The following is a 115,343-nucleotide window of genomic DNA, read 5'->3' as shown; positions in this document are numbered from 1 at the left end:
ACCGCCGATATGTAGCTCACCAATTACGCCAATCGGGACAGGTTGCAGATGCCGATCCAAAATATAAAGTTGCGTATTGGCAATTGGACGACCAATGGGAATCGAGCCAGATTGATGCTTGCCTAAAGGAACTTGATAAATACAGCAACCAACAACCGTTTCTGTCGGGCCATATTCATTTACCAACACAGTATCCGGAGCAAATTTTTGCCAAAATGCAGTGCTTTGAGCTAAAAGATTTTCGCCGCCAATAATAAAGGCTTTAGTTCGACCCGCCACTTCTTCAGGTGCTAACTGATGACGCAGCAAATCCAACTGAGCAGGGGTAATTTTAACCAAACTAAAGTCCTCACCCTGACGCAGCGCAATACTCAACGCTTCGATACCCTGCGCTTCAGACAGCAAGACTACCCGATTCCCCACTAATAAAGGTGAAAATAACCCGGTAATCGTCATATCGAAGCTCAGGGAAGAGTGAACCGGAGCGCCTTTTCCGGCTTCGACGGCGTAAGCTTGCGAACACCAACTTAAGTAATTAACCAGTCCTCGATGGAGAATTAATGTTCCTTTTGGCTTACCCGTGGAACCGGAAGTATAGATGACGTAAGCGAGGTTATCAGCGTTAACTTCACTGGCGGGACTGGCTATACTTTCTTGGGCAATGCAATCCCAATCTGTATCTAAACAAATAACTTTAGCGGTGTGGTGAGGTAACTTTTCGACCAAATGCTGTTGAGTTAACAACACGGGCATCTGAGCGTCTGACAGCATGAAAGATAGGCGCTCTTGGGGATAGGAGGGGTCTAACGGCACGTAAGCACCCCCTGCCTTGAGAATGCCGATAAGTCCGACCATCATCTCCAAAGAGCGTTCTACACTGATGCCAACCAGAGACTCGGTTGATATCCTCTGTTTTTGCAGGTAATGCGCTAGTTGGTTTGCACGTTCATTTAGCTGTTTGTAGGTGAGGTGTTGGTTCTCAAAGACGATAGCAACAGCATCCGGTGTTTTCTCGACCTGCTGTTCAAACAACTGATGAAAGCAGCTATCAGCGGGGTAATCAGTTTGAGTCTGATTCCACTCCACTAACAACTGATATCTTTCAGCCTCTGTCAATAACGGCAAATCCGACAAACGGCAATCGGGATTCGCCACAATGCCTTCTAGCAGCGTTTGAAAATGCCCCAGCATCCGAGTAATTGTGGTCGCATCGAATAAGTCAGTGTTGTACTCCAACGACCCTGTCAGTCCTTGCTCGGTATCCGTTATCTCTAGCGTCAAATCAAACATGGCGGTGCTAGTTTCCACCTCCACCAGACTCAAATTCAGACCTGGTAACTGCAACGCTGTTTTGGGGGCAGTGTGGAGGGCAAACATCACCTGGAACAGGGGTGTATAACTGCGATCGCGACTTGGTTGTAGTTCCTCTACCAGCCTTTCAAAGGGCAGATCCTGGTGAGCATAAGCTTGTAGCGCCGCTTCTCGCACCCTCGCCAGCAATTCTCGAAAACTTATGTTTTCAGACAGCAGCGTGCGTAAAACTAACGTGTTGACAAAAAACCCAATCAGCGGCTCGGTTTCCCTCTGAGTACGATTGGTCATGGGAGTCCCAATCGAGATATCTTGCTGCCCCGTATAGCGGTAAAGCAGCGTGTTAAAAGCCGCTAATAGCGTCATAAACAGCGTGCTTTCTGACTGCTGACTCAACGCCCTCAGCGATGAGGCAAGCGGTTGAGAAATGGTGAAAAATTGCCTCGCGCCCCTAAAACTATTAACAGTTGGTCGCGGTCTATCTGTAGGCAGTTCCAAAATTGGGGAAGCACCCGTTAATTGTTGCTTCCAATAGTTAAGCTGAGTTTCGAGAACTTCTCCCACAAGCCACTGTCGTTGCCATGCAGCAAAGTCGGCATACTGAATCGGAAGCTCAGGCAATGATGAAGGTTTGCCTTGACAATTTGCTTCATACAATGATGCTAATTCTTGAATAATCACACCACGAGACCACCCATCCGAAACAATGTGGTGCATGGTGAACAACATCAAGTGTTCTGTCTCACTCATCTGCAACAGCTTCACTCGCAGCAGTGGTTCTTGTGATAGGTCAAAAGGACGTTGAGTTTCTTCTTTTTTTGCCTCTTGCAACAACTGCTGTCGCTTGCTTTCAGGCAACCTCCGCAAATCGATTACGGGTAGATTTAACGTCAAATCTGAAAATTTTTCCTGTACGGGTTGCCCTTCCACCTCAATAAAACGGGTTTGCAGAACTTCGTGTCGTTGCCGAATTTGATTCAGGCTTTGTTCCAGTGCTTTTACATTTAAAATTCCCGTCAATCGTATGGCGATAGGGATGTTGTAAATAGGACTATCTGGCTCTAGCTGATGAATTATCCACAACCGTTGCTGATGAAAAGACAAAGGCAACGAGCCGGAATTTTTTCGTTGAGAAATGGCTTGAGTTTTAACAGTATTCAATCCTTTTTGCTTGAGTCGCAGTTCCAGTAACGCCCGTTGTTCCGGAGATAAAGCAGCAATTCTTTGAGAAATATTATTCATCATCGATCACCCAAAAAAGCTTAGCGCTGAGTACTGCCCAACTGATTGTTTAACTTGATACTCTTCTTTTAAATCTTTCAATTTATACAAGCTTGTCATTACCGAATCAAAATCTAAACCGAAATCAATCAGACAAGCGATTTCATCTACGCCAATTTCTTTTTGGTGTTCAATCGTTTGGCGGCAGGTTTCTAAAGTTCCAATCATCACCCGTCCTTGGAAATAGCGCTCAAAAGCAAACGCTAAAAGGCTATGGCGATCGTCTTCACTAAAATTTTCTGGATTGAATTGAAAATCGCTTCTCTTTGCTAAGTTTTCAACTAATCCAAAATGCGTTCTTAGGTAGTTACAAAAAGGCTCTTTTACTTTCTGCTTAACTTGCTCTTTATCTTCTCCAATAAAAGTATGCAACATTAGGGCTACTTTTCCAGACTTTGGATCGTGACCATGTTTAACTAAAGAGTCACGATAAAGAGATATTTGTTGAGCTAAATCATCGGTCGTTTCATATAAAAGAGAAGTTAAGACATTAGCGCCTATTTTGCCTGCTCCAATAAATGTATTATCTGATTGGCAGGTAATCCAAGTTGATAATTTAGATTGGATTGGTTTCGGAAATGTATTTACTTTGACATTATTTCCAGTAGCATTTCGGAATTCAACTGCCTCACCTTGCCAGAGTTTCTGTACTGTTTCAATACCTTGCCACATGACTTCTTTGCGATCGCTATAATTTTCTGGAGACAGCAAAAAATCATCGGCGTGCCAACCAGGGGCAAAAGAGAGACTGACCCTGCCGTTAGAAAGATTATCAACGACAGCCCATTCTTCAGCGACTCGCACAGGATGCTGTAAGGGTACAACGACACTGCCAGACCGTAGCTGAATTTTCTCAGTGACCATTGCCAGCGCCGCACTAATTACGGATGGATTAGGATACAGCCCCCCGAACGGGTGAAAATGACGTTCGGGAGTCCATACTGCCGAGAAATCATATCGGTCAGCAAACTTAGCTGTTTCTAGTAATAGATGATATTTATCTGACTGGGTTGTTGACCCATCCCCAGAGAAATATAGCAGGCTGAATTCCATAATGATTCGCTGGAAATTAGAAACGGTAATTGGCAGTAAAATCGGATATGTTGATGCTTTCTTCGTCAGAGAAAGGTGTGAAGGTCTAGTCTCTTGGGTGACTAATGAAAGCTTGATTGCGATTCTTTAGCAACCAGTGCTTGTATTTCATCCAACGAAAGATATTCTATCTCTGATAACATCTGCTCAATCTCGGCAATTTGTTCGGGTTTAGGCTGTTTTTCAGCAATTACAGTCGCGAGTTCAGCGACTGTAGAAGCTTCAAAAAGCAGAGTACGCAGCGGTAATTCCACTTGGAAAGTTTCACGCAGCCGGGAAATCGTTTGTACAGCGAGTAAAGAGTGTCCACCCAACTCAAAGAAGTTGTCGTAAATTCCTACTTTTTCAAGTCCTATCAGTTCTTGCCAGATATTAGCGATACCTTGCTCAATCTCATTGCGAGGAGAAACATAGGCATTTGCTTGGAGAGGTCGGGGATGTCTAGTTGCCGATAATTGACTAGAATCATCTGATGTTTGAGCGTCATAAGTCGATAAAGAAAAGTTAGAAGCTTGCTCAATGGCATTGGATAAATCTTGCGTTGAAATGACCACTTGAGAAAGCGAATTCTCCAAAATTCTGCTTAAGACATCCACGGCTTCTGCGGATAATATGCCATTTTTTAGACTTTCTTCGCGCCACTTTTTGAGCTTTTCAGGAACGGCAGTATTGACCGCCATGCCGACTTCTTGCAACGCATCCCAGTTAATTGAGATTGTGCGAGCATTAAAAGAATTGCGGTGAGCAAAGGCATCTAAAAAGGCATTGGCGGCACTATAGTCTACCTGTCCAAAACCGCCTTGGATTGAGCTAAGGGATGAACAGAGAACTACGAAGTCTAGATTGACATCTTTGAGAACCTCATTTAAGACCAAAGTTCCCATCACTTTAGGAGCAAAAACACTTTCAACAATTTCTGGGGTTTTGAGTTGAATCATGCCACCACCCGCAACTCCGGCGGCGTGAATAACCCCATGAATCTCACCAAAACGTTCTAGGGATTGCGCGATCGCATTCTGCATTTGTTCATCATTCGCAACATCGGCAGCGACTACCAGAACATCAGCGCCTAATGCTTCCAGTTCCTGCAATTTCTGAATCTTACGGCTGGTAGGATCGAGCGCATCATGGGTTGCTATCCATTGCTGCCACTGCTCTTTTTCTGGCAGTGCAGAACGTCCGATTAGAATCAACTTGGCTTGTACTGTCTTGGCGAGGTATTCGGCGAAGACTAAGCCCATCCCTCCCATGCCGCCTGTAATGAGATATACTCCCCCTTGTCGTAACCGGGTTGGGCTGGCTTTTTCTAGCGGGACTGGCTCAAATGTCTGAACCCAGCGATGATTGCCACGGTAGGCAATCATGGAGTCTGTTGACTCTAGCCTTAATTCTGCTAACAGTTGCTCTACTAAGTTGTTGGTTCCTGATTCTGAGAGCGCCACATCAACTTGACGACAATTGATGTGAGGATATTCTTGAGGAATGACTTTGCATGAACCGATGATGGTTGCTTTTTCAGGACACAATAGCTCGTCGCCAATAATGTCATATAGATTGTTACTGGCAACTAGAAGTTGAATGGAATTACTAACAGGTTGTTGTCCTAACGCTGGCGCTAAATAAATCAGGCTGTAGAAACCGAGATTTTGCGTGGTTTCAAAAGACTGAGGCGGTGATTGGGTGATACTCCAGAGATGCGCGATCGCATTCGGGGTTTTCCCTTGTTCCCGCACGGCTCGAATCAAGGCGTGATAGTTATCCTGGCAAGCCGGATTAATCGTGTAAGCGTTGCTATCAAGTTGCTTAAATTGCTCTCCAACCCGGACAGAAATCGCATCTTGTCCAGCTTGTTGCAATCTTTGGACGATTTGAGAACCGACCCCACACTCATCAACAAAAACCAGGTAACAAGCAGACGCAATCTCTCTGGTTTTGGCCAGGGGAATTTGCTTCCAGGAAGGAACATAAAACCAGTCAGTAATATCCGATTTCCCTGGCTTGCTTTCGCCTGTACTGGTAGCTGGAATTTGGGTTTCTGGGATTTGGGTTTGGGGTTCAATCCAGTAACGCTGACGTTCAAACGGGTAAGTCGGTAAAGGTACGCGGTGACGTTGTTCGCCAGCATAAAAACCAGACCAATTCACCGAAACTCCTGCTAGCCAAAGCCGCCCTAAGATATTGAGTAAAAAGGCGATATCTGAATTTTGCTCCTGGGGATGGCGTAACGAAGGCAATACTACTTGCCCTATGGCTTCATGAGAATGCTGTTTGGCAAAGGTACATAAACTACGCCCCGCACCAACTTCTAAGAGGATGCGATTTGGCTGTTGCAGTAATGTCGAGATTCCCTCGGAAAAGCGTACTGTTTGCCGTAGATGCGTTGCCCAATAACCGGGATTTGTGGCTTCTGCTGCTGTAATCCAGGTTCCCGTAACGTTGGAGATAAACGGAATCTGAGGTGGATTCAGTTTTACTTTTTTCACTTCCTCAATGAATGGCTCCAAGATAGAATCCATCATCTGAGAATGAAAGGCATGAGAAGTATGCAAACGCCGACACTCGACCCCTTTAGCCATGAGTTGCGCTTCAATTGCGTCTACAGCGTCAAGGGTTCCCGAAACGACGCATAAGGAAGGTGCGTTACTGGCGGCTAAAGATAATTTCTCATTCAGCAGGCTTTTAACCTCCGCTTCTGGCAAGGAAACGGCAAGCATCGCCCCGGCTGGCATTTGCTGCATCAGTCGCCCACGAATCGCCACCAAAGCTAAAGCGTCTTCAACAGACATGACACCCGCAAGGCAAGCCGCCACATATTCGCCAATGCTGTGACCCAGCATCGCTTGGGGAGAAATGCCCCAGGACATCCACAACTGAGCTAAGGCATACTCGATCGCAAATAACGCAGGTTGGGCAAAGCAAGTTTGTTTGAGTTTTTCTGCGGCTGCTTCCGGATTCGCCTGGTTGGGATAAAGTAGCGATCGCAAATCCATCCCGATATGAGGTTGAAGAAGGGCAGCGCAACGGTCTATTTGTTCGCTAAATATCGGCTCAGTCTGGTACAGTTCCCGCCCCATATCCACATACTGCGCTCCCTGTCCGGGAAACAGGAAGGCGATGGAGCGCTCAGTAGGCTCTTGGAAGTGAGTTAAAACTTTTTGAGGATGAGGGGTTTCCAATTGGGTTGCCAACTCCTCAACCGTCTGGCAAACCAAGATCCGGCGATGTTCAAAAGCCCGACGACCTACTTGCAGGGTGTAAGCAACATCCGCCAACTGAAGATCGGGATGCTGCTTGAGGTGAGATACCAAATTTGCCGTAGCCGTCTCCAGTGCCGATTCCGTTTTGGCGGAAAGCACCAATAATTGCCAGGGACGAGAAGAACCAGATGCTTTTACGGTTGGCGCTTCTTCGAGAACCACATGGGCATTGGTGCCACCAATGCCCAAAGAACTGACTCCGGCACGCCGCGGGGTTGAATTTGCCTTCCATTCCGCCAGCTGGGTATTGACGTAAAAAGGACTATTGGCAAAATCAATCTCAGGATTTGGCTGTTGAAAATTCAAGCTGGGTGGAATCAACTTATGTTTCAGCGCCAAAACCGTCTTAATGAGTCCCGTGACTCCCGCTGCTGCATCCAGATGACCGATATTGGTTTTGACGGAACCGATTGCACAAAAGCCTTTTTTCTCGGTATTGGCACCAAAAACATTAGAAAGCGCGGTAATTTCAATCGGATCGCCTAATCTGGTTCCAGTTCCGTGAGTTTCGATATAGGTGACAGTTTCCGGATCGACTCCAGCTAGCGCCAGTGCTTCTGCGATCGCGTCTGCTTGTCCGTTGACACTGGGTGCTGTATACCCGACTTTCTCAGAACCATCGTTATTAATCGCCGAACCTTTAATGACCGCATGAATGCAGTCGCCATCTGCGATCGCATCCTCTAATCTTTTTAAAACAACCACTCCCACACCATTACCAATAATGGTTCCCTGTGCATCAGCATCAAAGGCGCGGCAATGACCATCCGGAGATAAAATTCCCCCTTCTTGATACAAATAACCTGTCTTTTGCGGCACCCGAATCGAAACTCCACCCGCCAATGCCATATCGCATTGGTAATTTAATAAACTTTGGCAAGCCAGAGTTGTCGCCACTAATGAAGTAGAACAAGCCGTTTGAACGGTCAGGCTTGGCCCTTTGAGATTTAATTTGTAAGAAACGCGAGTTGTGAGGAAATCTTTATCGTTGCCAATCAACTTTTGGAAACTGTCCGCCGAGCCAATTTGGTCGCGATTTAAATTAAAAGATAAATAATTATTTAGACTGGCACCTGCATAAACGCCAATGCGACTTTCACATCTTTGAGTGTCGTAACCAGCATTTTCCAGCGCTTCCCAAGCACACTCTAAAAATATCCGGTGTTGCGGGTCGGTCATTTCCGCTTCTTTGGGGTTAAAGCCAAAGAAAGAAGCGTCAAAAAACTCGACATCTTCTAATACGGCACCAGCTTTTACATGATTGGGATTTTCGAGTAAACCTGGAGCGATTCCAGAAGCTGTTAATTCTTCATTGGTGAAGACCGAAATTGATTCGACTCCATCGCGTAAATTTTGCCAAAATTCTTCGACATTATTCTTAGCACCGGGAAAGCGTCCGCTCATACCGATAATGGCAATGCCTTCCAGAGAATCGTAATTTGTAGCGCTATCCATAAATCTTTCTACCTTGCTTGCTCAATAATTCTTTTTGGCGATTGATAGCCTCTATTTGCTTTCGAGCGCGCTGGACACTATCGCGTCTAACTTCGCGATCGCGCATCTCTTCAAAAGCAGGCTGTTGTTGGCTTAAATATTGCGCCAGCGAATAAATAGTTGGGTTTTGAAATAAAGTAACGACTGATATCTCTCGGTTAAAAACTGCCCGCAGTTTGTGATTCACCTGAAGCATCAGTAATGAATGTCCCCCGATATCAAAGAAATTATCGTGAATCCCGACTTTCTCTAAGTTCAGTACCGTTTGCCAAACAGTCGCAATTGTTTTTTCTATCTCCGATTGGGGAGGTTGATAAACTGCTAACTCTAAACGCTGATTTTCCGGAACAGGTAAGGCGCGACGATTGACTTTTCCATTGGGTGTCAGCGGCAAAGCTTCTAGGAATACGAAAGCCGAAGGCACCATGTATTCAGGAAGAGTTTGTTTTAAGCGATCGCGCAATTCATTAATCGAAACTTCAGCATCCTGATTCGGAACGATATAAGCAACTAATCGGCGATTGTTGGGCATATCTTCCCTAGCAATGACCACCGTTTCTCGCACCTGTGGATGTTGTCCCAACACCGCCTCAATTTCGCCCAATTCGATTCGGAAACCTCGGATTTTTACTTGGTGGTCAATTCTTCCCAGAAATTCAATATTTCCATCTGGCAAATAGCGGGCTAAATCTCCAGTTTTGTAAAGGCGGCTCTCCCCCAACCCCTCCCCTGTTAGGGGAGGGGAGTAATTCTCCCCCTGCCCTAACAGGGAAGGGGGCTGGGGGGTTAGGTCTTTCAAAGGATTCTCAATAAACCTTTCTTGGGTTAACTCTGGTCGATTTAGATAACCTCTAGCCAAACCAAAACCGCCAATATGCAACTCTCCCGGAACGCCAATCGGGACAGGTTGTAAATGTGAATCTAAGAGATATATTTGTGTATTGGCAATCGGGCGACCGATGGGAACAATTCGCCGTTGACTGTTCCGCTGACAAGCCCAAAAAGTAACATCAATTGCGGCTTCTGTCGGTCCGTAGAGATTATGTAATTCTACTGCATCCAGACGCGCAAAAAAGCGTTCTTGTAAATCAAAAGGCAGGGCTTCGCCGCTACCAAATACTCGCTTGAGACTGTTACATTTTTCTAGCCCCGGCTCCTCTAAAAATACTTGCAGCATTGAGGGCACGAAATGCAGTGTCGTGATTCTTTGCTGGGCAATCAGTTGGGCTAAATAACCGCTATCTTGATGACCACCGGGCTTAGCTAAAACGAGACTTGCACCTGTTAACAAAGGCAAGAAAAATTCCCAAACTGATACATCAAAGCCGAAGGGAGTCTTTTGTAAAACTCGGTCGGTTGTTGTTAATTGGTAGGTATCTTGCATCCAGAGCAAGCGATTGTTTAACCCCAGGTGGGTATTCATCGCTCCCTTGGGATTTCCTGTGGAACCAGAGGTATAAATTACATAAGCCAGGTTCTCTGGTGTAGCAGATGAAATAGGATTTTCTGTACCCTCTTGGGTAATTGCTTCCCAGTCAGTATCTAAACAGATAATCGCTTGATGTTGCGGTAATTGATTAACCAAATATTGTTGAGTTAGCAGCAGTGACACTTGGGCATCTGCCAACATGAACGCTAAGCGCTCTTTCGGATACGTGGGGTCTAAAGGTACATAAGCGCCACCCGCTTTTAAAATGCCTAAAAGAGCGACTACCATTTCCAGCGATCGCTCCATACAGATGCCAACGAGAACATCTGGCTGCACGCCCATCTGTTGCAGGTGGTGCGCTAACTGGTTCGCTCGGTTATTTAACTCGCGGTAAGTTAGAGACTCAATGAATCCCGACGCTACATTGTCGAAGATTAATGCGATCGCATCTGGTGTTTTTTCTACCTGCTGCTCAAATAATTGATGGATACACTTGTGGGGGTAATCAACTTGAGTGTCATTCCACTCCACCAGCAAAGTATGACGCTCAGATGCAGTTAATAGCGGTAAATCTGATAAACGCTGTTCTGGATCGGCAATAATTCCTTCTAGTAAGGTTTGGAAATGCCCTAACATCCGGGTGATGGTGTCCGCATTAAATAGATCGGTGTTATATTCCAGCGTCCCAATCAATCCCTGTTCGGTATCCATCATCGATAGGAATAAATCGAACTTTGCGGTTCCACTCTCAATTTCCGCAGTTTTTAAAGTTAACTCTGGTAACGAAACCGTCGATAATGCGGAATTCTGGAGGACGAACATTACCTGAAATATCGGGTTATAACTCAGATCCCGACTTGACTGTAATTCCACCAGCTTCTCGAAAGGCAAATCTTGGTGAACATAGGCATCAATTGCCATCTTTCGCACTCGCACCAATAATTCTTTAAAGGTGGGATTTCCCGCCAAATCGGTACGCAACACTAAGGTATTGACAAAGCACCCAATTAAGGATTCCAGCTCAGCGCGATCGCGGTTGGCAATCGGCGAACCGACTAAAATGTCCTCTTGTCCTGAATAACGGTAAAGCAACGTCTGAAACGCCGCCAACAAGGTCATAAATAAGGTGACACCCTCCTGCTGACCTAGCATTTTGATTGCCTCAGTCAATGCTTTGGGCAGCACTAACGTTTGCTGCGCCCCCCGAAAAGTCTGAATTGGCGATCGCGCCCGGTCAGTCGGCAACTCTAATACAGGAAGTTCTCCCCCTAACTGCTGCTTCCAATAATTCAGATGGCTTTCTAGCCTCTCGTCGGAAAACCACCGTCGTTGCCAATCGACATAATCAACATATTGAATGGGAAGTTCAGCGAGTGGCGAAGGCTTTCCGGTCGAGAAAGCTTCGTAAAGTGCTGTCAATTCTCGGACGAAAACCTTAACCGACCAACCATCAGCAACAATGTGGTGCAGCGTCAGCAGCAGCATCGACTCTTCTGCGGTTAGATGCAGCAGTTTTGCCCGGAATAACGGTGGTTGTGCCAAGTTGAAGGGCGTTTGAGCCTCTGCGATCGCGAATTGTTGCGCTTGCGCTTGTCTCTCAGCATCGGGCAATTGCCGCAGATCCACCTCTGGTAAATTTAAGGTGACGTAGCTTTCCCCAGAAATCGCTTGCACGGGTTCGCCCTCCACTACGGCAAAGCTTGTCCGCAAGATTTCGTGTCGCCGGATAATTTCGTGAATACTGCGAACCAGCACTGGCACATCCAACCGTCCCGTCAGGCGAACCGCAATGGGAATGTTGTAAGCCGGAGTTCCTGGTTGCAGTTGATTGACAAACCACAATCTAGCTTGAGAAAAAGAAAGTGGATACTCGTCAGTAGTTTTCTCAACTCTGCACAAAGGTATTGACGCAGACGGAATCGCCTGAGTAAGTTGGTCGAGTATCTGCGTTGCCAGTTGGGTAATGCTAACCCCCTCGAACAAATCCGCAATCGATACAGCTACCCCCAAATCAACCTCGATCCGATTCTTCAACTCGAAAACCATCAACGAGTCGAGACCAAAACGGCTCAAAGGCTGCTCAATACTAATATTTCCTCTGTGATTCTTCTTCTGCGTCCTCTGCGGTTCGTTCCCGAAATCTAATTCAAACGACGCAACACCCAGCACCCGCGCCACTTGCCTTTGCAGATAAGCCTCTAATCGCTGCTGACGTTCTTCCGACTCAACAGCCAGCAACTCCTCGCGGGTGAGAGCATCTTCATTTTCGACAGGATAGGAATTCTCTAAAATACTGCTACCAATAACATCCAATTCACCTGCAAGATACTCCGCACGAGTAGCGCGGCGTTGAATCTTCCCGCTAGAAGTCTTGGGAATGCTGCCACCTTTAATCAGAACTACCGCATAAACTTGTATCTCATGTTCTTCTGCAACTGCCTGACGAATGGCGGCGGTGACTTCCTCAACATTCGGTTTCGAGCGAAATTCCACCTCTTGCACCACGACCAGCCGTTCTTCATTGCCGACTTCTACCACAAAAGCCGCACCACTGCCAGAACGTAATCCTGGCTGGCTGCATTCTGCCGTTCGTTCGATGTCTTGCGGATAGAGGTTTCGACCCCGGATGATAATTAAATCTTTGGCTCGACCTGTGATGAACAGTTCCCCATTGTGCAAAAAGCCCAAGTCGCCTGTTCTTAAAAAAGGCTTTTCGTCTGTATCTACCAGGTAGGCGTGGAAGGTTTGCGCCGTTTCCTCTGGTCGATTCCAATAACCGTGACCTACACTAGGGCCTGAAACCCAAATTTCACCAATTTCATCTGGCGCACATCGGGTTAAAGTTTCAGGATTAGCGATCGCAATCTGCTGTTCTGGTAAGGTGTTCCCGCAACCGACCAGAGGCTGGGAATTGTCGTCATCATCCGCATCAATGACTTGATTGCGTTCTAATGCCGTTTTTTGAACGGTTTTCGTTACCGCAACTGCTGCCTTAACGCCACCAGAAACGATTAGGGTTGCCTCCGCCATCCCGTAACAGGGATAAAAAGCGGTTTTTAAAAAGCCGCAGGAAGCAAAGGCATCTGCAAACCGCTCTAAAGTCTCTTGGCGAATCGGTTCTGCACCGTTAAAAGCGACACTCCATCTGCTTAAATCAAGGGTTTCTTTTTGCTCAGGTGTAATTTTCTGAACGCACAGTTCATAAGCAAAATTCGGGCCACCGCTGGTAGTCCCTTGGTAGTCAGAAATCGCTTTCAGCCAGCGATACGGACTCAACAGAAAAGACGCGGGGGACATTAAGTGGCAAGGAAACCCGCCATACAAGGGTTGCAGGACGCCACCAATCAGTCCCATGTCATGGTAAATCGGTAGCCAGGAGACAAATTTGCTGCTGGGCGAATGTTCCATGAGTCGGTAAGTCATGGCGGCATTGTGCAGCAGGTTGCCATGACTGAGCATGACTCCTTTCGGTGTCCCTGTAGAACCGGAGGTGTATTGCAGAAACGCTAATGTGTCTTGATGAATGCTTGGCGGTTCCCAATTCTCTTCGATACCGTTGGCAATGTTGTCTGTGGTGAGCCAATTTAAAGCATCTGAGTCAGTTTTTTGAGCCAGAAGCGATCGCACTTTCGCAAAAATCGCCGTTGTGGTGAGTGCGATTTTCGCCTGTGCATCTTGCAAAATTGCTTGAATTCTCGGCGTGTTGCGTTGGTTGCGAGGTGGATAAGCGGGAACTGCGATCGCTCCTGCATACAAACAACCGAAAAATGCCGCTAGATAATCCAAACCCGGTGGATAAAGCAATAAAGCTCGTTCGCCACTTAACCCCAGCGCTTGCAGCCGGGATGCGATCGCTCTACTGCGCCGATCCAACTCTCGATAAGTCAGGTTCTCGCCTAGTGTTTCCCCATCCTGCAAGAAGGTAAACGCCAGTTTTTCCGGTTCGTTTACGGCTCTGTAGCGCAGAATGTCTGCTAAAGTGGCAATTTTCTTGGGCGGGTTTTCTGGAAAATCTTGGCAAAAATTGACCATGTTACTTTTTCTGCTTTTTCAACCCTGACTTTTTCAACCCTGAACGATTGAATCCGACCACAAAGTTCAAACTATCCCGTCAAACTCTCTCGTCAAAGATTCGCATTGCCGAACGGAAACCGCCCATCTCAAGCTCCAAACCGGGTGGTTGGATTAAAAACTGAGCGCTTCATCTGTATTTGCTGTTAAATCGACGTTTTTGGGAGTTTTAGGAACCCTCGGCAGAGCAAAAACCTTCACAAATCCTGGTGTTGGCGTTCCAGCCAACGCTCCTCTGCAAGAGGTTTTTTAGCGGTAATTTTTTTCTGCTATTGACATTCATTTTTAATAAGCTTGGATAACCTTAGTACAAAGGTTGCAAGTTTGGCAAGTAGCAATCGCAATTATTTTTCAAAAAAGATTTTTGACCTTCGGTTCTCTGAAGTTGGGGAAAGCATGACTTAAACTAGCCTGAAGCTCACCCCCAGAGGCTTGTACAGTCAATTCTCACCTCTGACCCACCCTGCCCCTACAAGGCTACGGTGTACACACAAGTCTTCTTGAACTTGCAAGTCCCGCTTCGCTGCCCCCAACCCCTTAAAAAGGGAAAATAAACTCAAAATCTCGCTTTTTTCTGGCGTAGCGGTGCGATAGCGCGGGGATTTAGGGGAGCAATCAACTTCTTTCCACTTAGCCAAAGTTAGCCAAAGAATGTATGTATGCCCAAGTGACTTCTTTTGCTCAAAGCGCTCCCAGACCTAACCCCCAGCCCCTTCCCTCCCAGGAAAGGGGTTGGGGATTTGGGCGAATCGCGTGCAAATTTTTCTGGACGCTGAATCGGGTATTTTAATAAAAAACTGACATGAGTTCTCAATAGACTAAATTTTTTTATCCCCTTGACATTGCCAGATAAGACGTTATATGTTGCTGAGCTAGTGATAATAAATTTCAATAACTAACCCCACCAGGTAAAACTCACAACAAATTATGATGTCGCACGTAATCAAGCTATGAATGGGTTCTTTTGCGCCGAAGAGTCACGCCAAGCGGGAGAAGAGATTATCGGGTGTGCGACGAATCACAAAATTTATGTACTGATTGAATGTCCACCTCCTTGGACACCCAATGCACTGGATTCAAAATTCCTCCCGGCTAATTTAAAAGCTTTAAAAGAAGAAATTGATACAGAGGCACTTTCGGTTAGGTTTGTTTTGATTCATAGCAATCAACTTAAATGCGATCGCAACAAGCGCCTGATAATTTTTCGAGCAAAAACCGGACTTTCGGCAGGTTACACGAAGCAAGAATTTCTGGTTTCAGATATCAATGATATAGCTTCTTTGCTGAAGGACTGTTTAACAGGAAACACTCCAGAACAGGAGGCGATAAATATTCAAACCAGAGATATTTTAGTATGCACTCACGGTAGCCATGATAAATGTTGCGCTAAGTATGGCAATCCTTTTTACAAAGCTGCTTTAGCCACTGTCTCTGACTTATCACTCGATCGAGTCCGCGTTTGGCAAGCCAGTCATATTGGCGGTCATCGCTTTGCCCCTACTGCTATTGATTTTCCCGAGGGAAGATACTATGGCAGACTCAACCAAGAATCATTTGCCGCCATTCTGACAAGGACTGGTGACATTCAGTGCTTAAACCATGTCTATCGTGGTTGGGGGATTTTACCTTGGTCAGCTCAAATTTTAGAAAAAGAACTCATCCTGAAACATGGCTGGGATTGGTTTAATTATAAAGTCGGCTATCAGATAATTGACCAGAACGAAGATGAAAGTTTCAATCAAGTTGAAATAACTTTTGAAACCCCGAATGGAGCTTTGGGCAGTTATAGAGCAGAGATTGTTGAAGATAAAAACAAAACTCTTCATTTAAAAGGGGAGTGTGACGGGACTGAATCATATAAATTCACCCAATTTGATGTAAAAAATATGGTAATTATTCCGCAGTAAACACGAATTGATAAAAAAATGTCTCTAGCAATCCTAATTTATTCATGAAATATTGGATCTTTCTTCTCAGTCTTCCTTTTCGCTCTATAGCGCGAAGGCTCATGGCTTCGCTAGTGCGCCTTCGCGATTTATAAATTAAATCATAATTTAAATCGGACTTCTATAGTAGGAAACCCACATATGTATGGGTTACAAAGAAAGCTAACCCATCCAAAAAGTGATTAATTCCGCTTATTTAGTACGTTTTTGTGGTTAGTTAATGTTTTTATAGTTATATGTGGTTAATTAAAAAGACAGCTAATTTTTTAAATAGAATCTCGATTTACTTTCGGTGTTCTATCCTTCAATGCTATCCCATTTGGAAATTAGCAAAGAATTATAGTCAACGTAATGTCCGACTACTATTCATAACACTTCTGACAATTTGTATCGTCTCCGCCTGCGGGAGCAACGGCAGAAAAAGTGAGACAAATAACAGTATTAACGTTTCTCCTAATTTGCAATCTCAAGCTGTACGAGTAGTCAAGCACGCAATGGGAGAAACCAAGGTTCCTGTAAATCCGCAGCGAGTGATTGTGCTGGGAAACTTGGAGAACGTCTTAGCTTTAGGTATCAAGCCTGTAGGTGCCACAACCTTAGGCGATGGAAATTTTCCCTCTTATCTTCGGAATGAAACCGAAGAAGTTGCAAAACTTGGCATAAATGGACAACCAAGCATGGAGAAAATTTTACTTTTGAAGCCCGACTTGATTTTAGGTTGGTCTTGGGACGAAGGAATCTATGGCAAGCTATCAAAAATTGCCCCGACAGTTTTCGTTGAAGGTAGTATTACGTGGAAAGAGTGGCTGAGAACATTTGCCGAAGCGCTGGGTAAGACACAAGAAGCCGAAAAACTCTTAAGTAACTATAATCACCGCGTTGAAACGTTTAGAGAACAGATGGGCGATCGCCTCTCGCAAATCCAGGTATCGGTAGTTAATTTTTGGGCAGATCAAGTCCGCATTTACATGAAGCGCTCTTTCAGCGGACTCATCCTCAATGATATCGGTATGCCTCGTCCATCAGCACAGAATAAAGATAAAAACTCAGAGAATCTCTCCTTAGAACTCATTCCTAAAATGCAGGGCGATGCGATTTTCTTGGTACTCGGAGAAGGTGAAGAATCTAAGTTAACCCAATTCACAAATCATCCGCTTTGGTTCCAGTTGAATGCAGTGAAACAAAGTAAGGTTTACCAAGTAAATAACGATTCCTGGATTGGCAGTTGGGGGATTATCGGAGCCAATCGGGTTCTTGATGACTTGTTTAAATATCTCTTGACAGACCAATCAAGCGATCGCAAGGAATTGCCTACACTTGCCGTGACACAATCTTTCCATTCCTAATTGGGATTCAGCCAGAATCGCCGCAGGACGTAAACACCACATTCAGCCACAGGAGGGATATTACACTCGGATGGAAACCGCCTTAACCAAACTAATATGCGAACCTTCTTCATCATTTGGATCGGTCAGCTAGTCTCAACAATCGGTAGCTATATGACCAGTTTTGCCATCCAAATCTGGGTGTGGGAACTGACTGGTCAGGCGACAGCACTCGCTTTAGTGGGTTTCTTTACCTTAGTGCCGAGCATCTTAATTACACCCATTGCTGGGCTGATTGTAGACCGCTGGAACCGCAAATTTCTGATGATAATTGGCGACACAGTGACAGCTTTGTGTACCCTGGTAATTCTTTGGCTGTACCTGACCAACCATTTGCAAATCTGGCATCTTTATTTGAGTGGCGCGGTTAGCGGTGCTTTTAGCGAAATTCAAGCGCTGGCGTATTCAGTATCGATTGCGATGCTAGTGCCTAAACAGCATTACACTCGTGCTACCAGTCTGGATTCTGCAATTCATTACAGTTCGATTATTCTTGCTCCGGCGCTGGCGGGTGTACTTTACTACACGATTGGATTTGCCGGGATCTCGCTCATTGACATCGTTACATTTGCGATCGCGATCGGCACCGTTCTCAAGATCCATATCCCCCAACCCACGAGTAGCGAGACATCCCCCCAAGATAAAGGGATCTTCCAGCCGATTATCTTCGGCTTCCAATATATTCTGGCGCGTCCCGGTCTGTTCGCCATTATCGCCGTGGCATCTTTGTTCTGGTTTGCCCACGATTTGGGCGCTGCCTTGTATGCGCCGATGATTTTGGCACGCACGGGGAATGATGCCAGGGTGTTAGGCAGCATCGGTTCAGCAGCCGGATTCGGTGGGGTGACGGGAGCGTTTCTCTTGAGTGCCTGGGGCGGTTCTAAACGCCGTATCCACGGCTTTTTACTGGCAATGGTGGGGGCGGGTCTGAGTAAAACCGTGTTTGGTCTGGGTCAGACACTAATGATTTGGCTTCCTGCTCAGTTCTGCTCATCGCTCAATTTTCCCTTATTGAGCAGTTCCAACACAGCAATCTTGCTGAGCAAGGTAAAACCAGATGTCCAAGGACGGGTTTTCGCTGCCCGCTCGACGATTCAACAAATCGTTAGCGCGATCGCTCTTTTAATCGCTGGGCCACTTGCCGATCGTGTTTTTGAACCAGCGATGATGCCAGGAGGTGTTCTTGCACCCATCCTCGGCTCGCTATTCGGCACGGGATCGGGTGCAGGAATGGCGCTTTTGTATGTCATCACTTCCATCAGCTTATTGCTGATAGGTTTGGGTGGGTATGGCTTCCGTGTGTTGCGCGACGTGGAAATCAGCTTACCCGACCATGATGTTGAGCCAGATCGGTTGAGCCAGCTCGCCAAAGTTGAGGATTCCAGATAGTCCAGTTGAACGCTCTTGGGAAGCTGGTAGAACCACTGTCTTTATCCCTTCCTCTCGGTAGCTAATCAGTTTCGACCAGCACTGTAACCGCAGCAACCGCGATCAGCATTTCGTCATTCTTATCATTTAGCGAGGGAATTGCTCGACCTTGAACCACCATTCCGCCAGACTCAACGGTGAGAGTTTTGCGACCAAAAGGCAACACAGCTAATACTTCTGCTTCCCGCACTTGCTCTGGGTAAGGCACTGCTACCTGGACTTCTACGATCATTTGGTCGGGGTCGCTTAAACCTGCAACTTCCCAGACACCCGGCAAAGCATTGTGAGCGATCGCATTCCTGACCGCCCTGGCTGCGGCGACAGTTGGTTCCTGTCCGTGCTGATCGATTCCCATCCCCATCTCGATAATCAAGCGTTTACGTGCCACACTCACCTCATTTTTAACGTTAAAACTTAACTTAACCCGAATGGCACTGACATCAGAGCCTTGAGATAAATCTCTCACCGTAAAGCTCGCAACCTGTTAAAGGTTGGAAGCGTTTGCCCTACCAGTATTTGGGTCAGTTAAAACTGACTGTAGCTCTTAGCCTGAACTAACGTTCAAGGCTTAACTCTGCGCGGACTAATCTCCCTCTCTCCACCACTTCCTGAGATAGCCTGCTCAATTGTGTTAAGATTTATTAAAAAGCTTAGGATTTTATGACTCATCCCAGCTTAGAAAATATTGGTGCCCAGCTAGAAAGTCCGAATTCGCGCGATCGCATGTTGGCACTTGCCTCTTTGCGTGAAGTCTCGGCAGATGACGCGGTACCCCTGATCAAAAAGGTTTTAGACGACGAAAACCTGCAAATTCGCTCAATGGCGGTGTTTGCGCTGGGTCTTAAACCGACAGAAGAATGCTTTCCGATTCTCGTAAAATTGCTAGAAACTGACCCCGACTATGGCATTCGCGCCGACGCCGCCGGTGCTTTAGGCTACCTGTGCGACATCAGAGGATTTGAACCCTTGGTGCGGGCGTTCTACGAAGATACAGATTGGCTCGTGCGTTTCAGCGCCGCCGTTAGTTTAGGCAATTTGAAAGACCCCCGCGCTTTCGACGTACTGGTTCGGGCGTTAGATAGCGAAGAAGTCGTGTTGCAACAGGCAGCGATCGCGGCACTTGGCGAAATCAAAGCAGTAGGAGCCGTCGATCAAATCCTCCGCTTTGCCCAATCTGACGATTGGCTTGTCCGTCAGCGGCTCGCAGAAGCCCTAGGACACCTCCCCAGCGAGAAAAGTCTCTCAGCGCTCAATTACCTAGAAAAAGACCGTCATCCCCACGTTGCGACTGCTGCCACCATCTCCCTGAAGCGGCTGTCCGAAAACAATTAAAAATTAGAAAATAAAAATTAAAAATGGGGGCTTCTCCATTTTTAATTTTTAATCCAAACATTTTTAATCGCTTACAGCCAGCGAGCAACGGAAAATAAGCCATCTTCTACCTGGATATGCTCCACACCGCGCATTTTGACGATGGGCTGACCCTGATAAGATACGCACAGCCAACCACCGATGACGAAATCAACCGTAATCTCATTCGAGAAGATGTCGTCTAATCGCAGGATATCGATTCCCGACTCATCCTCAATGGTGTCAAAACCATCGCCGGGAGCGTAAACATAGACATCATTGCCGGGGCCACCATCTAAGCGATCGTCATCTTCGCCGCCAAGCAAGACATCATCCCCGTTACCGCCGAATAAGCGATCGCGCCCGGAAGCCCCCAGTAAAAAGTCATCTCCTAATTCGCCATACAGGGAATCCTCGTCCTCTCCCCCTTGAATCAGGTCATTTCCTTGTCCACCGTGGATGATATCGTTGCCTGACTTGCCAACCAGGGTATCGTCGCCAGCATACCCAAAAATAACATCGTCGCCTTGGGTAGCTTCAATGTAGTCATCGCTGGGAGTGCCATGAATTCTAGACATGATGCAGGTTTACTCATCCGAAAACTCTTAAATCTTTTATAAAGTAGAGGTCAGCGGTTATTACTCTCTCTAGCGACTGGTCAATCTAAGATATTTAAAGTGATGTTAAAAATTATTAGTCCAGAAGAGTTTGATTCATGGATATTCAAGAGTTTTTCCAGCTGAGTGCAGGCAAATGGTTTTCCCAGCGTACCAGTCACCATCTGGCTTTCAAGCAAGCAGAAAGTGGCAAGTCAGACATCAAGATTGAGATGCTCTCGGCAGAAGATCCGGAAGTAATCAAGCTCTGCGAACAGTACGAAGTTGACCCAGCTTTAGCTTGGGGAGGCGCTCGCGTTAGCTGGGATGGCACGATGGAATGGGATCAAGAAAAGCACGAGGGTTCTAGCGTTCTCGTCCCGATTCCCAACCCGGAGAAGCCCAACGAAGGTCAGTTGCTCCGTGACATGGGTTACGCCGAGAAAGCATCGGTTGCGGGTCGTTATGTCATCGGTAACGATGATTCATTCACGCTGATTACCGAGTATGAAACGATGTACTCGGAAGAACGCATCTGGTTTGCTAGCGAAAACTTGCGGCTACGAGCCAGCATTTTAAAGCGATTTGGCGGCTTCTCAATGGCTTCGTTTTGCTCGGAAATTCGCATGGGCGTCACAAAGCCAGCAGAAAAAGCCACTGATACTGTCGCAAACAATTAAAAATTAAAGATGAGGATTGTTCATTTTGAATTTTCAATGGCTTAAGTCTCTTCATCACTCTGGGCGACGGCTTTGAGTTTGTGGTAAAAATCTGAGTCATCTGCCGTTGGGATGAACTGGTGTATTGGTCGCTTGCTGACATCCCAGCGCGACCAATCTGCTTGATAATTTTTGTGGCTAGGACGCAGCGAGAGACTGGCGCTGGCGTCTTCTGAATTGGCAACGTCCCTAGGGTTGTTGGTGTTTGTCGGTTCTGACAAGACAGAAGCGGCAGCCTCTGCCGGGGAAACCGGCGTTTGGGCGATCGCAACTGGGCGATCGAGCGCGATCGCCTCGTTACTGGCAGCGGCTGCTTCCGTTGAGGATGACTCAACTGGATTCATCGCCTCTTTAACCTTGATTCGCTCTAGACTCGGCTCCGGGTTAGCAGCGAAGGTTGCCGGTAGCGGCTCGACTGCTTCCGTCAAATTTTGCGGAAAATTACGACAAACCAAGCGCTCAAAATCATGGTTAAAGTGATACAGGGCTTGACCGCGCCGAGACCAGAAATTTAAGATTTGCTCGACAGAAATCGCTTTGTAACGTCCCTGATAGAGCGCCTCAATCACGGCTAAACGCACCCAGTTGGCTTCGTAGTTGCGGAGCCAGTGGGCTACCAATTCCTCAGCCGTGTAACCCCTAATCAGTTCAAAACAATAGTAAAGAAGCAGCGTTGTTGCGTAGGCAGTAGCTGAGTCTTGAGTTGACTCTGTCATCAGACGTTAACTAGGCAGACCAGAAATAATATTAATCACAGATTCGCGATTCGCTGTCATCACCCATTGGTCATTGGTTATCTTCACATCTTGCATTCTAATCACTAGCCCAGTAGAAGTATTTGATAACAGAAGCAAAATATGGGGTCAGTAGGGGTCGCATCCCCTTTGAGAAGGCTTACGCCTACGGGCGCTCATTGACAGGCGTTCATTAATCGCGGCCCAAAATTTTTTCTCCAAATGCAAAAGCCCCGATTAAGCAGGCAATCGTCCAGTGGCAACTAATGCCTGATAAACCATAACAGCTGCCTCGGCTCGTGTGGCTTCTCGATTTGGGTTAAGTTGTGCGGGTGCCGGGTGGTTCACAATGATACCTCTTTGTGTAGCGGCAGCAACAGCAGGGCGGGCATAGGCGGGAATCGCCTCGCGGTCTTCGTACTTGTCTAAGAGTTTTTCATCCCCAGACGGAAAGCCCAATCCACTCACCAGAGAGACAATCAGCTGGACTCTCAGAACCGGCTGCTGGGGGCGGAAAGTTTGGTCGGGAAAGCCGGTAATGAAGCCACCGCTATAAGCTTGTTGAATCACCGCCTGCGCCCAGAAAGTCGGGGGGATATCGGTAAACTGGATGGCTGGGCGTTTGGAAGTGGGGTTAAAGGCTTTCACCAACAAAGCCGCGAATCCCGCCCGATTGAGTCGATCGTCTGGCTTGAAAGTGCCATCGGCAAAGCCACCCAGCAGGTTTTGATTTGCCAATCCTCGAATCGAATTCTCTGCCCAGTGTCCCTGAATGTCGCTGAAGCTAGGAAGGGACGAGTCAGGATTCACCTCCGGATTGACAATATAGGGAGAAGCGATCGCCTTGACTTCCCCGGTGGTAACTAATGCCTGATAGATGAGTGCGGCAACTTCGGCACGGCTAATGTCCCGCATCGGTTCGAGTTGTTGAACTTGGGGATAATTCACCACCATGCGCCTGGTGGTGGCAACAGCGACGGCATCTGTGGCGTAGCTGGGAATTTGAGCGCGATCGCCATAAACTCCCAAAACGCTAGAATTGCCCCCCGTCAGTGCCAAACCACTCACTAAAGATGCGATCGCCTGCACCCGCGTCAGATTTTGCCCTGGTCGAAAGGTGTTATCTGGAAACCCAGAGATAAAACCCATCGATGCCGCCTTGGCGATCGCCCCCGCCGCCCAAAAATCTGCTGGAATATCCTTGAAACTACTTGTATTTCCCGGTCGTGGCGGCAAGTTAAAGGTTTTCGCGATCGCTGCGGCATATTGGGCGCGAGTCATTGCTGCTTCTGGCTGAAACGTCCCATCCGGGAAGCCACTCATCAGATTTTTCGCCACTAGTGCCTGAATAAACGCTTCCGCCCAATAACCGGCAACATCGCTAAACTGGGCAGGCCCCATTGTCAAACTAGAACCGGCAACCGTCGCCGCCACAAATTCCACCGTTCCCTGCACCCGCGCTGGATTCAGCTGATTTCCCGCTGAGACGACCGCAAACCGGGTTAGATTTTGCAGATCGACTTCCCCGTTATCCCGCAAAATATTCCCCGCTGGGTCTTGACGGCTCCCTAGCTGCGGTTTTGCAACATCATTGATAATTATCCCGGCTTGTGTATTTTTCTCAATTAGATTGCGACGCAGCACCGGATTCGCGTCACGAGACAGCAAAATCCCCGTCCGATTTGCAAAAATCTTATTATCGGTAATTAAAGGAGCCGCTTGATCCCCAATTAAAATCCCGTAACCTGTTTTCTGTGCCACATTCCGACGGACTTCCCCCTTGGCATTACGGACGAGGGAAAGACCTGTGGAAGCATTTTGGATAAATACATTATCTAAAATTGCCGGTTTAGCGGTGCCTGTGACAAAGACCCCATCACGACTGCAATTCGTGAAAGTATTATTTGCCAGCCTGGGGGATGTCGATTCTATCCAAACCCCTGTCCCCTTGACCCCCCGATTTGTTACCGTGACTCCCCGCAGTTGGGCATCCGTTTCCAGCCGTAGGGTAATATTTTGGGAGCCAAAGCTTGGGCTAATATAGTCCCCACTGCCTTCGATTTGAATTCCCTTGCCTTTGCTGGATTCATTCCCTACCACCGTCACCCCAGCCGGGATTACCAGGGGAAACACTTCTCCCCCCGCTGCATTGTAAATCCCCGATGCCAACTGAATCGAAGTTCCGGCTTGAGCCTGCTTCAGGGCACGAGTAAGCGTCTTCAGTGGGGCAGATGAGTTCCCGACACTGTTATCTTTGCCAGTTGCTGGGTTGACATAAAGCATTGGTTGACCCATAAAGTAAAGAGTTTTGAATTTAGTCCTTCGTCATTTGTCCTTAGTTGTTTGCTTTTGACCGATGACCAATAACCAATGACCAATGACCGATGACCCATAATGATCGAAGTTGAAAATTTAAGCAAAATCTATGGCGCGACCCCAGCCATCCAGGATGTCACTTTTAAAGTGGAACCTGGGGAAATTTTGGGTTTTTTGGGGCCAAATGGTGCCGGAAAAACGACAACCATGCGGATTTTAGCTGGGTATTTACCTGCCTCCAGTGGGACTGCCCGGATTGCTGGGTACGATGTGCATGAAGATTTAATGGCGGTACGGCGGCGGATTGGTTATTTACCGGAGACGCCACCTTTGTATCCTGACATGAGCGTGGAGGGATTTTTGCATTTTGTGGCGCGGCTGAAGGGGGTTCCCGGACGCGATCGCAAATCCCAAGTAAATTCAGCAATGGAACGCTGCAACCTCACTGAAAAACGCAAGGTACTCATCCGCAAGCTTTCTAAAGGCTTCCGCCAACGGGTTGGCATTGCCCAAGCGATCGTTCACGATCCACCCGCGATTATTCTAGATGAACCTACGGTTGGTCTCGATCCTCGCCAAATTATCGAGGTTCGCAACTTAATTAAAAGCCTTGCCGGTAGCCACACAATCATTCTCTCCACCCATATTTTGCCGGAAGTTAGCATGACTTGCAGCCGAGTGGCAATTATCAATCGCGGTCGGCTTGTGGCAACGAATAGCCCGGAAAATCTCGTAGCACAATTAGCTGGCGGATCGGGCTATGAATTGGAAATCGATGGGGATGTCGAAGCTGTGCAACAGATGCTTTTAGTTTTGCCGGGAGTTCGTTTTGTCGAATCCATCCCCAGCCAGGAATTACCGCCCAATCGCCGTCTAATCCGTGTAGTATCAGAACCGGGCACCGAACCGGCGCGTGATATTGCGGCGGTTTTAGTTGGCGCGGGAGTGGCATTGTATGAGATGCGACGCACTCGCGCTAGTCTTGAGGACGTGTTTATCGAACTGACAACTCAAGAAAAGGTCGTCGTTGATATGGATACGGATGAAACCGATGGCAATGGAACATCTGCCACCTCGCCAGCAGAAGCTGCTGCTATCGTTGCCACAGATGAGCAATCTGGAGGAATTGAATAAATGGGCGTAATTATTAGTAATATTTTGGCGATTTACCGCAAGGAATTGCAGGGCTATTTTGCTTCGCCGTTGGCATATATCGTTGCAGGTGCTTTCTGGTTTTTAGCTGGATTATTCTTCCTCACGGCATTGCAAAGTGAGAGCGATCGCGCTTTGGATATTTATTTTCAAGGGCAGCAAATCGGCGCACCCGTTCCTCCGGTCGATGTCGCCTATAACACCCTCCAAAGCTTCCTTGGGGCAATGTTTTTTTTATCGTTATTTATTCTGCCCATTCTCTCAATGGGGCTGTATTCCGAGGAACGCAAGCGAGGGACTTTAGAACTATTAGCCACTTCGCCGGTCACAAACTGGGCAGTAGCGGTGGGTAAATTGTTGGGGGTACTGACATTTTTTATCACAATGGTAGTGCCGTTATTAGCATACGAAGCGATCGCTTTTAATGCATCAAGCCCACCCCTACCCCCGGCGGTGCCGCTATTGGGTCATGCAGCATTAATCTTGGTTGCTGCCGCGATTCTTAGCTTGGGAATGTTTATTTCTTCCCTCACTGAAAGCACAATCTTGGCAGCAATTCTTACCTTCGTTTTAATTTTATGTTTCTCGCTGATCGAGCTTTTAGCGAAACTGACCGGCGGCGTTTTAGGAGAGGCATGGAATCATTTATCTTTAGTCAAACATTACAACACGCTGGTACAAGGTGTGGTTGATACCAGCAGTCTGATTATGTTTGCAAGCTACATTATCTTAGGGGTGTTTCTGACTGCTCAATCTATCGATGCTTTGCGCTATCAGCGTTCTTAATTGACGAATGACGAATCGCGAATGGAGTTGTTTCGAGGGGAAGACCGAATGCGTGAGATGCAAGTAACCCACACCTTAAAGGGTGGGACTTGAAAGGGTGGGACTTGCGCGTACAAAAACCGCTTACGCAGTCTCATGCATCTCTATCACCTGCATCTCTATCACCTGAATAGACAAGCTTCGTTTAGATAAGAATTCAGCCTGCGAGGATAGATTTATTTACGGATGAACATATCGGCACCCGCAAACCTACCATTAATGAACTGTCCCCCAAGCTAAACACTTACCTAAAATCCATTGGTAGCAATTAGCAATCCCTCTATTAGTCAACATGAAAACCATTAATTGGAAGTATTTAAAATATCTCTTTTTACTTGGCCCAGCTCTGACAAGTATGGGTCTAGTTGCTGGATTAGTATCCAGTAGCTGGGGAGCGGTGCCCGTAGGTTTAATCGTTGCTGGAATTGTAATTATTGGGTTATGGCTGCTATCTTTGGGCGGTTCGCCAAATGGCTTTTGGGGACGCCGGTCAACTCAGGCGGGAACCAACGCTCTAGCAGCAACGCTGGCGGTAGTAGTGATTTTGGGGCTAATTAATTTTCTGGGTGTTCGCCGTGTCGTGCGAGTGGATTTAACAGAAAATCAGCTATTTACCCTTGCTCCCCAGTCGCAGCAATTAGTGCAAAATTTATCGCAGCCAGTCAAGTTGTGGGTATTTGAAGAAAATCCGAATCCTCAAGACCAACAATTGCTGGAAAATTACCGACGATATGGCTCTCAATTTAGTTTTGAATTTGTCGATCCGCAACTGCGACCCGGACTGGCTCAGAGGTTTAACCTTCAATCTCTAGGGGAAGTTTATCTAGAATCGGAGGGGCGACGAAAGCTCATCCAGACAGTGAATCCGCAGCGGGGGGAGAGTCTTTCAGAAACAGTGCTGACGAATGCGATCGCCGAAATTACGAGCGATCGCGTTGGCAAGGTTTACTTCCTCCAAGGTCACGGCGAACGTCCCTTACAAGCGGCGCAAGGAAGCATCTCTCAGGCGGTGAGTAGCCTGGGAGAGAAAAGCTACACCACTCAACCCCTAGATTTGGCGAAAACCCCAGGAATCCCCCAAGATGCTGACCTCATCGTCATTGCTGGCCCCAAACGGGCGCTGTTTGCCGCTGAAGTCACTGCTTTGAGCGATTACCTGAAGCGTGGCGGTAGGCTACTGGTGATGGTAGACAGGAATACCAATCCCGGTCTGGATAACTTGCTCAAAGATTGGGGCGTGAGGCTAGATAATCGTCTTGCCATTGACTTGTCCGGTGGTCAGGCGGGACTGAGTCCGGCGGTGATTATGGTGACGCGCTACGGTCAACATCCGATTACTAAAGATTTTCAGGATGGTCGTTCTTTCTACCCGTTTGCACGACCGATTGAAGTGACTCCCATCGCCGGTATCCAGGCGACGCCTTTGCTGGTGACAAACGACCAGAGTTGGGCTGAGAGCAATCCCGAAAGCGATCGCTTACAGTTTGATCCCGCAAGCGATCGCCAAGGTCCTTTAATTCTCGGCGTCGCCTTAAGCCGCGTCTATCCTCCCCAAAGCGCGTCTGCACCATCCCCAACTCCCACCCCGACTCCCACGGCGACTCCTGGGGCAACCGCTAGCCCCAGCGCGTCCCCAACCCCGACAGCGACCACATCAGCTTCTCCCTCCCCATCCGCAACTGCTAGCCCCAGCCCCAGTCCGTCCCCAACCCCGACGGCGACCACATCAGCTTCTCCCTCCTCAACTCCAGGGACAAGCGCTAGCCCCAGCGCATCCCCGACCCCAACTTCTACCAATTCACCAGCCAAGACGGCAAATGCTGACCAAAAGCCAGCAGAATCCCGTCTAGTTGTCCTCGGTAATTCTGATTTTGCTAGCGATGGTTTGTTCGAGCAGCAACTAAATGGCGATGTATTCCTGAACTCCGTCAGCTGGTTAAGCAAACAGGATGAGCAACTTTTATCGATCCGTCCCAAAGAAGTAAAAGACCGTCGCATCAACTTGTCCCAAGACCAAGCCAATCTATTAGGTTGGATAGCTGTGTTGATTATGCCCTTAATCGGGTTCATTACAGCGGGACTGGTTTGGTGGTTCAGACGTTAGTAATTTCAGATTTTGGATTTAATCTAAAATCAACTCGCGTGTTGATTATGAAGCTAAAACGAACAACTTGGATTCTGATATTGTTGGCGCTTAGTTTGGGGGGATTCGTTTATTTTTATGAAATTAAAGGTGCCCCCCAGCGAGAAGCAGCACAGGCAAAACAAAAGGAAATCTTTTCTTTTGAAAAAGACCAGATACAGGCTTTGACAGTTAAAAGTCAGGAACAAACCTTGAAATTTGAGCGAGTCACACAGGAAGCGGTGGACAAGACGAGTATTTCTCAATGGCAGATGAAAGCGCCCAGCAACGCCCCCGCCAGCGATCCATCTGTTTCATACTTGCTAAATTTACTGGTGGATGGCAAGAGCGATCGCACCCTCTCCATCTTCCCTAACCAGTTGCAAGAATATGGACTCGACAAACCCCAAGCTACGGTAGAAGTAAGGCTAAATAATCAGCAAACTCATCAGATAATTTTGGGGAAGCCTAACTTTAATAGTAGTTTCTTGTATGCTCAAGTTGACCCCCCCGCCCAGACCCCTCAGCAGCTAGAGGTGCTTTTAGTCCCGATAGACTTTGAGTATGGTGTAAAACGCCCTTTGTCAGAATGGAAAGCCAAGGAAACAGTTCAAAAAGATAGTCCGGATAAAACCTCTGACAAAGCAATACCGTCTCAGTCACCTCAGCCCAGTCCCTCTTCTTCTCCAGAAAGTAAGAAAGATACTCCCGGCAAACCATCAGACAAAGCAACACCATCTAAGCCAGATAATCCTAATCCTTCTCCGTCTCCAAAAAATACTAAAAACGGAACTTCTCAAAAAGCAACACCAACACCATCTAAGTCACCTCAGCCCAGTCCTTCTCCTTCCCCAGAAATCAAAAAAGCAACACCAGCTAAGTCACCTCAGTCCAGTCCCTCTCCTTCCCCAGCAACCAAAAATGTAACACCATCTAAGCCACCTCAGCCCAGTCCTTCTCCTTCCCCAGCAATCAAAAATGTAACACCAGCTAAGTCACCTCAGCCCAGCCCATCTCCCTCTCCAAAAAAATAGTGAAAACGCGACTTCAAAAACAGAAAAACCTAAAAAGTTAGATAATTACAACCCCTCTTCCTCACCATGAACAGCCCCACCGCAACGCTGCTAGTTTCCTGTCCCGATCAACGGGGACTGGTGGCAAAAATAGCCAATTTCATCTACGCTAACGGCGGTAATATTATTCATGCCGATCAGCACACTGATTTTGCTGCTGGTTTATTTCTTACTCGAATTGAATGGCAATTAGAAGATTTTAATTTGCCGCGAGAGTATATTGCTCCAGCGTTTAACGCGATCGCGCAACCTCTACAAGCCAACTGGCAGCTACACTTTTCCGACACTGTACCCCGTATTGCCATCTGGGTAAGCAAACAAGATCATTGTCTCTTTGACCTCATTTGGCGTCACAGAGCAAAAGAATTCTCTGCCGAAATTCCATTAATTATCAGCAACCATCCCGATTTAAAAGATGTAGCCGCTCAATTTGGCATCGACTATCATCACATTCCGATTACCAAAGAAACTAAATCACAGCAGGAAGCCAAACAATTAGAACTACTGCGGCAATACAACATTGATTTAGTTGTGCTAGCGAAATATATGCAAATCGTTAGCATTGATTTTATCAGTCAATTTCCGCAAATTATCAATATTCATCATTCATTTTTACCTGCCTTTGTAGGAGCGAATCCCTACCACAAAGCCTACGAACGTGGTGTCAAAATCATCGGTGCGACGGCTCACTATGTTACTGCCGACTTGGATGCAGGGCCAATTATTGAGCAGGATGTGGTGCGAGTCAGCCATCGAGATGAGGTTGACGATTTGATTCGCAAAGGCAAAGATTTAGAGCGAGTGGTATTAGCGAGAGCAGTGCGATCGCACTTGCGAAATCGCGTGTTGGTATACGGAAATCGCACAGTAGTCTTTGAGTAAGCGATCGCACTTAAAGGGTGCAAGGATTTTACTATTGAGTTGGCAAAGGCTTAGGCGAAGCTATAGGCTTTTTAGTTGGCACGACTTTAGGCGAAGATGTAACCTTTTCCGGAATAGTTAATCTCTCTAAATTACGTTCAATACCAGTAATGCGCGTAGCATCAAAGCCAATGGGAATTTTATTTAATTCAGCCATTTTCTTGTCTACATAATGAATAAAGCGACTCGTTTCCGTGGGACTAAACGCATCGGGTTTTTCCGGATCGCCACCAATAGTTCCACCAGTAGCTAAGTAGCTGCGTACCTCGTTTCTTAAAGAAATATGTTCCAGATATAAATCCCGACTTGCTGCGCTACTTTCATCATGCTTAAAAATTCCCGGTAAATCTCCGAAATAAATTACAGCACTAGAAGTAACAATAAAAACATTAATTAAACCATTATTTGCTTTCTCCCACCCTACCTTACTAATAAAAAACAAACAAATTCCAGCCACTAGAGCAGAAGCTGAGGTCAGGGAAATTGAGATGTAGTAGTGCTTGTAGAAAAAGACCATCATCGCCGAATATCGATTAATTCGTGACTGAATTTCATTAAGTTGTTCGGTTAGTCTGGCTCTGTCAGAGGCGCTGGGTTTTAAACCATTATCAACTGGGGTAAGTTCTTTTTGAGGACTTAGCCAATTATTTGCTGTTTTATCTGCTTCCCACTCCAGCGAAAAGTAACCAAGTCCAATTAGGGTTAGCAAACCGCTTGTAATTAAAAAATGTCCTAAAAGAGTTGGTTGTTGATTCTGCTTCCCCTTAAATGTATTCCAGAAAAATTCGCGGAATCCGCTCCTATTCGGAGGAGGATTTACTATGCTAGTTTGGACAGATGAGTTTGTCTCTACCTTAGGATTTTCGGAATTGTCTGCTAACGTCATTTTTTAACCTTATAAGATACAAAATTTTTAAAGAAGGTATGCGATCGCCATGCAAGCTTTTAACGAAATTTGCTAAGGTGGGCAGCGATCGCGCTACTTAACTATCCTGGGAACTGCTTCACTAAGTCATCTCCGGGAATGATTGTTGTCACGAATCTGTATTCTTTGTTGAGCTGGTAACGCTTATCCTGCTTAATCAGTGCCATAAAATCCCTGTGACCTTGCCGGGTGCGTCCTACAAGACAACCAGCACCAGCGTAGCCGATGTCATTGCGCGGATAGTCAAACCCATAGTGCTGATTGATGTCAAACATCCCTGTGTCCAGAAAGTCGCCTTTACGAATAAAGTCTTTGTTTTTGTCCCGGTAAACGGAGACGGGTGACACCTGCTCCAAGGCTTCATGTGGCTCAGCACCACTACCCCAATGAGTACCGACTTTCCAGGCTTTATACTGCCCAAAAGCAATCCGAGCGGCTCCGAATTCTTTGGCTCGTCCTTTCATTGGATTCAGAGTGTAAGCAGTACCGGGTTCTGTGGTTCCTTCCCAGTTTTGCCTAAGAATTGGCACTTCATTCGGAATCTCAATCACCAGGCGGCGGTCGTTGAAATGATTGGGAGCATCATCATTCAGGCTACCGTCCGCATTCATTCCCTCGACATACACAATGTTGTACCTTTGGGGCCCCACAGAAACGCGGTAGTTCATTTTCAGCATATAGGCGATGATGCGGGCTTCCAGGTTATTTTTAGTTAGATCCACTTCAGGCTTAGGCACCTCATCGGGAGAAGTTTCAATCAATAACCTGGCTGTCACCACTCCAAGAAAGCCTCTTTCCTCAGACACTGCTGGCTCAGATGACTTCATTACATCCTGAAACTCAACCAGAGCGTTAGAAGAAATCGGACCAAACTTGCCATCAGCAGGTGGATCGAGAAACTTAAGCCAAATTAAAACCTCTTGAATATGTGTGGCTAATTCTTCGTCAGAAGCGATCGCTTCAATGCCATAGTCCACACTCTGGTTATTTAGTCGGGCATGGTAGAAAGTTTGCAAAAGCATGGCTCTAAACCTCCAAAAGAATAGATGATATGAGTGCTAAAAAAAGACAGTCAGCAAGCGTTAAATCCCTAATCAACGCTCTGGGATTAACGCCTTAGTCGATCGCAAAGTTTGTACTTAAGGCGGAAGGAGTATCCAAAAATCACTTCGCTATTTCTGGCGAGTTTTATGGCCGAAAATGGCTAAGCGATCTTTGGACTAAGTTCTTAGGACGATTCAAAGAATGGGTGCTGCTGCAACAGGAGTTGTCGATGCTGGCTGTGAAGAACCGCTCAATGGAGTCCAACCTGGTAGCTTCTTGTGTGCATCAAGCGCCGCCCAAGTCAGGGGTCCCACATCACCATCGTCATTCAGTCCCACGCTTCTTTGAAACTTCATGATGATGCGCTCTGTTGCTGAGTCAAAATCGTTATTCACACCGATGGGTCCAAAGCCACAGCCATTAACTGTATGTTGAGCAACACCCACCCAAAACCCTTTGTCACCAAAGCGGAGGATCGGTCGTTTCCCATCAGGTTGTGCAGAACCAAAGCTGATATGTCCGAGTTGTTCTATCCGCTTGAGTATGGCGGCGACTCCTACCTGCGAAGAACCTGCACTCGGATCGAAGCGACCATCTGCGGTGAACTTGCCTTTATTCCAGTGATTAGTCTTAGACCAAAGATAGGGCGAACGTCGCGGCGGTGTTGAGTTGCGCCCTGCACCTGTCTGATAGCCCCAGCCGTTGTATCTCTCGCAATACCAGAGGATTTCTTCTGGAGTATCTAAGAAATTGACTTCATCTGTGCGTTTCATTGCCAAAGCATCAGCAGCCGACTCTTCCCAGGTAAAGGGAGGAGACCCTAAAATCGGTCTTCCAGGTGGAAAGTTCTTGGTTCTGGCGCTGAGAGGATCGCCGTTGTGGAGATGCCCCTTAAAGGAAAGCGAGGCTTCAAGGCTATGAATAGCAGCAATGACGGGCCACCACACGCCACTTTCGCGCTGCGCCTGTTCGTACCGACCCCGGTTAGGCATAATCCTGGAAACAACTGCATCTGTGGCGCTTAAATCAGTTATTTTAACGGTGCGCCAAAGTTGCTGATAAGTATCTTTTATTTCTGTAAATTGCATTGCTTTTCCTTTTGCTCGATTAAGGTTTTCGTTTGTGCATAAGCCCAAGTTAAGCTTTCTGTACTAGGCTTGACAGTCGGAAAAGGTCATGAGAAATGTCAGAGCAATGTCAGATAAATGTCATCAAGATGGCAAAATAAATCCTGACAATCTCGTATACAAAAAACTAGAACTGATTTTATAAAGGGAATTCCAAGCTTTTACACGTAATCCTTAAGAAAGTTTTTGAAGTTAGAAGGCAATCTAGATCGGGTAATGCAACTACTACCCGCTATTTGTGGAATTTAAAATCGCTCACATTTACTGCTGAGGCAAGTTTTAATAAATGACTGTTGAAGAAGCGCTAGAAATTGTCGAGAGCGTTCTAGCTCAAGGACGTTTAAACAAAGTTCAAAAAATCGTGTTTGAGGAATCCTGGGAAGGGCAGTCTTACGAGGAGATTGCAAAAAAAAATACTTACGATCCTGGTTATGTTAGGGATGCTGGTTCTAAGTTGTGGAAGTTACTCTCAGAGGCATTTGGAGAGAAGGTAACAAAAAATAATTTGCAGTCAGTCTTGAAGGGGTATTCGCGCCGCGTCTTGTCATTGCAGCAGATGCCAGAAGTGGTGTCTAATCCGATTGCTCCTTCAATAGCGATCGCTCATAAACGTCAAGAGTGGGGAGAAGCGGTTGACGTATCGCTTTTCTATGGACGCACAGAAGAACTCGCCACGCTACAACAGTGGATCGTGAGCGATCGCTGTCGCCTCGTCACATTGTTAGGTATGGGAGGAATTGGCAAAACTGCTTTGTCTGTAAAGCTGGCAGAACAAATTCAGAATGAGTTTGATTATCTGATCTGGCGAAGTCTCCGCAATGCCCCACCCGTTCAAGATACTCTGGCAGACATCATAAAATTCCTATCCAACCAACAAGAAACTGATTTACCAGAAACCGTAGACGGTAAAGTATCGCGGCTGATTGAGTATTTACGCTCATCGCGCTGTCTGCTGGTATTGGATAATGTTGAGTCGATTTTGCGTGAGGGCGATCGCGCTGGACATTACCGAGAAGAATACGAGGGTTATGGACAGCTATTAAGATGTGTGGCAGAAACCAACCATCAAAGCTGCTTGGTGCTAACTAGTCGGGAGAAACCCAAAGGAATAGCATCCAAGGAAGGCAAAACATTGCCAGTTAGAGCGATGCAACTAGCCGGTTTAACAGAGGTAGAAGGACATAAAATTTTTCATGCTAAAGGTTTTTTAGTTTCAGAAGAAGATATAAAACTCCTAATGGCTCGTTATCAAGGCAATCCTTTAGCCTTGAAGATAGTTGCTACGACTATTCAAGAGTTATTCGATGGTAATATTTCTCAATTTTTAGAACAAAGCACAGCAGTTTTTGGTGATATTTGGGATATTTTAGACCAGCAGTTTAATCGCTTGTGTGCTTTAGAAAAGCAGATTATGTACTGGCTGGCAATCAATCGAGAGTGGGTTTCGCTGCTAGAACTGCGAGAAGACATCGTACCACCAGTATCGCAACGTGAACTATTGGAAGCGCTGGAATCTCTACAACGGCGATCGCTGATAGAGAAAAAATCAGCAACTTTTACGCAACAGCCTGCGGTTATGGAATATATGCTTAACCGTTTAATTGAGGAGGTCTGCGAAGAAATTAAAAACAAACAAATAAAATTCTTCAACAGCTATGCTCTCATTAAGGCTCAAACAAAAGACTACATTAGAGAAGCTCAGTTACACTTTATAGTTCAACCACTGCTAGATAGGTTGACGGCTATCTTTCGGTACGAAAACAAGATTATAGATTGTTTATCTAAAACTTTATTCATATTGAGAGATAATTTGTCTATAGAGCCAGGGTATGTAGGGGGAAATCTTCTCAATCTGCTTTGTCAACTACAGACAGATTTAAATGGTTATGATCTTTCCTATCTAACTGTTTGGCAAGCTTATCTGAGGAATGTAAATTTACATCATGTTAATTTCCAGAATGCCGATCTAGCTAAATCAGTTTTTACTGAAACCTTCGGCAGCATTTTGTCAGTTGCTTTTAGTCCAGATGGAAAACTTTTAGCTACAGCAGGTGATGCAGGGGAGATTCGCTTGTGGCAAGTTTCAGACATGACACCAGTAATGACCTTAAAAGGTCACACTCGGTGGGTACTATCAATCGCTTTTAGTCCTCAAGGTAAGACCATAGCTAGTAGCAGTGATGACCGAACAATAAAACTATGGGACATCAACACAGGTCAATGCCTGAAAGTTTTTCAGGGGCGTACCAGTTGGGTATACTCAATTGCTTTCAGCCCTGATGGTCGAACCTTAGCAGGTGTCAGTGATGACCAGACGGTGAAGTTATGGGGTGTCCAGACAGGTCAAACCTTGAGAACTTTGCAGGGACACACTGGTCAAGTAATGTCAGTTGCTTTCAGTCCGGATGGTCACAGCATAGCCAGTGGCAGTAATGACTGCACTATAAAGTTGTGGGATCTCAGTACGGGTCAGCTTCTCAAGACTTTGCAGGGACATACTCATTTGGTAGAGTCAATTGTTTTCAGTCCCGATGGTAATACCCTTGCTAGTGGCAGTTATGACTGCACTATAAAGTTGTGGGATCTCAGTACGGGTCAGCTTCTCAAGACCTTGCAGGGACATACTCATTTGGTAGAATCAATTGCTTTCAGTCCGGATGGTCAAACACTTATCACTGGCAGTCACGATCAAACAGTGAAGTTGTGGGATGTCTCCACGTGTCGCTGCATCAGAACTTTGCAAGGTCACGCGAGTCAGGTTTGGTCAGTTGCTTCCAGTCCTCAAGGTAGCACCTTGGCTAGTGGGGGTGGTGACTGTACTGTAAAACTATGGGATGTCAGTACCGGGCAATGCTTAAGAACCTTGCGAGGATACATGAATCGATTACGGTCACTCGCCTTTGATTCTCAAGGTAAGACCTTGGCTAGTGGGGGTGGTGACTGTATTGTGAGATTGTGGGATATGGCAGGTCGCTGTATTAAAACTTTGCAAGGCAACTCTAGTTTTGTCATGTCAGTTGCCTATAGCCCAGACGATCGAACTTTAGCTGTTGGCAGCGAAACAATCAAGTTATGGGATGTCAGTAGCGGGAAGTGTCTGAAAATATTTCAGGGGCACACCAACTGGGTTTGGTCAGTTGCTTTCGATTCTCAAGGTAATACTTTAGCTAGTGGTAGTGGAGATCGCACTGTCAGGTTGTGGGATGTTAGTAGCGGGAAGTGTCTGAAAATATTTCAGGGGCATACCAACTGGGTTTGGTCAGTTGCCTTGAGTCCGCTTCCCCCTTACCAATGCGGGTTAGGAGGGATCTTGGCGAGTGGGAGTGGTGACTATACCGTAAGGTTGTGGGATATCCATACAGGGCAGTGTCACCAAACTTTGCAGGGTCATACTAATGGAGTTTGGTCAGTTGCCTTTAGCCCGGATGGTCAAATTCTAGCTAGTGGCAGTGATGACTATACCGTGAAATTGTGGGATGTGAGTACAGGTGAGTGCCTGAAAACTTTACAGGGACATACCAATGGGGTCTGGTCAGTTGCTTTCAGCCCGGATGGTAAAATGCTGGCGAGCGCCAGTGATGACTCTACTCTTAAGCTGTGGGATGTTAGTACGGGTCAGTGCCTGAAAACTTTCTACGGACATAGCGATCGCGTTTGGTCAGTTGTCTTCAGTCCAGATGGACAAATACTCGCGAGCGGTGGACAAGATGAAATGATTAAGCTTTGGGATGTAGCGACAGGCGAGTGCCTGAACACCTTGAGAAGTGAAAGACCCTACGAAGGCATGAATATTACTGGCGTTACAGGTTTAACAGACGCGCAGAAAGCGACGCTGAAAGCGTTGGGGGCAGTAGCGTTGGAATGATTTCCTCCTCCTCTGCAATCCTGGTGTAATTATATTCGCCTCTAACTCCGACCAGAAAAGACTTTCTCTTAAATTGCCCCTGCTCCTCTGCCTGTTTACTCTTATTTCCCGGATGGAGTGTTACAAGTTCGTATTTATATGAATAACTCCCGACGTTGTATCCTTCGATTCGCTAGATTGGTGTAGAACGCCATTTAGCATTCCGCCACAAGCGGGAACCTTGTCAAAGTGGCAGCGTCTTGGAGGGTTAGGATGTTTTAAACCCTATATCCATCCATGACTCAATCGATTCCTGTATCCTGGTCAACAGCTGAAGCAACGGTTTCTCAAGCGCCGGTGCAACCTGAAAAACTGTCAAACTACGATCTAATTCTGCATTGTCAGGCGGGGCTGCGTCCTGACCGCGCTGCCTTTGCCGAACTTTTGCGCCGGTATCAGTCTCATGTCGATAAGATTTTGTACCATCTGGCTCCGGATTGGCAGGATCGGGCAGATTTAGCTCAAGAAGTCTGGATTCGGGTTTACCGCAATATTAAGCGGTTGCAGGAGCCAGTCAAGTTCCGGGGGTGGTTGAGCCGGATTGCCACGAACCTGTTTTACGATGAGCTGCGTAAACGCAAACGGGTGTCTCATCCGCTGTCGTTGGATGCGCCTCGCATGATGGATGACGGCGAAATGGATTGGGAAATTGCATCTGACAATCCAAGTCCCGACGAAGACATGACGACGCGGGAATTTTATGAGCAGCTGCATGAAGCGATCGCCGATCTGCCAGAGGTGTTTCGCACTACCATCGTCCTAAGAGAAATCGAAGGCATGGCTTATGAAGAAATTGCCGAAATCACAGGTGTCTCCCTGGGAACGGTAAAATCTAGAATTGCTAGAGCGCGTCAGCGACTGCAATCTCAGCTGCAAAACTACCTAGACGGAAATTAATCTAACTTAGGGAGAGAATCTGGTTTCAGCTATTCGGTAGATTCGTACCTCTGGGATTGCCGATTATGCTCAAAGCAGTAAAGTCGCCTTCCTTGTTCGCTGAAGTGCTGCAAGGTGTGGCTTCCACGAAACGATTTCAGTTAGGTCGTGAAAAAAGGGTAGATTTCTACTTGCTGCGATCGCTTGCTAAAAACTAGACTAAGCGTAAATGTAACTCTACCCCTGGTTATCACGGATTAAGTCAGCTCTCCATCACTTGTGTTTTACTTCTTGACAAAACGGTTAAGATTTTAATGAAATACAAGTTTCTAAGTATATACTGAATGTGGCAAAGATCAGTGACTGCTCTGCTTTCCTATTGTGTGACTTGCTGGTGATGTGAAAATGACCTCTGATTTTAACAATCGTAAGGATTCTGGACAGCGGTGCCCTGCAAACGCACAAGTCTCTAAGGAGATGGATATTTTGCAGCGCGATCGCTTTGAATTGCTCAGTGCCTACTTAGATAGTGAAGTAACCGCTGACGAGCGCAAACAAGTTCAGGAATGGCTTAAAAGTGACCCCAAAATGCAGTGTTTGTATACCAGACTGGTGAAATTACGCCAGGGCTTACAAACGCTTCCCGTTCCAGAGTCCGAGCAATCAGCACAACAGGCTGTCAATCAAGTTTTCGGACGCATCAACCGCCGCCGCTCCCAACGGGTTGCTGCATGGGGCGGTGCTGCGATCGCAGCTTTGTTTGTCGGCGCTTTGTCAGGAATTCTTCCGGGTAATCACTCCCTGAGTCCTCAACTAGCAAAAGCTCCCATCTCAGAGACGGCAGCAGAGCCTTTGATGGTTGCCCTGAATCACCCCGCAGTGGAGATTCCCAAAGCAGCAGTCGCGGCTCCAGAAAAATTTGTGAAGCCATCAGTAGATGGATCTGACGCCAACGAATATCAGAATTAATCTGCTCTGACTTAAAAAATATTGGGTAATGAGTGATGAGTTTTAGAATAAACTCATCACTCATTATTTTTTAAGCGGCTCCACCATCCAGAGGTCAGCAGAACCCCTTTTTGGTGTCGAACTTGAGCGGGGGTCATCAAGTAAGTCCAAGCCATTGCTAGCGGCTGCCCAGATAGGTTATACGTCTCAATTTGGTGCCGGTTATATTCATTTTGTGCCTCTGGGCGATGAGGATCATAACCTTCCAGATTATCAAGTGTCTGTAACACAGTTGAATCGGGAAACGTGAGTAAGAATCCGTGAATTTCTGCACTGCCAGGGATCATCGCGGGATACCCTGCTGGGAGGGAAAAAAGTTCACCGAATGCGATCGCTCTTTCTTCTTCCACCACCTTTCCAGCACAGTATCGCTCGTAATTGCACTCTCCCGGTTTCAAAGTGCCGTAAACAAAGACTTGTAAATTACTCAAAATCTACTTGCTATAGATATGTAAAACATTGCTGCTAAAAAGATATTACTCTTACTTAACATCGTAATTTCAAATGATTTATTAACTCCTATTCTTACTCTTTCTCCACGTTCTATATCGCTAATACATATAGGCTATCGTCCTTGGAGCATGGCAACGCGATCGCTAGTGCGTTCTAAGCGCAAAGCGCAGGCTCCCCAAACACAGTTTTTTCAAAGAATATCCGTTCAATCAAAAAGGATTGTGATAAACACTGATTATCCTTAGTGCAGTTCAGCCCCTATCTACGTAGGATGTGGATGTCTTCTGCGTCAGCAAAAAACAGAAAAATTTAAATCGATAGTGTAGCCTACTGTCCAGACTATGGTGAACAATTGTGTCAGAATATTGAGGCAGACACGATTACTAATCCAGCAGGAGTTTTTTCCGTGGAGTCCCGTTACAACCCAGCAGCAATCGAGGAAAAGTGGCAACAGACTTGGGCAGAACAAAGCTTAGATAAAACCCCCACAGATAGCACTAAGCCCAAGTTCTATGCTCTGTCCATGTTCCCCTATCCATCGGGCAGCCTGCACATGGGACACGTCCGCAACTACACCATCACGGATGTGATTGCCCGACTCAAGCGGATGCAAGGGTATCGCGTACTCCATCCGATGGGTTGGGATGCCTTTGGTTTGCCAGCCGAAAATGCCGCTATTGACCGGGGCATTGCTCCCGGAAAATGGACTTATCAAAATATTGCTCAGATGCGGCATCAATTGCAGCAGTTAGGGCTTTCAATCGACTGGAACCGCGAAGTTGCCACCTGTTCGCCCGACTATTACAAGTGGACGCAGTGGAGCTTCTTGCAGTTTTTAAAAGCCGGACTGGCTTACCAGAAAGAAGCCGCCGTCAATTGGGACCCCATCGACCAGACGGTGCTGGCAAATGAACAAGTCATCGACGGCAAATCTTGGCGTTCCGGTGCCAAAGTCGAACGGAAAATGTTGCGGCAGTGGTTCCTAAAAATTACCGACTACGCCGAGCAATTGCTCAACGATTTGGACAAATTGAGCGGATGGCCCGAACGAGTCAAGTTGATGCAGGCGAACTGGATTGGTAAATCCACTGGCGCTTACCTAGAATTTCCGATTGTCGGGTTGGATGAAAAAATTGGGGTTTTCACCACTCGTCCCGATACCGTCTATGGCGTGACTTACGTGGTGCTAGCGCCAGAACATCCTTTGACTGCCAAAGTGACAACTCCAGACCGAAAAGAGGCGGTAGAAGGATTTATCCAAGAAGTCGCCCAACAAAGCGAATTGGAACGCACCGCAGAGGATAAGCCAAAGCGCGGTATTCCGACTGGCGGGAAGGCGATGAATCCTTTTACGGGAGAAGAAATTCCCATCTGGATTGCCGATTATGTATTGTACGAGTACGGCACTGGCGCGGTGATGGGTGTTCCAGCCCACGACACGCGGGACTTCCGGTTTGCTAAGGAGCAGAATCTCCCCATTCAGGTTGTAATTGTGCCGCCAGGGGATGATGTAGAGACGGGAAATTTTGGGTCTCTACAGCAGGCTTATACCGAACCAGGAATTGTGGTGAATTCAGACCAATTTAATGGGATGGATTCAACGGAAGCGAAAACAGCGATTGTTCAATACGCAGAAAAAGAGGGTTGGGGGAAAGCGCGGGTGCAGTATCGCCTGCGGGATTGGTTAATTTCGCGGCAACGCTATTGGGGGGCACCTATTCCGGCAATTCACTGTCCCAGATGCGGTACGGTGCCGGTGCCGGATGAAGACTTGCCGGTTCGATTGCCGGAAGAGGTAGAATTCACGGGTCGCGGGGCGTCTCCGCTGGCGCAGATGGAAGCTTTTGTTAATGTTCCTTGTCCCTCTTGCGGCACCCCAGCCAAGCGGGAAACGGACACGATGGATACATTTATTGATTCGTCGTGGTATTTCTTGCGCTATCCCGATGCCAAAAACGAACAGCAAGTTTTCGACCCCGCAAAAACCAATGACTGGATGCCGGTAGACCAGTATGTGGGCGGGATTGAACACGCGATTTTGCACTTGTTGTACTCGCGGTTCTTTACCAAGGTTTTGAGAGACTGCGGTCTTTTGAACTTCGACGAACCCTTCCAACGCCTACTAACTCAGGGCATGGTGCAGGGCACTACCTACAAAAATCCTGCCACTGAAAAATACATTCCAGCGGCACAGGTAGACCCAGCCGATCCAAAAGACCCAGAAACGGGGGAACCGTTGCAAGTCTTTTATGAAAAGATGTCCAAGTCGAAGTACAACGGCATCGATCCAGAGGAAGTCCTTGCTAAGTACGGGGCAGATACGGCGCGGATGTTTATCTTGTTCAAGGCACCCCCAGAAAAAGATTTGGAATGGGATGATGCCGACGTTGAAGGACAATTTCGCTTCCTTAACCGCGTCTGGCGACTGGCGGCAGAATTTGTTGCTCATCCCTCTAGCCCCCCTGAGAAAGGGGGAGAAATGAATAAGGGCGAAAAAGACTTGCGACGGGCAATTCACGGGGCGATTCAAGCGGTTACAGAAGATTTAGAGGGCGAGTATCAATTCAATACAGCAATTTCCGAGTTAATGAAGTTGAGCAATGCTTTAGCTGACGCCAAATGCAAAGACTCGCCAGTGTATGCCGAAGGGATAGAAACTCTGATTCACCTGATGGCTCCTTTTGCCCCTCACATTGCTGAAGAACTGTGGCACACAATCGGTCACAGCGATTCGGTACACACCCAAACTTGGCCTACTGTCGATCCGGCTGCCTTGGTTGTCGATGAAATCACGCTGGTGATTCAAGTCATGGGCAAAACCCGTGGGGCGATTCAAGTGCCCGCTGATGCGAATCGGGAAGCTTTAGAACAGTATGCCCGCGAGTCAGAAGTTGCTCAGCGGTTCATCGAAGGCAAGGAAATTAAAAAGGTGATTGTAGTGCCTGGAAAGTTGGTGAATTTTGTGGTGGGTTGAAAAAGGAGGCTACGCGATCGCACTCTTGTCATCTTGGTTCAGAAGCAGAGAGCGATCGCACTCAATAATCGCTCCTGTGACCATCCTTAAGAGTGGCATCAACGATTAAGTCAACGCTTGAAGTGATCGCCTCGTGGGGGTCTTAACAATCGCGCTGGTTGTGGTTACACCCGCGCCCGGTGTAATCACCGGAACGCGGATGTTCTCTAGCTCAATCTTTTTGCACTTAGGCTTGAGGTTTCTTTAGCGATTCACCGTACCCATATCCGGGTAACGAGTGCCAGATGCAATGTTCTTGGGTGCTACCTCATCGATGCGGTCAAGTTCTTCTGGCGTTAATGTAATCTCTACTGCCGCGACATTTTCTTCAAGATATTGACGGCGCTTTGTTCCAGGAATCGGCACAATGTCGTCTCCTTGGGAGAGCAACCACGCGAGGGCTAATTGACCGGGAGTAACGCCTTTTTCGACAGCAATTTCTTTTACCCGTTCAACTAGGTCAAGATTCTTGTAAAAGTTTTCTCCTTGGAACCTTGGCGAAGTCCGGCGGAAATCGTCGGGAGCAAGCTGGTCTGGACTGGTCAGCGTACCGGAAAGAAAGCCGCGCCCTAGAGGACTATATGGCACAAAGCCAATCCCTAATTCGCGAACTGCGGGTAGAATTTCGTCTTCTGGATCGCGGCTCCAGAGCGAGTATTCTGTCTGCAAAGCAGTAATGGGATGGATGGCATGGGCACGTCGCAATGTCTCAGCAGAGACTTCAGAGAGACCAATGAAGCGGACTTTACCTTGTTTTACCAGCTCTGCCATTGCCCCAACTGTTTCCTCAATCGGAACCCTCAGGTCAACTCGGTGGAGGTAGTAGAGGTCAATATAATCAAATCCCAGCCGTTGCAGAGATGCATCACACGCTTGATGGACGTACTCAGGGCTGCCATTAATGCCGATCATGGCTTCCTTTGTGCGCTCGATGCCGAACTTAGTGGCTAGAACGACGCGATCGCGTTGGTCTGCGATCGTCTTGCCGATTAGAAGTTCGTTCGCGCCATCAATTCCGTATACGTCAGCGGTATCGAGAAACGTAACACCCAGATCAAGAGCGCGGTGAAGGGTAGCAATTGACTCGGTTTCATCAGCTGTACCGTAGAACTCGGACATCCCCATACATCCTAGTCCCAGTTCCGAAACAATCAGTCCTTGGCTTCCAAGTTTCCGATTCTTCATTGTTTGTTCCTTGTTCGCTTGTCAACTCAATGCAGTCAAAATCAGGCGGTGAAGGCTCTTAACCTGTTTTGTATTATCAACTCCTAGGGAAGCGATCGCCTCCCTAGGAATCATGGAAAATCAGTCTATTGATGCCTTCTCCAGCTTAAGCTGTACTAAAACCATCAAATATCAATGCTGGAAGCAATTTGCTTCGGTGACAGGTAGGGATAAGGAGTCTTGCCTTCCTGTTCCAACCGTTTGTTCCGCTGCTCAATCTCCACCGCTATTAGATTCAGCTTCGCCATAAAAATCGCGTGGATATCAGAGAAGCGATCGCTTTCTAACGGCAACTCGAACATTGGATGCAAAGACGGGGTGGTGAGGAAGTAGGCGAAAGCGATTTCAAAATGAGAGCTGACAAAGCTCTGTAAGGAACTCATCACGTATTCCATTGTGATATCGCCTTCAGTTTCAGGGACTCCCTTATAGAGGGCATTGGGTCGGTTAGGGATATACGCTAGGTATTGCTCTTGGGGGAAGTTAACGGCTGAATGCTGGGCGCTGACTAGGAAAATAATACTGGTCAGGGTTTCGACCAACAGCTCCCGCGTTTCAATGGCAGATGGAAAACCAGGAACGTCTCCACGCTCCGGATCGGCAGTTTCCTGCGCCCAAGCTTGGATAACTTTGTCTGCTGCTACTGCGGCATCATCCTTATACACAGCCGCCACGATATTGCTGACGTATTCCCGAATTGCATTCCAAATTTTGAAGCCATCCTCACGATAGTAGAAGTCTTCAACGCCGTCCGAACCTTGCTCGTCAAATCCCCGCGATAAGAGTTCTTGCGGGAAGCTCATCCTAAAAAAGTCCCACTGCTTCCATGCTTTCAGGAAGAGGTGCAAGCCGCCCCCCGTGCCAGTCGCGAAAGTATTATTGGTAAAGGGAGCTACGTAAGAGACTAGAGTCTGACGAGCAAGATAGTTGATACCGATGGTGTCTTGGAAGTGCGGCTTCAGCATTTGACCAATCGGGTGATCTTTAGGAAAAGCGTTGTGATGGCTGATGGCATAAGATTCTGCCGCTAAGTGCGCGTAGCCTAAGTGAGAAATAAACTGGTGGTACTGGTTGTCAGCACAGGCTACATGAATCTTCGCGAGCAAATACTTGTTGGGACAGGGTGAGTTAGGAGTGTAGACCTCGTTTTTGCGGTCTGTGTGGCGCGTTAGTTGGATGCCAAGAAGATTCAGTCGGGACTTGCCATCCTCCAAGAGTTCCCGGTATACCAACACGTATGGAGCATAGAAAACTTTACCACCGAGCTGGGGGATATCCTCCAGATATTGGTAATCCAGGATGAATAACCGTTTTTGGGCGATTAGCTCCGGAATGGTTTTCCCTTGTGCAGTCAGGTGTGCCATGTCTTTGGGGACAACACTTTCGTCTGTGCAGAGGGTAATGCACATCGGATTAACCCCTTGGATCAGCTGGCGGCAGAATTCCAGATCGTCCTTCCACGTTTTCGGAAGGTTATATGGAGACTTGACCCAACCATCGTAGAAGGCTGTCCAGGGATCGCCGCCCTCCTGCTGGATCTTCTGTAGCCTGTTGACAAATCCTACTTCTGAGTAAGCGTACTCAGCGATCCGCTGCGAAATTAATCCCAGTTTCTGGGGTGGTAGTGCCTCCATAGGAGGTAGACCTTTCACCATCCGGGGAAGTTCTTCCAAAGCTACGTCAGGCGTATCCGACCGGCGAGGATACCTTTGATATTCATACTTTTGGTCTTTGCCAGCTGCCTGCTGCTGCACGACTTGCAAAATTTGCTTTTTAACATCGTCCAAAACACCAGTGAGGAAAGCGATCGCTTGTTGATGCTCCATCTCTTTGGTGTTGGGGAGTTTTTCCCCGGAATCCAGCAACAACTGCAAGGAAACGACAATCTCTCCACGCTGGGTACGCTTTAGCGGTAGCGTTTTACGTGTTACTTGACCAGATTTCAACTCGTGCAAATCAACTTCGGCAGTGCCCATAAACTCATCTTTGCCGAGGTTGGCGTCCCAAACGCTGAAACGCAGCTTACCCTCAATGCTCACCAAGTCCAAGGTGAACTTTTCGTTCCAGAAGGGGTTGCAAGTCTGCAAACAAGCCTTCGATTCTTGTGGCTTCGCCTCGTCAAGATCGATGACGACAAAAGGATCGGGATTAAACAAGCCAGTTTTGAGCAAATCTTTGCCGCTAATCAGTTCAATTTCTAGCTTGCCAATACTGGGATTAAAGTGCTTATCCAGGGATTTGATCGCTTCGGTGTAAGTCTTCTCCTGACCGCTAGTGATTTGTCCGGCAAAAACGGGGCTGCTGATTTCACTTTCAGAAAACCAATGAATCACCGTCTCGGTCGGACTCTGGGCTGACATCTCAACAGTCGTGATGGCACTCGTTATGGGGAGACTGGGTTTGACTTCGACAAAGGAGTATTTCAAGATGTGCTTCTGGTCGTCGCGCATCTCCAGACGCTCTTTATATTCGCGCCCTGAGAGAGTCTTGAAGGAGCGGATTGCCCCAACTTCGTCTTTGCCTGGGGCATCCAATTTCATCGATTCATAGATGGGCCACCATTTCATCGTCTCCTCACCAAAGGGTCTGAAGACCGCCCACACTTTGTCAATTGGGGCGCGAACGATACCTGTGACATTTGCGCTGCTAGTTTTTTTCTGGGTGTCTTTGCGAGTGTCAAATTGCGATTTGACCCACTCAAATCGCTGGTTGAACATCTTTTCGATATTGGCTTTGAGTTGCTGGGCATCTTGCCCCTCTTCAGGGATGAAGATGTTGTCATAGTTCACTTTGGTGACTTCGGCATTCACCTCAGAGAGCTTCACTGTAGCCCTGTAGAGATTGATTGGCATCGAAGCACTCTTGGTCATTTCATAGGCTAAAGTTCGGTCTTTGTCCGAGACAGACACGAGGCTCTCCTCGACAACTCCACCGTTCGGGAAGAGGATCTGCCGCTTATTGTCAGGCCCTATTTTCACCCCAGTGGCGTATTGCACCCATGAGACATCCTGCCAATTGCCAACGACAGCCCACAACTTATCTACGGGACAGTAGACATCAAACTCGAACGAACACTTGATTCCGTCTCTTTGGAGGATGAAGTTGGTGACTTCAGGAATGCGCGTTGGCAGGAAGTTTTCCAGAATCTGGAGTGCTTTTGCCCGATCTTCTCGGTTCTCGCTCCGCATCACGACTTCCATCGTCAGCGCTACTTCTGGGCCAGTCTCCGTGTCGTATACCCGCGCAGTAGCTTCGTAGAACGTGAACAGCACATTCGGCTCTGGGATGTCGATCTTCCACACGTGGTTTTGATCGTCCTTAACAACCAGCCGCTCGCGAGTGATTCCACCCATGAAATCGAATCGGATGATGGCTCCTACTCCATTCTCCGGTTTTCCATCCCCGGTTTCCAGTTCAGTATTTTCGTGTGCGCCGAGAACTTTCTGCAACGAGAGATAGTCATCGAATCCGGACCAAAACTGGTTTACCGAAATGGGTATCTTTTGGACGTTCGTTCGCGAGACGTGTTTGCCGAACTCCAGATCGTCTGTTGAATTTAAGTTGAGTAGTGAGGTCATTGCGGATGTCTCCATAAATGAATGCGATGGACTGTTGATGACAATAAAGGTGCTAAATTAAGCCTTTTTGAGATGGGTACACGACTTGTACTTAGCTGTAATTTTGTGAATTTTGCAGGTCTTACACACTGATTCCTTCCAGCGCTCCTAATAGGGGAATTTAAGTCTTTTTGACTGCTGGTTTTACTGTGGGATTTTAAAGAGTAGATTTATCCGGTTCTTTTCTGACTCATGATTCTTAGATTTGCCTAATGTCAACATAATTGTTTGTGAAAAAAAGTATCCTACCCATGATTCATCGCGGATACTGGTACACAAACGAACTTGAGAGCTTGCTTCGGAAGAAAACCACAATACCCAGCAAATCAATTCCTGAAAATTTTCTCTAACGAAGTGTTTGTGCTTGAACAAGCAAAATTCATTGAGGTTTGCATAAGTCCAGTTTGCAGCGTCCATCAAATATCAGCCACCGAAGTTTAGGATCTAAACAAAGAACTTAAATATTTCTGGCAATGAATTCTCTAAAGCCAGATATCGTAAGCTTTTCATCTGGAAAAAAATTAAGATGCTAACTTTACGAAGTTGCTTAAAATCGGAAAATTTTCTTAATCTTCGGATCAACCAGCCGATAGCTTTGCCATAATCGGGGTGATTAAGTTCCTTGAGGTTCAGGAAATCTGTATCCGAAGTTTGTAGCAGTCTATTTAGTGGGGTGGAACCTATTGCCCACAGACCACATACACCGGGTTTTGCCTGCCCCACGGGTTGGTATGTTTGTTAAACTCAGATATTTCTCTGATGAATTTACAACAACAAAAACGCAGGCGTGGTGTGATTCTCACGCCTCAAGGATTAAAGAAACTCGAGGCTGCAAAATCTGAAGCGGAAAGTTGTGAAAAATCTCACAATCGGTACACTCTGGAAGCGTTAAGCGATCGCACTGGCTTAGATCCAGATACCCTGATGAAGGTATTTGCTTGTGAAGCTGGGGTTGATAAGCGCACCCTGAGTCGTTGCTTCAGAGCTTTTAACCTCTTATTAGAACAAAGTGATTACGATTTACCCGCTTCTAAAATTGAGCCGATTGCAGAGCTAGGAAGCGCCACGACGAAAGAAGGACGGCAAGATTGGGGCGAAGCACCTGAGTATGGTTTTTTCTCCGGGCGTACAGAAGAACTAGCAATATTAACCCACTGGATTTTGTCGGAACGCTGCCGATTGGTGACACTGTTGGGAATGGGCGGGATTGGCAAAACCTGTTTATCGGTGAAGTTAGCGCTTCAAATTCAAGAGCGATTCGAGTTTGTCATCTGGCGAAGTCTACGCAATGCTCCGCCGCTCAAAGAGCTGCTAGCAGAGCTGATCCGATTCCTATCCAACGAGCGAGAAACTGATTTACCCGCAACGGTAGACGGAAGAATTTCGCTATTGATTCGTTATTTAAAGCTTTCTCGCTGTCTGTTGGTATTCGATAATGCGGAGGCGATTCTGCACGGGGGCGATTTGTCCAAGCCTTCCTTGCACTTTAGCACTGGACACTATCGTCAAGGCTATGAGGATTATGGTGAACTTTTGAAACGGCTAGGAGAAACACCCCATCAAAGTTGCTTGGTGCTAACGAGTCGGGAGAAGCCAAAAGGAATCGGACTACTCGAAGGAGAAACTTTACCTGTTCGAGTCTTGAAACTAAAAGGCTTGCAGGTAGAACCAGTACAGGAAATATTGCGGGCTAAAGGTTCTTTATGGGGTTCGCCAAGCGACTGGAGCCAGTTAATTGAATACTATGCAGGCAATCCATTGACATTGAAAATCGTCTCGACGACGATTCAAAAGTTATTTCATGGGAATATTTCTGATTTTTTAAACCAAAAAATTACCGTGTTTGGTGAGATTCGCAATCTTTTAGAGCAACAATTTAAGCGGTTGTCGGAGACAGAAAAGATAATTATTAATTGCCTCGCCCTGAGTAACCAAATCCTTTCATTTTCACAACTGCGAGAGGAGATCCAGGCTGTGCTATCACCGCAAAAATTGCTAGAAGCCTTGGAATCTTTAGAAGAGCGATCGCTAATCGAAAAAAAGGCTGCATTTTTCTTTTTGCAGCCTGTGGTTATGGAATTTGTAAGCGACCAATTAATGGAAGAAAAAATCACCCAAGTGCCGCTGCGAATCGTGTCTAGTGACGAGTATCCCAGATTGGCAGCGAGCAGCTAAAAGCGATCGCTAGCCAGCACCACAGAACTTGCGATCGCGGTCTACTTCCGGTTCTTGCCAGGAAAAGGCAAAATGGCTGATTGAATTGACTTGCGGTGCCCCAGCGCGGATCGCTTGCATCTGCTGTTCTAAGGACGGACGAGAATTGAACGATTTGCCCCAAGCCCCTGCTAGTACGGGTGAAACCTGAGTGCCGGGTGGCGCAAGACTCAAAACTCGCTCAACTTGCGGGACAATGCAGCTGGTGTTGCCGCAGGTTGCATAGGACATCGGATGCCACTCCATATAACTGGGAAACCGATCCCACGGTTGCACTCTCGAATCATATCCCCCTTGACCAATGGTTTGATTCCCCTCCGGGAAAAACACCGCCCCCGTGCGGATTCCTTGTCGCTGGGCGGGGAGGCTGGCTAACGCCACAAAGTCCACAACGCCTTGAGCCGCATGGGCAACACTCAGTTGCCACAACTCCCATTGCAGACGGGCTTGACGCTGTGAGGCGGTTGCTTTCATTTCGTCGGCAGCAGGGTTGCGTCCCTGCCAGAGGGGTGATCCCTCATCTGGGTAAAGTTTATCCACCCCTGCAACATCGCCAGCGCTAATGAATCCCTTGGTAATATATCGCTGGATTAGCTCTCGCCCCTTATTGTTGAGACCACGGTCATACAAAGCCTGTCGAGAACCATCTCCGTAAATCCATAAGTCTTGGACTTTCGTTACCACGGAAGCGCTTCCTGACTGACGGGGATACCGAATGTAGTCAAACAGCACTCCATCGGGACGGCGACGAACCACCTCTTGAACCAGCTGGTAATAGTCTCGTTTTGCTTGGGCGTTGTAAGGATCGATGAAGGCTTGAGAACCGTCCTCTGTGACTGACAAACTGGTTTTTCCCATACCGTCGCGGGCTAGCGCCTGCTGTCGATCGGGTCGCTGGGAGTAGGAGTAGCCGAAGTTCATGGCGAACATCCAGGCATAGACTTGCATCCCTCGTTCGCGCCCTTTGTTAATCGCTTGTGCGAGCAAGTCCACTTTCTCAGCGCCTTGAGTTCTGACGACAGATGGCCAGGGTGTGGAGTTTTCTGCCTTAGGCAGTAGCACCTGACCGTCAGAAAAAACTTCGACATAGACCTGGTTATAGCCCCGGTTAACCAAGCGATCCATTAATTGATCCAGTGCCCCAGGACGGATGTCACAGGGATACAGGCGCAGCCAGATTGCCTGTACGCGGGGCCAAGTTTGCTGACGACACTGCTGCAAACTCTCTGCGTGTTTTTTCAAGAGTGTTTTGTAGCGACTTTGGGAATCCGCGTTTCCTTTTACGGCTGAAGCACGTAAACTCTCTTTTTGGGCGATCGCATCTGCTGAAAGCTGGCAATATGCCCTTGTTTGAGCTAGAGCGGATTGCGAACCCAAGTAAGGGTTGATAAGACTACTACTGGTCAGAACTGCTGCAACTAAACCGCGATAGACACGCTGCCAAGTTTGCGGCAATCTTAACGATGCCTGACCCACGAACTTCCTCCTAAGCACCAATCTCATAGAACTGTTAGATATGTCTACCCATCAGACGAAAGGATGGGACATAAGGTGTCATCCGAACCGATTTCGCTGGTTGAGCATCATATCAGCAATTGTCAATTGACTCTATACACAGATTTACCCGCTTTTCCGGGCAAATCTCTGCTTTTTAGTTGAAAGAGGCACCCAGAAGACCGACGATACCAACTGCCATGTTTTTTGCCATTTGGGATTATCAAACCAAAGCCCAAACTGGATTTCAAGATTTTATCTTCTGAAATTTAAAAAAAATGGTGTAATCTGTCATTGCTTTGTCTGCGGCGATCGCATCCGCCGTCTGTGCTGCGTGTTGCAGCGGATGCGATCGCTCAACTGGTCACGGGAAATTAATTCCATCTACCATCATCCCCAACCGGGTCTAGAAGCAGAGGCTATCCCCATTCAAGAAATTAGCGATTAGCTAGTCAATGAACAGCTAACAGCTAAAAACTCGCCAGCTAATGCTTCAAGCCTCTCGTCTCAGAGCGGCTTCCACCTGCTGGAACTCTTGCTCTAAGCGAGTCTTCAGTTTTTCCGGCAGCGGACGATTCGGATAAGAGCTGTAATGCCCTGCTAAGGAATTTAATGCAGTTCGCATCGTCGTGTAAGAACTCAGCTTCGCGACAGAGCTATCCCGCCGATAGCGAGAGGCAAAGTCATTAATGATCTGACGCGCTTGTGTCTGAGCTGCGGTTTTATCTGGTGTACCCTCTGGCAATTCAATTGCTGTTCTCAAGCCTTGCAACAAAGCCAAGGTATCTTGGCGGTAATCTCCACTCAGTCCTAGCGAGCTGCTGGAGGAACAGCCCATCAATCCCATCGTAACTACCAAAACCAGGGCTAGGAGACGTGACCAATAACGTTTCATAAGTATTTTTTTTACCAAACGAGATGGAAATGCAAAATCAGAGTTTATCCTATCTCGAATTGGAACCCTTAGCATTTTAGATTTTTAATTTTAGAGATAAGCAGGTTGGTGTAAATAATCGTAGACTCTCGGTGGTTCAAGGTTTATGACTCATGGTTCATCGGAATGATCCATGACATCTCACCGGCAGTTACATTTATTTGTGCCCATCTATTTCACGATTTTCATCTTTTTATTCATCCCTTTAACAGAGGCGGAAAAAGATGAAAGCGCCAACTCTTTTGGACTTTGCTGAATAAAACAATCTGGTAGGGATACTTCTGATAGGTATACCAGAATGATGTAAGGGCAGAAAACCTGCCCTTACATCATTTCAATCAATCGTTTTTCTTGGCTAATTAACCGAAGCGACCGCTTACATATTCCTGTGTTGCTTGCTGCTGAGGGCTTTGGAAGATAACTTCGGTGCGGTCGTACTCGACTAAATAACCAATGCGACCTCCTTTTTCGGTCGGTTCGACGTTGAAAAAGGCTGTCATATCGGATACTCGTGATGCCTGCTGCATATTGTGCGTCACGATCACGATGGTATATTGCTCCTTGAGTTGGTGGAGCAAATCTTCAACTCGCAGTGTTGAAATGGGGTCGAGAGCGGAGCAGGGTTCATCCATCAGGATCACGTCTGGCTGAACGGCGATCGCTCTGGCAATACACAACCGCTGCTGTTGTCCACCAGACAAAGATAAGCCACTTGCTCGAAGTTTATCTTTCACTTCATCCCAGAGAGCCGCTTGCCGCAAACTCCGCTCTACCAATTCATCCAAATCGCCCCGGTATCCGTTAATCCGGGCACCAAAGGTGATATTGTCATAAATCGATTTTGGAAATGGGTTTGGTCTTTGGAATACCATCCCAATCCGTCGCCGCACCTCTACGGGATCGATGTCTGAAGCGTAAAGGTCTTGACCGTGGTAAGTAACTTTGCCTTCTGCCCGAAAACTTTTAATTAAATCATTGAGGCGGTTGTAGCACCGCAACAACGTACTTTTCCCACAACCCGAAGGTCCAATAAAAGCCGTAATCCGATTTTTGGGAATATCTATCGAAATGTCCCGAAGCGCTAGAAAATTTCCGTAGTATACCTTTAGATTTTCCGTCTGTAAAACAGTCTCAGTTTGATTCTTAGTTTGAGGATTCGACAACATAAAAAGTCAGATCGGGTTTGGGGTTTAACAGGCTAACAAAAACCGTGTGGGTTTTTGGGCAGATGATTGGGCGAAGGATTGTGGGGCTTGGGAAGTAAAGAAAATTACGGCTTCGTCCTCAATGTTAAAACAGCGCCCAGCATACTATTAAACCTTGGTATGTATTCATTGTTGCATTACTTTGTTTAAGTTTCTGTATCATTGCAACACATATTTGAACAATTGTTCATTAATAAACTCGACGAGCCGTTGCCAGACGAGAGATCATGCTGGTTATCAGAACCAGTAAAACAAGGATGAAAGAAGCCGCCCAAGCGAATGCTTGCTGATTTTTAAATGGAGACGTAGCGAAGTTGTAAACTAAAACCGCTAGGGAAGCCGTTGGTTCTTTTAATTGATTATTCCAATTAGGCCAATACTGAGTAAAGAGCGCAGTAAATAACAGGGGTGCCGTTTCACCAGCAGCACGAGCAATTGCCAGAGTCGTTCCCGTCACAATTGCCGGGAGTGCTGCTGGCAAGATTACGCGAGACACCGTTTGAAAGTTAGTCGCTCCCAGTCCAACCGATGCTTGTCGGATTTCTTGCGGAACCAACCTCAGAGCTTCTTCGGTTGCCCGGATTACGATTGGCAACATCAAAATTGATAAAGCAAACCCTCCCGCCCATGCAGAATAAGTTCCCATTGTGAGCACGACAGCAGCATAAGCGAAGACACCCACAATGATGGAGGGAACTCCACTAAGGACGTTGGTAGCAAAGCGAATCCAGTAAGAAAACTTACCTGTACTACTAAATTCAGACAAATAAATAGCTGCCATGATGCCAAATGGAATGCTAATCAGGGCAGCAATCCCGACCATAATGATGGTTCCTACAATGGCGTTGCCAAACCCTCCTCCGGGTACCAAAGGAGGTGGCGGCAGTTCTGTGAACGCACTGGCGTTAAGCTGGCTTATACCCTGAATGACCACATAGGAAAGCACCGCTATCAAAGGCAGGATGGCAAGGATAGCACAAAGAAACGTCAGCGCCGTCATTACTATCCCAAAGAGCGTCCGGGGGGAAGTAGGCGATCGCTTCAAACTACGACTGGGAAATCCGGAATGTGGCTGATCCTGGGGTTGAGACATCATATTTGTGGTCAGAGGTCAGTAGTCAGAGGTCAGTAGTCAGATGTAAAGGGGCGGCTTTTACCAGATATCTGCCAGTAGCTTTCCTAACCTGATAAATCCGCCTGTGCAAGTCAGTTGTCAGTTCCTCAGAACAACGCACAACTTAAATTCGCTGTACCCGCTCAATAAGTACCTGAGCCAGGATATTGACTAAAAGCGTTAAAGCAAACAGAACTAATGCGGCATACATTAAAGCTGCCACTTGCAGACCACTTGCTTCTGCAAACTGGTTGGCGAGTAGGGAAGCAATCGTGTTAGACGGAGCCAAGATAGAAGGACTGATGTTGTTAGAATTTCCAATCAACATCGTTACAGCCATTGTTTCTCCTAAAGCTCGACCTAGCGCTAGCATCACTGCGCCCACAATTCCAGAGAAAGCGGACGGTAGTAGCACTTTGAGAATTGTCTCCCAACGAGTCGCTCCTAGACCAACTGACGCCTGCCGCAAGTCCGGAGGTAAAGAGATGAGGGCGTCACGGGAAAGGACTGCGATTGTCGGTAATACCATAATGGCGAGGACGAGTGCTGCGGGGAGCAAGCCTGGACCACGTAACGGCGTGCTAAAAATGGGCAGCCAACCAAAGGAAGCGTTGAGCCAAGTTCCCACCCCTCTCAACAGGGGAATTAGAACAAAAATTCCCCACAAACCATAGACCACACTGGGAATCGCTGCCAGTAGTTCTACTAGGAAAACAATTACCACCTGAATTCGTGGCGGCAAATAATCTTCACTCAGAAAAAGGGCTACGCCAATCCCTACTGGTACGGCAAGCAACAGGGCGATCGCTGAGCTAGCTATCGTGCCGTATAGTTGAGGCAGCGCTCCGTACTGATTTCGAACTGGGTCCCAATCGGTGGAGGTAATAAAGCCAAACCCAAATTCGGTAATCGCAGGCCAAGCTTTAATTGCAACTTGCCCCGTTATCCAAAGCAGGATTGCAGCAACAGCAAACGCAAAAATTCGAGTTAGCCAAATAAAGCCCCGATCCATCGTCCGATCCAAATCGGAGCGGGGTTTCATAATTTTCTGCGAACCGGAGGTCACGGAACTCACGGGCTTATTTTCCTCAGACACTGGTTAGTAAAAACAATAAACACTTGTATTCGTTGATGCAAGCTAGACTCGTACCGTCTTTTTTACTCGGAATGCAATTTTTTCAATTGCTTGACATTCCAGTTTAGCAGGGGCAGTTTTGCTATTAGCCTACCGTCTAATCGTAAAGGATAGAGTAAAGGTCAGGTTAAGGTATGGCTTTAGTTGTCTGCAAACCTAGTGATAAAATGCCATCGTTTCAATAAATACGATCAAAAGGGCCGAACGTGGTTCAAGCATCGGTGTCAAACGTGGATGTTAACAGCAATTCTCAGGAGTCACTGCGGCAATGGCTGCAAAACCTGACCTCTCGGATTATTGCTGGTGAGCGGATTGGGAGAGCCGAAGCGATCGCGCTGTCCCAAATTGAAGGTGAAGAAAATATTTTGCTGCTATGCGAAGCAGCCGACAAAGTCCGTCAAGCTTGTTGCGGAAACGTAGTCGATTTGTGCAGCATTGTCAATGTAAAATCTGGCAATTGCTCGGAAAACTGTGGCTTCTGTTCCCAGTCTAGTCACCACCCCGGTCAAGACTCGCCAATTTATGGCTTGAAATCTACTGAGGAGATTCTTGCCCAAGCCAAAGCAGCCGAAGCCGCCGGGGCAAAGCGGTTTTGTTTAGTTTCTCAAGGACGCGGCATTAAGTACAACAGCCCCAAATCGGCGGAATTTGAACAAATTCTGGAAACGGTACGGGGAATTATTGCCGAAACCCAGATTAAACCTTGCTGTGCTTTGGGCGAAGTGACACCAGAACAAGCCCAGGCGCTGGCTGAGGCTGGAGTAACGCGGTACAACCATAATTTAGAGGCATCGGAGAACTTTTTCCCAGAGATAGTGACGACGCACACATGGCGCGATCGCGTTCAAACTATCCAAAATCTCAAAGCAGCAGGAATTCAAGCCTGCACGGGTGGAATTATGGGATTGGGCGAAAGCTGGGAAGACCGAGTGGATCTGGCGTTGGCGCTGCGGGAATTGGAAGTCGAATCCGTCCCGCTGAATTTATTAAATCCCAGAGAAGGGACACCCCTAAGCGATCGCCCGAAACTCGATCCTTATGAAGCCCTCAAAGCGATCGCCATTTTCCGCCTCATCCTTCCCGAACAAATTCTGCGCTACGCTGGCGGACGGGAAGCCGTGATGGGAGAACTCCAAGCAATGGGCTTTCAAGCAGGAATGAATGCCATGCTGATTGGACACTACCTCACTACCATCGGGCAACCGCCAGAGCAAGACCATGCTATGCTCGAATCCCTAGGACTTACGGGCGGCGAAGCACCCATTCCTGGCGAATACACTGCTAAGGGATGAATGCTGTAGGGGCGGAATCTCCCTGTTCCTGGTGAGGACTGAGGTCTGAGGACTGAGAACTGAGGAATCAGGACTCTTTCTCTCCTGCTGGTCTCCGACACCCCTGCTGGTCTCCGACGCCCCTATTCCCCGGCTCCTTATACTCTTCCTGCTCCTTTACTCTCCTGCTCCCTTACCCTTGTGTTTGCTCCCACTGAACTACTGTGGGCCTTGATTGGCTTACTCCTGACGATTGGTGGTACGTTTCTAGAAGCGTATTTCCCCAACCTTCCCTGGAATTGGTCTCAGCAAGGGATTCAAACTCACTCGCTGGGCGTGACCTATCAAATTGGAGCCGTGCTGCTAGTTGGCTGTATGGGCGGTAAAAATGCCGGGGCGCTCTCTCAAATTGCTTACCTGGCATTGGGTCTAACTCCTTGGTTTCCAGTCTTTTCCCAAGGCGGAGGTCTCGACTATCTTACAGAACCCAGCTTTGGCTACTTACTAGGCTTTATTCCGGGTGCGTGGATTTGTGGCTTAGTAGCTTTTAAGGCACCGCAGCGATTGGAGTCTTTGTCCTTCAGCTGTATCTGTGGCTTAGTGGTTATCCATATCACTGGTTTGACTTATCTCTTCGTAACCCATTTTTTGACCTGGGGAGCCGTATTACTGCCGTTATGGGAAGCAATTTTGAAATACTCCATCTATCCTTTGCCCGCCCAGATGGCAGTCGTTTGTGCAGTCACAGTCTTGGCTTATTTCTTACGCCAGCTAATGCTTTATTAAGTCGTTGGTCCGGTCATTAGTCAAGCCCTCGTTGGTCAAGCAGTCATGGAGTAGGAGGTTGACAATCTACCTATACTGATTACCAAAGAACGATTGACTAATCACTGATTACAAATAACTAATGACTAATGACTAATGAGAATTAATTTCAAAAATTATTTTTTTTGGATCGCCGCTTTCGTTAGCCTGATTCTAGATCGGGTAACTAAATATTGGGTGGTGCAGAATTTTGTCTATAAAGAAACCTTAGCGCTGTGGCCTAATGTATTCCACTTTACCTATGAATTGAACCCTGGGGCTGCTTTTAGCTGGTTTCAAGGAGAAGTTTGGTTGCCCTGGCTTTCTTTGGGGGTAAGTCTATTCTTAATCGGATTCGCTTTAGTAAACCCCAACTTGGATCGCTGGGAACAATTAGGCTGTGGCTTTATCTTAGGCGGAGCGGTGGGCAATGGAATTGACCGATTTTTCAACAGTTGCGTCATCAACGATAAATTTTTCAGCGGTTGTGTCGTTGATTTCTTAGATTTTCGGTTGATTCACTTTGCCGTATTTAATCTCGCAGATATGTTTATTAATGTAGGTATGGTGTGTTTGTTGATTGCCTGGTTTTGGAATCAACCCTCCTCATCTGGCAGACCCCGCTGAAGAGATAAGGAGAGAGGAAGCGGAGGGAAGGGCGAGAAATCTGATTTTTCCGTTGATAATGAATCCCCTTCTTTGTCCTTGAAAAGACGATTTGTGAAAAACCTATCTTTCTAAGTTCTGCCCCTTTTCCATAACGCCTCCCTAGGCAAGAGATTAGAATATTCAGTACAAACCTCTTGCTAGTTGCATTGAGCCTTTTGCCGCTGACATGACCTCACCCCAACAACCGCCGAAAACCATCCTGGGTCAGCTAACTCAGGCAGTACAGACCATTCAAGCCAAGGTAAATTTTAATGCGCTAGCGCTGAAGCCCAATGCCAAGGTGCCGGAATTGTGGGTGCAGGATGCCGGTGCTGCGAAGGCAGAGGTTTATCCACTGTTAGGCGATCGCTATTTACTAGGACGCAGTTCTAAATCTTGCGATATCGTCATCCGCAATCCAGTCGTTAGCCAGGTTCATCTTTCACTAAACCGAGAAGGACGGCGCGGGCACTCCTTTGTCATCAAGGATGAAAACTCCACTAATGGCATTTACCGGGGGAGACGGCGGCTGAATAGCCTCATGCTACGCCACGGCGATATCCTCACCCTAGGACCACCCGAATTGGCGGATGCGGTTCGGCTTCAATACCACAATCCGCCCCCCTGGTACGTGCTAGGGACTCGTTACGCCCTCTATGGGGTGGGTGGACTGACCAGCTTATTGGCATTGTGGATTCTTTTTGAGTGGCGTAATATTCCGATTCGACCTTTGCCTCCTGGCGTACAAGGGCCAGTAGTAATTAATTCTGATGATGGGACGCCGTTACAGCGTCCCCGAACGGTGGCGCACCGGGAATTGGGGCGATTATCAGAATTTTCTAAGTATCTGCCTCAAGCAGTGATTGCATCGGAAGACAGCCGCTATTACTGGCACTTCGGGGTTGATCCTATTGGCACGCTACGGGCGGTGGTGACGAATGTCAAGGGAGGCGGAATTCGTCAAGGCGGTAGCACGATCACGCAACAGTTGGCGCGGAGTTTGTTTCGGGAGTATGTGGGGACAGAAGATAGCGCGGGGCGAAAAATCAAGGAGGCGATCGTCGCTCTGAAGCTGGAGACGTTCTACAGTAAGAACGAGATCATGCGAAATTATCTGAACCGCATCTACTTGGGGGTTGGTGCGAACGGATTTGAGGATGCGGCTCAGTTTTATTTCGATAAATCTGCCAGAGACTTAAATATTTCCGAAGCGGCGACGCTGGTGGCGATTTTGCCAGCACCGAATAGTTTTAATCCGATTCGGGATTATAAAACGGCGATTGGACTGCGCGATCGCATTATCAACCGCATGGCAAATCTGGGGTTTATCAGTGCGGAAGAAGCTCAACGAGCAAGGCGATCGCGTATTGACGTTAGCCCCAAAGCCAGAGAAGCTTTGGCTAGCATTAAGGCACCCTATTTTTACAGCTACGTTTTCACCGAACTCCAATTCTTGTTGGGAGAGCAACTGGCAAAAGAAGGCAATTTTTTTGTCGAAACCAACCTGGATCTAGAGACTCAGCAAAAGGCGGAAACTGCCCTCCGCAACGGAGTTAATACCATTGGGGGAAGTTACAGGTTCTCTGAGGGAGCAATTGTCACCCTCGACTCCAGCAACGGATCAATTCGCGCCTTGGTCGGTGGCACAGATTTTCAAAAAAGTCAATTTAATCGCGCGACTCAAGCCAAGCGACAACCGGGTTCCACCTTCAAAATTTTTGCCTACGCTTCAGCACTTGAACAAGGTAACTCGCCGGGAAAGTTTTATTCTTGCGCCCCTGTAGTATGGCAGAGTCAACGCTTTCGGGGGTGCGAAAGAGTAGGGGGTAGCGGGACGGATATGTACACCGCGCTTGCCCAGTCTGAGAATGCGATCGCGCTGCGAGTGGCGCAGGATGTCGGTTTAGAGCGGGTTGTGGAGATGGCGAGACGACTGGGCATCACAACGCCGCTTAATCCGGTTCCCGGTTTGGTGTTGGGGCAAAGCGAAACCACTGTCTTGGAGATGACGGGGGCTTTCGGTGCCTTGGAAAATGGCGGCGTCTGGAATCGCGCCCACGCTATTCAGCGGATTCGGGACAGCAGCGATTGCAAAGATTTCAATAATCCGCAAACCTGCCGGGTGATTTACTCCTTCGAGGAGGAAGCCGGGGCGACAAAGCGGGTGCTGTCTCAGGGAATCGCAGATACCATGACGAATATGCTTCGGGGCGCAGTGCGAGGGGGTACGGCACGGGCGGCGTCGATTGGCTTCGGAGAGGTGGGGAAGACGGGCACCACGAATAGCGGTGTTGACTTGTGGTTTATCGGCTACGTTCCCAGTCAGGATCTCGTTACCGGCATCTGGCTGGGAAATGACGACAACACTCCAACGCGAGGAAGTAGCGGACAAGCTGCCCAAGTTTGGGCAAACTATATGCGGCAAGTGGTGCGTTAAGCTATGTTGCTAGATATTTTCACGGGTGCGATCGCTCTTTGAGATTGAGGAGAATGCGATCGCTCCAGTTACTCTCTTTCCTGTTAACCTTATTTTTCGCTACAACAGCCGATTTAACATCTGCTGTTAAATCGGCTGTTGCTTTTCTCTCCACTTTCTTAACTTGTTCAGAAAGGAAGGATTGCTTCAATATTCTTTTGCACCTGCTCAAGTTCCTGACGCTTCTTAGAGAGAAAAGCTTTTTCAGCTTGACGTTGTTCTAGTGTTTCTGTATGAGCTTTCTCCTCCTGGGCTAAGAAGTTTTCAGATAAGGAGATTGCTTGCTCAATTACTTCTATTGCCGCTTCTGAGCGTTCGTAAAAAACTGAGGCAATGTATTCGCTAACCTTGTCAAAAACTTCTTGCGCCGATTCGTTAAATTTGTCAAACCCTTGCTCATAAACTTCTTGTTTGATTTGCTGTTCAAGTTCTTCTTCATCTTCACCAAATAACCACCCGGCAATAGCAGCCGCCGCCCCCCCAGCTATCGCTATTGGAACAAGACCAAGACCTGTAAATGCCAGTAACGTCCCAGCAACTGCCCCACCTGTACCTAAACTGCCAAATAAACCAATTCCCTTGGTATCATCATCCAAGTTACTTGATGAAGCAAGGTTCATCTTGACTCCAGCAGTGGAAAGCGAGAGGTCAAACTGGTCACTTAGGTTAGATCCAATTTTTGAATCAAAGCTTTGGATACTTTCGTGAATTGCTTCTATGTGTTGACGTATTTCCGTATTTAATACTTCTAGGTTTGGTAGTAAAATAGAACCTTTTATACTCTCATCTACCCAAGTGTTAAATTCCTTGGATATATCTGTGGAGAACTGCTTAGCATAGTCCTGAAACAGTTTCTTTTTCTGATTATGGTTAGAAGTCCAGCCTTCACTGTTCTCAGCCATGATATCACCTAATTCTTCACACCATTCATTATAAGAATCAATAGCTTCATCAGTTGATTCCTCTACCAATTGAGCTGCTAAAAGCTTAATTTTGACATCACGACCGCTAGACTCACCCATTTGTTCTAAAAGTTTTTGCTTATTTTCTTCAGAAACTTTTAATTTCCCATTTAAAATTCCCTCAAATTGATTTAGCTCATCACAGCAAGATTGAATAATCCGATTAAGCCCGGTTGTCGATTGCTGAAGTTTTATCAATCCACGCTCAGTTGTTAAAAACTTCTCGATAGACCCGGTAAAATTCTGAAACGCTTTCAGATAATCATCCTCAGTTCCCGCAAAAATTGCATCCAGCGTCGCTTGAGCCGAAATGAAATGAACGCGGTTTTCACCTGCTACGATAGGATTTTGACCCTGAACAAACCTCTCAATTCGTTGTCGAACTTGCTGCCGACCATTTTCACTACGCAACAGATCCATAAAATTCACAACTACAAACAAATTGTTGGCAGCCTCATCTGTCTTCCCACCATTTAATTGAGTCTTCAAATCTTGGATCAAGTCGCGTTCTCCTTGAGTTAGAGGACGTGAGGCATTGATTAGGAAAATCGCGGCATCTGTATCTTTGAGTAGTTGTTGAGTAATCGCAGTTCGGTCAGGATGTTCGTTCAACCCAGGAGAATCCACTATTTCAACACCACTTCGGCATAACTCTAAATCGGGATGTTCAAAAATAATCTCTTCAATATCAGAACGAGCTAATTCATCACTGACGCAATCCAAGGCGGCTTCTTCTGAAATTGCTGCTTTAATTTTGTACTGTTCAAATGGAATTTCTTCCTCTCGTTTATCTTTATAACGGCAAATTACCCGTTTTTGCTCTCCATATCTGAGAACTGTCACCGTACCGCTACAGGGAATCTCTCTAACGGGTTGAATTTCTTCACCTAGTAAAGCATTCAATAATGTTGATTTTCCTTGGCTAAACTCTCCTACAACTGCCACTCGGAAGCGCTGAGAACTCAATTTCTGAGACGCTTGCTCTACTTGTGCTGCTAGATTGTTAGGCAGTACACCCTCATTCGTGCCTTCTTGGATAATCTCGGCAAGTTGCTTAGAAGCGGTTTCTAACTGTTGCCGATACCCTTGAAACCGCTGTAGCTCCTCATAGGGCAAGTTTAGGCGCTGTTGTTGCTTGGCTTGCTGTTTAGATTTAGCAGGTAGAATCGCCAACAGATCATTAGCAGCTTTGATAAATACTGCATCAAGCGCGTGGAAGCGAGCGGGATCTAGTAAAGACTGAACCTCCTCTAAAGCTGCTGGTTCCACAGTACCTTGATGACTGAATCCAGCTTCTAAAACTGCTAAGTGTTGTGGGTTAATCTCTAACCGATTAGCAATTACTTCTAAATACTTTTTCTCACGGGCGTCCATATCCCCATCTGCTGCTGACATTTCATAGCCAAAGCCAATCAACAACAATCTTTCTGATTCTGAAAACGGAGCCGTTAGGATTAGCAACTCATTCAGTTTTTTATAAACTTGATTCTGTCGGACTCCCTTACTCATCAGTTGTGATAACTGACGCGCATCCTCTGAGGGAATAAAACGATTAAGGGTTTGCTGCCAGCGTCGCTTTTCCTCATCTGTGACTGCGCCATCTAAAAGCATCACTCCCAACAGAACGGTTATCAAAGCTGCTAAAAATATCACCGGAGGAGTCAGATCCTGTTTACGCAGCTTTTGTCCAGTAATTCGCGACAACAAATCAACAGCTTCAGAGCTAACCAGTGAAATATCCATAAAGTCTGTGAGCCTATAGCGTATTTGTACTCTAGTATTCCCAGATTCAGCAGAAACTAACTCCGTGGAAATACGGTTATCTTCGCCGAGTAAGACAAGCTAGGCTCGAAAACATTAACTAATAACAACGTAGAAATATGTATTTTCAATTTGCTCCTGCAATTCAGGCTGCTATCGAGGCTGGTAAATATGTGCAAGTTTTTACATCAGCAGGAGTCCCAATAGGCATGGCTAGAGACGCATCTACTGGTCAGTTTGTCGCCCATGCCATCGGTGCTGTAGCCCAAAATAGCCCTCTATCGCCGCTGGTAAGCCCTTTACACTTGGTTACAAGTGGAGTGCAGATGTATCAAACGCACATGGGATTTCAAGCTGTCCAAGCTGGACTGCAAAGTATCCAGACAAGCTTAGGAGTGCTGCAAGCAACTACAGCCTTTATTGGGGTTGGAACTGTAGCTGTAGGGGCATTGGCAGCAGTGAACCTGCACCAAACAATGAAACTGAGAAAAGAAGTAGGGCAGCTAAGGCTGGAAGTCAAAGAAGGTTTTATTGATTTAAAACAGGCGTTAAAAGACCAAGGTGCAGAAATTAAAGAATTGATTGAGCAGGTTGCTCAGGATGTTGAATTTAGGAACCATCGCACAATTTTAATTCGAGCCTACGGACTATTTACTCAGGCGCTTCACCGTCTTCGCTCTGCAATGCAAATACAAGATGCGAACCGTAGAAATGCTGAAATTGACGGTGCTAGAGGGATGTTATTTCAGGCTTTAGCTGATTATGACAACCGTCATCTGTTGGAAGCAACCTGTTCGGCTGGACAGCTTCGCAGGCTGGAATGTGCTTGGGCAATTGAGCAGGCAATTATTACAACTTATCAGGTACAGAATGAGCCTTCTGCTGTAAGCGATCGCCTCTCGCACCTCCAAGGCAAAATCTGTCAAGATTCTCTGAATGTTATTGATAAGTGTGAAACAGAGGATGAGCTTGATTTTCTCTTTCCTGAAATCACCCGCATTCACGATCACGATCTGGCTGTACTAGAATCTTGGCAAAATCAAGTTGATTGGATGCAAAGTCTGGCTCCAGCAGAACTAAAACTGCTCCAAAGTGCCGATTTTAGCAATTCAGAAGTGCCTGTCACCACGGATACAGCTGCCTTGGCAGTGCCTCCAGAACATTTACTCTATGAAAATTTAAAGCAAAAATCTCATCCTCAATCTTTACGCGATCAGCTTCAATTTATGATGCAGCCAGAATTACGTCGAGAGCCAGAATCTTATATTAGTCAGCAAGCTGCGATCGCAGGTTATAAAACTTTAGTTACCTCAAATTTACAGAAAGCCTCAAATTTAGCTGTTGCTAACCTGTACTGGTATTTTAAATTCAGAGATGAAGCTGAAGACGAGGCAGTAACGGCGTAAAAGTTAAATATAGGAAGATGCGATCGCTCAAATTCTACTAAGTGCGATCGCATCTTCTATCCAAATAACAGTTGATGGTATTCGCTAATTTTTTTACTTGTATTTTTTTTAATAGTAAATTAACAAGTGTTAATTGGAGACTGCAATTACCATTAGTTTAAAATTACCTTTATTTTAAATCTTATGCTTAAATAATGACTATTGATGGGCTATTGTCTATGCAGTTAGTCATCTTTATCGGCTTGCAGGCTTCTGGGAAAAGTACCTTCTATCACACTCATTTTTCTGAAACGCATAAGCTGGTCAGCAAAGATTTGCTGCGGAACAACAAGAACCGCTCTAGAAGGCAGACACAACTTATTAAAGAAGCCCTTGAAATGGGACAATCGGTTGTTGTGGATAATACTAACCCAACGGTCGAAGAACGGGCGTCCCTCATTCAATTGGGCTATATGTATGGAGCCGAAATTATCGGTTATTACTTTAAATCCTCGGTGAATCAATGCCAGGAACGTAACAAGCAGCGCTTAGGTAAAGCACGAGTGCCAGATGTAGCGATTTACGCGACAATCAAGAAGCTACAACGCCCCTCTTATAATGAAGGTTTCCACCAACTGTTCTACGTGCGGATGGCTGGGGACTCTGCTTTTGAGGTTCGTGCGTGGACTAAAGATGAGGTTGCTGATGGATAGCGATAAGTTTGAGAAGCAAATGCGATCGCTGGCGATATCAATAGGCTGATCTAGCAGATGATTACTACCAGCAATCGGTTAAAAGTTACCAACTTATATTACGTGACAGCCTGTATTCGTAATTATGATGCTTTAATTTCCCGAATCGCCCAGTCAATCACTTCCAAAAATTGCTTCGCTATTAACTCATCCTTCAGTGCAGACAAGGGAATATACCAGTTATAGGCATTAACAGAAATCGAGTTACCTACGACTAATTTTAAGCGGTTGATAAGTTCAGTCTTTTTGTCTTCCAAGTTAAATGGAGGTTCGTAGGCATAAATCTCAATATTGCCACCACTCCAAATTGTGAAAAACTTTCTGGTTTCTCCTTTGTAACTGATTATTCTAGGAATCAGAGACCCTTCAATTTTTCCTTTCCCCCAACTCACCTGCATTTTTTCACAATTTATCCAGTTGAAAACGCTTCTGGCAGCTTGAGCTACATCACTCCCTTTTTTTGCCTCTAATTCTTGAAAGAACAAAGACTCATTCCATTGCTTACTCTCATAATTCAGTAGCGATTGCGTTGATTTTCCTGCCACTGTTTGCCCAATAATTCTAGGAACAAGAGTTTTTAAGCCTTGACCAACGTATTGGTTAATTTCAATTGCCAATACCTCCGCTGGATTCATTTGTTTATTTAAAAACTCCACGATACGTTGAAGTTCAGGAGGAATCTTGTCAGCAACAAAGACTAGACGGATTTTGCCAGCTTGCAGATTTGTCTTGACCTTTTCCCAAAACTCAGAGGGGTTAGCATCAGCGCCTAGAAAATTGCTGAGGATCTGTTCAGAATCTTGACTTTTTACCTGACAATTAGCGTTAAATTGGGCAATAATTTTCTCGACAGGCCAATAAACCACTGCATTAGCAGCATAGTCGAGCATCTGTCCAGCTACTTCTCGGCGAATTTGAGTGTTGCAGCTGCGCTTGACTTCCACCAGAGTTGGAATTCCATCTTGGTCGAGAAATAAATGGTCGAGTGCCCATCGGTCGAAGCCATTTTCTTCAGATGGCACGGGCATCTCCTGTGAAACTAACAACCAACGTCTCGGTGCCGCACTGTTGATTTGGTCACCAGCTAACAAACTGGGATAGTCGGCTAGCAGTTTTTGCAGCAAAGCTTCCGAGTCATAGGGCTGTTCGATCATTTCAACCAGCTGACCCTTGTCTTGAATTAGGTAAATAGCGCCTGTCATCACAATTCCTTTGGGTTGACCTAATTTAAGGTTCCCGTTTTCAAGGTTCGATGTTACATAGCGATTAGATTTTGCCTGCGAACAGGCTGGTCTGTTTATGACCCTGCGATTTCCAAGCCGCCGGTTAGTTCAACCGTGAGGATGCGATCGCTTTCCACTTTCACTTTCCCACTCTCTGTTGCAACGAACTATTACCGCTGGCGTTCTTCACGGAACAGGCGCAAGATATAAGCTCCAGCCGGGGTTTCCCGTAACTCTTTAATTGCCCCTGCAATTTCATCCGGTAACTCATCTAAGTGGGGCAGACTCGCCCCATACTCGGCAGGCAGTACAGCCGGAGCCGCGAGACAGGCAAAAGTGAGGTCTGCTGCGGAGAAGCGATCGCCAACTAAGTAGGAACGCCCATCCGCCAACCGCGCATTGACGTTCTCGAAGATGCGTTTAATCTTGTCGTGGGCGCTGGCTGACGATTCTGCCGTGATATTGTAGCCTCGCCGTGCCGCCTCGCGAATCAACGGAAAGACAATTGGAAATAACGCCTGCTCAATTGGGGCTACACCATCGCACCACAGCCTCCGCATCAACTGGCGATTATCTAACAAATAAAAGTACGCCCAAAGACGGATGCTGGGACCGAGCTGCTTGTTAAATAAATCTTCGAGTTTTTCCACCTCGCGGCGCAGCTTGGGATCGGCTGGGTAAAACTTTGTACTTTCAGCCGTCATGCCATCTAGATACTGCAAGATGTCCGAAGAATCGCTCAAAGTACCCGCTTCCGTCACCAGAACCGGAGTCGTTTGCCCGCCGCCACTTTTGCGGGTGGCTAGCCGATGAAAAAGCGGTATATGGCGTTCTTCAATGTAGGGAACCTCAAGCCGTTCTAATGCCCATCGTGCTTTTTCGCAGTAATGGCTGACGGAGATGGTGATGAGTCGGGGAGCCTTTTCTGGCTGCTTTTGCATTTTTGCTAGATCGCGCGATGTGCAACTTTACAGTGTAATTCCCGGCAATTGAACGAGGGACTAGGGGAATCAAACCAACAGAGCCGTTCGAGTTTTGCTCCCCCAATCCCCATTTATCGAAAGGCTAAGAAAAAGCACATCGGATTATATCTGACCTGCGAATACGCGCTCCGCTGGCCCTGTCATGTAAACTCGCTGGTCGATTTCCGACCATTCGATTTCTAAACAGCCGCCGGGTAATTCAACGGTGGCGATGCGATCGCTCTTTCCGGTCAACACTCCAGCGACCACAGTCGCACAAGCACCCGTGCCGCAAGCTAAAGTGATTCCCGCGCCGCGTTCCCAGACCCGCATTTTCAGGTAATCCGGGCGCACCACTTGAATAAACTCGGTGTTCGTCCGCTTGGGAAAAACGGGATGATGCTCGAACTGGGGACCAATGTTTTCTAAGGGAATCGCGGCAACATCCTCCACAAACGTGATGCAGTGAGGATTCCCCATACTGACACAAGTGACCAACCAAGTAGCATCAGCGACTTCTAAAGGTTGAGCGATTACTTTCTCGTTGGGGGCACCAAGCGTTGTGGGAATTTCCTCGGCTAGTAGTCCCGGCATTCCCATATCGACGGTAACTTTCCCATCCGGCTTGATGTGCGGTGTCATGACACCCGCCAGGGTATGAATCCGATATTGAATTTCTTGAGTAGATTTCCCTTCTAAATCAGCGAGAAATTTGCCTAAACAGCGAATGCCATTGCCGCACATTTCCGGTTCGGAACCATCGGAGTTGAAAATCCGCATGGTGTAGTCGGTGCCATCTTGTCCCGGCATGGCAAAAATCACCCCGTCGGCACCAATGCCAAAGTGGCGATCGCAAAACTTGACCGCTTGTTCTGGCGTTACCTGGGGTTCTGATGAGGAACGATTGTCAATCAGAATGAAATCGTTGCCCAGTCCGTGATACTTCGTAAACTCGATTCCCATTTAGCAATCCTTCGATTCGCAATTTTCGATTAGCATAAACTATGGAATGGGTAATGGTTAATGGCAGTCCTTTAATCCTTAAATCTGGCAATTCGCATTAGGAAAAATCTTGCATCATGACAACTGAACTGGAAACAGGCTTACCAAGCACTCGTCTCGTCCAAACATTTGTGAAAGAGGGACAAAGGGTTGAACTGAAACTCCTCACGAACGATGTACTCGTTGGTAAACTGCGTTGGCAAGATCAGAACTGTATTTGTCTACAAGATGAATCGAATCAGCAAACGCTGGTTTGGCGACACGCGATCGCTTATGTGAAGCCAAAATAATTGGTAATCAGGAATCGGCAATCACTTTTTCCCCAATTATCAATTCCCTTTATTCGCCTGTTCGCTGATGATCGGATGGAAGATAATCTGGCATTGCTTCGCTCACCGGCACCTGGAACGTAGGCACCGGGAAAACAGGAGGCTCAGATTCGGGTGCCAACAACTGTTGCACTTGATTGAGGGGAAAACTGCCACCGCATAAGAGCAGCTGATCGCCCGCTTGCAGCTCGGTGTCGCCCCCCGGAAAGCGGATGAACTTCCCATCTCGCCGAATTGCTTGCACTTGCACCCCGTACTGGCGGCGCATATGCAGTTCGGAGAGCGGTTTTCCGGCAGCTGGGCTGCCCTCTGGAACCTGCAACCACTGACACGGAGCAGTTTGGCTTGGGATTGCCACTTCACCGTTTGCCAGTTGATTAAAGGCAGCTTGTTCGTTGGATTCTCCCACCACCAAGAGGCGATCGCCCGCTTGCAGAGAAGTTTGCTTGTCTGGATAGTCCACTTCTTCCCCGCCATTTCGCCGAATTGCCATCAACGTGACACCCGTCAATCGACGCATATCCGTCTCCTGTAGCGTCATCCCAATCAGAGGAGAGTTGGGCGGTAGGGAATACCACTTACTATTCATTTCAGCAGTGGCAATTTGTAAGTCATGAGCAATCTCCGAAGGCGATCGCTCTGGACGCAGTGCCAGGTAATGGCTATTGCGAATTTGCTGCATTTCCTTCTGGATCTGCCATGTCGGCAATCCACTACCCGCTAATAGATGCGCCGCCAATTCCAAACTGGCTTCAAACTCCGGTTGCACCACCTCTCGCGCCCCCAACTGATAAAGCAGTTCGATATCGTTGTTGTGGTTAGCGCGAACGACAATATCCAGATCCGGAGCCAATTCTAATGCGCGTTTGAGGCAAAGGCGGGTACTCATCGGATCGGGAAGCGCGATCGCCATCCCCTTCGCCTTATCTACCCCCGCAGCTTCCAGAACGTGCAAACTTACCGCATTGCCATAAACATAAGAAACTTCTGCTTCTCTTAACTGCTGAATCCGACTTTCAGACTGGTCAATCACCACCACCGGATAGTTATGCTCCTGCACCAGTTTGATCAGATTTCGTCCCACCCGTCCATAACCGCAGACCACCACATGATTTTGCAAAGGCAAGTCTACCGCCACTTCCATCGGGTCATCCACCGGATCTAAGTACGGCTTCAGCCAAGGCAACTCCAACAATTTTGGCACCAGCCGCATCACAAAAGGCGTCAGTACCAGCGTCACGGCAGTCGTGCCCAAAATCAGCAAGTAAACCCGCCGAGAAACCAACCCCAAAGCTTGTCCCTCACTGGCAAGAACAAACGAAAATTCTCCAATTTGAGCTAACCCCAACCCAGCAATTACAGCAGTTTTCAGCGGATAGCCAAATGCTCTGACAATCGGCGTCACAATCAAAAACTTGCCGACAAAAACCAGCAAAACTAGCCCCAGAATTAACTCTAGGTTGTTCCACAAGAACATCGGATCGATGAGCATCCCAATCGCCGCAAAAAACAGCGCCGCAAACACATCCCGCAACGGCTCCACATAACTCAGGGTTTGGTCAGCGTATTCCACCTCCGAAATCATTAAACCGGCGACAAATGCCCCCATTTCAATTGAAAGACCCATAGCCTCTGTGAGCAACGCAATCCCCAAACACAGCGCCACCACGCCCAACAGAAACAACTCCCGGCTTTCTGTTCGAGCCAGGAGGCGCAGCAAGGGAGGAATCACCCAGATGCCTGCTGCCACAGCCCCAGCCGCAAATAATCCGATTTGTAACAGCGCTAAAGCCACAGCCTTGCCAATCGCTTCTGGCGGTTGATCCAGCGCTGGCAAGACAGCTAGCATCAATCCCAATGCCAGATCCTGTACCACCAAAATCCCCAGCATCACCTGAGCGTGAGGCGTTCCCGTCTCATTTCGCTCCATCAGACACTTAAAGACAATCGCGGTTGAAGACAAAGACAGAATTGCCCCCAGGAAGACGCCCTTCGCTGGTAAGGTATCCCAAGCTCCCGTGATTCCACAGACTGCAACCGTGACCCCAATTGTCAGGGCAATCTGTAGTCCGCCACCGCCTAAGGCGATGCCTTTAACTTTTTTTAATTCCGCAAACGAAAACTCAACGCCCAAGGCGAACAACAAAAAGGCGACGCCAAATTGAGCCAGGGTTTCTATCTGAATCAATTCTTTAATCAGTCCTAACCCCGCAGGCCCAACGACGATTCCCCCGACGATATAGCCCAGTAACGCAGGTTGCCGCAGCAGCGCTGACACCACTCCACCGACGGCTGCTGCTGCCAGAACGGATACTAAGTCAACAATCAGTCTAAAGTCTTCTTGCACAAGTTTGTTTTATGAGAACAAGTATAAAGGTATATAAACTTTAGGATACTTTAGGATACAGAGTTTCTGGACTGTGCTACTGCAATTGCCTCAGGTTTCCGATCGGGCAACTGGGATCAATTGAGGGAAGGCGGTGGAAACAGTCGAGGCAGGGTGATAGTCTATCCGCTAGTAATAAAGGTTATAGACAAAGTCATAGACGCTTTGTCAATTACTGGCTCGGAGAAAATTGCCCGTGATGTCGCATAAGACTCTGCTTCAATCTCACCATGACCGGCGACTGGTTTCTACACTCTTGTCCAGTCAAAAGTCCAAAGCGAACCGTACAAACAACCGTACAAACAAAGAATTGTTTCTGTTGCCTTTTGCTTTTTTAGTTTCTACTGCTTTTCCTGTCGAAGCTTTGCAGGTACAGGTAGCACCCACCAATCCCCAGCTTGGGGATACGCTCTCGGTCGTGATTCAGACGGACTCCCCTAGTTCGCAGAGTCCCACGGTTTCTTTCAAACAGAAGACTTACCGGGCGTTTTCCCTCGGTCAAAATCGCTTTCGAGTCTTGCTACCGACAACGCCTTTAGACAAACCGGGAACGCTACAAATTCGGGTTGCTGGGGATGGGGAAGTCAAAAACCTATCGCTGCCATTGCGAAAGCGCAATTTCCCCGTGCAACGGATTACACTACCCCCCGGAAAAGCCGGACAATCAGCAACTCAATTTGAACTCGATCGCGTAGCCGCTTTTAAAAAATTGGTGACACCGCAAAAGTTCTGGAATGGTCCTTTTCTCAAACCGAACCGAGGCAGGATCACCAGTATTTACGGAGTTCGCCGTTACTACAATGGCAAATTTGCAAATGACTACTACCATCGTGGGGTTGACTACGCGGGCGGGTATGGTTCGCCAGTAACGGCACCGGCATCGGGACGAGTAGCGCTGGTGGGACGGGTTGCTCAGGGTTTCCGAGTTCACGGAAATGTCATTGGGGTCGATCACGGTCAAGGCGTCACCAGCATTTTTATGCACTTGAGCCGGATTGATGTCAAGGAAGGGGATTTTGTAAAAGCGGGACAGGTGATTGGGGCAATTGGTTCGACGGGAGCTTCAACGGGTCCTCACTTACACTGGGGATTGTATGTAAATAGTCTTTCTGTTGACCCAGTACCTTGGCGAACTCAAGGGGTTGAATGAGGCTTTTTAAAGTTTTAATGAATTTCTTGAGGTTTTCATGTATTTGGTGTTGTATTGAGGAAAGATTGTGGCAGGGTTGCCTCTACGAAACGAGATTGCGAAGCATTTTTCGATGCTTTCCACTAACCCACCGGGAGCCGTTGTAGGCTTTTCCGAAGCGAAAGCTTTGCGGGCGGGGGTTGTAGATAGTCATCTGGGCTACGCAAATGTTGAATAGCCGATGGGAAAAATCCCAAAAATTCCCACTATCAAAGCCATTTTGTTGGTTTGATAACCGACTGATGTTAAGCCTGCGTAGTTTTGCGTATTTGAGGCGCTGGTTATGCCAGGATAGATGAGTGGGCATGGGCGAAAAGACATCAACGCAGGTTTCGGCTTCGTTGAAGGCGTATCAACGCTGAGAAACGGGACGGGCAAGCACTTTTAGGGAAGCGGTAATCCCTGCCTCGCTTTCCTAGCCAACCAAAACAGTTTGGATGGGGTATCCAGCAGGATTTTTAGATGAGTATTGAAAAAATTGTTGAACAAGCCCTGCAGGATGGTTATCTGACGCCAGCGATGGAAGCAGAGGTGGGGCGCATCTGTGACACGGCTTCTGAGCTTTCAATTGAAGAATACATGGCTCTAGACCGTCTGATGGGCGCACTGTTAACTGGGGAAGTGGTTGCAGTTCCTCGAAAACAGTTCATCAATGTCATGGAAGAGTTGGTATTAACGGAAGCGATCGCTAGAGTCGCAGAAATAGAGGCGACGAGCGATCGCGTTCTGGATGTCGGTGATATTGCCGCCTATGCGCTCAATCGCTTGCCTCCGCTGTATGCGACGACGGAGGAAGGTGCTAGCTATCAGCGGATGCGGGCAAAGGATGAACTCCAAGAGCTAATTACCCAGCAAGTGAGTGAAGCGATCGCCCGAAATCTGGATCGTCCCGAATTTTTCCCAGAACGGCAAGCTCTCAGCAAGGCTAACGACAGCGACGTGTTCAAGCAGGTGAGTTCCTTATTACAAACCTACGCACCCAGCTTTGAACCCCAATCGAGTAACTATAGAAACGAATAATGGAAGAGTTATGAATGATGAATTTTGAGTTTTGAGTGATTAATTCAAAACTCGAAACTCAAAACTTTTCCCCCCTACCTGCGAACTAGCACTAGCGTCCCTTTCGCGACCTGCTGATACAGCATCCGAATATCTTGATTTCGCATTCGCAAGCAGCCGTGAGAGACTGCCTGCCCGATCAGGTGTTCTTCGTTGGTGCCGTGAAACCCAATTTGATGACGCCCATTTGACCAAAAGCCAATCCAGCGATCGCCTAAGGGATTATCATTCGCCCCAGATGGGATGACTTCACCCGTAATCGGTTGACGCCACGCCGGATTTTGGTTCATTTGCAAAACTTGAAACGAACCCGTAGGCGTTTCCCAACCCAACTGCCCCACCGCCACGGGGTAACTGGCTTGCAACCGATCGTCACGGTAGAGATAAACTAAGCGATCGCTCAAATCGACAACGAGATGCGATTGCCAAGCAGATGCCGCCTCAGCGCTTTGGGACATCGAATATTCCCGATCGGTTGAGCGGCTAAACCTTGAAGATTGATGGGAACTCCACAAGTCTCCAAGCTGCCAACTCGCTAACTTAGTAACCTTGCGCTGACTTCCCATTGATGATTCCAAGCTGACAGTCGTCAACCTTGAAAAACTTGTCCGCCAAGAAAGTGAGAACAACGCTACCGCTGTTCCAAAACAAATTAGCATCAAGCTTCGAGAGAGCGACTCATCTCTTGGCATAGCGGTCTGAGCTAAGAATGATTACGGGTCAAAATCAACAATGGTAGAGCATTCGGTCGTGGGTAATCATCCGGGATTAATGGCAACTGATAACTCGCCATCGAATCCTGGCAAAAAATATTAATTCCTTGACTCAATCGTGGCTGCTAAACCTTTACTGGTGAGCATTTGCTGCATTTCCAAAGCGCGATCGCGAGTGCTAAAAGCTCCCGCCTGCATCACCGTCCGACCGTTGGAGAGCGTGCGGAAAGCATCCGGGGCGAGCGATCGCACTAAAGCCTCTTGGCGCGAATTCTGGGCATCCACCACCACCCGATAACGCAAACCTAGAGCCTGTTGGCTACCTCCAGATCGGCGAGGCACTCTCCCACTAGCCGCCCGACTGTTGCCGATATTCCCCAAAGGAACATCAGAGCTTGGCACTGGCAGCAAATCTGAGGAAGCCGAAGCTTGGAGAGGCTCCTGGGGTGCCCCCCCGAAGTCCAGAGTCCGGGGTGGAACCGGCGACGATTGAGACGAGGCGGAAGGCGGGAGTGCTGGTAATGTGGAAGCTGACGCCGGGAGCGCCGGTAATGTGGTCGCTCTGGGCGATCGGGAAGTCGGCTGCGGCGACCGGGCAACCGGAGGCGGTGCGGGAATTTCTAGGGGTGCAGTCTGGGGCAAAGGCGATGTCGGGAAAGGTGGCGCTGACGCTCTAGGCTGTTGCGGCGGCACCATTGGCGGCATCACCGGCGCTACTACTGGTGGCAGCACTGGTGGCAGCACTGGTGGCAGCACTGGTGGCGACAAGGTCGGTAATCCATAAGCTGACGTTCTTGCTGCCTGGAAGGTTGGGGCAGGCGGCTGAACGGAAATTTTAATCCCAGTGCTGTCGGTGGGTGCCGATTGTACTGGAGTTAAAATTTCTGAGTTCGGGCGGTTGGAGAGGCGTGGCAAAGATTGAGAACTTCCACCATTCCTCGCTAGTGGCTGAATCGGTGCCAGGGCTTCCTGTGGCGGCAGGGAAGCGGAGGGAAGCGGTTTCAGAAGACCGCTGGCAATGGGAGCCTCTACAAGCGGGGTGGGCGGGATTGCCATGCCTGTTAGGTCAATGCGTCCTGCCGTTTTGGCAGTGATCTCATTCCCATAGGCAGGAATCTCCTGGCTTGAAGCCTTGGTGTTAATGTCCAATAGACCATTAGCACGAAAAATATTGCCTCCCGGTTCGCCAGCCGTTCCTAAATCAGGACGAGCTTGGGAAACTGCCACTAACCCATAGCGAGTGTTGTTTTCAATAATATTATTCCGGAGAACGGGTGTTGCCTTGGTTTCGACGACGACCCCATCTTTGTTGCCACTGATGCGATTGGCAATTAGCTGCGGGGCAGCATTATGACCGATACTAATGCCAAATCCCGTATTTTCAAAGACATTTTCCCGCACTTCCGGTCGGGAAGTCCCGTAAATCGTAATCCCATTGCCCCCGTTTTCATAGAAGTAGTTGTTGCGAATGCTGGGGGCACTGTTGCCAGTGACGGCAACTCCATCATGCTTACTTCCCGTAAAGGTGTTATCCGCCACCATCAGACTGGTGGATTCAATCCAAAGACCGTAACCTCGTGGATTCGGATTCGTCACCGTGACGCCCATCAACCCCGCCTGATTTGCCCCAGCGATCGCGATATTTTGACCGCCAAAGAAGCGACTGAGGAACTGACCACCGCCGACGATGACGATATTCTCCCCTTTGGTGCCGCGATCGCCCTGAATCGTCACACCAGCTTTGAGTCTTAAAGGAAAGGTTTCACCCGTCTCGGTGCTGTAGGTACCCGGTGCCAGTACGATGGCGGTGTTCGGCTGAGCGACCTGCAAGGCATGAGTAATACTTTGGAAGGGTTCCTGCTCGTCTCCAGTGCCATTGCTGTCATTTCCCGCAGCGGGGTTGACATACAACCGATTCATTTGTGACATCTGCGTCTGCTCATCCGGAGGAACCTGAGCCACTGTAGGCTGTGCCTGGATTGCCGTAACGTCCAGCCACGGGATTGCGATCGCAGTCACTAATCCTAGGAAAGTGCTACTAGTACGAATAGACGGGCGGCATTTTCTGAATAGGGCATTTAATTGATGATTGTGGGGGCATCTCAAACTCACGGCTCTACTCCTCTCAAGTTGGCACTGCAATATCGGTAAAGGCTGATGGAAGAAAGCACCTAGTTTTAGTCTATGCACCCCTATTTTGGGATAGAGGCTACCTGTTTGTTTACATTTCTTACATTTCTAAAAAGACCCCAACAGCTAACAGCTCATCAACCTGAGCATCCTCTTCAAAGCGAGAAATTCGCTGGGCATTTCAAAAGAAAGTTCTGTGGGGGCATTCTTTGAATGATAATACTGCTGTTAAACGCTCTTAAATAGGTAGGTACAAAAAACTAGAAAACAGTAGGCTAAAGACTTGGGATAAGGACGCTACTTGCTCCTAACCCATAGACGAAATGTCACTGACTTAGTTCACATGACTGAGTTCACAATCCGCACGATATCAGCATTGTTCATTTTGCTCAACCTTGTTAATCCCCGCATTCTATTTTTTATTCAGTTGGATAAAATATATGGGGCAATTGAGGAAATTTGGTTGGTACGTGCTACCCTGTCACTTCACGGATTTCAGAAATTAGGGAACTAGACTGCTACGATGAAAAATAATGGAGTGGTTGCGATGGGCGAGAAACACAGCGTTCGAGAGCCAGTTGGGGACTTGCTCATACAAGCACAGCCAGCGGTTTGCCGCATTCTAGACGCCAATTTAGACCGAGCCAGAGAAGGCTTGCGGATTATCGAAGAATGGTGTCGCTTTGGCGTGAATAGCTCCCAATTAGTCAATGAATGCAAGCAAATGCGACAGGAGCTAGCCAAATGGCATGGCATGGAGCTTCGGGCTGCACGGGATACCCCAGGGGATGCGGGTACGGAGTTGACTCATCCTCAAGAACAACAGCGCTCTAGCATTCAGCAGCTGTTGCAAGCCAATTTTGCTCGCGTGGAAGAAGCCCTGCGGGTGCTGGAAGAATATAGCAAGCTTTACGACCCCGATCTAGGCTCAGCGGCTAAGCAATTGCGCTATCGGGTATATACGCTGGAGACCAATTTGCTGGCTTACCGGCGACATCAGGTACTGTTGCGATCGCATCTGTACCTTGTTACCTCTGCCTCAGAACAGCTATTTTCCATCGTGGAAGCCGCCCTGCAAGGGGGTCTGACTTTGGTACAGTATCGAGAAAAAAATGCCGACGATTCTGTGCGAGTCGCTCACGCCGCCAAACTCCGCCAGCTATGCCATCAATACGGTGCCCTGTTTATCATGAACGACCGGGTGGATCTGGCTTTGGCAGTGAATGCCGATGGCGTGCATCTGGGACAACAAGATATCTCCATTGCCCTCGCTCGACAGTTACTAGGACCACAACGCCTAGTTGGTCGCTCCACCACGAACCCGGAAGAAATGCAGCGAGCTATCCAGGAAGGTGCTGACTATATCGGAGTTGGTCCCATTTATGAAACTCCAACCAAAGTAGATAAAGCTGCTGCTGGGCTGGATTATGTCCGCTATGCGGCGGAAAATGCCTCGATTCCCTGGTTTGCCATTGGGGGCATTGATGCGAATAACTTAAATGATGTGCTGGAGGCGGGAGCCGAAAGAGTGGCAGCGGTTCGTGCCATCATGCAGGCAGATCAGCCGATGCTAATGACTCAGTATTTCCTCTCCCAGCTGAGTCGTCTGCAAACTCTCCGCGCTGTTGATGTTCGCGTTCCCCAATCTTATGTTTAGTCCGTCTGGTCAGATCGCACTGCAAGTGAATGGGGAACCCCGTACCTGCCCACCTGATACGAAATTGCCCCAGTTGTTAGAGCATCTGGGGCTAAACCCTCGCCTCGTGGCGGTTGAGTACAACGGTGAGATTCTCCATCGACAGTTTTGGTCGCAAACGGAGATCAAAGAGGGGGACGCGATTGAAATCGTCACCATTGTCGGCGGCGGCTAGGGGGGAAGATGAAGGATGAGGCAGAAGTGGATCAAGATAAATTTCAGGTCGTTTGTTGGAAAACATCCCCAAGATTTGCTCCCCATCCGGTGCTTTTCATCTGTTATTTCATCTATTGTTTCTAGCCCAGTTCCTGGATAACGCATATCGATTCCCTCATTCGTCATCGGTCATCCTTTCGAGTACGGATTCCCCATGAGGAAATCCGCCCAGCATTGATCCCGCACCAGTCGAGTGGAAGCGATACATTTATAGATGTAGTCGGATCGGATGGCTCGATAGTTAGGAAGATGCTGGGAGTTGCTGCCAGCCGCTACAGTTTTAATCAGATTGAATAGGCACAGTATGTATGCGTAATAAACTGCTTTCAGCCATTAAACCCTTTTTGAAATCTTTGTTCGTCTTTGGTCTGATCCTTACCCTGACGCTGGGTCATGCTGACGGAGCCTTAGCAGCTCGCACAGGCGGTCGGATTGGAGGCGGTTCTTTTAGAGCGCCCAGCCGCACCTATGCGCCTCCTAGCCGAACCTATGCGCCACCATCCGGCGGATATTATCCGGCTCCTTATCCTGGGGGTGGATTTGGGGGCGGGTTTGGGTTCCCCTTGCTATTTCCCTTCTTTGGCATCGGGGGCGGATTTGGCGGTCTGTTTACGATTTTGATTTTCCTGGGAATCGCTAACTTCTTGGTTTCCAGCTTCCGCCGCGTGGGTGCTGGTGACGCGGGTGAAGCCGATTCTCTGGGCTACGGCAATCCCAAAGTTTCCGTGGCAGAGGTGCAAGTAGGTCTTTTGGCAGAAGCTCGCGGCTTGCAAGGAGAATTAGACGAGTTGGCGCGTACATCTGATATGAGTTCCGCCATCGGTCGTGCCCAAGTGCTTCAGGAAAGTACCCTAGCTTTGCTACGTCACCCGGAATATTGGGTGTATGGGGCAGCAGAATCTCAGCAAACAGCGCTACAAGCCGCAGAAGCTAAGTTTAATCAGCTAGCATTGGGCGAACGCAGCAAATTCACGGAAGAGACTCTCTCGAACGTGAACAATCAGCTCAAGGCAGCAACGCCGAAAGCATCTTTACCCGCGGGATCTGAGGAAGCTGGCAAGCTGGCAAATCAGGCGATAACCGAAGGCCCTGGTGAATATATTATTGTGACGATTTTGGTGGGTGCCGAAGGCAATCTGCAACTACCGAAAATCAACAGCAGTGACGATTTGCGTCAAGCCTTGCGTCAGATTGGTGGCATCGGGAGCGATCGCCTACTTGCAGTAGAAATTCTCTGGGCACCTCAGGCAGACGGTGACACACTCACCTCTGATGATTTGATGGCTGAGTATCCCACTCTGAAACTTGTTTAACCCTCAACGGATACGGGCACTCTTGCTATGCGCCCCTATCTATTTCTTCTGAAAAGGAGGCTGATTACCAGCCTCCTTTTCAATTCTGATGGTGTCTAAATTGGAAACATTTCTAATTTATGTTTTCCCCTTGATTTGGTATTATTAGTATTACTAAATAATAAAAATATAGGCGTTTTTAAAAATTTTGCTTAGATTGCCATTATAAAGAATTACGTTTAAGTTGATAAAATTATTTTACCAGCAAAGTAGTTTATTAATGACAATCTTTTGTTCCTCGTTAAATTTTAAAACCTGATACCTCCCTATAAATTCAAAGCTATTTTAAAAGCTATTTAAAGCGTTTCTGCTCACTGCGGTAGCGGAGTAATTCAGCAACAAAAGCGACAAAACCTGACACAATCATCAGCATGACGCTGAGAGCATTGATATCTGGTTTAACGCCAGTGCGGATGCGGCTAAAGATTTCTAAGGGTAAAGTTGTGGCACCCGTACCGGCAGTGAAGCTAGCAATGAGAAAGTCGTCCATACTGAGGACAAAGGCTAACAGGCAACCGGAAATAATTGCTGGCATTAATTCGGGAAGCAACACTTGGATAAAAGCTTGTACTGGCGTCGCCCCTAAATCGAGGGCAGCTTCTTCTAAGTGGGGGTTTAAGCCGCTAATTCGAGAAGAAACCACCAAGGCGACGTAGGCAAGACAAAAGACGACATGAGCTGCCACAATTGTCCACAAGCTCAACGGCGTGCCAATGACGGCTAAAAATACTAGAGTGGCAACGGCGATCGCAATATCGGGAATAATCAGCGGCAGGTAAGAAACGCCGCGATACAAGCTTTTCCCCGGAAAGGTATAACGGGCTAAACCAACTGCCATTATGGTGCCTAAGACGGCAGCGATCGCTACGGCACACAAAGCCACGGTTAAGCTATTTTGCAGCGCCGTCAGGATACGGGTGTCCTGAAACAGCTTTAGATACCATTTGAGGGTAAATCCTTCCCAACCGGCGCTATAGGTAGACTCGTTAAAGCTATAAAACGTCAGTACCAGAATGGGCAGGTACATATAAAAGAACATAAGCAGTGTGAAAATAACCTGCCAAGAAATACGAGGTTTATCTTGGGACTTCAACATAATCTCTAAAGGGATTTCCTCCTGCTGATGGCTGACGGTGCCTGTCATTCAATTTCACCATTTGTCGGGTTTGCGATGCTGAAGAGAGCAGCCACTTCGCTACGCGCTCTATGCCAACTTTCTTCACTTTACTGGATGCGATCGCGTGTTTGGAAGAGTGCGATCGCGTCTCAAGTCTTATCGTCTCCGTGAACTTTCAATTATTTGTATTATTTTATACTGCGTTTTCGGGAATTAGGATTATACTTATAGAATGGAAATCTGTGCGTTCAGGTAAATTGATTTCTATAAACCGCGAAGACGCAAAGAGCGCGAAGGAAGAGGGGAAGGGAGGAAAGGACTAAGGAGTCTATGCCGAGGCAATAACCACTCGAAATCCAAAGTACCTGTTGTTGCTATCCGGCTGATTCCTGGCACGAACCGCACTACGACAGGCCCAGGGATCGTTGATACACGAACCACTGCGAAGCATCCGGAACGAATTATTTCCGCCCGACTCCCACGCACTCCCATCATTAGGCGCACCGTTGTAACTAGGGTGCCAAATATCAGCACACCATTCCCAAACGTTTCCGTGCATATCATATAGTCCAAAGGCGTTGGGTAGAAAACTCCCCACGTCTGTTGTCTGCTGACAAGATTTCCCCTTTGGTGCAGATGCGTAAGTAGAATTTCCGTCGTAGTTTGCTAAATCTATAGTAATTGTGTCGCCAAAGTGAAAAGGTGTAGTTGTTCCTGCACGACAAGAATATTCCCATTGGGTTTCACTGGGTAAACGATAATTCTTGCCAGTTTTTTTAGACAATCGCGCACAAAATTCTACAGCATCGTCCCATAATACATTTCCTACAGGTCGTTTTGGACCTTTTAAGCTTGAAGGATCTAGTTGCAAATATCGGTTGATTTTTGGCAGATTTGCTACTGCTTTCCACTGCGCTTGTGTAACAGTGAATTTTCCTATGAAAAACGTTGCTACAGTTACTTGATGTTGCGGACTTTCCCTGTTATTTCGCCCCTCCTCCGTGTCTGGAGAACCCATCAGGAAAGTACCACCTGGAATTTCTACCATTTCTAGTGTCACTCCAGCGCCTAAATTTTCAGAGAAATATTTTGCCTGCATTTGGCGGCGGTTAGTTTCTCTTCCGTATGCGTTTACTGTCACCACATCAAAATTAAATGTTTTTAGTAGTGAAGCTTGGGGAATATTCAGAATTGTTGGCGCTACAGATAATTTTTGCGAAATTAATGCATTTATTACGTCTTCGGCTGATTGATATCGCCGTTTCGCACCTCTTTGGATCATCTTATCTAAGATGCTACGCAATTCATCGCTAATTGAACTTGGTAAATAATTCTGCCAAACCCACGCATCCTCATCAGTATCAAATAGCTCTAAAGGCTCAACATTTGTCAGCAGATGAATGCAGGTGACACCCAAACTATACAAATCGCTGGCAAAAACTCCTTTCCCGACTGCTTGTTCTGGTGCAATATATCGAAAGTCACCAATTACTGTTCCAGTTCTGGCTAATGCAGTTCCCGTCGCAAATTTAGCCGCACCAAAATCTACTAACACCAGTTGATTATCAACCTGACGACGAATGATATTCTCTGGCTTAATATCTCGGTGAATTACCTGCTTACTATGCACAAATTCCAAGACGCGCAGCAAGTCTGTCAACAAGCTGTGAATTTCGGTTTCGCTGAAAGCGCCTTTTTGTTCTAATATTTGAGCTAAATTTTGCCCGTTGATAAATTGTTGCACCAAATATTGACGGTTCTCTTCCTCAAAATGGGCTAACAATTCTGGAATCTGCGGATAATTGCCTAATTCTTCTAGCCGTACAGCTTCTTGATGAAATAATTCTGCTGCTTTATTAGCTGTATTTGTGCCTTGTTGAATCGGGAAAAATTGCTTAATTACACAAGCTGGTTTGGACGGTTTCGCTTCATCAATTGCCCGAAAAGTCCTACCAAACCCGCCTTGTCCCAGTGGTGCTACAGCGCGGTAACGCCCTAAAAGTACCAGCTTTGTCCCGCAACCTTGGCAAAATTTGTCATTGTGGGAGTTTTGGCACTTCTGACAGGCGGGATTTAAGCAATAACTCATAAATAATTGAAAATTTGATTAAGCATAGATTGGGTTAAGGTAAGGAAATCCAACCCCTTTAAACAATTTGGTGGGTTTTGTTCCTCAACCCAACTTACAGTTATTCTAAACAGTGAATTAGTCAGCGCTTACTGACCAATCAATCATTATTAAATTCAAATAATACTTTATATGGGCGCACAGATTCCCATTATATAAACCTAGCATTTGCGCCAATAGTTGTCTAGTACTTATGGCAAATATTTAACAGAAATTTTAGATATTTTCTGAAAATAATGGTGCGTTACACTATCGCCAACGCACCTTCTATATAAGCCTTATTTTTGCGGTGTGCTATCGCCGTATTTAATCAAAAGCGCGATCGCTATGCTGACGGCAAAAATTAAAACCATACTCAAAGACGAGCCAAATCCCCAATTCTGAGTTGCACCCAAAAACTGGTTATAAATCAAGCGGGATATCGTCATACTAGAAGCACCGCCCAGCAATTCCGGATCGACAAAATCTCCTAAAGTGCTAATAAATACAAGCAAAGAACCAGCCGCAATTCCTGGTAGCGTTTGCGGGACAGTCACTTTCCAAAAAGTGTCAATCGGATTTGCCCCCAAATCCGCAGATGCCTCCAGCAACCGGCGATCCAGTTTTTCTACCGAAGCGTAAAGAATTAACACCATGTACGGCAAATAACTGTAACCCATCCCAATAAATACGGCTGAACTCTGGTTCAGCAACTCCAAAGCCGGAAGTCCTAAAGTCGTTAACATCGTGTTCAGGACACCCGTAGGACGCAAGATTGTAATCCAGGCGTAAGAACGCAGCAGCGATGATGTCCACAAAGGCAAGACAAAGCCTAGCAGCAGCAAATTTCGCCACTGTTTCGGTGCCATCTGACCAATCCAGTAGGCAACCGGGAATCCCAGTAAAAGACAAACGATTGTAGTGCCAATTGCAAAAAATAGCGATCGCCCGATCACCTGCAAGTAAACTGGTTGAAACACCAGCGTATAATTATCCAAACCGCTGGGATTCACTACATCCCCAGGTCGGATTCCTGGCACTAAACTTAGCTGAAAAATCACTAGCGTTGGCAGCACTAGCAACAAAGCCAACCAGATACCAGCCGGACCCAGCAGCGCGATTGGTTCCAACCACTTCAAACCGGGGCGTTTGCTGCCCATTAGCACTGGCGATTCTATTCCATCAGAAGGAGTGGGATTGGGGATTGAGGGAGGGGAAGTTGGGGTAGACACGACAGAAAAGAGTTTTGAGTTTTGAGTTTTGAGTTTTGAGTTAGTAATGAAAGATGATTGATAGGAAATACCGATTATTGCTTCAATTCATAATTCAAAACTCAAGCTTATTTAATGTTAGCTGCTCGTCAATCGAGTCCAATAAGATTCATAAACCTCGCTCACTTTTCCAAGCGGCGCAACGCCTTCACATTGGGCAAGTACCGACTCTGGGGGAAATAAAATCTGATTGTTACGGATTTCATCCGGTAACTGGTTGTAGCCAGCTTGATTGGGTGTCGCGAAACTTAAACGTTCGCAAATCTGAGCGGCGACATCAGGTTGCAACATAAAGTTAATCCAGGCATAAGCTCCTTCTGGATTGGGAGCTGTTATTGGAATGACCAGCGTGTCAGTCCATACTGAAGAACCACTCCGAGGGATTAGATACTGTAAGTTTTTATTTTCTGGAATAATTTCATTGGCATCGGATGAAAATCCCATTGCCAGTAGCAAATCCCCAGTTAAAATTTGAGTTCTCCAGGCGTCAGAGGTGAAAGAAGCGAGGGCGGGTTTAAGCGCCATTAACTTTTCATACGCCTGTTTAATCTGCTGCGGGTCTTTTGAGTTGTAAGAGTACCCCAGCATTTTCAGCACCGCCCCCATCACTTCCCGAACATCATTCAGCAAGGTCATTCTTCGAGAAAGTGCCTGCTGATTGTCCCAGAGATAATTCCAATCTGCTGGTGGTTGCTTCAGCTTCTGGGTGTTGTAAATGAGACCCGTTGTTCCCCAGCTCAGGGGTACGCTGTAGCGGTTTTCTGGGTCATAGACGGGATTTCGGAAGCGGGGAAACAGCCGATCTAAACCTACGATACGGGAATGATCTAATTCACTGAGCAAGCTCAGTTCTACCATCTTCCTCACCGTATAGTCAGATGGGTAAATAATGCTGTAGTCCCCGCCTCCCAAGGCTTGAATCCTGGCTAGCATCGCTTCGTTGGAATCATAGACATCAGCAATCACCTTGATTCCAGTCTCTTTGGTAAAGCGCTTTAACAAATCCTCATCGGTATAGCCAGCCCAAGTGTAGAGATACAACAACTTTTTGTTGGATGCTTCAGAGTTGGCGGGTGCTGAGCGCACTTGGGCAAGCGTCCAGCCGCAACTAGACATTGTCAGTCCGAGGGTAGCGGCTGCTGACGTTTGTAAAAATCTACGTCGTGTTGGGTGTTTTGGAGTCGTTCGTTGAGCAGTTGGAGGCACGGGATTCAGCAAAGTTGCACGTCAATCATCAAAATTTAGTATGGGAAATTAAAAACTATTAAGCTCATTTTTTAGTTTTAATTTTTAATTTTTAATTTCTCTTTAACAGTATCTTACAGATTGCTCTAGAGGGAGCGGTTCACCTGTTTGGGCGTCGGTATTTTGACTGGCAAATACTTTGCTTTGTAGGGGTTTCTCGAATTGCCCGTCATCTTGACGTTTGAGGAGATAGCGCCAGAGTGATTGAATCGGTCACTGAGTCAATTTGTCAAGTGCTGGAGAGCGCAAAACCATTGAAGCAGAGGGCTGGCAGTCATTGATGGCAATGAATAATTTTTTAAGTTTTGGTTGTAGCGGGAAATAACGCGATCGCTTAAGCGTCTCAAATCAACGACAAGTGGGTTGACCGGGTTGCCCCTAGAAGTAGCGATCGCGCTGGGCGTGACAATGAGAGTCTAACGCTTGTAGAAACTGGATTCAGCTCGGTCGGTTCCGGGAAGGTTGCGCTGGTGCCTTGCCTCTAGGCATTCATTGCTAGACAATCGGTAGCCGCCCAGTGGGCATAGATGGGGGTATGGAAAGCAGGCTCAAGTCCCACAGTATTCATCTGCCGAACCGTTAAGCGATCGCCTGAAAGTAACTCCACCACATAATGAACATGAGTGCCCATGTACATCACGTGCTTCAGACGACCTTCAAAGCAGTTGATGGGTGTCGCTGGCGGATAGAGACTCAGCTGAATCTTCTCTGGGCGCACGCATACCACAACCTCCTGGGCACCAATCTCATCCCAAGGCTCCAACGGCTGCACCACAATTGGCAACCCGCTTTTGGTCACAACTTTGAGCGTTGAGTAGTCAGAACCTTCCATCCGCCCCTCAAACAGATTCGTATCCCCAATAAAATCCGCCACAAATGGCGTTTTGGGGTGCTCGTAGATTTCTGTAGGCGAACCAATTTGCTCAATCTTGCCCCCACGCATCACCGCAATCCGGTCAGAAAGACTCAGCGCTTCTTCCTGGTCGTGCGTCACCATCACAAACGTCAAACCGAGGTCTTGATGTAAATTGGATAATTCCACCTGCATTTGTTTACGCAGCTTCAAATCCAATGCCCCCAAAGGTTCATCCAGCAAAACCACTGCTGGACGATTCACCAGCGCCCGCGCTAAAGCCACTCGTTGCTGCTGTCCCCCAGAAAGCTGGGAGGGAAAGCGGTTGGCATAAGTTTCCATTTTGACTAGCTTTAGCGCTTCTTGAACCCGCTCAGCAATTTCTGCTCTGGGTCGCTTTTTGATTCGCAATCCGAAAGCAATATTTTCCCAAACGCTCAAATGGCTAAACAAAGCATAGCTCTGGAAGACAGTATTCACCGGACGCCGGTGGGACGGCACATGGTTCATGGTCTGCCCCTGAATCAGCACCTCTCCCGCCGAGGGAGTTTCAAACCCAGCCATCAAGCGCAGAGTTGTAGTCTTGCCACAGCCAGAGGGACCTAGAATACTGAAAAATTCTCCTCGGCGGATCTCCAGATCAACCCCCCGAACCGCCGTTTCTCCATTGAATACCTTAAAAACCTTGCGGAGTTCCACATCCAGTTCATTTGTAGTCTCCGGAGAGCGTTGTTCTGCTAAAGAAGTTTGAGACATAGTTGATGATTCCCAGTGGCGATGCCCCACAGAGGTGTGAATTGCTCAACACACGCCGTCGCGTCTGTTTTGTGAAGGCTGAGCCGGTGATGCTTGGTTGAGCAGTGATTGCTAACTTTGGTTTATTTTAGCTGTCGGACTCAGTCCGATTGCGATTTGCTTAAAAATTTGCCATTTTCCAAAACGTTGAACCTGAAAAAGTGCAAGTGATTCCCGCTCTCTAGGAGATGCCCTTTCCACGGCATCCGTTGATAGGTCACCTCCACTTCATCTTATTGAAGTGTGAGGATACACTATGTAGGAGCAATCCCTTTGGGAATTGTCGCCCACACAAAATACCTGTTGTTTCCCTGTTTAGAGCCAATTTATCCAGCCTCCTGCTATGACCTTAATCGCTCAGTCTTCCTCAATTGGGCGTCAATCCACTCCCCGAACTGTGGGCCGACGCCTCCAATCTGTAATCATCATGCTGATCGTTACCTTACTCTTGGCGGGTGGGATTGGCGCTCGGTTAGTTTTTTTACAAGTGGTTCAGGGGGAACGTAACCGACAACTGGCAGAAAACAATCGGATTCGTTTGATTCCCAAACAGCCAGCCCGAGGCACCATTTTCGACCGCAAGGGCAAAGTTTTGGCAAGCAGTCGGCTGTCTCACTCGGTTTTTTTGTGGCCCATCGCCCGCCAACAGAAGGACTGGCCCGCTACCCTCAAACGCCTCGCGAATCTGTTAAATGTTCCTGAAAGCGAAATTCAAAAGCAACTGGAAAAAGCCGGTTATACCTCTACCTCGCTGTTGCGGATTGCTCGTGACATCAATCCTGCCCAAATTACAGCGCTGGAAGAGTACAGGAGTGAACTAGAGGGCGTAGAGGTGGATATTGAAGGGGTACGAAACTACCCCAACGCTGAGGTGGCAGCTCACGTCTTAGGGTATACGGGGGAAATGAACGATGAAGAGCTAGCCAAGATGCGAGGTCAAGGCTACCGCTTGGGAGATGTGATTGGTCAAATGGGAGTGGAGGCAGCTTTTGAAAAACCGCTTCGGGGAGAATGGGGCGGTCAACAGGTTGAGGTAGATGGTGCAGGTCAAGTGTTGCGGATTCTCGGTCAGAAAAAAGCAAAGGCTGGGAAGGATGTGCATTTAACGCTGGATCTGGAGTTGCAGAAGGCAGCGGAAAGGGCATTGGGCGATCGCAAGGGCGCAATCGTGGCAATGGACCCCAATAATGGGGCAATTTTGGCGATGGTCAGCCGCCCAGGCTTCGATCCCAACGTTTTCTCTAAGCGGATCACCCCAGAAACTTGGAAGAAAGTGCAAAGTAAGGGCAACCCCTTCGTCAACCGCGCTTTGAGAGTCTTTCCACCGGCGAGTACCTTCAAGATTGTTACCGCGAGCGCTGCGATTGAATCGGGTAAATATTCTCCGAATACGGTATTGGCAACCTATCCTTACTTAACCGTCGGTGGGATTCGGTTTGGGGAATGGAACCATGCTGGATTTGGCCCCTTGGGATTTGTTGGGGCGCTAGCGATGAGTAGCGATACTTTCTTTTATCAGATTGGTAGAGGAATCGGTGGTCCTACCTTGATTGACTGGACTCGGAAGTATGGTTTTGGTCAAAAAACGGGGATTGAGTTAGCTTCAGAAGAATTGCCGGGTTTAGTTGCGGATGCAGCCTGGAAGCAGAAGCGATTGAAGCAGGAATGGACAATCGGAGACACGGTAAATATGTCCATTGGGCAGGGCTTCTTGCAAACGACGCCGCTACAAGTTGCCGTGATGTTTGCGGTTCCGGCAAATGGGGGCTATCGAGTTAAACCCCACCTGCTCAAAGATAATGAGGCGTCCAAAAATTGGCGAGAGTCCTTAAATATGAAACCAGAAACGCTAAGAGTGGTGCGCCAAGGACTTCGGAGCGTTGTAACTAGCGGCACTGGAAAAGCGGTGAATGCGCCAACTCTACCCCCAGTTGCTGGGAAGAGTGGTACGGCAGAGGCTCCACCAGGACTGTCTCACGCCTGGTTTGGTGCCTATGCGCCTGCGGACAAGCCAAAGATTGTGGTTGTGGCTTTTGCGGAACATTCTGGAGGCGGCGGCGGTAAGGTGGCAGCCCCGATGGTGTTAAAAGTTCTGGAGTCTTATTTCCAGGTCAAGAAACCCGTTAAACCCGCTAAGTAAATTGTGAGGGGTCAGTTGTTAGGGTTTAGGGGAAACGCTAATCACTAACAACTGACTCCTGACTATTGGCTGCTATCAATTTCTCTGCAACGACCTAACTTCGATGGTGCCGTTGGGTGCGAACACGACTCTGAATTGGGCGAGGGGTTCCTGGGGAACCGCGTCTGGCGAGCTGCTCGGCTGGAAGAGTTTAGGCAAGGGAGTTTCATCCTCATAATCAAAGGCGGGTTGATTCTGTGGCTCGTAATCGGCAACGATACCGTCTTTGGTTACGGCGACACGGTACTGTAGACTCCGTGGAAAACTGGGAGTGGCTTGCCAATTTTGCTTGAGTTGTTCGGAAAGCCGAGCTTCTAAACTCTCTATCTGAGTGGGATCGGTAATTTCTGGACCCAGACTGGGTTTTTCTTTGTAGCCATACCAGGGACTCACTTGCGGGACGCCTCGCCTCGTAAATACCACCCGGAACTGAGCGAGCGGTTCTTTGGTAATGTCGCTACCAGCGGCGGGGATATAGAGCAATTCTGGCAGTGGGGTTTCTTCTAAGCGATCGCTTGCTGCTGAGTTAACTGGCTTGTAACCCACCACAGCTCCGTCTTTGCCGACCCCCACCCGATAAACTAAGTCTTGCCGAAACTGGCGGCGGGTCGTCCACTTCTGATAAATGTTGTTTTGAAGTTTTCGTTGTAAGAAGTACAACTGGGTCGGATCGAGAATTTCCGGTGCGGCTGTAACTAAGTTTTCCAAGTCAGCAGCATCAACGCTGGATGACGTTGTCGGGCTTGGGCTTGCTGTCGGCTGCTCGGACGAGACAGGGCTAGCAGGCGTCGTCGAGCTGGAGTTGGGCTGAAGCAAGGGATCTTCGGATCTCTTGACTTCGGGAGGAGGAACCATGAAAAATGCGATCGCTGCCAATGCCAAAGTTGTAACCCCGACTGCTGCTGGTGCGGCGCGTTGTGCCACCGGCACTTCAGCCTTCGCATAGCGTTTCGGAACTGGCGCGATTGAAAGCATGATATCTGGCAGCGTGCGACCATCAGCCAGGAACTGATCCACCGCCTCCACCAAATCAAACAGCTGTACTGTCGTGATATCAACTTGCCTCGCTTGGGCAGTTGTGGACGCACCACGATGAGTCGAGTCGCCACTATTTCCTGGCGACTCAACCATTAACCGATGCAGATGGGCATCTATTTTCTGAAACTGCACTAAGCTTGGCTTGTCTTTCAGACTATAGGAGTGAGGTACCCCACTTAAGAATTCTTGAGCATAGTTGCTGGCTGCTGTTACCAGGCTTTCAAAAAAGTCACGTCCTCCCGTTAATGGCTTCTCCTTACCCGAAAAATGGCACTCAGCATTAACCAGGATAGACATTAAGGGTCGGGCGTCCACCTGACCAGCAGCTGCATCGCTTAACCCTTCTAGGATTAGCGTGCAGTTAGGCAGACTGTACGGACGGCGAATAGTCATTTTCAGTTGGTAATTGGTAATTGGTAATGGGGAAAAAAGTAATGGGTAATTGGTAACGGGTAATCTGGGAAAAGTTTTAAGTTTGAGGGTTGAGTTTTCAATTCAAGAACTTTGTTCTCGTCTCAACACTCAACACGGATGCTCATCACTCTCATTTTTAATTACCGATTATCCCTTTTCAATGAAAGTTACACTTCTCCATCAAAAAGGCTGCTCCAAAATCTTTGCATTCCAGACGTTCCCGTACAAAATAGCAGCTCGCTTAACAGCTCAATAGCCAAATTGTTTAACTTGTCATCAGAGTTATAGGCAGCAACACCAGCGCGGCGCGGATTCATTCGGCTCCGGAAGTGAGCGCGGAACCTTTCTAAATACTCAGACAAGCGAAAGTGATGTTCTAATGGCACCTGCTTGTCACGCAGTTGTTGATAAGCCAGTAGCATCTGCCGGATCAAGACGGTTAACCGCCGCGCTAGATGGCAGACTACGATCACCATCGCTTTGGCTTCCTCTAGGGTTAGCAAGCGGCGTGTATAAGATCGTCGTAGCGGGTTGGTACTTCGGATTCGCCATAGGTGTACCCGATTTTTGATAATTCCCTGGAGTTCCAAATCCTTAGCTACTGTCAGCATTGCTTCAGACCCTCCCAATTCCAGGGCTTCTATTGCTAGTAGCATCAGGTCAATTTGTAGCCGAGTTCGACGCGGACACCCACTAAACGAAATTGGTGGGTCAGGGAGATTGTCTAAAATCAGCGGCATTGACTCTCGTGGAGGACTGTTTAATGGCATTACGCTCACAGAAAGATTCATTCCAAATAGCAGGACAGTTGAACTGGTTGATGGCTTGCATGGGCTACAACGAATTGCATACGGGAATCAATGACTTTTGAGAGTTACATTTGTGTCCATCTGCTATCCGATTATTTATATGCCCAGCTGGATTTTACTAAAATCAGGATGTCGCGATCGGGATTGAAGCTTCGGGCAGGTGAATGACTTTGTCGCTGAGTGTACTTGAATCCGAAGAGACACGACGACTCACTCGCCTCAATAGCCGCCCGCTGGCTCTTGAGTGTCAGGAATGCTCCAAAACCATGCAACCTTCTAGTGTACGATTTTCCAGGTATATCCTTGCACATCCGGGGGAGATCCTGCCTCTGTGATGCAACGGATACCGAGTTCACCCACAACCCTCTTTTTACGAGCTGCTATGGATCTCAAGTCTCTGATACGCGACATTGCAGACTTTCCTAAACCAGGAATTCTGTTTCGGGATATAACGACGCTACTGCGCGATCCGGAAGGACTGCGCTACACCATTGAAACCTTAACCGAAAAGTGCGCCCAGTTGTCTCCAGAGTACGTCGTCGGGATGGAGTCGCGGGGTTTTATTATTGGGGCACCTCTGGCATACAAACTGGGAATTGGGTTTATCCCTGTCCGGAAGCCTGGAAAGCTACCAGCTGCGGTTCACACGGTTGAGTATGAATTAGAGTACGGGATGGATCGGCTGGAGATGCATCAAGACGCTCTACATCCCGGAAGTCGTGTTTTGATTGTGGACGATCTGATCGCGACGGGTGGAACGGCAACGGCTACGGCTGAGCTGATACAGAAAATTGGCTGCACCTTAGTAGGATTTGGATTTATCATCGAGCTAAGAGATTTGGGTGGGCGTCAACGACTTCCTGATGTGCCAATTGTGACGCTAGTTGAGTATTAGGAAGCAAATGCTAATGGCTAATGGTTAATGGCTAATCAGCTATTAAACAATTAGCGATTAGCAACTACAAAAAATTTGGCGATATGGGATTCTGTATTTCATGACTTCTACTAGAAATTCTTCAGGTCAGAATGGGTTAACGGCTAGTGGGAATTGGCTCAAAAGGCTGGTCACGAGTGAAACTTTTCTCTACGTAGCGAAACGGCTATTACAGGCAGTTTTGACTTTGTTTCTCGCCTCGACGCTAAGTTTTGCAATTAGTCAGATGGCTCCGGGAGATTATTTAGATACTTTGAGGCAGAATCCCAAAATTTCCCCGGAACGAATTGAGGAACTCAGACAACAGTTTGGTTTGGATAAACCAGCAATTGAACAGTACCGACGATGGCTGTGGCAGATTTTGCGCTATGGCAATTTTGGTACGAGTTTTGTCTATCAGCGTTCGGTGTCATCGCTATTGTGGGAGCGTATCCAAGCGACATTGGAACTGGCGATCGCATCGGTGATTCTGACGTGGGCGATCGCGATTCCACTAGGGATCGTTGGTGCGGTTAACCAAAATCGCATGAGCGATCGCCTCCTGCAAGTGCTGAGCTACGCCGGACAGGGCTTTCCTAGCTTCATCACGGCGCTGGTGTTGCTAATTTTCGCCCAGTACACGTCACCCCTATTTCCAGTCGGTGGCAGAACCAGCATCAATCACGCTGATTTATCCTGGGTGGGCAAAATTTTAGATATCGGTTGGCATATGATTTTGCCCACCCTGGCGCTGAGTGTCACCAGTTTTGCAGGTTTGCAGCGAATTACCAGAGGAGAATTACTGGATGTTCTCCGCCAAGACTACATCCAGACAGCTCGAGCAAAGGGACTCCCAGAAGACCGGGTGATTTATGTTCACGCTCTCCGCAATGCGATTAATCCTCTCATAACGCTCTTAGGATTTGAGTTTGCTAGCTTATTAAGTGGAGCATTTATTGCCGAATTTTTCTTCAATTGGCCCGGATTAGGGCGGTTGATTTTACAGGCAGTCACTATCCAAGATATCTACTTAGTAATGGCAAGTTTGATTATGGGGGCAGTGATGCTAATTGTCGGCAATCTTATCGCTGATTTGTTGCTAAAAGTAGCCGATCCGAGAATTAAGTTGGAAAATCTTAAATGAAGAAGTGGCTAATGGTTTCTTCCCGTCCAATTCTCAATTACGGATTAGCCTATTATCTTTGCATTTTCTATGTTTTCCCAAGTCTATTACCTAATTCGTTCGAGAGCTGATGGTCAATATCTTCTAGCTCAACCCGATAGAAGTTCTTCAACCAGTAGCTCTGGCTATTTGTTGATGTTTGGCGAACATTTTGATGCGCTAAGCTATCTCAACGCCCATGCCCCAGATGTTAGCGATCGCTTCGCTGTCGAGTCTATCTCTGGAAACCAAGTAAAAGGGTTGCTGCAACGCTGGGAATTTAAGGGAATTGGGATGGTTGAAGACCCGCTATTACCCAAAATTCAGTTTTTATCGCCGAGTTAAGCCAAATTATTGACTTCTATTGCCTTTTCTAAAGATTTATTGCAAGTATACCTAGGTACAGATGTCAGAAGCTCCAAAATTTGAGCAAATAAGAGAGGTCGGTCAGGCAGTTGTTTCGTCTGATCCGATCAACAAATCTTAATAGTGCTAATTTCGACAAATTAGGAGAGATATACTCTATGAAATCGATCCGTTTCAACCTGTCTGCTTGGGTACGTCCAGTGCGTATGGCGATTGCTGCTTGTTTTTGCGCTTTACTAATGTTCAGCTATGCAACCCCAGCCTACAGCAGCACAAAAACCCCCGCAGGGTATAGCGGCACCAACAGTAGCCCCAGAGACGGAGAATCCAATCTGACGAAGATTGAGGAAAAATCACAAAAGGCGGTTCTAGACAAACCCTATTCGCTTAAGGAAACTCAACAGGAAGCCAACAAGGGTCTGAATGAAATTCAAGGAGCCGCTGATGCTGAGAAGATGAGTACCAACGAAAATTCGCAAGGCGTTGACTCAGTTGAACAAAAAGTTCAGAAGGCTCTGGAAGGCATTACAGGCAAAGATTAAGGAGACAGTATTTGCTCAAGACTGAGCGCCCTAGTATCTCCTGAGTGGCGATGCAGGGTCTCATCATCAGGGCAATTCCGCAGGGATTCTTCTTGATGTTATGTAGGGCAGGCAGGAGCCTGCCTTGTTTTTTGGGCTGGCGAGACGGAAACGCTTGCTTGTTGGAGTGCGTGGCGGGAATCAATGCCCTAGAAGTGGAGTTTTACGCCATCTTGGGGTTTACGTTCAGTCTTCAAGGCGCGGATATGGGTGAATTTCCATACATCCTGAACGCTGACAACCACAAATCCTAAAGCCTCTAGGTCAGTTTGGAATTGAGTGCGATCGCTAAATCTTGAAGTTGCTTCGATAATGTGCAAATGACCATCCAGTTTCAGAGTGCGGTTCGCCTCCCGCAGGTAATCGGTGAAATTTGCTCCCATGAGTGACAGGCAGAAAATCGCTACATCCAGCCTCTCATCCTCAAGGGGAACGTGAGCCATGTCGCAAGCGATAACATCCGTATTCACAGCAACATGGTCAAAGCTGTAAACTGTATGGCGATCTGAAACCGCCTCAGCCAGTTTTGCCTCACCACAACCGAAGTCCCCAATAGTGTAGCCGCTACGCTGTTGGCACCAACGAATCATCTCTTGATAAGGGATGACCGCCCAATTTTTTCTTAACTCAGCGTATAAAGTATGGTAATTCGCCCACTCCTCTGGATTCTCCTGTAAGCGTTGGTGAGTAGTTTCGCTTTGGGTTTGGTTCCAGTGGCGGTTCATGGCGGAAAAGTCGCCGTAACGCCGCAACCGCCGCTGCACGTCTGCTGGGTCGTTATCGGGAATCGGAATTACAATCTTCGGACGGGTGATAACTTCGACAACGCCCGCTTCGAGGCGTTCTAGCCAAGCGATTACATCTTGATAGGCTTGGGCAGGCGATCGCAAGTATCCCTCTGGAACTACACCGTCAACAGCAGCATCAGCGATAGACTTTTTAAATCTCAGTCGCTGCATTTTCGAGTCGCACCAAGACCACCGCTGCTCATTTACGATGGCGTAAGTTAGCGGAATCACCATTTTTACGTTGTTTTGGCGTTGTCCTTGGCGGTAGATGCGACCTTTCAGTTGCTCGAACTCAGCATGAGTCCAGGGAAGGACGTTAACGATTAATTGGTTGCAGACTTGCTGTAGACCATCTACGCCAGTCCCAATGGCGCTAGAGCCGATGAGTACATCAATTTTGCCATTCAAGAACCCTTCTAAACCCGATTTATCTTCGCCTGTGTAGAAGCCAACTTTCCATCGGTCTTCCTCTAGCGCTTCTCTCAGTAATCGGTCGATTCCCTGGATGTAATGGGTGTAAATTAGGGTTTTCGGTTGAATGTGGCGGCGAATGTCAGGTAATCGGGCGCGAGTGAGGATTTTCTCAAGTTCAAGTGGGGTGCCATTCTGACCAAGCGCCCGGATCTCTTCGATAAATTCGCTACAGTCTACAGGAATCTCGATTTGCTCGTAACCCAAGTTATACTCAGGCATCCAGCGTATCCCAAGGGAAACGAGTCGCTGGTGCAGTTTCATGCAGTTGGGGATGGTTGGGCGGATGTCGAGTTCGTCGTGGGTGACTCCTGTTATCAGTTCAACCAAACTTTTCCCTTCTTGCAAATTATTAATTACTGGTGTTGCGGACATCCCAATGATGTGTAGATTTGGGTTGCGATCGCTGGCGGCGGTGATGAATGCGCTTACCAGTTGCTTGCGCCGCGATATATTCTCGACATGGCGTTGTTTTGTGTAGTGGATTTCATCAATAACGATGAAGTCGATTAACTCACTTTCCACCAATGAGCGCACCCAATCAGCGGAATCTGGCTGCTGGAACATCTCATAGTTCAGGATGATGTAACGGTGAGCATTTGAATTCAGCGCCTCACCTAACCCAGTTTCGTCAGCGAAAGCTTTTGCCCAATCGGGTGTAAAGGTTTTGGTAGCGATCGCGCTATCCGGGAAAATGTTGAGAATCGCTTTTTTCCAACCATCAACAACGCTGTTAGGACAGCAGATAAGGGTCAGATGAGCGTTAATGACGCGACTGGCGAGGACGGCGGAGAGGGTTTTGCCTGCACCAGTTCCCGACCAATTGCCGACTCGTTTCTTGTCGCGTACCTGAACGGCGGCGAGTCGCTGCATGAGGTTGGGTTCTGCTATTTTGCCGTTAATACGGAAGGTGTAGCCAGTTGGGATGGGGAGATTCTTGGCTTGATGATATTCGTCTAGGAATTCTGATTTAACTTTTTCGGCGTAGCTGTCGCCTGTGTAGCTTTGAGCCTGCGCTACGGCTGCGGCTTCATCCCAAAAGACGTGCTTCCAAATCTTTGCCTTTGCCGATGCGATGAGAAATTCGACAGCTTCTTCATCGGCTGAGGATACGACGGAGTGATCTAAGGATGCCAGGACTTCCCGCGTCTGGACAACCGGAAGGTCAAGGTCGTCCTCTTCTTCGGATGCTTCAACAGTCTTGTCAATCTGGTCGTCAAGATTGTCCTGGGAGGTTACATTTCCTTTATCAGAGATGTCATTATTGCCGCTAGTTTCAAGCGCTTCGAGAGTCAACTGCTTGTCTTGCAGGAATTTATCAACGGTTGACGACTGACCATTGACGAACTTTTCAATCTCTTCTTGCGGGAATCGTCCGGTAGCAAGAGCCTTTACAAAGCTTTTCCCCCTGCCTGTACTCTGAAGCATCCCATTCTGCTGGAAGAGTAGATAGAGTTCGGCAGGCGTGAGAGTTCCGAGATGGTTTATTAGAGAGGCAACAAACCTGCGGATAGCTTCTACTGTCCACCCAGCCGTGTACGACAACTTCAGCCCTAAACGTTCAGCTACTGCTGAAAATCCGCCGTGCCTTCCAATAGCACTTGCGAGGGAACTGTGTCCAGCGCGGACAAGTTCATAAAATTCCGGCATCATACCGGGAGTACCTTTTTTCCCGATGAAGACGAAAAGTTCTCGTTCTACATTGGCAAAGTCTTTCCAGTAATCGGTTGGCTTTGCTGTATGAGTAAACTTCAATTTCAATCGTTCAGCCACAGTGGGAAAACCACCATGCCTCGCAATAGCACTTGCAAGACTGGTTTTCTTCGCTTTTGCAAGTTCTTTTTGTGTCGGCATTACTCCGGCAGTACCTTGTTTCTCAATAAAAGCTAGAAGCTCCCCTGCAAAGCACTCAAAGTCATTCAAGCTACCTCGCTGTCTATTCACACAAGCTAGCCCTAATAGTTCAGCTACCTTGTGAGTTCCACCATGCTTTTTCACAGCTCCCAAAAGAGCGCCTTGACCAGCTTTTTTAAGTTCTCCTTCTGTCGGCATTACTCCGGGAGTACCGTGTTTTTCGACAAAGGCTAAAATTTCATGTTTGACATTGTTTATGTCATCCGCATAACCTCGCTGTCTTTTTGCACAAGTCAAACCTAACCGCTTTGCTACTGCTGCATATCCTCCATACTCTCCCTCAATGGCATTTGCTAAGTCACCATAACCAGCGGTTTGGAGTTCTTGTTTTGTTGGCATCACACCAAAAACACCATTTTTTTCAATAAAGGTAAATAGGTTTTGTTTAACATTAGTGAATTCATCCCAATAGCCAGGTCGTTTTCTAGCGTAAGTTAACCCTAATTTTTCAGCTACCGATTGAAATCCACCATGCTTACGCATGGCGTTTGCTAAATCACTGCGCCCAGCTTTTACGAATTTTATAGCTCTTGGCATTAAACCGAGCGTACCGTGTTCGTTAATAAAAGCCATAAGTTCGCGTTCTAGATTAGTCAATTCATCCCAGTAGTTGTTGGGTTTTCTCTGGCTATCCATAACTCAAAATTTACACTTCGCGTTGAGTAGGTTCATGGATTACTGCTTAGTACGACCATATATTTGCGCTATATCGTCATATATTTCGACAATGTTTTCGGCTAGTTCCTTTGCCTTTTCTGTGCCTATAGCTCTTTGAACTGACGCAAAATTTACTTGCTTGTCAGGACATTTAACTGTTTTTAATTCTTCTTTTAGCAAGCTAAACGCTTCCTGTAATTCTTCTGGAACTTGCTCTACTTTGAGTAGTCCCAGTTGGTAAGTGTAAGCCTCTTCTGTAAACTGCCTTGACCACCAGCTAGTATGAGTACAGATAGATGAAACTTTTCCCAGGCATAACCAAGAGACATATTGAACATCAGCTAATCAACTTATGGATGACTATACTTCGGAGACAATGTGCGATCACTTTCTTCCAGATTAGTACATAAATACTATTTATTAGAAAACTAATTCATAAAAAGGTAATTTGTCAAGTCCTACAAGCATTGCAGAGACGCGATCGCATAATTCAACTTCGGATACAGTGCGCGATCACATCCCTTATTTAGTATTCCCACCCACGGCTAAAAAACTACATCTAGCCGCAGCAAAATTACTGGCTGACATTTAAATACCAGAGGCGATCGCAACCCAAATTGATTTGATTTCCCCAACCCGTTTTAACGGGTTTCAGCTTTGAGCCAGAAATTTATTTCTGCGCTCACTGCGCTCACTACGCTCCCCTTCCTGGCTCATCATCCCGTTCCAAAGCTGAAATAACCGTTCCTTGTAAATGATGTTGCTTTTGATTATTCACATAAGCCTTCGCTTCATCCAATTGCTTACCTCCTAATGAAAACACTCCATATCCATGTTGCCAGCTAAACGCTAAACCAGAAGCTAATGGAGTATGGTTCAAATGATAAGCACTACTTCCTTTGATGGTTTTTACGAAATCAGCAATTGATAACTTTGGTGGAATGGAAGCCACAATATGAATATGATCTTCGATACCACCAATTGCATGAATAATACAGGCAATTGCATCAGCTTTGCCGATAATATAACTGTAAAGTTCAGCCTCTCTTTCTGGGGTAATTAGAGGTTGACGAGATTCCGTTGCCCAGATGAGATGGTAGTAGGTGCGCCAAAATGCTATGAGTTTAAAAATTCGGATTGGAAGTGGCGATCGCGTAGATTGTCGCCGGGAAATAAATTTCCGGCTCAAAGCTTTAACCCGTTAAAACGGGTTAAAGAGAATGGTAAGAAGAAAGCGAGATCGCCTGCTTTTGCTTCAAAGACAAGAAAGCGATGGCTGAACTATTTTGTATAAAAGAAAAAGCGGGTGGCGAGAATCGAACTCGCATCATCAGCTTGGAAGGCTGAGGTTTTACCACTAAACTACACCCGCAAATTGAGGTATGGTCAAACCATAACTAGATTAGTATACCACAATTTTTTAGAGCTTGAGTAGGGGAGGCGTGCATTATTTTCACTGGGAGAGAGGAGAAACTCGGATAGACACTTCCAGCAAGCTGTCAACGGCTCCACCTCCCATGTAAGCGGGTTGAAATCTCCAGCCTTGAATTAGCTCATTGACAAACTGCGAATCGGCTAAACTTCCACTTCCTTGCAGCACTCGCTGAACTGACGGTTTACCCGTGTTATCAATCAACAATAAAACTTCCAAGACGATAGGCTCGTCGGGAGCTTGCCCAGTTAGCAGCGGATAATCAAGGTCGGGAATTTGTTTCTGCGCTTGCTGCGGTACCGCTAATTGGTTCGGCTCATCAGCACCAGCGTTACCAGAGCGGACATTGAACAAAGTTGCCACAACGCCTTTCCCTTGCGCTGCGGGTGCTGCGGGTGCGGGTGACGGTGCGCTTTGTGGCTCCTCAGCAGGCGGTGCTGGTGGAATGGGAGCTGGGGCTTGGCTTGCCTGTACAGGAGGAGCTGGCGGAGGGGTGACAGGAGCTGGGGCTGGTTCGACGGGTTGGGACGATGATGGCTGCGGTTGAGATGGCGGTGCAGGTGCCGGGGTTCCTGCATCTTGGGAGGATGACCCCAAGGGACGACCCGTTTCAGGAGGTTGTTGCGGCACCAATGGCGGGCGCTGAGCGGGTGTAGGGATGCTCGGTCTGGTCGCAACAACATCAGAGTTCGGCTGCTGTCTTTGCGGGGTAGAAGGCGAGTTAGCGGTAGGGTTTTGAGCTTGAGGGAAAGGATTTAAACGGATTCTGAAAGAGCGTTGAATCCTTGGTTGAGAATTTACCGGAGAATTTTCCTGGGGAATCTGGGCGGGTATCGGCTGCTGTACTGGGTTTCCACCTGAAACGTTAAAATTGCGATCGCGCTCTTGCCTCTGTTGGGGAGGTGCCGCTTGTGGCTCCAACCTATCTTCGGCATTGGGAACGGTGGTAATCAGATCAACGGGAATGGGTTCCGTACCCACATCGACGATGGCAGTTCCCATGATTAACCTCTGCAACATCCACATCCCTAATACATGGACAATTACAGAAATTAGGGTATAAATACTCCACACCGTGGACGATGTAGAGCGATTCCGGGCATTGACTCGCTGCTGCTGGGAGGCGATCGCATCTGGCTTCTCTGAAGGAGGTGGAGTTGATGCGCTAACAAGATGTAAGTGGCGAGTAGTGGGACTCTGAGGCGGATCGTTGGGACGCTGGTTTGGTAGTGCCATTCTCAAAACTTGAAGGACTCTTATTGTTAGAAACAGTAAACATTCACCTGAATCCGCTACGTTCCAGAAAATTTGTCAAAAAAAGAATGAACAGAGACAGCGAAGTGAGAATAACCACCAAAATCAAGGCGATGTTGTCGCGTCCTGACTGAACGGCTTCGTAGATTGCCATTGGCATCGTTTGCGTCACACCGGGAATATTTCCCGCAATCATTAAAGTTGCGCCAAATTCTCCTAAAGCGCGGGCAAAACTCAGGACAATTCCCGCCAGGATACCTTTCCAGGCTAAAGGCAACCAAACGCGCCAGAGGGTTTGCAGATTCGATTGACCCAATGTCGCAGAGGCTTGTAAGTAAACGGGGTCAACACTTTCTAAAGCTGCCTTTGTCGTTTTTACCATCAGCGGTAACGCCATAATGCTTGCCGCCAAGACTGCGCCTTGCCAGGTAAAAATGGGCGTCCAACCAGTCGCCTCGTAGAGAGGACGTCCAATTAACCCCTGGCGTCCAAAGAGAACCAGCAGATAGAATCCCACCACAGTCGGCGGCAAAATTAGGGGCAGCGTAACGATCGCATCCACCCAGTTTCGACCGGGAAAGCGGTAACGTGCCAAGAGGTAGCCTAGCAGTCCTCCCGCGATCGCAACGAAGACGGTAGAAATCAGCGCCACCCACAGCGACAAGCGCAAAGCAGAGACCAGTGCTGAAGACTGAGGACTCAGCACTTTACTCAGTCCCCAGCACTTTCTTTGAGTTCCACCGCAAAAGTGAGGACGGTTTCATCGATGCCTTTGAGCTTGAGGGGGCTACCTTTGGTGATTTCCTGCTCGTCCAGGTAATCGGCAACAGCAGCAGAAACCAAGATGCAATTCGGTTCCGCAGCTTCTTGAAGGCGCGAGGCAATATTCACGCTGGGACCGATAGCGGTGTAATCCGACCGTTGATCGCCTCCGAACATTCCCACCACAGCAGTGCCTTGGTGAATGCCACAGCGGAACTGGACGGCGGCGCGATCGCTCGTGCCAACAATGCCTGCCGCCAACCATTTCTGATTAAGTTGCTCCAAAGAAGCGTGCATTTGCCGCGCCGCTGCGATCGCGCGTCGTACCTGCTCGTTGGGTGTCAGCTCCTCTGGGGCACCAAACAGCGCTAAAATTGCATCCCCCATAAACTTATCCACCGTACCACCGTTATCAAATACGGCTTTAGTCATGGCTTCCAGGTATTCATTGAGCAACTCAGCCACTCGTCGCGCTCGCAAGGTATTTGCCAAACTGGTAAAACCCACGATGTCACTAAATAAAACCGTCACTAACCTGGGTTCCGGACTCAAGTCTAACTTCAGTTCGCCTTGTGCTGCCTTCTGCACCATGATTGGCGGTAAAAAGCGCTTCAGCACCGATTCTGTCAGATAAGAATTCAGCTCCACCACCCGGCGCTCATTTTCCTTTAGCGCTAGCAAATTGTGGACTAACGCTAACAGTTCCCGGTCGTTAAATGGCTTAGCCAGATAGGCATCTGCTCCCCTCTCGGTGCCTTCAATGCGAGTATCTTCGTCTACTTTGGCGGTGAGCAAAATGATCGGCGTTCCCTTGAGTTCTTGGTTGTCGCGGAGCATCCGAATCATATCCAAACCGGACACAAAGGGCATCATCAAATCCGTCACAATCAGATCGGGACGCCTTTCTTTGGCAACAGCGAATCCTTCGTTGCCGTTTCGAGCCATGCAGACTTGATAGCCATCATTGAGCAAAATCCGAGACACATAAGCTCGTAAATCCGGATTGTCGTCCACCACTAAGACGGTGCGAATCACGGAGGAATTGACGCTGGAACCTGATACGGGTTGCGACTCTGTTGGGAGTGAATTTAGAGTAGGTGCTGCTTCATCCTGTCTCAAAAGTTCCCAGTCTCCAGTTTCTTCTTCCACCTCCAAATCTGCCAATTCCACAGCGGCACGATTGGATTGGACTTCAGTTGGCACTTCCAACACCTGATCCAGCGGTAGGTGTGCGGTTCCAGTTTGCAGCCAGACGGTAAAGGTACTGCCTTCTCCGTAAACCGACTCGACAGAGATTTGACCGCTGTGGAGTTCCACCAGTTCTTTCACCAGCGCTAAACCCAAGCCACTGCCTTCATAGGAGCGGTTGACTGACCCTTCCGCTTGACGGAAGCGCTCGAACAGATGGGGGATTTGTTCCGGGCGAATGCCAATGCCGGTGTCCGAAACCTGGATGCGGACGTGATCTCCAGCGGGTTGCACCACCACGGCTATCGTACCCCCCGCTTCGGTAAATTTCATGGCATTGGAGAGAAGGTTGTAGATTACTTTATCAAATCTTTCTAAATCTAAATAAACCGGCTTGCAGCGTTTCATTTCCAGCGTCAGCTGCAAGCCTTTTTTCTCGCAGTAGGGGCGAAAAGCTTCGATAATTGTTTCGATAAATTCTACTAAGTTACAAGGACGGAAACTGGCTTGCATCCGACCGGCGTCGAGTCGTTGGATATCCAGCAGTTGATTGACCAGCCGCAGTAAGCGACGAGAGTTGCGTAGAGCGATCGCAGCTTGATCGTAGGGCATATCCTGATGCTGATTGACCGCTGACTCTAGCGGCCCTAGCATCAGAGTCAGCGGTGTGCGAAATTCGTGAGAAACGTTCTGGAAAAACTCGGTTTTCTGCCGGTCTAATTCCAATAACCGCTCCGCCTGCTGCCGAGTTTTTTGATACAGTCGGGACTGCGTGACTGCGATCGCTGCCTGTGCTGCTACCGCCTGCGCTAACTCAACCTCTGAAGCGTGCCAGCGGCGAGGTCGGTTCGTTTGGCGCAAGGTGATGCTACCAATAATTTGACCATCGGAGAGTAACGGTACCACCAACAACGCCCGCGCCGGACTCCGCAACGGGAGATCGAACCCGTTCATTTCCGGGTTCCGATCTAGATCGTGGACTGCCACGGGGTGTTGTGTATTCAGCAGCTCTTGCAATACCGGATTTCCGGCAATCGGGACAACTGAGTGGGGCAATTGAGGATTCTTCGCTTGCAATGGCGAAGCATGATTGCCGAGATGCGGGTCTAATTCCAGCGTTTTGGCGACAAAGGCTTCGCTTGGATTGCCGAAAATCGAGTTTTCGCTCCCCGATGTATCCAGAACCAGGCTTTCTGTTCCGTCATACAAGCCCACACACTGAACAAACTCATCCTCCCTGCGCCACAGCGACAGGGCACAGCCATCCACCTCCAAAGCTTGTCCTAACTGTTGCGTAATCGCTGCAAAGATGTCCTGCGGGTCAAGGCTAGAGCGAATTGCCGTGGTAATTGTATTGACAAGCGCCTCTCTTTGTGCAAGCCGGGAAACCTGTTCGTAAGCCCGCGCCTGAGAAAGAGCCAAAGCCGCTTGATCCGCCACCATCACCACCAGCTGAATCTCATCATCCTGCCACACGCGCGGCTGTCCGCACTGATGCAGCGCCAGAACTGCCATCAATTCCAGTTGGCAATACAGCGGCACCACCAAGCTAGAGTGAATATCCGCCTGTCGCATTGCCTCTAGGCGTTGCCTAATTACAGGGGTATCGCCGGGGAGTCGCTCATCGGTTTCGACATCATTAATGACTTCTACATCGTGCGTTTCCCACACCAACTGGCTAAGAACTGAGGACTGAAGGCTAAGGACTGAGTGGGGATCTTCATTTTGCTGCCCATGCCCAGTCTCGCTCTCTCCCAAAGGCTCTCCCAAAGAAGACTCAGGCAGTAAAACTGAAGACGGAGCCGTCCCGCCTTCTTCCTCCGTCCTCAGTCCCGCCGTTCTCTGCCCTGATGATGGACTCAGTTCGGAAATAATCAATCCTGAAGATTGCCGCTTGCCTTTTGCATCTTGTTGCTGATAAATGAATCCCTCATCTGCCATCCCGTCTTCCTGGAAGGGACGCAAAATGCACACGCTCACCTCCAGCATATGACCCACGGTTTCCACAATCGTCTGGAGGACTTGCTGAAGGGGGGAACCGCCCCGCCGGTACTGGGCGCTGCGAATGGTATTCGTGACTGTATTAAGCAGCGATTCGCGGCGCAACGTCCGGCACAGTTCCTCAGTGCGAACCTTCAAAACGTTGTGGGTATCCATTGCCTGCTGCACCAGCGCTTTCAGCTCAGTCGCATCCCAGGGTTTGGTGACGTACTTGAAGACCTTCCCGGCGTTGATGGCTTCCACCAAATCTTCCACATCGGTGTAACCCGTCAAAATGATCCGGATAATATCTGGATACTGGGTGGCGGTGAGGCTGAGAAATTCCGTGCCGCTCATCAGGGGCATCCGCTGATCTGAGATGATTACAGCAACATCCCCCTCATGCGCCAGAATCTCCAGTGCCGCAGGGCCGTTATCTGCCCTCAGTACCTTATATTCTCGATGAAAAGTGCGGTAAAGCAGGTCGAGGTTATCGGGTTCGTCATCGACGACCAGAATTTTGGGCTTTTTACTGGCTTGGGATTTCATGCCCCGCTCTCCTGCTGTAGTATGGTGCAGCTCATGCCTACGCCCATGCAAATGCAAAACAGTCTCCATTTCATGCACAGATTCTTCCAGCGATTGAGATGGAAAAGCGGATGGGAGCGAAAGATGGACGATCCCTCTCCAAGCTACTATCCGCATCCCAGGGTTTCCGAATCCGGAAACCATAGAAATCCGCTGGTTGCACCCCAATTAATTTTAAGTTTGCAGTTTCAGTACGGCTGTACCTTCTGGTGTCGATTTTAGAGAACAACCCTGGTTCTGGCTCATGCTCCCCAATCCCCTGGTGGCGAAGCCTCCCTCGTACCCCACAGGGGTTCCTGAGGGATAGGGGTAGGGTATAGGTGATGCTTGCGGTCGTCAGACGACTGATAACGACCCTGCCCCTCTGAATAACTTTTTGGGGAGAAAATGCACTTGTCACTTGCTTTTTATTTAAGATACCCGCTCTTTATTACTGACTTTAACGTTTGGACGTGAATGTCAGTGATAATTGCTGCGATCGCGCTTCCATTCCCCTGCTCCGAAATAGATCGGTAACAGGCTGGCTGTTAGAGAAATACCTGGGCGAGCGCTGCTGCTCCGGACAGGATAGCGATGCTGGCTCTACTGTCCGATGCCGATTCTCAAAAGGCTGATGCACTCCTTGTACAATAGTATCCTTGCTGGAAGAAAAGAAGCTTTGCTCAGGGTAGGCATTCTTGCAGGCTCGCTTGCCCTAGAACCTCTCCAACCCGGAGACTTGTCAATCTTCCCAGTTAATTCATTTTGCTCCAGTACCCTGATATTAAACCTGCGAAAATCACTGCAAAATGATCTAGGATAAAACCTGCTAGATATCCAACTTACGCTCGGCTGTTGAATCCCTGCTTTCTACTCTTGCACCGCCAACCTGAAAGAGCCGCACAACCGAATGGTGCTTCTCACTTTATCATCCGGGCAGCCCACCAAAATGATTTGACCAGCCTCACCGAGATCCTGGCAGATAGTTTTCACCCTCGGTCGGGAATTTGGGCTTTGACCTATCCGTTATTTCGGCTGGGAATTTACGAAGATTTACGGACTCGACTGCGGTTGATTCCTCCGAATTACATCTGTTTAGCCGCTGTCGCTACGTCCTCTGCTAGCACCGATTGGGGGAGTGGAGAGGAAGCTTCCTTCCCACCTCTAAACGCACAAGAACTCCAAGGACAAGAACGCCAAGGAGCAAATGCTGATTCCGTAGTGGGGACGATCGAATTGGGACTTCGTGCCTGTTCCTGGCAACCCTGGAGTTCTCAATATCCTTACATCTCGAATCTGGCTGTCCACCCCTCGTGTCGGCGACGAGGGGTGGCGCAGCAGTTACTGCTGCGCTGCGAACGAACAGCTTTGGAATGGGGATTTTGCGACCTATACCTGCACGTATTAGAAAACAATCATCAGGCACGGCAGCTTTATCTGAAGGCGGGATATCGACCGCATCAAAGCGATCCCAGCTGGAGTGACTGGCTGCCGGGGCGTCCTCGACGGCTGTTTTTGCACAAACACTTAGCTCGTAAAAACTAAAATAACTGCCCCCTCACCTCGCGGGGATTCCTTAGATTTAAGGATGATTGGGTTGGAAATCGCTAGCCAGAAAACACGTTTAATCAATTCAATCAGTCATTAAATCAGTAAGTGACTCTTACTTATCGCAACTTCACACTAACTTTAAACAATTATTACTTTAGAGGGTAGATTATTGAAGAATACCCAATACAGTAAGGTTGTTGGCTATCACTGGCTGTTGTATTTCCTGCGTTCGGGCAATATGCCATAAAATAAAATTAAGCAATTACCGCTTGGTGACTTATACTGATGTCAAATGTTTTGATAATGTAATTATTGTTTACATACATAGTAGATGAGAAACTGAATCTCAAGCTTGCAATCCATCCAGAACTAACAGAATTGGGTTTGCCTCTGTGCTTCCGGTTCGGGTGCATACCCAAAGAAAAAATATAGCAGTAAGAGTTGACATGGATAGCGACAACCAACAGCGCTACCAGACTGCCCTATATAAAGCGGATGCCAATCAAAGCCATACCTGTGTCGCCCGCTCTCAAGGCTCTAATGGCATGAATAACGAAAGCCCGAACCCTGACGAGGAATCGTCTGATATCCTCAATCAGCTGTGTAATAAACAGCTTTTGATCGTAAATAGTCGCCGCCGGAATGGCTTGATCCTCTACAAACACTATCATGCGGAGTTTGCCGGGCCAGGAGCTGCTGTGGGCGGATTGTTTGATGTGGATGCGAAATGGGTGTTGCCAGTAGGCAATTTGTCGTTGGTAACTCCTGAATCCGCGCAGGAACGGCAGAATGCTTATTTGATTCGGCGACAGTGGATTCGACTCACGAAACAAATTACGGATAACCCGGTGCCGCTGCAAAGAGCGCAGAAGATACTCGAACAGTTTAAGCAGTTCTTTGGCACGGAGACGCTGACGCAAGTACCGGACGATGCCTTTGCGCTGTTAGTGGGGGTGTTGCCAGATACTATCCGTAGGGCACGGGATTTGGGGGATTAATTAAAAATTAGAAACTAGCTAGTTTCTAATTTTTAACTAAACTCCTTCCTAGTTCATTGCTTTTAAAGCTGCCAGGAGATGCTGGCGCGATCGCTCATTTTCTTCTTCGCTACCTACCGTCAGACGAATACCGCCGCCGGTGTGACGAACCAAGGTTCCCTGTTCTTTGAGTTGCTGCGCCAATCGAGTCAGGGCTTCCTCTGTCGGGAGACGCAGGTAGATGAAGTTTGAGGCACTAGACCAAACTTGTAAGGCGGGTTGCTGTTTGAGAAAATCGAGTAACTTGTCTCGTTCGGTAAGAATTTGGGGAATACAGCTAAGTAGCAGTTGCCGCTGGGAAAGGGCAAGTAAAGCGGCAGCTTGAGTGAAGCTGGGGAGATTGTAGGGGAGACGGACTTTTTCGAGGGCGACAATCAGTTCTGGGTGAGCGATCGCATATCCTAGCCGCAGTGCTGCCAGCCGAAATGCCTTAGAAAATGTTCTGAGTATGACCCAGTTTGGATGCTGCGACAATTCCCCAACCACGGTTGTCTGGCTAAATTCAAAATAAGCTTCGTCAATGACCACCAAAATATGCTCTGGCAAACTCCGCAGCCATTCCAACTCAGCAGCAGTTAAGGCGTTAGCGGTGGGGGAGTTGGGATGAACGACAAATACCACCCGGATTGGTGGATTCTGGGTTTCCTCAATGGCTTTTTGGGCAGCGGCAAGATCCATTTCAAAATTCGCTTCCTTGCGCCCGACACTCACCACAGGAATGCCTAGGGTATGAGCCAGAATCGCGTACATGGAGAAGGTGGGATCGGCTACCAAAATCGAGCCTTCGTTGCCTAAACAGGTGGCAATCAGGAGGGAACGAATGAGTTCATCGGAACCGTTACCTACAGAGATGTTGGTTGGGGTAATAGCGGCATCTAAGGATTCGTTCGCGTATTGGGCGATCGCTTCTTTGAGTTCGGCGTGACTGCCATCAGGATAGCGATTCGTCTCAATTAGCTGCTGATAAGTCCATGCCAACTTTTCTTTTAATTCTTTTGGCAAATCAAAAGGGCATTCATTGGTATCCAGCCGATCGATCGGAATTGAACCAGTGACTGGACTTCCTGATGCGCCGCCTGGGTGGGGCATATAGGCGCGTAACTGAGATAAATCTGACCGGATGAACGAGAACATAAATTCTTGATCTAACAACTAAAAACTATTTTTGATCCACCAGCGCGATCGCCGTGACTTCTGGCGGACAAAATAGGCGTCCGGGCCAATAGGTTCCCAGCCCTCGATTCACATATAGCTGGTTTTTTCCCACCTGATGCCACCCCTGCGCCCATTCCCAACGCTCTACCACTTTATTGCATTCCTTCATAAAAGGCACCCAACGCTGGAGCGGTTTGGGAATCAGGTGACGGATGTTTTGCAGCAGTTGCGCTGCTGGGCCAACTCCAGGAATTACCACTTGACCGCCGTGAGTATGACCCGACAGTTGCAAATCCACTCGCCATTCTTGCAAAATCTCGGCGGTATCTGGGTTGTGAGATAAGACGATTCGGGGTGTATCCCGATCGAGTTGATTCATCACTGGCGCTGGATTAAATTCCCGCGACCAAAAATCAGCCAGTCCGACTAAGGGTAATTCTTTTCCAAATGGATATGCAATTTCATTCCAGAGGACATGAATCCCAATGCTAGTCAGGGCGTCTTGCACCTCTTTTTTTGAATGGCGATAATAATTATCGTGGTTGCCCAGTACAGCATAGACACCAGCGCGACCTTGCAAGTGTTTTAGCCGTTTTACTAGGGCATGAATGGGAGATGGGTCATCCGTTACGAAGTCGCCAGTCAATACAACGAGGTCGGGTTCGAGTTGATTGCTGGCTTCAATTGCCTCTGCGAGTAGCGTTTCGGATAACCGCTTGCCATCGTAGTGCAAATCGGACAGTTGTACTAGCTTTGTGCCTTGCAACGATGCTGGTAAACCCGCGATCGCTACTGTCACATTTTCTACGCTTAAAGGTTCGGTTAATATCCAGTGCATTCTGTCAACTCTTGCTATCTGGCGATTCCAGGATAGCTCAGAGATGCTATTTGTTGCCTTCCCGCCTGAATCAGGGACGAAAGCAAAAGAATTGATTAAATGGTTTCAAGATTGCTTGACTGGGCTGGGTTATAGGCTTCTCGATTCGCTACCGTGCTTGCGATAAATACAAAAGCGATCGCTAGATTGTTCTTTTTACAATAGTTCAGGACATTTATCTGTAAATTTACTGACTTTTTTATAAGAAACAGACCAATAGTCAATATAAATACGGTTTTATCCTTAGTAAATATATCCTATCTTCATTAGGAATAAATTTATATTTAGCCTATTTTTACGCATAAACGATGAATCGTATTACTTTTATAATTTGTATAAATTCATCTAGCAAAGCTTAAGTTTTTTTAATGCTAATAGTTAACAATTAGTCAGTCATTGATATTTAGAAGAGTCCGCTTCTTATGATTAAAAAGACGGGATTTCTCGAACTTCTACAATCCTACTCCAAAAAAGCCGGTATTATTGTCACTGTAATTGGCTGTGTTGTTTTCTTGGGCTGGATATTAGATATTACAGCCCTTAAAAGCATTTTACCAGGGCTGGTAAGCATGAAAGCTAACACAAGCATAGCCTTTATTCTGGGTGGATTGTCTTTGTGTTTGTGGCACGACGCGGAACACAAAAGACAAAACGCAAAAGATAAGCGGAGAAAGTCTTCGTTTGACCTTTCTCAAGTGTTGGCAATTATCGTCATTTTAATCAGTCTATTGACACTAATTGAGTATGGGTTTGGATGGAATGTAGGAATTGACGAACTGCTGTTTAAAGACCCAGCAGGTGCTGTTGGCACCTCTGCACCAGGGCGAATGTCTCCCAATAGCGCCCTAAGTTTTCTGATGCTTGGCTCTGCCCTTTGGCTGTTATCAAAAAAGGTGTATCGTCTGGCTCATTGCATTAGCTTAGGCGGATTTTTGATTGGTTTTTTGGGTCTTTTGGGCTATATCTACGGCATCACCTCGTTGTACGGCAAGAGTTACAACACAGGTGTGGCGTTGCACACAGCGATCGCATTCATCCTGCTTTCCACCGGAGTCCTGTTTGCTTGTCCAGATCGAGGACTAATGACAGTTGTTACAAGCGACAAAGCAGGCGGATTGATGGTGCGGCGGATGTCGCCAGCCGCGATTGGCATTCCCTCAGTGCTGGGCTGGTTCATATTATGCGGCTACCAATCTCAGATTTATGACAGCGAACTTGGGCTGGCTCTTTTTGGCGTTTTCAACGTAGTTATTTTTGCCTTTTTAATTTGGTGGAATGCCAGATTCCTGAATGCGGTTGACAGCCAGCGCCACCGAGCAGAAGCAGCACTGAAACAGGTGAATCAAGAGCTAGAAGATAGAGTTGAGGAGCGCACGATCGAGCTGAGTCAACTGAACAAGCAATTACACCAGCGAATTGCCGAACACCAGGAGACAGAGGAGGCGCTCCAAGTAAGCTATAACCTCTTGAATGCAGTCATTGAGGGAACGACTGATATCATTTTTATCAAGGATCTTCAGGGTCGCTACTTGATGGTCAACTCCATTGGTGCCAAGATACTTGGCAAGTCTGTAGAGGAGATGATTGGGAAGGATGACTCCCAGGTATTTCCTGAAGTCGCCCCTCAACTTATGGAGACTGACCGCAGAATTATGGCTTCTGGGACAACTCAGACGTTAGAGGAAATCGTCTATATCAATGACATCGCGGTAACGTATCTCTCAACAAAAAATATCTACCGCGATCCCCAAGGAAACGTTATCGGTTTGATTGGGATGTCGCGAGACATTAGCGATCGGAGGGCGTTGGAAAAAGAATTAGCGCGGCGCGAGCAGCTTTTGAACTCATTTATTAACGTTGCGCCGGTCGGACTCTGTATTCTTGACGACCAGATGCGATATCTGCAAATCAACGAAGCGCTAGCACACTTCAATGGCGTGTCTGTAGAAGAACATTTAGGAAGATCCCTGGCTGAAGTCTTGCCCGACGCTGCACAAGTGATCGAATCGACATTACGCAAAGTACTGACGACAGGCGAAGCGATTCTCAACATGGAGACGTGCGGTGAATTACCTGGCAATCCAGGCGTCCTGATGCACTGGTTGACTTCTCAATTTCCCATACCTGGAGAAGATGGCAAGCCGATGGCTCTTGGTGCCACCGTGATGGATATTACTGCTCGCAAACAAGCTGAGGAAGCCCGTCAGGAGAAAGAAGTTCAGTTAAAAGAAAAAAATCAGCAGCTAGAACATACTCTCCAAGAACTCCAACGTACTCAAGGTCAATTAATTCAAAGCGAAAAAATGTCCAGTTTAGGACAATTGGTTGCAGGGATTGCTCACGAAATTAATAACCCAGTTAACTTTATCTTTGGGAATCTCACCCATGTCAGAGAATACACCCAAGACTTATTAAATCTATTGCGACTTTATCATCAGCAGTATCCGAATTCAACGCCAGAAATTCAGGAGGAGATAGAAGCGATTGACCTGGATTTTATGATGGAAGATTTTCCTAACCTGTTGTCATCAATGAAGGTGGGGGCAGATCGCATCCGGGAGATTGTTCTTAGCTTGCGGAATTTTTCGCGAATTGACGAAGCTGAAATGAAGGCGGTTGATATTCACGAAGGAATTGATAGTACCCTAATGATTCTGCATAACCGCCTGAAAGCAAAACCGGATCATCCCAACATTCAGATAATTAAGGAGTACGGGCACTTACCTAAAGTCGAGTGCTACGCAGGACAGCTCAATCAAGTGTTTATGAATCTGATCGCGAATGCCATTGATGCGTCGGATGAGTATAACAAACAGCGATCGCTTTCCGAAATCAAGGCAAATCCCAGCTGGATCAAAATTCGCACTGAGGTACTAGACTGCGATCGCGTCGTTATCAAAATTGCGGATAATGGCTCTGGAATGACAGAGGCGGTGAGACAACAGTTATTTAATCCCTTTTTTACTACCAAAGCCATTGGCAAAGGCACTGGACTGGGTTTGGCAATTAGCTACCAGATTGTTGTAGAAAAGCACAATGGTCAATTGCAATGTCTCTCAGCACCAGGTGGAGGAGCAGAGTTTATTATTGAGATTCCACTTCGGCAGATGGTTTAGGCACATCTAAACTTCAGAAAAAGTAGGAGCGATCGCACTCTGGACTAGAGAAAATGAGGAAGCGATCGCCTTGGCGTTAGCCTACTACTCTAAGCGCCAGACTTTCTGGAGAACGCCGATAAGCTTTTTCTGCCGCGCTTCAATGACTTCGGGTGTCCATTCCTGTTCCATTAGCACTTGAGTTGTTAGCGCAAAAGGAGAAATACCTTTTTTAGTGGTGAAATACTTTTGCTTTTTCACATCAAAGTCATAGTTTTGCGCTTCACTGTTTTTATAACAAGAGAGTAAAGCCAGATTTCCTAAACGATGCACATATTTTTCGCGTTCTTCCAAGCTTGTAAAGGACTTCACCCACAGACTATCATGGGCAGGATTTTGCGGTAATATATGCTCGACAGTAATGGTGGAGAAGTTGTATGAGGCTTCACCTTCTGACAGAGCCGCATCTAGACGTAGCAATACAAATAAACGAATTTTTTGAGTCAGGTAGAGGTCGCCATCCAACATTTTGAGAATATCATTCTTTTCTTCTGATGTAATTTGGAGTGGTGAATCGGGTGTATATAAATCTTCCTCATGCTCAATGGCAGTTAGCAAGCGACGATAGCGTTCAATGCGTTCGTTAATATTTGCCCGTTTAATCATCAAACCCGCCGCAAGACGTTCTAATTCAGTAAAGAATTTCACCAATCGCTCAGGATGGCTGTGGTTACGAGAGAGATAGAGAATAGCTGGAGGTATCCAGTCGGAATTATCGATATCATTTAACTGCTTAAACAGTTTATTTACTTCTTCGGCGTGTTTATCGCTTACATAGCTTGTATTCTTAATTTCGTAGAAAGCATCAGCTAAAGGACATAAAGTTGTCTTGATAAACTCCTGAGAATTATTCCAAGGTTTAATATGTTCGCGGTATTCCTTGAGGATGCTACCAGTGAGTTTTGCCTTACGATTAATCATGCGAATGTATGAAAAAAGGTTTTCAAACGTCTCCCGACCTAGTTTCTCTTGGATATCTTCCCATTTGCAAGTGTATGCTTCCTTTTGAGCATCAGGAATTTGCCCGATAATCTCAGCTTTTAAAATATCGGGAAGTGACAGGTCTAGACCCCGACCGTTCAACACAGAAAATATCCGATATGCAGATTCTAAGTCTGGTGTTGAAACTACTACCAGAAAACATCTTGTAATAATGAATTGCACGAGCCGAACTCGCTGAGATTCGGAAAGTTCCTCTAACTTTTTCAGGAATAACAGCGCGTTTTCTTTAATATTTTTACGACTATCTGAAAGCGCAGTAGAGGATTCCAGCTTGCTAATACCGCCTTCATCCTGAATGTATTCCTTGAAGAAATCTGCATCTCGCTTTGCCAAGGTCAAACGGTAACGGTTAGGGTGGCCAAGGATTGGGTCGCTTTCTTCATAGAGCAACTTAGTTAAGGCATTGGCATATTTGGGCTGTACTAACATCCGCAGAGCTGAAAGTAGTATAGTTAGCGTAGACAGACGTTGTTGACCATCAACAACTTGAGCGTCTGGTTTATCTGCCTTTATTAGTACAATGCTGCCTAGGAAGTAGGGATTTATATCATCAATTGGCTCGTTACCGTCACCCAAGGATACAATTAGGTCTTGAAAC

General features: G+C 47.5%; 82 protein-coding genes and 1 tRNA gene (2 of these 83 cut by a window edge). 39 read left to right on the top strand and 44 right to left on the bottom strand.

Going from position 1 to position 115,343, the window contains the following annotated elements; all coding sequences use genetic code 11:
* From H6H02_RS07665 to H6H02_RS07650, 4 genes are all read right to left on the bottom strand, one after another.
* Positions 1–2,556: the beginning of a non-ribosomal peptide synthetase gene (locus H6H02_RS07665; protein WP_190816239.1), read on the bottom strand. It extends 4,098 nt beyond the left edge of the window; only the first 2,556 of its 6,654 coding nucleotides appear in the window; the start codon lies at positions 2,554–2,556; its stop codon lies off the left edge, out of view.
* 3 nt (positions 2,557–2,559) lie between these two features.
* The gene (locus tag H6H02_RS07660) at positions 2,560–3,645 is read right to left on the bottom strand and encodes an LLM class flavin-dependent oxidoreductase (RefSeq protein WP_190816237.1); all 1,086 of its coding nucleotides are present in this window, start codon (positions 3,643–3,645) and stop codon (positions 2,560–2,562) included.
* A 101-nt stretch (positions 3,646–3,746) separates the two neighbouring features.
* Positions 3,747–8,396, bottom strand: coding sequence for a type I polyketide synthase (locus H6H02_RS07655; RefSeq protein ID WP_190816235.1), 4,650 nt, complete (start codon positions 8,394–8,396; stop codon positions 3,747–3,749).
* A complete protein-coding gene (locus tag H6H02_RS07650; protein WP_190816233.1) occupies positions 8,389–13,896 on the bottom strand; it encodes a non-ribosomal peptide synthetase in 5,508 nt (1,835 codons plus the stop codon). Before H6H02_RS07650 ends, H6H02_RS07655 begins: the two co-directional genes overlap by 8 nt.
* Positions 13,897–14,885: 989 nt before the next feature.
* On the opposite strand from H6H02_RS07650, the gene H6H02_RS07645 reads away from it, so the two are divergent.
* From H6H02_RS07645 to H6H02_RS07635, 3 genes are all read left to right on the top strand, one after another.
* Positions 14,886–15,842: a sucrase ferredoxin gene (locus tag H6H02_RS07645; RefSeq protein ID WP_190816231.1), complete on the top strand. Its 957-nt coding sequence runs from the start codon at positions 14,886–14,888 to the stop codon at positions 15,840–15,842.
* Between the two features lie 533 nt (positions 15,843–16,375).
* Complete coding sequence (locus H6H02_RS07640) at positions 16,376–17,227, top strand: iron-siderophore ABC transporter substrate-binding protein (RefSeq protein ID WP_199329052.1); 852 nt, start codon at positions 16,376–16,378, stop codon at positions 17,225–17,227.
* A 96-nt stretch (positions 17,228–17,323) separates the two neighbouring features.
* The gene (locus tag H6H02_RS07635; protein ID WP_190816226.1) at positions 17,324–18,655 is read left to right on the top strand and encodes an MFS transporter; all 1,332 of its coding nucleotides are present in this window, start codon (positions 17,324–17,326) and stop codon (positions 18,653–18,655) included.
* A 61-nt stretch (positions 18,656–18,716) separates the two neighbouring features.
* Here the strand turns inward: H6H02_RS07635 and H6H02_RS07630 are convergent, their stop codons facing one another.
* Complete coding sequence (locus H6H02_RS07630) at positions 18,717–19,082, bottom strand: Lin0512 family protein (RefSeq protein ID WP_190816392.1); 366 nt, start codon at positions 19,080–19,082, stop codon at positions 18,717–18,719.
* 272 nt (positions 19,083–19,354) lie between these two features.
* Between H6H02_RS07630 and H6H02_RS07625 the strand changes: the two genes are divergently transcribed.
* A complete protein-coding gene (locus H6H02_RS07625) occupies positions 19,355–20,026 on the top strand; it encodes a HEAT repeat domain-containing protein (RefSeq protein WP_190816224.1) in 672 nt (223 codons plus the stop codon).
* Positions 20,027–20,097: 71 nt separating this feature from the next.
* On the opposite strand, the gene H6H02_RS07620 is transcribed toward H6H02_RS07625, so the two are convergent.
* Positions 20,098–20,622: a calcium-binding protein gene (locus H6H02_RS07620; RefSeq protein ID WP_190816222.1), complete on the bottom strand. Its 525-nt coding sequence runs from the start codon at positions 20,620–20,622 to the stop codon at positions 20,098–20,100.
* Positions 20,623–20,759: 137 nt separating this feature from the next.
* Here H6H02_RS07620 and H6H02_RS07615 point away from each other — a divergent pair, with 137 nt between their 5' ends.
* Complete coding sequence (locus H6H02_RS07615) at positions 20,760–21,320, top strand: phycobiliprotein lyase (RefSeq protein ID WP_190816220.1); 561 nt, start codon at positions 20,760–20,762, stop codon at positions 21,318–21,320.
* A gap of 41 nt (positions 21,321–21,361) precedes the next feature.
* On the opposite strand, the gene H6H02_RS07610 is transcribed toward H6H02_RS07615, so the two are convergent.
* Together H6H02_RS07610 and H6H02_RS07605 are read right to left on the bottom strand one after the other, a co-directional pair.
* Positions 21,362–22,075, bottom strand: coding sequence for a hypothetical protein (locus H6H02_RS07610; RefSeq protein ID WP_190816218.1), 714 nt, complete (start codon positions 22,073–22,075; stop codon positions 21,362–21,364).
* A gap of 255 nt (positions 22,076–22,330) precedes the next feature.
* Positions 22,331–24,388, bottom strand: a complete 2,058-nt coding sequence (locus H6H02_RS07605) for an S-layer homology domain-containing protein (RefSeq protein ID WP_190816216.1) — start codon at positions 24,386–24,388, stop codon at positions 22,331–22,333.
* A 99-nt stretch (positions 24,389–24,487) separates the two neighbouring features.
* On the opposite strand from H6H02_RS07605, the gene H6H02_RS07600 reads away from it, so the two are divergent.
* From H6H02_RS07600 to purU, 5 genes are all read left to right on the top strand, one after another.
* Complete coding sequence (locus tag H6H02_RS07600) at positions 24,488–25,543, top strand: ABC transporter ATP-binding protein (RefSeq protein WP_190816213.1); 1,056 nt, start codon at positions 24,488–24,490, stop codon at positions 25,541–25,543.
* Positions 25,544–26,347 carry an ABC transporter permease gene (locus H6H02_RS07595; protein WP_190816211.1) on the top strand — a complete coding sequence of 268 codons (804 nt, stop codon included), beginning with the start codon at positions 25,544–25,546 and terminating at the stop codon, positions 26,345–26,347.
* A gap of 331 nt (positions 26,348–26,678) precedes the next feature.
* Entirely contained in the window at positions 26,679–28,490 is a 1,812-nt protein-coding gene (locus H6H02_RS07590; RefSeq protein WP_190816209.1) for a Gldg family protein, read from the top strand.
* Entirely contained in the window at positions 28,475–29,542 is a 1,068-nt protein-coding gene (locus tag H6H02_RS07585) for a DUF4340 domain-containing protein (protein ID WP_347342580.1), read from the top strand. The genes H6H02_RS07590 and H6H02_RS07585 overlap by 16 nt, the downstream gene beginning before the upstream one ends.
* Before the next feature lie 66 nt (positions 29,543–29,608).
* Complete coding sequence (gene purU, locus H6H02_RS07580) at positions 29,609–30,463, top strand: formyltetrahydrofolate deformylase (RefSeq protein WP_190816205.1); 855 nt, start codon at positions 29,609–29,611, stop codon at positions 30,461–30,463.
* Positions 30,464–30,494: 31 nt separating this feature from the next.
* Here the strand turns inward: purU and H6H02_RS07575 are convergent, their stop codons facing one another.
* The 3 genes from H6H02_RS07575 to H6H02_RS07565 form a co-directional block, all read right to left on the bottom strand.
* On the bottom strand, positions 30,495–31,388 hold the full coding sequence (locus H6H02_RS07575; protein ID WP_190689717.1) for a hypothetical protein: 894 nt from the start codon (positions 31,386–31,388) through the stop codon (positions 30,495–30,497).
* A 101-nt stretch (positions 31,389–31,489) separates the two neighbouring features.
* Positions 31,490–32,449, bottom strand: a complete 960-nt coding sequence (locus H6H02_RS07570; RefSeq protein WP_190816203.1) for a peptidoglycan-binding domain-containing protein — start codon at positions 32,447–32,449, stop codon at positions 31,490–31,492.
* Positions 32,450–32,665: 216 nt separating this feature from the next.
* Entirely contained in the window at positions 32,666–33,559 is an 894-nt protein-coding gene (locus H6H02_RS07565; protein ID WP_190816201.1) for a peptidoglycan-binding protein, read from the bottom strand.
* A gap of 325 nt (positions 33,560–33,884) precedes the next feature.
* Between H6H02_RS07565 and H6H02_RS07560 the strand changes: the two genes are divergently transcribed.
* The 4 genes from H6H02_RS07560 to H6H02_RS07550 all read left to right on the top strand — a co-directional run bounded on the left by H6H02_RS07560 (position 33,885) and on the right by H6H02_RS07550 (position 39,347).
* A complete protein-coding gene (locus H6H02_RS07560; protein WP_190816198.1) occupies positions 33,885–37,463 on the top strand; it encodes an NB-ARC domain-containing protein in 3,579 nt (1,192 codons plus the stop codon).
* 276 nt (positions 37,464–37,739) lie between these two features.
* Positions 37,740–38,399, top strand: a complete 660-nt coding sequence (locus H6H02_RS07555) for a sigma-70 family RNA polymerase sigma factor (protein ID WP_190414997.1) — start codon at positions 37,740–37,742, stop codon at positions 38,397–38,399.
* Between the two features lie 65 nt (positions 38,400–38,464).
* A complete protein-coding gene (locus H6H02_RS27560) occupies positions 38,465–38,596 on the top strand; it encodes a hypothetical protein (RefSeq protein ID WP_277922528.1) in 132 nt (43 codons plus the stop codon).
* 187 nt (positions 38,597–38,783) lie between these two features.
* On the top strand, positions 38,784–39,347 hold the full coding sequence (locus H6H02_RS07550) for a Fis family transcriptional regulator (protein WP_190816196.1): 564 nt from the start codon (positions 38,784–38,786) through the stop codon (positions 39,345–39,347).
* Positions 39,348–39,403: 56 nt separating this feature from the next.
* On the opposite strand, the gene H6H02_RS07545 is transcribed toward H6H02_RS07550, so the two are convergent.
* The gene (locus H6H02_RS07545; protein ID WP_190816194.1) at positions 39,404–39,817 is read right to left on the bottom strand and encodes a gamma-glutamylcyclotransferase; all 414 of its coding nucleotides are present in this window, start codon (positions 39,815–39,817) and stop codon (positions 39,404–39,406) included.
* A gap of 428 nt (positions 39,818–40,245) precedes the next feature.
* Here H6H02_RS07545 and leuS point away from each other — a divergent pair, with 428 nt between their 5' ends.
* Positions 40,246–42,813, top strand: coding sequence for a leucine--tRNA ligase (leuS, locus tag H6H02_RS07540; protein ID WP_190816390.1), 2,568 nt, complete (start codon positions 40,246–40,248; stop codon positions 42,811–42,813).
* 243 nt (positions 42,814–43,056) lie between these two features.
* Here leuS and H6H02_RS07535 read toward each other — a convergent pair whose 3' ends face one another.
* Entirely contained in the window at positions 43,057–44,037 is a 981-nt protein-coding gene (locus H6H02_RS07535; RefSeq protein WP_190816192.1) for an aldo/keto reductase, read from the bottom strand.
* Positions 44,038–44,201: 164 nt separating this feature from the next.
* The gene (locus H6H02_RS07530; RefSeq protein WP_242040606.1) at positions 44,202–47,654 is read right to left on the bottom strand and encodes a lipoxygenase family protein; all 3,453 of its coding nucleotides are present in this window, start codon (positions 47,652–47,654) and stop codon (positions 44,202–44,204) included.
* Between the two features lie 798 nt (positions 47,655–48,452).
* On the opposite strand from H6H02_RS07530, the gene H6H02_RS07525 reads away from it, so the two are divergent.
* On the top strand, positions 48,453–49,868 hold the full coding sequence (locus H6H02_RS07525) for an NB-ARC domain-containing protein (protein WP_190816190.1): 1,416 nt from the start codon (positions 48,453–48,455) through the stop codon (positions 49,866–49,868).
* A 9-nt stretch (positions 49,869–49,877) separates the two neighbouring features.
* Here H6H02_RS07525 and H6H02_RS07520 read toward each other — a convergent pair whose 3' ends face one another.
* Positions 49,878–51,410, bottom strand: a complete 1,533-nt coding sequence (locus tag H6H02_RS07520; protein WP_190816189.1) for a family 10 glycosylhydrolase — start codon at positions 51,408–51,410, stop codon at positions 49,878–49,880.
* 205 nt (positions 51,411–51,615) lie between these two features.
* Here H6H02_RS07520 and H6H02_RS07515 point away from each other — a divergent pair, with 205 nt between their 5' ends.
* Positions 51,616–51,849, top strand: coding sequence for a hypothetical protein (locus H6H02_RS07515; protein WP_190816187.1), 234 nt, complete (start codon positions 51,616–51,618; stop codon positions 51,847–51,849).
* A 45-nt stretch (positions 51,850–51,894) separates the two neighbouring features.
* Here H6H02_RS07515 and psb27 read toward each other — a convergent pair whose 3' ends face one another.
* From psb27 to pstC, 4 genes are all read right to left on the bottom strand, one after another.
* On the bottom strand, positions 51,895–52,296 hold the full coding sequence (psb27, locus tag H6H02_RS07510) for a photosystem II protein Psb27 (RefSeq protein ID WP_190816185.1): 402 nt from the start codon (positions 52,294–52,296) through the stop codon (positions 51,895–51,897).
* A gap of 398 nt (positions 52,297–52,694) precedes the next feature.
* Positions 52,695–53,501: a phosphate ABC transporter ATP-binding protein PstB gene (gene pstB / locus H6H02_RS07505; protein ID WP_190816183.1), complete on the bottom strand. Its 807-nt coding sequence runs from the start codon at positions 53,499–53,501 to the stop codon at positions 52,695–52,697.
* 229 nt (positions 53,502–53,730) lie between these two features.
* Positions 53,731–54,633, bottom strand: a complete 903-nt coding sequence (pstA, locus tag H6H02_RS07500; protein ID WP_190816386.1) for a phosphate ABC transporter permease PstA — start codon at positions 54,631–54,633, stop codon at positions 53,731–53,733.
* A gap of 145 nt (positions 54,634–54,778) precedes the next feature.
* On the bottom strand, positions 54,779–55,696 hold the full coding sequence (gene pstC / locus H6H02_RS07495; protein WP_190816384.1) for a phosphate ABC transporter permease subunit PstC: 918 nt from the start codon (positions 55,694–55,696) through the stop codon (positions 54,779–54,781).
* 299 nt (positions 55,697–55,995) lie between these two features.
* Between pstC and bioB the strand changes: the two genes are divergently transcribed.
* The 4 genes from bioB to H6H02_RS07475 all read left to right on the top strand — a co-directional run bounded on the left by bioB (position 55,996) and on the right by H6H02_RS07475 (position 60,949).
* Entirely contained in the window at positions 55,996–57,081 is a 1,086-nt protein-coding gene (bioB, locus tag H6H02_RS07490) for a biotin synthase BioB (RefSeq protein WP_190816181.1), read from the top strand.
* A gap of 180 nt (positions 57,082–57,261) precedes the next feature.
* Complete coding sequence (locus tag H6H02_RS07485) at positions 57,262–57,846, top strand: biotin transporter BioY (protein WP_190816179.1); 585 nt, start codon at positions 57,262–57,264, stop codon at positions 57,844–57,846.
* A gap of 141 nt (positions 57,847–57,987) precedes the next feature.
* Positions 57,988–58,491 (top strand): signal peptidase II, encoded by a 504-nt coding sequence (gene lspA / locus H6H02_RS07480; protein WP_190816382.1) that lies wholly within the window; start codon positions 57,988–57,990, stop codon positions 58,489–58,491.
* A 208-nt stretch (positions 58,492–58,699) separates the two neighbouring features.
* Positions 58,700–60,949: a transglycosylase domain-containing protein gene (locus tag H6H02_RS07475; protein ID WP_190816177.1), complete on the top strand. Its 2,250-nt coding sequence runs from the start codon at positions 58,700–58,702 to the stop codon at positions 60,947–60,949.
* 19 nt (positions 60,950–60,968) lie between these two features.
* Here H6H02_RS07475 and H6H02_RS27555 read toward each other — a convergent pair whose 3' ends face one another.
* Together H6H02_RS27555 and H6H02_RS07470 are read right to left on the bottom strand one after the other, a co-directional pair.
* Positions 60,969–61,103 carry a hypothetical protein gene (locus H6H02_RS27555; RefSeq protein WP_277922527.1) on the bottom strand — a complete coding sequence of 45 codons (135 nt, stop codon included), beginning with the start codon at positions 61,101–61,103 and terminating at the stop codon, positions 60,969–60,971.
* 13 nt (positions 61,104–61,116) lie between these two features.
* The gene (locus H6H02_RS07470) at positions 61,117–63,693 is read right to left on the bottom strand and encodes a dynamin family protein (protein ID WP_190816175.1); all 2,577 of its coding nucleotides are present in this window, start codon (positions 63,691–63,693) and stop codon (positions 61,117–61,119) included.
* Between the two features lie 137 nt (positions 63,694–63,830).
* Between H6H02_RS07470 and H6H02_RS07465 the strand changes: the two genes are divergently transcribed.
* The gene (locus H6H02_RS07465) at positions 63,831–65,117 is read left to right on the top strand and encodes a hypothetical protein (protein ID WP_190816173.1); all 1,287 of its coding nucleotides are present in this window, start codon (positions 63,831–63,833) and stop codon (positions 65,115–65,117) included.
* Between the two features lie 194 nt (positions 65,118–65,311).
* Positions 65,312–65,809, top strand: a complete 498-nt coding sequence (locus H6H02_RS07460) for an ATP-binding protein (protein ID WP_242040605.1) — start codon at positions 65,312–65,314, stop codon at positions 65,807–65,809.
* 122 nt (positions 65,810–65,931) lie between these two features.
* On the opposite strand, the gene H6H02_RS07455 is transcribed toward H6H02_RS07460, so the two are convergent.
* The 3 genes from H6H02_RS07455 to dapF all read right to left on the bottom strand — a co-directional run bounded on the left by H6H02_RS07455 (position 65,932) and on the right by dapF (position 68,996).
* Positions 65,932–67,050, bottom strand: a complete 1,119-nt coding sequence (locus tag H6H02_RS07455) for a hypothetical protein (RefSeq protein ID WP_190816169.1) — start codon at positions 67,048–67,050, stop codon at positions 65,932–65,934.
* 191 nt (positions 67,051–67,241) lie between these two features.
* Positions 67,242–68,012, bottom strand: coding sequence for a glutathione S-transferase family protein (locus H6H02_RS07450; RefSeq protein WP_190816167.1), 771 nt, complete (start codon positions 68,010–68,012; stop codon positions 67,242–67,244).
* A gap of 144 nt (positions 68,013–68,156) precedes the next feature.
* Entirely contained in the window at positions 68,157–68,996 is an 840-nt protein-coding gene (gene dapF / locus H6H02_RS07445; protein WP_190816164.1) for a diaminopimelate epimerase, read from the bottom strand.
* A 116-nt stretch (positions 68,997–69,112) separates the two neighbouring features.
* Here dapF and H6H02_RS07440 point away from each other — a divergent pair, with 116 nt between their 5' ends.
* Positions 69,113–69,325 carry an RNA chaperone Hfq gene (locus H6H02_RS07440; protein WP_190816162.1) on the top strand — a complete coding sequence of 71 codons (213 nt, stop codon included), beginning with the start codon at positions 69,113–69,115 and terminating at the stop codon, positions 69,323–69,325.
* Between the two features lie 49 nt (positions 69,326–69,374).
* Here the strand turns inward: H6H02_RS07440 and H6H02_RS07435 are convergent, their stop codons facing one another.
* Positions 69,375–71,711 carry a cation:proton antiporter gene (locus H6H02_RS07435; protein WP_190816160.1) on the bottom strand — a complete coding sequence of 779 codons (2,337 nt, stop codon included), beginning with the start codon at positions 71,709–71,711 and terminating at the stop codon, positions 69,375–69,377.
* 235 nt (positions 71,712–71,946) lie between these two features.
* Here H6H02_RS07435 and H6H02_RS07430 point away from each other — a divergent pair, with 235 nt between their 5' ends.
* From H6H02_RS07430 to H6H02_RS07420, 3 genes are all read left to right on the top strand, one after another.
* Positions 71,947–72,900, top strand: a complete 954-nt coding sequence (locus tag H6H02_RS07430) for a M23 family metallopeptidase (protein ID WP_347342579.1) — start codon at positions 71,947–71,949, stop codon at positions 72,898–72,900.
* 67 nt (positions 72,901–72,967) lie between these two features.
* Entirely contained in the window at positions 72,968–73,117 is a 150-nt protein-coding gene (locus H6H02_RS07425) for a hypothetical protein (RefSeq protein WP_190816156.1), read from the top strand.
* A gap of 284 nt (positions 73,118–73,401) precedes the next feature.
* Positions 73,402–73,959 (top strand): late competence development ComFB family protein, encoded by a 558-nt coding sequence (locus H6H02_RS07420; protein WP_190816154.1) that lies wholly within the window; start codon positions 73,402–73,404, stop codon positions 73,957–73,959.
* A gap of 74 nt (positions 73,960–74,033) precedes the next feature.
* Here H6H02_RS07420 and H6H02_RS07415 read toward each other — a convergent pair whose 3' ends face one another.
* Both H6H02_RS07415 and H6H02_RS07410 read right to left on the bottom strand, forming a co-directional pair.
* A complete protein-coding gene (locus H6H02_RS07415; protein ID WP_199329049.1) occupies positions 74,034–74,564 on the bottom strand; it encodes a L,D-transpeptidase in 531 nt (176 codons plus the stop codon).
* 246 nt (positions 74,565–74,810) lie between these two features.
* The gene (locus H6H02_RS07410) at positions 74,811–76,823 is read right to left on the bottom strand and encodes a DUF1565 domain-containing protein (RefSeq protein WP_190816152.1); all 2,013 of its coding nucleotides are present in this window, start codon (positions 76,821–76,823) and stop codon (positions 74,811–74,813) included.
* 565 nt (positions 76,824–77,388) lie between these two features.
* On the opposite strand from H6H02_RS07410, the gene H6H02_RS07405 reads away from it, so the two are divergent.
* The 3 genes from H6H02_RS07405 (at position 77,389) to H6H02_RS07395 (ending at position 80,066) form a co-directional block, all read left to right on the top strand.
* Positions 77,389–78,498, top strand: a complete 1,110-nt coding sequence (locus tag H6H02_RS07405; protein WP_190816377.1) for a thiamine phosphate synthase — start codon at positions 77,389–77,391, stop codon at positions 78,496–78,498.
* Positions 78,491–78,712, top strand: coding sequence for a sulfur carrier protein ThiS (thiS, locus tag H6H02_RS07400; RefSeq protein WP_190426058.1), 222 nt, complete (start codon positions 78,491–78,493; stop codon positions 78,710–78,712). Before H6H02_RS07405 ends, thiS begins: the two co-directional genes overlap by 8 nt.
* Before the next feature lie 349 nt (positions 78,713–79,061).
* Complete coding sequence (locus tag H6H02_RS07395) at positions 79,062–80,066, top strand: DUF1517 domain-containing protein (protein ID WP_190816150.1); 1,005 nt, start codon at positions 79,062–79,064, stop codon at positions 80,064–80,066.
* 331 nt (positions 80,067–80,397) lie between these two features.
* Here the strand turns inward: H6H02_RS07395 and H6H02_RS07390 are convergent, their stop codons facing one another.
* From H6H02_RS07390 to H6H02_RS07370, 5 genes are all read right to left on the bottom strand, one after another.
* Complete coding sequence (locus tag H6H02_RS07390; RefSeq protein WP_190816148.1) at positions 80,398–81,249, bottom strand: ABC transporter permease; 852 nt, start codon at positions 81,247–81,249, stop codon at positions 80,398–80,400.
* Positions 81,250–81,550: 301 nt separating this feature from the next.
* On the bottom strand, positions 81,551–83,311 hold the full coding sequence (locus H6H02_RS07385; protein WP_190816146.1) for a bifunctional serine/threonine-protein kinase/formylglycine-generating enzyme family protein: 1,761 nt from the start codon (positions 83,309–83,311) through the stop codon (positions 81,551–81,553).
* A 317-nt stretch (positions 83,312–83,628) separates the two neighbouring features.
* Positions 83,629–84,489: an ABC transporter permease gene (locus tag H6H02_RS07380; RefSeq protein WP_190816375.1), complete on the bottom strand. Its 861-nt coding sequence runs from the start codon at positions 84,487–84,489 to the stop codon at positions 83,629–83,631.
* A 189-nt stretch (positions 84,490–84,678) separates the two neighbouring features.
* Complete coding sequence (locus H6H02_RS07375) at positions 84,679–85,806, bottom strand: spermidine/putrescine ABC transporter substrate-binding protein (protein WP_347342578.1); 1,128 nt, start codon at positions 85,804–85,806, stop codon at positions 84,679–84,681.
* 520 nt (positions 85,807–86,326) lie between these two features.
* Positions 86,327–87,454: an ABC transporter ATP-binding protein gene (locus tag H6H02_RS07370; protein WP_190816137.1), complete on the bottom strand. Its 1,128-nt coding sequence runs from the start codon at positions 87,452–87,454 to the stop codon at positions 86,327–86,329.
* Positions 87,455–87,836: 382 nt separating this feature from the next.
* Between H6H02_RS07370 and mrdA the strand changes: the two genes are divergently transcribed.
* The gene (mrdA, locus tag H6H02_RS07365; protein ID WP_190816135.1) at positions 87,837–89,633 is read left to right on the top strand and encodes a penicillin-binding protein 2; all 1,797 of its coding nucleotides are present in this window, start codon (positions 87,837–87,839) and stop codon (positions 89,631–89,633) included.
* A gap of 75 nt (positions 89,634–89,708) precedes the next feature.
* Here the strand turns inward: mrdA and H6H02_RS07360 are convergent, their stop codons facing one another.
* Positions 89,709–91,103 carry a DUF4335 domain-containing protein gene (locus H6H02_RS07360; protein WP_190816133.1) on the bottom strand — a complete coding sequence of 465 codons (1,395 nt, stop codon included), beginning with the start codon at positions 91,101–91,103 and terminating at the stop codon, positions 89,709–89,711.
* A gap of 188 nt (positions 91,104–91,291) precedes the next feature.
* A complete protein-coding gene (locus tag H6H02_RS07355) occupies positions 91,292–91,915 on the bottom strand; it encodes a DUF3038 domain-containing protein (RefSeq protein ID WP_190816131.1) in 624 nt (207 codons plus the stop codon).
* Between the two features lie 400 nt (positions 91,916–92,315).
* Between H6H02_RS07355 and H6H02_RS07350 the strand changes: the two genes are divergently transcribed.
* From H6H02_RS07350 to H6H02_RS07335, 4 genes are all read left to right on the top strand, one after another.
* Complete coding sequence (locus tag H6H02_RS07350; protein ID WP_190816373.1) at positions 92,316–92,828, top strand: adenine phosphoribosyltransferase; 513 nt, start codon at positions 92,316–92,318, stop codon at positions 92,826–92,828.
* A gap of 100 nt (positions 92,829–92,928) precedes the next feature.
* On the top strand, positions 92,929–93,990 hold the full coding sequence (locus H6H02_RS07345; protein ID WP_190816129.1) for an ABC transporter permease: 1,062 nt from the start codon (positions 92,929–92,931) through the stop codon (positions 93,988–93,990).
* Positions 93,991–94,059: 69 nt separating this feature from the next.
* A complete protein-coding gene (locus H6H02_RS07340) occupies positions 94,060–94,353 on the top strand; it encodes a hypothetical protein (protein WP_190816126.1) in 294 nt (97 codons plus the stop codon).
* Between the two features lie 179 nt (positions 94,354–94,532).
* Positions 94,533–94,916, top strand: coding sequence for a low temperature-induced protein (locus H6H02_RS07335; protein ID WP_190816124.1), 384 nt, complete (start codon positions 94,533–94,535; stop codon positions 94,914–94,916).
* Between the two features lie 188 nt (positions 94,917–95,104).
* Here the strand turns inward: H6H02_RS07335 and H6H02_RS07330 are convergent, their stop codons facing one another.
* On the bottom strand, positions 95,105–98,764 hold the full coding sequence (locus H6H02_RS07330) for a DEAD/DEAH box helicase family protein (protein ID WP_242040604.1): 3,660 nt from the start codon (positions 98,762–98,764) through the stop codon (positions 95,105–95,107).
* Positions 98,765–98,803: 39 nt separating this feature from the next.
* Positions 98,804–98,965 (bottom strand): hypothetical protein, encoded by a 162-nt coding sequence (locus H6H02_RS07325; RefSeq protein WP_190816122.1) that lies wholly within the window; start codon positions 98,963–98,965, stop codon positions 98,804–98,806.
* Positions 98,966–99,233: 268 nt separating this feature from the next.
* On the opposite strand from H6H02_RS07325, the gene H6H02_RS07320 reads away from it, so the two are divergent.
* On the top strand, positions 99,234–99,377 hold the full coding sequence (locus H6H02_RS07320; RefSeq protein WP_190816120.1) for a hypothetical protein: 144 nt from the start codon (positions 99,234–99,236) through the stop codon (positions 99,375–99,377).
* Between the two features lie 102 nt (positions 99,378–99,479).
* On the opposite strand, the gene tnpA is transcribed toward H6H02_RS07320, so the two are convergent.
* The 5 genes from tnpA to H6H02_RS07295 all read right to left on the bottom strand — a co-directional run bounded on the left by tnpA (position 99,480) and on the right by H6H02_RS07295 (position 105,950).
* Positions 99,480–99,905 (bottom strand): IS200/IS605 family transposase, encoded by a 426-nt coding sequence (gene tnpA, locus H6H02_RS07315; protein ID WP_190816369.1) that lies wholly within the window; start codon positions 99,903–99,905, stop codon positions 99,480–99,482.
* Positions 99,906–100,086: 181 nt separating this feature from the next.
* A tRNA-Gly gene (locus H6H02_RS07310) sits at positions 100,087–100,157 on the bottom strand.
* Between the two features lie 81 nt (positions 100,158–100,238).
* Positions 100,239–101,453, bottom strand: coding sequence for a hypothetical protein (locus H6H02_RS07305; RefSeq protein ID WP_190816118.1), 1,215 nt, complete (start codon positions 101,451–101,453; stop codon positions 100,239–100,241).
* Positions 101,454–101,496: 43 nt separating this feature from the next.
* Positions 101,497–102,177 (bottom strand): molybdate ABC transporter permease subunit, encoded by a 681-nt coding sequence (gene modB, locus H6H02_RS07300; protein WP_190816116.1) that lies wholly within the window; start codon positions 102,175–102,177, stop codon positions 101,497–101,499.
* A 5-nt stretch (positions 102,178–102,182) separates the two neighbouring features.
* Positions 102,183–105,950 (bottom strand): response regulator, encoded by a 3,768-nt coding sequence (locus H6H02_RS07295; protein ID WP_190816114.1) that lies wholly within the window; start codon positions 105,948–105,950, stop codon positions 102,183–102,185.
* 894 nt (positions 105,951–106,844) lie between these two features.
* Between H6H02_RS07295 and H6H02_RS07290 the strand changes: the two genes are divergently transcribed.
* Both H6H02_RS07290 and H6H02_RS07285 read left to right on the top strand, forming a co-directional pair.
* Positions 106,845–107,513 carry a GNAT family N-acetyltransferase gene (locus H6H02_RS07290; protein WP_190816112.1) on the top strand — a complete coding sequence of 223 codons (669 nt, stop codon included), beginning with the start codon at positions 106,845–106,847 and terminating at the stop codon, positions 107,511–107,513.
* A gap of 452 nt (positions 107,514–107,965) precedes the next feature.
* Positions 107,966–108,517, top strand: a complete 552-nt coding sequence (locus H6H02_RS07285) for a hypothetical protein (RefSeq protein ID WP_190816110.1) — start codon at positions 107,966–107,968, stop codon at positions 108,515–108,517.
* A gap of 48 nt (positions 108,518–108,565) precedes the next feature.
* Here the strand turns inward: H6H02_RS07285 and H6H02_RS07280 are convergent, their stop codons facing one another.
* Positions 108,566–109,690, bottom strand: coding sequence for a histidinol-phosphate transaminase (locus H6H02_RS07280; RefSeq protein ID WP_190816109.1), 1,125 nt, complete (start codon positions 109,688–109,690; stop codon positions 108,566–108,568).
* Positions 109,691–109,715: 25 nt separating this feature from the next.
* Positions 109,716–110,549 carry a metallophosphoesterase gene (locus H6H02_RS07275; RefSeq protein WP_190816107.1) on the bottom strand — a complete coding sequence of 278 codons (834 nt, stop codon included), beginning with the start codon at positions 110,547–110,549 and terminating at the stop codon, positions 109,716–109,718.
* 461 nt (positions 110,550–111,010) lie between these two features.
* On the opposite strand from H6H02_RS07275, the gene H6H02_RS07270 reads away from it, so the two are divergent.
* Positions 111,011–113,704 (top strand): PAS domain-containing protein, encoded by a 2,694-nt coding sequence (locus H6H02_RS07270; protein ID WP_190816104.1) that lies wholly within the window; start codon positions 111,011–111,013, stop codon positions 113,702–113,704.
* A gap of 84 nt (positions 113,705–113,788) precedes the next feature.
* Here H6H02_RS07270 and H6H02_RS07265 read toward each other — a convergent pair whose 3' ends face one another.
* A protein-coding gene (locus H6H02_RS07265; RefSeq protein WP_190816102.1) for a DUF262 domain-containing protein crosses the window boundary here: on the bottom strand, positions 113,789–115,343 show its 3' portion. 125 nt of this gene lie beyond the right edge of the window; the window shows 1,555 of its 1,680 coding nt (coding positions 126–1,680); its start codon lies off the right edge, out of view — the gene reads right to left on this strand; it ends in the stop codon at positions 113,789–113,791.

The sequence above is a fragment of the Coleofasciculus sp. FACHB-1120 genome (genome assembly GCF_014698845.1).
GTDB lineage: Bacteria > Cyanobacteriota > Cyanobacteriia > Cyanobacteriales > FACHB-T130 > FACHB-T130.
This window is presented reverse-complemented; position numbering and strand designations above follow the sequence as displayed.

Coding starts and splice junctions, on each gene's coding strand:
- psb27 (WP_190816185.1), bottom strand. CDS start 52,296: ATGAAACGTTATTGGTCACGTCTCCTAGCCCTGGTTTTGGTAGTTACG.
- H6H02_RS07650 (WP_190816233.1), bottom strand. CDS start 13,896: ATGGTCAATTTTTGCCAAGATTTTCCAGAAAACCCGCCCAAGAAAATT.
- H6H02_RS07465 (WP_190816173.1), top strand. CDS start 63,831: ATGTATTTTCAATTTGCTCCTGCAATTCAGGCTGCTATCGAGGCTGGT.
- H6H02_RS07660 (WP_190816237.1), bottom strand. CDS start 3,645: ATGGAATTCAGCCTGCTATATTTCTCTGGGGATGGGTCAACAACCCAG.
- H6H02_RS07470 (WP_190816175.1), bottom strand. CDS start 63,693: ATGGATATTTCACTGGTTAGCTCTGAAGCTGTTGATTTGTTGTCGCGA.
- H6H02_RS07640 (WP_199329052.1), top strand. CDS start 16,376: ATGGGAGAAACCAAGGTTCCTGTAAATCCGCAGCGAGTGATTGTGCTG.
- H6H02_RS07555 (WP_190414997.1), top strand. CDS start 37,740: ATGACTCAATCGATTCCTGTATCCTGGTCAACAGCTGAAGCAACGGTT.
- H6H02_RS07455 (WP_190816169.1), bottom strand. CDS start 67,050: ATGACAGGCGCTATTTACCTAATTCAAGACAAGGGTCAGCTGGTTGAA.
- H6H02_RS07525 (WP_190816190.1), top strand. CDS start 48,453: ATGAATTTACAACAACAAAAACGCAGGCGTGGTGTGATTCTCACGCCT.
- H6H02_RS07460 (WP_242040605.1), top strand. CDS start 65,312: ATGACTATTGATGGGCTATTGTCTATGCAGTTAGTCATCTTTATCGGC.
- H6H02_RS07550 (WP_190816196.1), top strand. CDS start 38,784: ATGACCTCTGATTTTAACAATCGTAAGGATTCTGGACAGCGGTGCCCT.
- H6H02_RS07285 (WP_190816110.1), top strand. CDS start 107,966: ATGGATAGCGACAACCAACAGCGCTACCAGACTGCCCTATATAAAGCG.
- H6H02_RS07560 (WP_190816198.1), top strand. CDS start 33,885: ATGACTGTTGAAGAAGCGCTAGAAATTGTCGAGAGCGTTCTAGCTCAA.
- H6H02_RS07535 (WP_190816192.1), bottom strand. CDS start 44,037: ATGAAGAATCGGAAACTTGGAAGCCAAGGACTGATTGTTTCGGAACTG.
- pstC (WP_190816384.1), bottom strand. CDS start 55,696: ATGAAACCCCGCTCCGATTTGGATCGGACGATGGATCGGGGCTTTATT.
- H6H02_RS07270 (WP_190816104.1), top strand. CDS start 111,011: ATGATTAAAAAGACGGGATTTCTCGAACTTCTACAATCCTACTCCAAA.
- H6H02_RS07530 (WP_242040606.1), bottom strand. CDS start 47,654: ATGACCTCACTACTCAACTTAAATTCAACAGACGATCTGGAGTTCGGC.
- pstB (WP_190816183.1), bottom strand. CDS start 53,501: ATGTTGTCGAATCCTCAAACTAAGAATCAAACTGAGACTGTTTTACAG.
- purU (WP_190816205.1), top strand. CDS start 29,609: ATGAACAGCCCCACCGCAACGCTGCTAGTTTCCTGTCCCGATCAACGG.
- H6H02_RS07655 (WP_190816235.1), bottom strand. CDS start 8,396: ATGGATAGCGCTACAAATTACGATTCTCTGGAAGGCATTGCCATTATC.
- H6H02_RS07440 (WP_190816162.1), top strand. CDS start 69,113: ATGACAACTGAACTGGAAACAGGCTTACCAAGCACTCGTCTCGTCCAA.
- H6H02_RS07575 (WP_190689717.1), bottom strand. CDS start 31,388: ATGACGTTAGCAGACAATTCCGAAAATCCTAAGGTAGAGACAAACTCA.
- thiS (WP_190426058.1), top strand. CDS start 78,491: ATGTTTAGTCCGTCTGGTCAGATCGCACTGCAAGTGAATGGGGAACCC.
- H6H02_RS07390 (WP_190816148.1), bottom strand. CDS start 81,249: ATGACAGGCACCGTCAGCCATCAGCAGGAGGAAATCCCTTTAGAGATT.
- H6H02_RS07335 (WP_190816124.1), top strand. CDS start 94,533: ATGAAATCGATCCGTTTCAACCTGTCTGCTTGGGTACGTCCAGTGCGT.
- H6H02_RS07370 (WP_190816137.1), bottom strand. CDS start 87,454: ATGTCTCAAACTTCTTTAGCAGAACAACGCTCTCCGGAGACTACAAAT.
- H6H02_RS07605 (WP_190816216.1), bottom strand. CDS start 24,388: ATGGGTCAACCAATGCTTTATGTCAACCCAGCAACTGGCAAAGATAAC.
- H6H02_RS07295 (WP_190816114.1), bottom strand. CDS start 105,950: ATGAAATCCCAAGCCAGTAAAAAGCCCAAAATTCTGGTCGTCGATGAC.
- H6H02_RS07385 (WP_190816146.1), bottom strand. CDS start 83,311: ATGAGTTATTGCTTAAATCCCGCCTGTCAGAAGTGCCAAAACTCCCAC.
- H6H02_RS07395 (WP_190816150.1), top strand. CDS start 79,062: ATGCGTAATAAACTGCTTTCAGCCATTAAACCCTTTTTGAAATCTTTG.
- H6H02_RS07520 (WP_190816189.1), bottom strand. CDS start 51,410: ATGAGATTGGTGCTTAGGAGGAAGTTCGTGGGTCAGGCATCGTTAAGA.
- H6H02_RS07645 (WP_190816231.1), top strand. CDS start 14,886: ATGAATGGGTTCTTTTGCGCCGAAGAGTCACGCCAAGCGGGAGAAGAG.
- H6H02_RS27560 (WP_277922528.1), top strand. CDS start 38,465: ATGCTCAAAGCAGTAAAGTCGCCTTCCTTGTTCGCTGAAGTGCTGCAA.
- H6H02_RS07420 (WP_190816154.1), top strand. CDS start 73,402: ATGAGTATTGAAAAAATTGTTGAACAAGCCCTGCAGGATGGTTATCTG.
- H6H02_RS07450 (WP_190816167.1), bottom strand. CDS start 68,012: ATGCAAAAGCAGCCAGAAAAGGCTCCCCGACTCATCACCATCTCCGTC.
- H6H02_RS07565 (WP_190816201.1), bottom strand. CDS start 33,559: ATGCAATTTACAGAAATAAAAGATACTTATCAGCAACTTTGGCGCACC.
- H6H02_RS07405 (WP_190816377.1), top strand. CDS start 77,389: ATGGGCGAGAAACACAGCGTTCGAGAGCCAGTTGGGGACTTGCTCATA.
- H6H02_RS07475 (WP_190816177.1), top strand. CDS start 58,700: ATGACCTCACCCCAACAACCGCCGAAAACCATCCTGGGTCAGCTAACT.
- H6H02_RS07360 (WP_190816133.1), bottom strand. CDS start 91,103: ATGACTATTCGCCGTCCGTACAGTCTGCCTAACTGCACGCTAATCCTA.
- H6H02_RS07415 (WP_199329049.1), bottom strand. CDS start 74,564: ATGGGAAGTCAGCGCAAGGTTACTAAGTTAGCGAGTTGGCAGCTTGGA.
- H6H02_RS07635 (WP_190816226.1), top strand. CDS start 17,324: ATGCGAACCTTCTTCATCATTTGGATCGGTCAGCTAGTCTCAACAATC.
- H6H02_RS07280 (WP_190816109.1), bottom strand. CDS start 109,690: ATGTTCTCGTTCATCCGGTCAGATTTATCTCAGTTACGCGCCTATATG.
- dapF (WP_190816164.1), bottom strand. CDS start 68,996: ATGGGAATCGAGTTTACGAAGTATCACGGACTGGGCAACGATTTCATT.
- H6H02_RS07595 (WP_190816211.1), top strand. CDS start 25,544: ATGGGCGTAATTATTAGTAATATTTTGGCGATTTACCGCAAGGAATTG.
- pstA (WP_190816386.1), bottom strand. CDS start 54,633: ATGTCTCAACCCCAGGATCAGCCACATTCCGGATTTCCCAGTCGTAGT.
- H6H02_RS07350 (WP_190816373.1), top strand. CDS start 92,316: ATGGATCTCAAGTCTCTGATACGCGACATTGCAGACTTTCCTAAACCA.
- H6H02_RS07275 (WP_190816107.1), bottom strand. CDS start 110,549: ATGCACTGGATATTAACCGAACCTTTAAGCGTAGAAAATGTGACAGTA.
- H6H02_RS07305 (WP_190816118.1), bottom strand. CDS start 101,453: ATGGCACTACCAAACCAGCGTCCCAACGATCCGCCTCAGAGTCCCACT.
- H6H02_RS07340 (WP_190816126.1), top strand. CDS start 94,060: ATGTTTTCCCAAGTCTATTACCTAATTCGTTCGAGAGCTGATGGTCAA.
- H6H02_RS07610 (WP_190816218.1), bottom strand. CDS start 22,075: ATGACAGAGTCAACTCAAGACTCAGCTACTGCCTACGCAACAACGCTG.
- H6H02_RS07620 (WP_190816222.1), bottom strand. CDS start 20,622: ATGTCTAGAATTCATGGCACTCCCAGCGATGACTACATTGAAGCTACC.
- H6H02_RS07355 (WP_190816131.1), bottom strand. CDS start 91,915: ATGAATCTTTCTGTGAGCGTAATGCCATTAAACAGTCCTCCACGAGAG.
- H6H02_RS07380 (WP_190816375.1), bottom strand. CDS start 84,489: ATGGGCAGCAAACGCCCCGGTTTGAAGTGGTTGGAACCAATCGCGCTG.
- mrdA (WP_190816135.1), top strand. CDS start 87,837: ATGACCTTAATCGCTCAGTCTTCCTCAATTGGGCGTCAATCCACTCCC.
- H6H02_RS07345 (WP_190816129.1), top strand. CDS start 92,929: ATGACTTCTACTAGAAATTCTTCAGGTCAGAATGGGTTAACGGCTAGT.
- H6H02_RS07615 (WP_190816220.1), top strand. CDS start 20,760: ATGGATATTCAAGAGTTTTTCCAGCTGAGTGCAGGCAAATGGTTTTCC.
- H6H02_RS07330 (WP_242040604.1), bottom strand. CDS start 98,764: ATGGATAGCCAGAGAAAACCCAACAACTACTGGGATGAATTGACTAAT.
- H6H02_RS07600 (WP_190816213.1), top strand. CDS start 24,488: ATGATCGAAGTTGAAAATTTAAGCAAAATCTATGGCGCGACCCCAGCC.
- H6H02_RS07570 (WP_190816203.1), bottom strand. CDS start 32,449: ATGCTTTTGCAAACTTTCTACCATGCCCGACTAAATAACCAGAGTGTG.
- H6H02_RS07590 (WP_190816209.1), top strand. CDS start 26,679: ATGAAAACCATTAATTGGAAGTATTTAAAATATCTCTTTTTACTTGGC.
- H6H02_RS07625 (WP_190816224.1), top strand. CDS start 19,355: ATGACTCATCCCAGCTTAGAAAATATTGGTGCCCAGCTAGAAAGTCCG.